Here is a 115,343-nt window from a genome sequence, read left to right as displayed (position 1 = left end):
TTGCTCCATATTCCAAGTCATTTTGTTCCGCATTCGGATTTTTCCACGTTTCTAATGGATAATCATTAAAATTCCATTCCGATTTTAGAAATGATTTCAGGTATTTTATTTTGGCTTTCAGTTGGTTCATTCTGCTTGTGGCTAACGCTGCGGCTAAGTGTAGTGTGGGATTGAAAATTGTGAAGTTTTCAATCAGCACGAAACGAGCCAAAGCAGCGAATTTGTGGTTTAAATTTAATAAACAAAACCGTCAAATCGGTGATTTGGCGGTGGGAGAGGTAGAATCTTTGATTTATGACTAAAACCCGCATTACATTTAGCCTTTGTTGTGTTTAGTTTTTATTTTCTCATTAATCAGTCTAAAAATTCGAGCTTCAAATTCTTCTATTTCGGGTTTGTTTTTCCACCACCAAAAACTTTCATTTACCGTTTTCCAATTCCCAAGTGTTAATCCATTATTTATTCCAACAAAAGCAAACGTTGTCGAATTTTCATTTTTTGGTCTTGTCCAAGTATGAATTATTTGATTTTTGTTTTCGTAGTAGAAATATATAGAATACCAATATCCATTTTCATCTTTTCGACCGTCTAAAAGTGAAAAATTTCCGCTATTTGGTGTTTTTACTTTTTTGGACAATGATAGCTCTGGATTTTCGAGTTTTATTTGATTAATGATTTGAATTAGAGAGTCTTCTGGCAAATTAATTTCATAAGTCTCCGCTCTTGGATAGCTGCCTGGTGCTAAAATCCATCCGCCTAAGTAAAACAAGAAGATTATACTCGAAATTGAGAAGATCCAAATTAATATTTTGATAGACTTGCGGTTCATTTTTTAAATTAAACACAACAATTGTATAAACACACTAGTGTGTTTATCTATATTATGTTTATACCTCTAAAATAGTTAAAATTCTTAAAAACTGATCTGGTTTTATGGTTATTTGTGTATTGGGCTGGTAGTAAATAAAAACTGAATAGAATATTCTGCAAGACACGAGTACGAAGTGCGAACTGTACGTTAGTAAATTTTTAGTAAGTAGGCTCTCACTAGCAAAATCAGGATTGATATATGATGATGCTTATAAAAGTACTTTAGCCAAAAATTAATAGATTTTTACTTGTTTTTTACCACAGTACTTTGTTACCCAACGTTTTTTATTCCGATTTTATATTTTTCCGCTGTTTGTTTATCAAATATAATTGTCAAATGGTCTTGCATTCCAATTGCTCCATTTTCTTTAATTTCAAGTGCTGAAATCCATATTTCTTTTCCATTCTCAAATTCAATTCGCACGCCTTGTGGATAATAATTCCGTTTTTTATCATTAATTAAATTCCAAAATGACCAAAAACTCTCAATTCCGTTTATTTTTTTTCCAATTAATTCCGTCCAGTTTTGATTTTCCTTTACGTTATGTTTTTTAACTCCATTTTCAGCACTAAATTCAGTTAGAATATTTCCTTTTCTGAACTTAACATCATATTGAGTAAATTCATTTCCCCAAACAAAATAATAAGAATTTTTATCCGACGAAATTATTTCAATTCCGTAATCTAATGAGTGAAATTCAGTTTCATTCCACAATGGTTTTCCATAATCAATTCCGTAATAATTCACATCAGAAATTGTCTTTCCAATTAATTCCTTAATCGGCTTTTCGTAATCGTTAATTTCTATTTCGAGTGGTTTTTTCAAATGTTGGGTAACGGTTTGGCTATGATTAGTACGGAAGTTAATAAGCGATTAACTTCTGATTAAGCACTTAGCCAAAACTTTTTATTTTGTTTTAATTTTTCATTTTTAAAGCCAAATCAAAAAGATTTGGCGGACTTTATAAAAATACACTAACTTTTGGATTAAACACCAAACCCCGTATTGATTATAGCCCTTGTTGTAAACTGTGCTTTTTCATTTCTTTATTCTATTCACTTTGACGTAAAACCAAGGAACAGATTCAGCGTTCATTGGGTCATTCATAAATTCCTTTATTTCATTCCAATTCTCAATTTTTTCAAAAAGTCCAAATTCGTTTATTTTAAGTCCGAACTTATCTTTTAAATCATTTGCCAAGTCGTTGCAATGAAAAGAATGGAAGTCTCCGCTTATTTCAATTCCGATTATGTCGTAACCTAAAAACTCGTCTTTTCCTAAATCGAGTTCTTTGTTTTTAAGTTTGCTATAAATTCCAATTTCTCCGCTATTCGATTCAGTCGGTTTTGTCATTTCCAACGCTTCGCTCAAATCAGATTCGGGAAAGCTGATACTTAATATTTCAAATTCAGAATCATTGGGAAAGAACTTTTCTTTGTATTCAGTCAATGTTTTTATGTCCGAAAACGTATTTATCCAACCAAGTTTTTCTTCGTCCAATTTTTTGTCTGCCCAAACTTGTATTTCCTCAACATTTTTATCAGTCAGATTAAAAGTTTGTTTAGTTTCTTTTAATTCTTTCTTTTCAGTTGTTGCCCAAGAAATTGACCAAGAGTCAAAAAAAGATTCGTTTATACAACGACTACAAGTATAGATTTCTAAACCTTTAATCGTTCCATATTCGACAGGTTTTAGTTTAATCAGATAATATGCTCCAATGTAGTATTTCACTCGGTTTTCGGCATTGTTTACAACAATTGTATAAACACACTAGTGTGTTTATCTATATTATGTTTATACCTCTAAAATAGTTAAAATTCTTAAAAACTGATCTGGTTTTATGGTTATTTGTGTATTGGGCTGGTAGTAAATAAAAACTGAATAGAATATTCTGCAAGACACGAGCACAAAGTGCGAACTGTACGTTAGTAAATTTTTGTAAGTAGGCGAAAACTAGCAAAATCAGGATTGATATATGATGATGCTTATAAAAGTACTTTAGCGAAAAATTAATAGGTTTTTACTTGTTTTTTACCACAGTACTTTGTTGGCAACAGTTTTTTTCGTAACTAATAATATTTTAGTTTCCGTATATTTTTTAAAATTCAGATTCCGAAATAATTCTTTAGATTATTTCTGTGCTTATATTTAATTCTGTCTGTTTGATTTTGGTCAGTATAATTTAAAAAAAGTTCTATTTTGTCCGCCTATTTTATGAAATTCCGCTTTTGTTCGATTCTAATTACGAACAGTTTTGAAATTTCCGAAAATTAAAGAAGTAATTAAAAGTCCGATTCCAATTCCGATAAAAGAACCCTTCGCAAAATCAGGTAATTCAAAAAAATGAGATACAATTTGTGAAGTTGCAATTACAAGCATTCCAATTGATAATAAAATTAATGCTCTTCTTTTAGTTATTTTTTTCATTTGATTTTAGATTTTAAATTATTGGTATCTCAATTAAAGTATTTGTTACATTAAGCTCTTAGTTTCTCAACGTTTTGGCTAAGTGTCTAGTCCTGAAATATGGCTACAGGTTAAAAATTGATTTACGCTGATAATTTATATACCATATTAGGTGTTTTATAGTCTAAAGATACATGTAATCTTATTTCGTTGTATAAATTAATTGCATTTTTTGTAAGTAGGCTCTCATTAGCAAAATCAGGATTGATATATGATGATGCTTATAAAAGTACTTTAGCCAAAAATTAGTTAGTTTTTACTTGTTTTTTACCACAGTACTTTGTTGTAAAACGTATTTTTTTTCTTTTTTGTCAAATATTAATATTTCCGATTTAGTACTTTCACTTTTAACAATCTCTTTGTCACATTCTGAATCAAAAGTATAATTTTTAATATTTGTCTTAATTGTTATGTCATTTAATTTATTTTCAAATTTATCATTCATAATTAAAATACTCTTTGAAGTTTCAAAAGATGCATTTTCACAAGTTCCATTATTTTCTCCAGTAGTATTTTCTAGTTCAAAATTGTTCAAAACCTCAATTATTTCGTTGCCTTTTGGGTAATATAAATTAATTATTTCACTGTCATAAGGATTTACTCTTGAACTTCCACTATAAGAATATCTTAATCCAAAAGCTCGAATGTTTTTATTCAAATAATAAGGAGCAGTATCGATTTTTAGTGAACTTAAATAAACGGCATCTGAAGTCCATTCGGCTTTTTTAGTGTAATTTGCTTCAAATGATTTTGATTTTTTATTCCAAATCAGAATATTATTGTCAATATCGTAACAATAGTCGCATTCATTATATCTGTTCGTTATAATAGGTAGGACAATAATAGTTTTTTCTTTCGGGAAAGTCTTTAAAGTTACTTTTTCTATTAATAAATCTTTTTCGTTAACTTTTAAAAACTCTATAGATTTACCAATCAATTCCTTATCAGTCAATTCTTGTCCGAAAGTAAATAATGAAAACATAAATAAAGTTATAAATATTGTTTGTTTCATTGGTCTTGGAATATGTTTTACAACGGTTAGTATATGAAAAAGTAGCGGATTTTAAGCACTAACTTTTCGGATTATAATAGACCTCTAATTTATTAATTTTCTTTTGTTTAAGCACTTAAACCGCTATTTTTCATATACGTTGTTACCCACAGTATTTATGTGAAAATCTTGTTCATATATATGTTTGATATTATTAGAATTCCCATAAGTATTATAAGTAAAAGCATAATAAAGATAGAATCCTTATGTTTGATATGCGCGGTTAAAGCCGTTATTAAAAATAAACCAACACCGGCATAAGTCCATTCTTTTAGTTGCAAAGAAGCAAAAGGTACTAGTAATATTATTGCAGCTAACAATTTTAAAATAGCCAATTCTATCCTGAAAAAATCAGGAAAACCTAAAGCTTTAATCCCTTGAATTGTGCTTTTACTGAATACATAACTATAAGAACTTAAGAAAAGGAAAGCTGATATAATTACTGTTGAAGACCAATAAATAGCTTTCATACTATAAAAAACTATCAGTAATTTGTTTCACCAATTTAGTGCCATCTGGGTCAGCTTTTGTTTTTAGCTCACAAAAATCTTCTGCCCATTTTGAAGTTCTGATTCTTAAAGGTGGATTTTCGTTTTGAGCGATACCAAAAGTAACTTCTGCTACTTCTAAACCTGTTTGATAAACTTGCTCTTTGCCCTCATTTGCTCTTTTTTGATTTCCTGCCATATATCTTTCAAATATTGGTAAGTATTCACCAGTTGCAAATTGTCCTTCAGTCGCAGATTTTTCAATAGCAGAAGTCATAAATTCTGTAGCTATTCCACCTGGTTCAACACAAGTAATCTTAATATTAAAGGCATCAGTAACATAGGCTGCAAGACCTTCCATAAAACCTTCTACTGCAAACTTAGCACCACAGTATAATTCGTTAAAAGGTTGTCCTACTAAACCACCTACTGAGGTAATACTAATGATCTGACCAGATTTTTGTTTTCTCATATAAGGCAGTACGGCTTGTGTGCAAAATACAACTCCGTGATAATTTACGTCAGTAACCCATCTAATTTCTTCCTCAGAAGCTTGCTCTGTTGTTTTCGCAAAACCAGCACCTGCGTTGTTCACTAAAATATCTATTTTTCCATCTTTTTCTATAATAGTTTTTACGGCTGATTCTATTGAATCTATTTTAGTTACATCTAAAGGGAGTATTTCTATATTCAGATTTTCTTCCTGAATTTTCTGTTTAAGTTTTTCCGATTTTTCAAGATTTCGCATTGTAGCGTAAACTTTGTAGTTGTTTTTGGCGAATAGAATAGCACTTTCAAATCCTACGCCTGTTGATGTTCCTGTGATTAATACATTTTTCGTCATAATTGTTATTTTATGGAACGAACGTTCATTCCAAGTTATTGATAAATTTTTTTTATTCTTTGATGGCGTCCCAAACCATTGTTACTTGATTTTTAAGGGAAGCTTGTTTTTTCTCTGTTTGTGTTTGATTAAAATACCATCTTAAATAGGATAAAATAGCTCCACCTATGAACATTAAGATTTCTTCAATGTCAATGTTTTTGATAATGCGTTGTTGTTTTCCCAACATTAAAAGTTCAAAAACAGGAGTAATAGATTTCCGACCTTCTTCTTTGCTATTTTCCGTTATAATAGGAGATGCTTGTAGTTGCTCCATAAATCGGAAATAGTTAGGATTGTTAATGAAGAAAGTAACAGCAATAGTAAAATAGCTTTCAAATTGAGTTTTGATTGGCTTATCCGATTCAAAATTCTCAAAGAGCAATTTTTCCTGTTTTTTTATATCTGTGTAAATTTCATTAATTAAGGCTTCTTTGTTTGGGAAATAGTTATAAATAGTTCCCATTCCAGTTTTTGCCGCTTTGCCAATAGCAGACATTGGAGTATTATGAACTCCTTTTTCTACAAGTAGTTGGAGTGCAGATGCTAATATGGTTTGTTTTTTATTCACGTTGCAAATATATAACAATTGGAATGATTGTTCCAAATTATTATGATTTTTTTTGTGGAACTGGTAGTGATTTTATATTGTGGGTAACGAGTTTGTGTAAGAATAGTAGCGAATTAATAAGTACTTACTTTACGGATAACAATATACTTAATTAAACAATAATAGCGGTTTGATTATACACCCAAACCGCTATTATTTTTATACATTATTAGCAACTGGCTATTTCAATGTTTTCTTCATGAATTCTCTCATTTTGTTAATAATTTTATCACCATCTTCTTCCAAGGCAAAGTGGCCTGTGTCATAAATATTATAATCTATGTCTTTCACATCTTTTTTAAAGGCTTCTGCTCCACTTTCAGGAAAAAACTCATCGTTTTTTCCCCAAACAATTAATAAAGGTGGTTGGTTATCTCTTAAGTATTGTTGCCATTTTGGATATAATTTTAAATTGTTTTGATAATCATAAAACAAATCAATATTTACGGCATGAGCATTGGGTCTAGATAATCTTAAGTAATCTAAATGCCAAGTATCCGGATTTACATTTTCTGGGTTTCTAGTTCCATGTGTGTATTGCCATTCTAAACCTTCTAAAGAGAAAGCTGGTAATAGTGCATTTTCTGTTTTTTCATTCCTATCAGCCCAAAAAGCTCTAATGTCTTTCCAAGCTTCTCCAAGTCCTTCTTCATAGGCATTACCATTTTGATTAATTATTGCGGTAACTCTTTCAGGATGTGCGGTGGCAATTCTAAAACCAATTGGTGCGCCATAATCCTGAATCATTAATGCATAGCGTTTGATTTCTTTTAATTCTAAAAACGAATTTATGGTTTTGGCAATATTGTCAAACGTGTATTCATAATCATTAGCGGAAGGAAAATCACTATTTCCAAAACCAGGATAATCTGGTGCTATTAGGTGATATTCATTAGAAAGTTGATTTAAGACTTTTCTATATTGGTGTGAAGATGAAGGAAAACCATGCAGCAAAACAAGCGTAGGATTTTTACTGTCTCCTGCCTCTCTATAAGCTATGTTTACACCGTTAATACTTTTAGTTTTGTAATGTATTGGATTCATTGTTTTTTTAATTTGTATTGTTAATGTTTCTTTGTTTTTTTTGGTACTTGATTTTTCTTGACAAGAAACTATTAGTGTCAAGATTAATAGATATGCTAAGTTTAATTTTTTCATTGTGTTGTATATTTAAAGTTTTCGTTCAGATTCTTTTATTTCTAAATCATTAATACTTGCAAATCTTTTTTGCATTAATCCGTTTTCATCAAACTCCCAATTTTCATTGCCATAGGCTCGATACCATTGTCCTTCTTTGTTTTGATATTCATATTCGAATCTTACAGCCATGCGATTATTTCTAAAGCCCCAAAGTTCTTTTTTTAGTTTATAGTTACGTTCATTAAGCCATTTGTTTTTTAAAAATTCCTGAACTTCCTTACGACCATTGATAAAACTGGTTCGGTTTCTCCATTCGGTATCTTCGGTATATGCCATAGATACAGTTATAGGGTCTTGACTATTCCATGCATCTTCTGCCATTTGAACTTTTTGTTTTGCCGTTTCTTCGTTGAAAGGCGGTATTGGATATTTTTTCATAATTAAAATTTTAGTTACCGAACATTCGGTATAATATGTAAGTAAATTTTTTTATTCGTTTAAATAGTTGTACTCAATATTTTGAAGCGTTTTTTCGAAAATTGAAATATCTCCTAATCCTTTAGTGACAATTAGACTGCCTTGTATATCAATTAATACCTGCAATGCTTTTTGTTCAGCTTCTTTAGGACTTAGGTTTAATGCGATTCCAATTTCTTTAAAAGCAGAAAGCCAGTCAGTCATTCCTTTATTAATTTGTTTCTCGAACAACTCAATACCTCCTTGCATTGAAAGCGCTCGGAAAATACAGGTTTCATTTCCGCCATCGTATAAAGTACTTATTTCATTTAATGCATTTTTTAATCTAATTTTTGGCTCAAAATCAGTATTTGAAAGAGATTGAAAAATATTTTCATTAACCCATTGATCTAAATGATTCAATACTGCGTCAGCCATTTCCTGTTTTCCGTTTGGAAATCTATGATATAGGCTAGCTTTTTTTAAACCTGTTGCTTCTGATAACTCTTTTAAGCTAGCACCTTCATATCCTTTGGCACGAAAAACCTTAGTTAATCCTTTTAATATTTCAATGTCTAATACTTTTTGTGGTCTCATAGTGCAAATATAGCTAAAATTATTTAATTACCAAACGTTTGGTAAAATACTTGAGGGTTTGCTTTATATTGTCTAGTCCTGAAATATGGCTACAGGTTAAAAATTGATTTACGCTGTTTTTAAATATACCATATTAGGTGTTTTATAGTCTAAAGATACATGTAATCTTATTTCGTTGTACAGATTAATTGCATTTTTTGTAGCTTTTTTTAGCGTGTTGTAGGCTATCAAAACTCTGGAATGGCTAATCAGAACTTTGTGGTGGTTTGCTTCGTTTGTATTGTTGCGGATTGGCTTGCGAGACATGAACACGAAGTGCGAACTGTACTTTAGTAAATTTTTGTAAGTAGGCTCTCATTAGCAAAATCAGGATTGATATATGATGATGCTTATAAAAGTACTTTAGCGAAAAATTAATAGATTTTTACTTGTTTTTTACCACAGTACTTTGTTGCCAGTAGTTTTTTTTGTTCTAAAATATATTTAATCAATTCAGCTCCAAAGTCCAATAGTTTTATTGAAGGTGCTCTTTCATCTATTGCGAATCCGCCTCCACCTATATAATCGTGAAAATCTCCACTAATCCTTATCAGAGAAACATTTTCCAAATCTCTTACACACTTACGAAAATAGTATTTATCTATTTTAGGATTGTTTTTTAAATAATGTTCTAGCAGACTTTCATAACCTTTTATACTTCCTGCGATATAATTTTCATTCAGAGAAATATAACTCAATATAATAAAGTGAGTAGGTGTAAGTTCGTCTATTATTCTTAAAAAAGAGTGTTTTTTGTCAAATTCTAGTTGATTGTCAAAATAATTTCCAATTGAATTTTGAAGATAATATAGTTTTTCAGTTTGATGAGTTTTAAAAGCTATTTGGCTAGCTTCTATTAAAAAGGTTACAAATTCATCATTTTCCTTTAAATTTTCAATCTTAAATGATTCAGATGTTTGTTCGAGATACTTAAGTTTATCAACAACAGCTTGCATCCATTCTTCTCTCCTTTTTGTAATTGGTTGAGAAAGTATTAGTCCAAATGTTTCAGAAGCAACACCACCAGCAAAAGGAATAGCTCCAAATGCTCCTTTAACTATAGAATGAGCTTTGTCTTTTGATGATTCTTTCGGTACTTCTAAATCACTCATATCGCTTTTTTTTTTAATTACTGCCAACGGTCTCCTTTAAGGTCAACCCGTGAAAATTCCTACAAAATCTCATTACCAAAACAAAAAATTGAAACACATAAAACAGCAACACAAAACTGTGTCTATAAATTTGTGTTGCTTAAAACAAATGAAACAAAACCGTAAAAAAAGTTATTTACCGATACAGAAGTTAGCAAAAATATTACCTAGCAAGTCATCATTAGTAATCTCTCCTGTAATCTCACCAAAGTGATACAACGCTTGGCGTATATCAATAGCCATTAAATCACCAGACAATCCAGTCTCTAAACCATACTTCACTTTCTGTATTTCTTCAAAGGCTTTTAAGAGCGCATCATAATGACGTGTATTAGTAACAATAGTCTCATTATTACGTAAAGCACCTGTATTAATCAACTCCAAAAGTAAATCTGTTAATTGCTCTACACCAAAACCTGTTTTTGCCGAAAGTAAAATTACGCCTTCAATATGTTGCTCTAGTTCTGCCAATTGGTTATCAGTAAGTTTATCAACCTTATTAGCAATAATAAGTAGTGGTTTTTGAGGGTATTTGTTCTTAATTTTTTCTATTTCAATCTGAATAGTATTTAAGTTTGAAATCCCCTTTTCACTATCAAAAAGATATACCGTTACTTGAGATTGTTCTATTTTCTCAAAGGTTTTTTTAATACCAATACTCTCCACAACATCACTCGTTTCTCTTATACCAGCAGTATCTATAAACCTAAACCCTATGCCTCCTATAGAAATCTCATCCTCAATAGTATCTCTTGTTGTACCTGCAATATCTGAAACTATGGCGCGTTCCTCATTCAAAAGTGCATTTAACAATGTAGATTTACCAACATTAGGCTCTCCTACAATAGCAACAGGAATACCATTCTTAATAACATTACCCACAGCAAAAGAATCTATGAGTCGTTTCAACACAAAAGTAATTCTAACAACCAGCTCCTTAAACTGGGTTCTATCTGCAAACTCTACATCCTCTTCAGCAAAATCCAGCTCCAATTCAATCAACGAAGCAAAGTTTAAAAGCTCCGCTCGTAGTTTGGCTATTTCAGATGAAAAACCACCGCGCATTTGCTGCATAGCTATTTGATGAGACGCTTCATTATCACTAGCTATCAAGTCGGCAACTGCTTCAGCTTGACTCAAATCTAACTTTCCATTAAGAAAAGCTCGTAACGTAAACTCACCAGCATTAGCCATTCTACAACCTTGCCTTAAAAACAACTGAATAATCTCTTGCTGAATATATGTAGAACCATGGCATGAAATCTCTATAACATGTTCGCCTGTATAAGAGTTTGGGTTCTTAAAAACAGATACCAAAACCTCATCAACAACTCGATCACCATCAACAATATGACCCAAATGTATTGTATGCGTTGACTGGTTTTCTAGTACTTTACCACTTACAGATTTAAAACACTTTGACGCAATTGTTATAGCATCATTACCTGAAAGCCTAATAACAGCAATAGCTCCTGCTCCAGAAGCCGTTGCTAAAGCAATAATTGTATCGTTTTCATTCATACTGCAAAAGTACTAAAATGAATGTACAAAAGGCTATTAGAATTTATTAGGGTAATCTTAACAAACAAAATTCAAGAGAACTTATATATTTGCAGAAACTTAAAAACATTAAAATTCATGCTTCGCAAATTTTTAGCAGTATCAATCATTATCTTAACCTTTTCTTGTAACAAAGAAAAAACAACAGGTTTTGTTATAAACGGAACCATAAACGCATCAGCAAATGGTAAAAAAGTAACACTTATCAAAGCTGATATGAAAAACCAAGAGCTACTTGACTCTACAACCGTTACAAACGGAAAGCTTGTATTAGATGGTCTAGTTGAAACGCCTGATATTTATGTATTATCTATAGAAGGTGTAAATGGTAAAATGCCTATTGTTGTTGAAAACACTGAAATGACTATTAGTTTTGATACTGATACACTATTAAACTCTCAAATTACTGGAAGTAAAGAAAATGATGTACTTAAAGAGTTTTTAGAACTTTCTAAACCTTTACAAAAGAAAAATATGTCGTTAGCTGGTGAATTTAGAGCTGCGCAATCTGAAGGTGATACCGTAAAAATGAAAGAACTTCGTGAAACATTCAACACGCTTCTTGAAGAAACTAATGAGAAAAACATTGCTTTAATAGAAAAACACAACGATAAAGTTACTAGTGCTGCATTCCTAGACAACCTATTAACAACAAAAGCTATTGAAACAAAAAAGGCTCAAGAAATATACAACAGCTATACTGATGATGTAAAAAACAGCAGACTTGGTAAAAGCATAAATGAAAAGATTGAAGTAGCTATTGTTACTGCAGAAGGAAGTATAGCTCCAAATTTTAGCGCTAAAAACCCTGAAGGTAAAACAATAGCACTAAACGATATAAAAGGAAAAGCTACTATTATTGATTTTTGGGCTGCTTGGTGTGGACCTTGTAGAAAAGAAAACCCAAACGTTGTAAAAGTATATAACAAATACCACGACAAAGGTCTAGAAATAATAAGTGTATCTCTTGATGGTACACCAAGACAAAAAGATGCTAAAGCTGCTTGGATTGAGGCTATTGAAAAAGATAACTTAACTTGGCATCATGTATCAAACCTACAGTATTTTAATGACCCTATTGCAAAACAGTACAACATACAAGCTATTCCTGCTACATTTATATTAGATGCTGAAGGAAAAATAGTTGCAAAAAACTTACGCGGTCAAGAATTAGAAGATAAAATAGCTGAAATGCTTAATTAATTCTTACTTAAAATCTTTATAAAAAAAGCCTTTCAATGATTTGAAAGGCTTTTTAATTTTTAAAGCTTTCCTAGTTTTTTTAAAACAAATAATAATACAATTGGCAGTGCTAATATTACAATCATTAGCAAATGGGTTTCAAACAACCAACTAGCAAGTAATAAAGTAATAATATAACCACCTATAGCACCTCCAAAATGTGCATCATGCCCTATATTGCCTATTCGGTTTTTCATACCATAAATAGAATACAACAAATACCCAACTCCAAATATATAAGCAGGTATAGGAATTGGAATAAAAAACAAATACAAACTCATATCAGGCTGTAACAAAATAGCAGAATAAATAATACCTGTTACAGCGCCACTTGCTCCTACAGCACTGTAATAATATTCGTTTTTATGAAAATACAAAGACAATAAATTACCAAGCAATAAACTACCTACATAAATAATGATAAAATATAAAGCGCCCAGAAAACCAATAACAACATCAGCAAACACATACAGCGTAAACATATTAAAAAACAAGTGAGCTGTATCTACATGCAAAAAGCCCGAACTAAACATTCTAAACTGCTCGCCCTTAACAATAGACCCTACGTTAAATTTATACTTCTCAAAAAAACCAAAATCATTAAATCCTTTAAATGAAATTATTACATTGGCTGCAATAATCACAATAGTTACCAAACTTAAATTGCCCATAAATTGTAATCGTTATAATTTAAATATACGTTATATTTGCACTTGCAAATCTAAAATTAATTCATGCAATTTCTTGCTTATATTCTAATTTATCCATTTTTGTGGTTAATCTCTATCCTACCTTTTAGATTACTATATGCTTTTTCTGATGTTATTTATATACTCATTTATCATATCGTAGGATATCGAAAAAAAACTGTAAAAGAAAATTTAAAACTTGCTTTTCCTGATAAATCAGAACAAGAAATAAAACAAATCACTAAAAAGTTTTATCACCACTTATGTGATATGATTTTTGAGTCTATAAAATCATTAACCATTTCTGAAAAGGAAATGAAAAAACGCTTTGTTATATCAAATTTAGAAGCTGTTTATAAACTTGAAAAAGACCAAAAAAGTATTGTTTTAATGTGTGGTCATTATGCAAGTTGGGAATGGATTTTTGTTCTTCAAACATTTATAAGTCATAAAGGCTATGCCATTTATAAAAGATTAGCCAATAAATATTTTGATGCTTTAGTAAAACGTATTAGAGCAAAATATAACAGCTATTTAATTACAACAAAAGAATCTATACCAACACTTATTGAAGCAAAAAAAAGAGGCGAACTTACCATGAATGGATTTGCTTCTGACCAATCACCCAAAGCCGAAAAAGCTTTTTACTGGAGAGATTTTATGGGTATTACAGTTCCTGTTCATACTGGTGCTGAAATGCTAGCCAAAAGACTTGACATGGCAGTTGTTTATCTAGGTGTAGAAAAGGTAAAACGTGGGTATTACCACGCAACACTAGAAACAATTACTGACAACGCTTTAGCTTACAAAGACTACGAAATAACTGATGTGTTTTTTGAAATGCTAGAAAAGCAAATATATAACGCTCCAGAATATTATTTATGGACACATAAACGCTTCAAACACAGAGATAAAGTACCTGCAGAATACAAAAAATAAGACGTTAATCCTTATTTAACTCCCGAAACACTATTTATTTCTTCTATTATTTTATCTGCTAAAGTATCAGCATTTTCTTGAGTTGACGCTTCTGTATACACTCTAATAATTGGCTCGGTATTACTCTTTCTTAAATGCACCCAACTATCTGACAAGTCAATTTTAACACCATCTATTGTAGTTACTTTTTCATGGCTGTATTTAGCTTCCATTGTTTTTAAAATGGCATCAACATCTAAACCTGGTGTTAAAGCTATTTTCTTTTTACTCATAAAGTAATTTGGATAAGAAGCTCTTAACGTACTTACATTCATTTTTTTCTCGGCTAATAAGCTCAAAAATAAAGCAACACCTACAAGTGCATCACGACCATAATGTAATTCAGGATAAATAATACCTCCATTACCTTCACCGCCTATAACTGCGTTATTCTTTTTCATAAGTTCAACCACATTTACTTCTCCTACAGCACTAGCTTCATAGTTTCCGCCATGATGTTCAGTAATATCTCGTAATGCTCTTGTTGAACTCATATTACTCACTGTATTGCCCGGCGTTTTACTCAACACATAATCGGCACAAGCAACAAGCGTATATTCTTCTCCAAACATATCGCCATTCTCATCCATAAAGGCAAGTCTATCAACATCCGGATCTACAACAATACCAAAATCAGCATGCTCTTTAACAACTGCTTGAGACAAGTCAGTTAAATGCTCTTTTAAAGGTTCAGGGTTATGCGGAAAATGACCATTTGGCTCACAGTAAAGCTTAACTGCTTCTACACCTAATCGCTCTAACAATAAAGGAATAGCGATTCCTCCTGTTGAGTTTACGCCATCTACTACAACTTTAAAGTTAGCTTTTTCTATGGCATCTACATTTACTAAATCTAATGCTAAAACTTCATCAATATGTATATCTATATAAGCATCATTTTTAGTGATGTTACCCAAACTGTCTACATCTGCAAAGAGTAAATCTGTACTTTCAGCTAATTTTAAAATTTTCGCACCTTCTTCTCCATTCAAAAATTCACCTTTAGCATTAAGTAGCTTCAAGGCATTCCATTCTTTAGGGTTATGACTTGCTGTAAGAATAATACCTCCATCAGCATGTTCCATAGGCACTGCAACTTCTACCGTTGGTGTTGTAGACAAGCCTAAATCTACCACATGAATTCCCATACCAACCAATGTATTCATCACTAAATTTTGAATCATTTCTCCAGAAATTCTAGCATCACGACCTACAACAACCTTATAGTCTGATTTGTTTCGTTGCTTTTTTATCCAAGCTCCATAAGCCGACGCAAATTTTACAGCATCTATAGGTGTTAAGTTTTCGCTTACTTCACCGCCTATTGTTCCTCTAATTCCTGAAATTGATTTTATAAGTGTCATGTAGTTATTTTGATATTTAAAACAAATATACACGTTCTGTAAGATTTCTTAAATACTAATTTGTAAATTCGAGGAATGAATTTTTTAGCACATATCTATCTTTCTGGCAACAACGATTTTGTTACTATTGGAAATTTTATAGCAGATGGCATTAGAGGAAAGCAATATCAAAAGTTTCCTAAAGACATTCAAATAGGTATCTTACTGCATCGTGAAATAGACACATTTACAGATGCACACCCTACAGTAAGGCAAAGCACCAAAAGGCTACATGAAAAATATAGTCATTATAGCGGCGTTATTGTAGATATACTGTATGATCATTTTTTAGCAAAAAACTGGAACGCATACTGCAATGTCCCTTTAGAGCGTTATGTTGATAATTTTTACAAGCTCTTAGAAGATAATTTTGAAATATTACCTGTAAGAACTCAAAAAATGCTTCCGTTTATGATAACAGATAATTGGCTGGTAAGTTATGCTGAGATTGATGGTATTCAGCGTGTTTTAGAAGGTATGAATAGACGTACTAAAAATAAATCTAAAATGAATTTAGCAACAACTGAATTGAAACAGTTTTACACAGAATTTGAATCTGAATTCACTTCATTTTTTAAAGAATTAGAAGCTTTCTCTAAAAAAAAGAAGCATGAAATCATCAATACTTTTTAAACAAAATCTATGCAAAGACTCATCTTTCTATTTATATTAATCTCTTTTGTTTTTTCTTGTAAGGATACTAATAAGCCTAGTATTTCAAAAACCAAAAGCAAACGCGGTTTAGTAACGCAAAATGCCATGATAGTTTCTGCAAGAGAAGAAGCTTCAAGCATAGGAACTGAAATTTTAAAAAAAGGAGGGAATGCTTTTGATGCCATGATGGCTACCGAAATGGCTCTGGCTGTTACCTATCCGTATGCTGGAAACCTTGGTGGTGGCGGTTTTATGGTTTACAGGTTAGCCAATGGTAAAACTGGTGCGTTAGACTTTAGAGAAAAAGCGCCTTTGTCTGCTTCAAAAAACATGTACCTTGATGAAGAAGAGAATGTTATTGAACATAAAAGCACTGTTGGTGCCTATGCAGTAGGAGTACCAGGAACTATAGCTGGTATATTTAAAGCGCATAAAATGTTTGGAAAACTTCCTGTAAAAGACGTATTACAACCTGTTATAAATTTAGCTGAAAACGGTTTTGTTGTTACAAAAAAACAAGCTGAGCGCTTTAAAAAATATGATAGCATTTTTAAGGCTGTAAACAAAAAAGACATCTTATTTACTAAACCTTATAAAGCAGGTGACACATTAAAAAACATTCAATTAGCCAAAACATTATCTAGAATTTCAAAACACGGTAAATCAGAATTTTACACTGGCAAAACAGCTAAAATACTAGTAAATTTTATATCAGAAAAAGAAGGGATAATTACTCTTGAAGATTTGGCTAAATATGAAGCAAAATGGCGAGATCCTGTTATTTTTAACTATAAGGATTTACGCGTTATATCTATGTCTCCACCATCAAGTGGCGGTTTATGTTTAGCCCAAATCATGAAGCAAATAGAACCATTTGATTTACAATCTTACGGTCATAACTCCTTAAAAGCAATTCAAGTTATGGTTGAAGCTGAACGACGTACTTATGCTGATAGAAGTTACTTTTTAGGTGATCCTGATTTTGTAAAAATTCCTACAGAAACGTTACTGAGTGATGTTTACACTCAAGATAGAATGAAAGATTTTTCATTTCAGCAAGCAACACCTTCAGATTCTATTGCTCATGGTGACATTTTGGGCTACGAATCTACAGAAACCACGCACTACTCTATTGTTGACCAATTTGGGAATGCTGTAGCAGTTACAACAACCTTAAATAGTGGTTTTGGCTCAAAACTATATGTAGACGAATTAGGCTTTTTTCTTAATAATGAAATGGACGATTTTAGCAGTAAACCAGGTGTACCAAATGTTTACGGATTGATAGGTGCAGAAGCTAATAGCATTGCTCCTGAAAAACGTATGTTAAGCGCTATGACTCCTACTGTTGTAGAGAAAGATGGTTTACTATACATGGTAGTTGGTACACCAGGCGGATCAACAATTATAACATCGGTATTACAAACTATTTTAAATGTAGAAGAGTTTGGTCTTACTATGCAAGAAGCTGTAAATGCGCCTCGTTTTCATCATCAATGGTTGCCTGACGAAATCATTATGGAACCAAAACAATTTAGTGAATCATTAAAAAAACAACTTATTAAGAAAGGTTATAAAATTAATGAAACCAAAACGCCGGTTATAGGTAAGGTTGATGCTATTCTTGTTTTAAACAACGGCTTTCTTGAAGCTGGTGCTGATTACAGAGGCGATGATGCTGCTAGCGGGTTTTAGTAAATCAATGAAATTTAGCTTTTTAGGTAGGTTTTTATAAAAAATCACTTACTTTTATCTTCAAACTTGTTTTATATGAAAATCACAAAATTGCTACGAATTATTTCAGGAATTGTTATTTTTTTAACCTTACCTACTCTGCTTTTTTTCGGTTTCATATATTTTAGTTACAATGAGGATCTTCCTGAAGGAAAAAAAGGTAACCAAGCTGATGAGCTCGCTCTAAAAATGCTTGATGCTTTAGATTATGACGCTTATAAAAAAACCAATTACATTGAGTGGGTTTATAAAAACAAAAGACAGTTTAACTGGAATAAACTTGAAAATATTTGTACCATTTCATGGAAAGAATTTAAAGTAGAATTAAACCTTAACGACACAGCTTCTAGCAAGGTTTACGTTCATAAGTTTAAAGTAAATGGCGATAAGGCCAACCAACTTATTAAAGAAGCTTATTCTTATTTTAAAAAAGATTCATTTTGGGTAATTGGTCCGTATCAAGTTTTTGATAATGGTGTAGAACGCTACAAGGCTAAATTAGAAAACAAACAAGATGTTTTACTAGTAACATACCCTAAAAACAATGATGACTCACAGAATTCTTATGCTTGGATTCTAGATAAAAATTACAAACCCATTGCTTGTAAAATGTGGACCAACGAGCTACCTATTGGAGGTCTTGAAATGTCTTGGAGAGATTGGACTACAACTCAAAGTGGTGCACAGTTACCAACCTATCATGAGATGATTTTTACTGGAATAAAAATAAACAACATTAAAGGGACTATTAGTGAATTCTAATATGGTTTATTAATAAAAAATCCCTTCTCATTTCTGAAAAGGGATAAGCAAATAACGTTATTTTTGATTCAAAACCTTCCTAACAATAACTTATAACCATAAACAAGTTTAATTCTGAATCTCTACTTGGTTATCTACTATTTCTTTTACAGGAACAATTAAAGTTCCGTTTTCTGTTTTTAACGTAATTGATATTTCGTTTACTTCTACTATTTCTCCTTTAACGTCTTTAAACGAAATAACTTGTCCTAACATAAACACACGTCTTGTGTAATATGCTTTTAACAAACTATCTACCACATCTTTTGCTCCTAATCCTAACGCTAAAGCAAGCGCTAACAACAAAGCGCCTAATATAAGCGTAATATTATTCGTTATTATTTCAGTATTAATACCTGCTTGATTAAGAGCTGTTACAGCAATAAATACAAATAAAATTAAAAAAACCAGATTACTTATTATGCGTCCACCTGATAATTCTAGTTCTTTAAAAAATGAATATAAGGTATTTTTCACAAAACTAGCAATGTAGAGACCAATTAATAGCAGTATTAAGGCACTAAATAGTTGTGGTAAATAATGTAGTAAATTACTTATTTCTGCTGATATGATAGTTAACTCTAAAACTTGAGTTGCAAGAATTAAAAAAACTAAAAACAAGCCCCATTTTACAAATCCTGCAATAATATTTATAATGTTGAATGTTATTTTTTTGTCTCCAAAAAAGTTAACACCATTTAATTTATCATCTAGTTTATCAGCTTTTACAACCTTTAGAGCTTTCTTAATTATTTTTACTATAATTTTTGATAGCAACCAGCCTAGTAAAAGAATGGTAAAAGCACCTAATAACTTTGGCACTATACTTACTATTTCATGCCATATAGATTCAAATGAGCCTAGCATCATATCTTTCCATTCTGTAATTTTACTCATAATTTTGTTTTATTTTCTATTAATTAGTTCCTCTTCTTTTTTTTAAAGTTCTTTCAAAGATATCTCCAATATTCACTGAAAACAACCTAGACATGTCTATCAAAAACTTGGCAAAAGCTATATCTTTCATCACCTTTCCTTTTAATTCTGAAGGCGCTGTTTTAAGAGGCTTTTCTAATTCTTTAAACGGGTTTTCCATGGTATTAAAGATTTGAATATACTTCGATTAATTTTTCTTTAGCTCGCTTTAAGCGCATTTTTACGGCACTACTTCCTACATCAAGAATGGTTTCTAACTCTTTTATAGTTACACTATCTTGATATTTAAGAAGAAGAATCATCTTGTCTTTTGGAGGGATTCTTTCAAGGGCTATTCGTAGTTTATCAACCTTAAGTTGATAAATATTAAAATCTTCTTCCTCTGGATTGTCTTGTATCTCGGTTGTTTCTACTGCATTTTTTTCTATTTTTTTTGCTGTATCTCTTGTTACATAATTTACACAGTGATTATATGTAAATGCATAAAGCCATGTTGAAAACTTTGATTTCTCTTTAAAAGAAACCAACTTAATAAAAAGCTTTAAAAATACATCTTGAGTTAAATCTTTTGCTTCATCTTCATCTTTTGCAAAGCTGAAACATTTATTATACACTAAATCAGCATATCGGTCATATAAAACTTCAAAAAGATCTGCGTCATTATTAAGAACGATCTTCTTCACTAATGTCTCGTCAAATAAATCTTTTGAAACTTTTTTAGCTTTCAAAAATTTTTTAATGATGTTGGTTTTATATTTAGACACAGCTACCGAGAAGAAGTCACTTTTTTAAATACATTTTTTTTAAAAAAGTCTGATTGATTTAATAATCGTGCAAAAGTACGCGATATTTATTGTTATTAAAGCCTGAATGACTTGACTTTATGACAATATTAACTATTAACCAACACTCTTATTGTTTTAGCAAAAAAAAGGCGAACCAAAAGGTTCGCCTATAATATTTATTAAATGGATTACTTAAACATGTAACGCTCTATCATCAGTAGCAGCTAAAGCAGCTTCTTTGATAGCTTCAGTAAATGTAGGATGTGCATGAGACATACGAGATACATCTTCAGCACTTGCTCTATACTCCATAGCTACAACGGCTTCAGCAATCATATCGGCAGCTCGAGCACCAACCATGTGTACTCCTAAAATTTCATCGGTAGTTTTATCTGCTAAAACTTTTACAAATCCATCAAGATCCATACTTGCTCTACTACGCCCTAAAGCACGCATTGGAAATTGTCCTACCTTATACTCTACTCCAGCTTCTTTAAGTTGCGCTTCGGTTTTACCAACAGCTGCAACTTCTGGCCAAGTGTAAACAACACCAGGAATTAAATTATAATCTATATGTGGTTTTTGTCCTGCTAATGTTTCAGCAACAAATACGCCTTCTTCTTCAGCTTTATGCGCTAACATTGCGCCTTTAATAACATCTCCTATTGCATAAATGTTTGAAGCACTTGTTTGTAAATGGTCATTTACTTCAACTTGACCTCTGTCATTTATTTTTACTCCAGCAGCTTCAGCATTTAAACCATCAGTATAAGGACGACGACCTACTGATACTAAACAGTAATCGCCTTTAAATTCTACTTCTTCACCTTTTTTGTTATCAGCTTTAACGATAACATCATCTCCAACGCGTTCTACCGATTTTACTTTATGAGAGGCATTGATTTTAAATTTTTGCTTCTTTAAAACTTTATTCAACTCCTTAGAAACACCTGCATCCATTGTTGGTAAAATTCTATCTGCATACTCCACAACAGAAACCTCAGCACCTAAACGCTTGTATACTTGACCTAACTCAAGACCAATAACTCCACCACCAATTACAATTAAATGTTTAGGAACTTCTTTAAGTTTTAACGCTTCAGTAGAAGTGATTACACGTTCTTTATCAATATTGATAAATGGTAAGCTAGATGGTTTAGAACCTGTTGCTATTATGGTGTTTTTAGCTTCAATCTCTTCTTCTTTTTCTCCTTTGATAAGGATATGAGTAGCATCTTTAAAGCTTCCTAAACCTTCATATACATCAATCTTATTCTTCTTCATTAAGAAATCAATTCCACCTGTAGTTTGATCTACTACAGATTGCTTACGAGCAATCATTTTTTCTAAGTTTACCTTAACCTCTCCAGAAATATCAATTCCATGCTCTTCAAAATGCTTAATAGCATCTTCATAATGGTGAGACGAGTCTAAAAGAGCTTTACTTGGTATACAACCAACGTTAAGGCAAGTTCCTCCTAAAGTTGAATATTTTTCAATGATTGCAGTTTTCATTCCTAGTTGAGCGCAACGGATAGCTGCAACATATCCTCCAGGACCAGAGCCTATAACGGCTACATCGTATGAATTCATAAGATTGTTTTTTGTCAGATTTTATTTAAAACTATTACAAAAATACAACATTGTATTTTTATTTACGAATGTGAGTTCACTAATTTTAAAGCTATAATTTACTTGAGTATTACGATTTGTAAATCTCTAAAAACTCATTTCGCTTTAAGAAGGAAAACCTAGCATAGTTCCCATGCCTACTGTAAACAACCAAGACCCATAAATAGCATGCTCAATGGAAACCAAAAGTGTTGATTTTGTTTTGGTATAGGTTAGCGCAAACAAGAGTCCGCCAAGAAAGGTTAAAACAAGCACCAAAGTACTTTTAAACATGATGTGTGCTAATGAAAACACTACTGCATTTAAAACTATTGCAAAAGAGGTGCTTTGAAACAATACTGCATATCTTTCAAAAAAAAGCGTTCTATAAGTAAGTTCTTGAGGATATACCGAAAACACACTGTAAACAAACAAAATAGTCAACCATAGTAAGGGCTTGTTTAACAATACTTCAAATAAACGAGCATTATCAGTAAACCAAACGAAAAGCGTGGTTAATACAGCTATAATGGCTAGTTTTATAACAGTTTCTCTCCAAAACTGTTTCCAATTTAAACCTTTAGCTACTTTAAATTGTTTCTGTTCAACTTTAAGTAATAGATATATGACATACAAGAATCCTACAAACCCAACACCCAACTTAATAAATGGTGAATAATCCAACGCAAAACTTATTGGTATTAGAATGAAAATAATGAAAAACTCTATGAGTTTATAAGTGTTAGATTTCATAACTAAACGCGTATTGCTGTTGTGTGTTTTACTTCGTTAATTACAAACATACTATGTGTACTACCAATATGATTTATAGAGGTTAATTTATTAACCATAAACTCTCTAAAGGCTTCCATATCGCTTACTATCACTTTTAAAAGGTAATCATAATCACCACTAATATGAAAACACTCTACAACTTCTTCTAAATTAGTAACATCTTTTTCAAATTTAACCACATACTCATGTGAATGCTGAATAAGTTTAATATGACAAAACACTATAAATGATTTATCAATCTTTTCTTTTTTTATTAATGCTACATATTTATTTATAACACCTTCGCGTTCTAACTTTTTGATACGCTCGTAAACAGCAGTTACCGATAAATTCAGTTTTAAGGACAACTCTTTATTGGTTTGTTTACTATCCTGCTGAAGCAAATGCAGGAGCTTTTTATCTATATCATCAAAAATCATATTGAAAATTTTTCTTTAAACTAACGTATTAGCAGATTTTTTACCTAAAATATTTTTATAAAAATAACAAATAACAGATTAATAATCTAAAATCATACACATATATTGATAATATATCTATTTATTTAGATTTTTGATGTATTAATTAAACACACATATACTATGTCATTTAAACCCGCAAATAACATACAAGACTTACAATATTTTGGTGAGTTTGGAGGCGTTAACCCTTCTATTTCAGATTCATCTACATACACCTTTTTATCAGCTAAAACCATGTTTGATACGTTTGAAGGTAATGCAGATGGTTGCTACCTGTATTCTCGTCACTCATCACCTTCTAACCTTTATTTAGGAGAAGCGCTTGCTGCTATGGAAGGTACTGAAACTGCTAATGTAACTGCATCAGGAATGGGAGCCATTACACCTGTAATTTTACAACTTTGTGGTGCTGGAGATCATGTGGTATCTAGCAGAACTATTTATGGTGGTACTTATGCGTTTCTTAAAAATTTCACACCAAAACTTAATATTAGCACCTCGTTTGTTGATATTACTAAACTAGATGTTGTTGAAGCTGCAATTACCGAAAACACTAAAGTTTTATATTGCGAATCAGTTAGTAATCCTTTATTAGAAGTTGCCGACATAAAAGGTCTCGCTGCTATAGCAAAAAAACATAATTTAAAACTTGTAGTAGACAATACGTTTTCGCCATTATCAATATCACCTGTTAAATTAGGTGCTGATATTGTAATACACAGTTTAACAAAATTTATTAATGGCTCTAGCGATACTGTTGGTGGTGTTGTATGCGGAACTCAAGAGTTTATTGACGCCTTAAGAAACGTTAATGATGGTGCTTGTATGCTATTAGGAAGCACAATGGATAGTTTACGCGCTGCTTCTGTTTTAAAAAACTTAAGAACACTACACATAAGAATGCAACAACATAGCCATAACGCTACATATTTAGCTCAAAAATTTGAAGCAGATGGTTTAAAAACGGTATATCCAGGATTAGAATCGCATCCTTCACATGACTTATTTAAAAGCATGATGAATGAAAAATATGGTTTTGGAGGTATGCTTACCATAGATGTTGGCTCACTTGATAAGGCCAATGCACTTATGGAACTAATGCAAGAAAAAAACCTTGGGTATCTTGCGGTAAGTTTAGGGTTTTATAAAACATTATTCTCTGCTCCAGGTTCTTCAACATCTTCTGAAATACCAGAAGATGAGCAAAAAGAAATGGGATTAAGCGATGGTCTTATTCGTTTTTCTATAGGGCTAGATGCTGATATTGAACGTACATACACTATGATGCATGAGTGCATGAAAGAGCTACATATTTTATAATGATGAAATACAAACAAAAAAAGCGTACTAATTATTAGTACGCTTTTTTTATTCAATATATTTTTTTATTGATTAATCAGCCTTGATTAATTCAATACTCATTACTGCTGAATTTGGTAAAATAACAGTATTTGAATCAGTTTCTGTAGGAAAAAGATATAATTCCTGATAAGCATTTAGGTGTACTATTTTAGTCACAGAAAAACTTCTCTTTTCTCCAGACTTAATCTTGTTATATGAAGCTGATCCTTGAATCTTATCAGAATTATCCCCACCTGTCCCTAAAACAAAACCTAAATTTTGATTTCCTCCTCCTCTTAATTTCTCTATAGACACATTATAAGTAACTCTATAAACACCAGAAGTTAAAACCTGAAAATTATTATTTCTAACAGTCACTCCTGATCTAAAATCACTACTTCCAAACACAACAGGATTATAACTAGCCATTTGCTGATTAGAAGATGATGATGATTTATACATTTCAGCATACACAACATTAGAGCTTAAATTAGTCCAACTTGCTTTTCCGTTAGCATCTGATGTTAAAACTTTACCAGCACCTTGTGTTCCATCAACAATTTTCACAGAACCAACAACCTCTAATCTTGTAGAAGGGTTTGATGTACCAAGTCCTACTTTTGTTCCTGCCCATTGAGAATCAGGAGTTGTATTACCTAATATTATCGTATTTGCATTGTTTGCCACAGAACCTTTACCTATTGCTACAGAATTTTGTCCGCTAGCATTAGCATTTGTACCAATAGCAACACTACTTTCATTAACAGCTGAAGAATTCACTCCTAAAGCCACTGCATCATTATTATTAGATTTAGCCCCATAACCTATGGCCATAGAACGATAACCTGAAGCTTTAGAATCATCCCCTAAAGACATTGCACCATTAGCTGTAGAAGTCGCTTTATAACCAAAAGCCATAGAGCGATACCCTGAAGCTTTAGAGTAAGGGCCTATTGCTTGAGCTTCAACTGCGTTATTAGCATTGGCATTTTGCCCCAATGCAATAGAGCGATTTTCATTTACAGAACTTCCAATACCAAAACTTACACCTCCATTAGGATGTAAGTAACCAATAGAGTTATTATCAACTTTAAAATTTAGAGCATCATAAGATGTCGTACCTATAAAATGAGATCCAGAATAAGAATCTAGGTTGTTTCCAGCTAAATTCCAACTTGAAGCATTACTTCCTCCTGAACCAGATCCTAAATCTGTTTTTCCAACTTCACTCCATTTAGAATCATTCCAGAAATAAAACCCTCGAGTTAATCCATTTGTTTCATTTGTATTAAAAACTAACAATCCTGTTTTTGGGTTAGCAATTGTATGACTATCTAATGAAGAAGTTAAAGCTACGTGAGGAAGTAAAACTCCTTTTGAAGAACTCTGAATGTCTAATACAGATGAAGGATGTGGATTTGTTGTTCCTATTCCTACTTGAGCTAAAGCTTTTGTAATAATAAAGATGTTTGTTAAAGCTAATAAAATTATTACTTTATAATTATTCATAGGGGACTTTTTTTTTAAGAGGTGCAAAGGTATTTTTAGCAATGAATTTGACATTAAAAAATCGATGAAACCAGAAATTAGTCGTTTAAGTTAGCATTTGCATAAAATTTAATATTATTGTAACATTACAAACCAAAACAATTCATATTTTCTAAATGGAGAGCAAAGACATAAAACCAAAAAAGCCGCAAGACGAGCTAATATTTCAAAACAAAGAGTTAAATATATGGGAAGCATTAATCCCTGTATTTGCTTTAGTAGTGATGCTTTTCTATAATGTGTTTTTTGTATTTGGTGATGACGCTTTAAGCGGAAGTAATCAATTTATATTATTATTAGGTGCTGCAGTAGCTGCCATCGTGGGTTTTTTCAACAAAGTGTCTTACGAACAAATGATGAATGAAATTGCTGAAAATGTAAAATCTACTACAGGAGCTATATTAATATTATTAATGGTAGGATCTTTAGCAGGAACATGGCTCATTAGCGGTATAATTCCAAGTATGATTTATTACGGATTACAAATTCTGAATCCTACAATATTTTTACCTGCTTGTGTTATTATTTGTGCCATAATATCTATAGCTACAGGAAGTAGCTGGACAACATCTGCTACTGTAGGTATTGCCCTTATTGGTATAGGCGACACATTAGGTATATCTCTTGGCATGACTGCTGGAGCTGTTTTATCTGGCGCTTATTTTGGAGACAAAATGTCTCCGTTAAGTGACACAACAAACCTTGCACCTGCTATGGCAGGAGCTAATTTATTTGACCATATAAAGTATATGAGCTTTACTACTGTTCCTACAATTATTGTAACGCTTATTATCTTCATTATTATAGGTTTAAATATTGACACACATGGAACCCCTGATATATCAGATAAATTAACCGCAATTGGAACTTCGTTTAACATTTCTCCTTGGCTATTTATTGTTCCTGTATTAGTTATTTTTATGATAATTAAGAAAACGTCACCATTAATAGCACTACTTGTAGGTACTCTTTTAGGTGGTATTGCAGCAATTATAGCACAACCCGAAATTGTAATTAATATAGCCGAAGCAAACAGCCTAACTTTTGAATCAGCTTACAAAGGTGTCATGAAAGCAATGACCGTAGATACAGCTGTAGAAACAACAAGCACTGAACTAAATGATTTATTTTCTGCCGGCGGCATGTCTGGTATGTTAGGAACTATTTGGCTAATTATATGCGCCATGGTTTTTGGTGGCGTTATGGATGCTATCGGAGCTTTATCTAGAATTAGCGCTGCACTATTAAGTTTAGCATCAACCACATTTGGTTTATTTGCTAGTACTGTTGCTAGCTGTTTAGCTCTTAATGTTACTGCTTCAGATCAATATCTTGCTCTTGTAGTACCTGGTAAAATGTTTAAAAAAGCCTATGAAGACAAAGGCCTTGCTCCTGAAAATTTAAGTAGAACATTAGAAGACTCTGGCACTGTAACCTCTGTATTAATCCCTTGGAACACCTGTGGAGCTTATCAAAGTGGTGTTTTAGGCGTACCTGTTGTAGATTACTTTTTCTTTGCCATATTTAACTGGTTAAGCCCTTTTATGACATTATTGTTCGCTGCATTCTCAATAAAAATAAAACAACTTACTTCTAAATAAAATTATTAAACCAACGATTTAACACTGTTTTTGATTATTTGATAATTTTGACACTCTAAAATTATCAAGTAAACAAAAAATACTCTGTTTTTCATAATGCCATTTCATTAACTTATACTAATATAATTTTATATAATAAATAACTATACATAAAGGATCAAATAATAGTTAGCTTCGCAGTATTATTAATCTAAATTAAAAAAAATAAATATGGCATTTGTAGGAAAAAAATTCCCAGATTTAAACGTTGACGCAATGAATGAAATGGGCGATACTTTTAAAGTAAACGTTCTTGAAGAAGCAAAAAACAATAACAAAAAAGTAGTATTATTTTGGTACCCAAAAGATTTTACTTTTGTTTGCCCAACTGAATTACACGCATTTCAATCTGCATTAGCTGAATTTGAAAAACGCAACACGATAGTTATAGGCGCATCTTGTGACACACCTGAAGTACATTTTGCTTGGTTAAGTACTGCAAAAGACAATGGTGGTATAGAAGGTGTTACTTACCCTTTACTAGCTGACTCTAACAGAAACCTTGCTTCTACGCTTGGTATTTTAGATATTACAAACGAAACTTACAACGAAGAAACAGGTGTTGTAACTGTTGAAGGTGACAATGTAACTTACAGAGCTACTTACATTATTGATGAAGAAGGAACTGTACAACACGAAAGCATAAACAACATGCCTTTAGGTAGAAATGTAAATGAATACTTAAGAATTATTGATGCTTTAACTCACGTTCAAAAAAATGGAGAAGTTTGTCCAGCAAACTGGGAAGAAGGAAAACAAGCAATGCAAGCTAATGCTAAAGGAACAGCTGAGTATCTTAAAGCTCACTTAAACTAATTTTATTTACTATGTTACAAGAATTAGATCAAGACAATTTATCAAACATTGTAGCCAACAATGAAATTGTGATTGTACAATACTCTGCCACTTGGTGCGGTAACTGTAGAATTATGAAACCAAAGTTTAAAAAGCTAGCTACAGAAAATGAAAACGACACCTACGTTATAGTAGATGCTGAAAAGTTTCCTGAATCAAGACAATTAGCTGATGTGAGTAATTTACCAACATTTGCTGCGTTTAAAAACGGAAAAATTGTAAACCAAGTGCAAACAAACAAATTTGATGTACTAAAAGATTTAGTCAATGAAGTTACCAGTAATTAAACACCTTACACAGTTTATAGAAAACAATGACGAAGATTTTGTTTTAGAAACTATTGAAACGCTTGAAGACTTAACAGAAGTACCTTCTCTTAAAGACGAAGAACTTGATGTTATAGGAGAACTAATCTCTAATATGTATGGTGCTATTGAAGTTAATAAAATGATTAAAAATGGAACACCTCAAAAAGAAGCTCTTAACAGCTTTATGAAACGTGTACTAGGATCAATTGATAAATAAACACTGACTAATTTTTTTTCAAAATAAAAAAGCCACTTCTTAATTGAAGTGGCTTTTTTGTTATACTCAATATCAATAATTAAAATCTATCTGAATTCATAACTTTAGTCCAAGCTGCAACAAAATCTTTCACAAACTTTTCTTTACTATCATCCTGTGCATACAATTCAGCATAAGCACGCAAAATAGAGTTTGATCCAAATACCAAATCTACTCGTGTCGCCGTCCATTTTACAGCACCCGTATCTCTATCACAAACCTCATAAAGACCGCTATTAGATGCTTTCCATGAATAACTCATATCTGTAATATTTACAAAAAAATCATTTGTTAAAACTCCTTCATTTTCAGTAAAAACTCCGTGTTTTGTTCCTCCGTAATTTGTACCTATTACACGCATACCACCTATTAAAACTACCATTTCAGGCGCTGTCAACCCCATAAGTTGAGCGCGATCTACCAATAACTCTTCAGGACTAACAACATAATCTTTTTTCAACCAATTTCTAAAACCATCAGCTAAAGGTTCTAAAGGTTCAAAAGATTCTATATCGGTCATTTCTTCAGTTGCATCTCCTCTTCCTGGTAAAAATGGAACCGCAACATCAAAACCAGCTTTTTTTATAGCTTGCTCTAGCCCTACATTTCCTGCCAACACAATGGTATCTGCTATACTTATATCAAATTCGTCTGCAATTGGCTGTAATACTGATAAAACTTTAGATAATCTTTCTGGTTCGTTGCCTTCCCAACTTTTTTGCGGAGCCAAACGTATTCTAGCGCCATTAGCACCTCCTCTAAAATCAGATCCTCTAAAAGTTCTAGCACTATCCCAAGCTGTTGAAACCATTTCAGAAACACTTAATCCTGTGTTTGCTATTTCCTGTTTTACAGCTTCAACATTATAATCGCTTTTTCCTTCTGGAATTGGATCTTGCCAAATTAAATCTTCTTGCGGGATATCTGGTCCAAAATATCTTGATTTAGGCCCCATATCACGATGTGTTAGTTTAAACCAAGCACGAGCAAAAGCATCAGAAAAGGCATTGAAATCTTTTTTAAAGTTTAATGAAATTTCTCTATATACCGGATCTACTTTCATCGCCATATCTGCATCTGTCATTGCTGGGTTATGGCGTATTGAAGGGTTTTCTACATCAACCGGCTTGTCTTCTTCTTTAATACTAACTGGCTCCCATTGCCAAGCTCCTGCTGGACTTTTTTTAGGTTCCCATTCATGATTAAATAGCATTTCAAAAAAACCATTATCCCATTTTGTAGGATGTGTTGTCCAGGCTCCTTCTAATCCGCTAGTAACTGCATCTGCTCCCTTACCTTTTCTAGTAGGATTAGACCAACCTAAACCTTGCTCTTCTAAAGCTCCTCCTTCAGGATCTGGGCCAAGAATACTCGCATCTCCATTACCATGCATTTTACCAACAGTATGACCACCTGCTGTTAACGCTACGGTTTCTTCATCATTCATAGCCATCCTTTTAAAAGTCTCTCTTACTTGCGCAGCCGTTTTCATTGGATCCTGCTTACCATTTACTCCTTCTGGATTAACGTAAATCAATCCCATTTGTACAGCTGCTAAAGGGTTTTCCATTGTATCTGGGCTATTTACATCATCATAGCGTTCGTCACTAGGTGCTAACCATTCTTTTTCTGCTCCCCAATAAATATCTTGTTCTGGATGCCAAATATCTTCTCTACCAAAAGCAAAACCAAAAGTTTTCAATCCCATACTTTCGTACGCTATTGTTCCTGCCAGAATTATTAGATCTGCCCAACTTACTTTGTTTCCGTATTTCTTCTTAATAGGCCATAATAAACGTCTTGCCTTGTCTAAACTTACATTATCAGGCCAAGAGTTAAGCGGCGCAAAACGCTGATTCCCGGTACCACCACCACCACGACCATCTGAAACCCTATATGTTCCAGCTGCATGCCAAGCCATACGTATCATTAATCCGCCATAATGCCCCCAATCTGCAGGCCACCAATCTTGACTATCTGTCATTAAATTATGTAAATCTTTTTTTAATGACGCTACATCTAATTTTTTTAGCGCTTCTTGATAACTAAAGCCTTCTCCCATAGGATTGGTTTTGGTATCGTGCTGATGTAAAATATTTAAATTTAATGCATTTGGCCACCATTCAGTTACTGTTTTATCTGTAGCTGTATTTCCTCCATGCATGAATGGGCATTTACCTCCAGTTGATTGATTATCTTTCATATATTTTTGATTTTAAGAATTATAACTTCTTAAAGTTAGTTATTACAAAGGAGAATGCCTTATAAAAATAATGTATTTAAAATTATAACAGTATAGATATAATTTATAAATCAACTATTTATACAATAAAAAAAGCCCTATAACTTTGCATTATAAGGCTTTAATAAAAAAGAGGTTTTACAATTATATTTTATTGCTCTTCGTCTTCTTTTGTTGCATTTTTATCAACCTGCTTCTCTTCTGTTGCTTTTGCTTCATGCTCTTTTTTTGATGTAGCAGTTGTAGCTTCTTTAGTTTCTGTTTTTTCTACAGTTGATTCTTTTTCAGTTTTTTCTTCGGTTTTAGTTTCTGCACTTTGAGCAAAAGTTGTTTGAGAAAGCCCTAAAAAGCCCATAAATAATAATGCTGCAAATAATTTTTTTGATAATTTCATAGGTAAAAAATTTATGTTTATAGATTTGTTTTAATCATTTACGCCCATCATCAAATACTGGATGTTTGCATAGCACTGTTTAACAAAACACTAACACCTTTTTAATAGTTTCAGATGACTTTAGCTATACAAACTGCATCATGCATCAAAAATTTTTAGCAAAAACCTATGGTAATTTTCTTTTATAGACTTATTAAATTATTATTTTTAGTAAAATTTTAAAAAGAAACAATTATGGCTACTGTAACCTTAAAAGGAAACAAAATAGAAACATCAGGAACATTACCTAAAGTAGGATCTAAAGCTCCTGATTTTAAACTTACAAACACAGATTTAGAAACAAAGTCTCTTTCTGATTTTAGCGGAAGTAAGGTAATACTTAATATTTTTCCTAGTGTTGATACTGGCACTTGCGCAACTTCTGTTAGAACCTTTAACAAAGAAGCTAGCCAACTAGAAAACACAAAGGTTTTATGTATTTCTCGTGATTTACCATTTGCTATGGGACGCTTTTGTGGCGCTGAAGGGCTAGATAATGTTATCTCTCTTTCTGATTATAAAGACGGAAGTTTTGGCAAAGCTTATGGTTTAGATTTTACAAACGGACCTTTAGAAGCTTTACACTCTAGATGTATTGTAGTTGTAGACGAAAATGGCACTGTTAGCTACACAGAACAAGTTTCTGAAATTGTAGATGAACCTAATTACAAAGCTGCTTTAGACGCCTTAATGAATGACTAAAAAAGAGTCTTTTTTTATAAATAGATTAAAAAGCATTGGCTATGCCTTTAAAGGCGCTTTATTCTTAATAAAAACTGAATCCAGCATACAAGTTCAAGTTTGCATTGGACTTGTTATGACTGGAATTGGATACGTTGTAGGCTTATCTCCAACCGAATGGATTGCACAAACACTAACCATTGGAATTATCATTGCAATTGAAGGACTAAATACTGCTATTGAAGAAGTTGCCAATTTTATTCACCCAGAACATCACCCTAAAATAGGCCTAATAAAAGACCTAGCTGCGGGTGCTGTTTTTTTATTTGCTATTATTGCAATAATAATAGGTGCTATTATTTATTTACCCAAGTTATTTTAATATAACATACCTTTAGGATAAACGTTAGTTATTTGTATTTTTGCTAACCTAATAATGCTTGAATGGCAAAGAAGAAGACCAAACAAAAAAAAACACGTAAACTCAATTTTAAAGTTCCTAGCTTTAACCTATCTAACCAACAAAAACTGATATTTGGTAGCTTTCTTATTCTACTAGGACTTTTACTGTTTATTGCTTTTGTATCTTACTTTTTTACAGGTAATGCAGATCAAAGTGCACTATCTGAATTTACATCAAGAGAGGTAAAAACTGAAAATTGGTTAAGCAAATCAGGTGCTTGGTTAAGTGATTTTTTCATTAAAAGAGGCTTTGGTATTGCATCTTTTATCTTTTCCGGTTTAATATTCTTATCTGGCGTTTATGTTATAACTAATATCAACAAAAACAAACTTCGAAGACATTGGTTTTGGGGAACCTTAATCGTTATTTGGTTTTCAGTTACTTTTGGCTTCTTTACAAATAAACTAGACATTCTTGGCGGAACGATAGGTTATGAAATAAACACTTTTTTACAAGATTATCTAGGTAAAATAGGAACTGTTTTATTACTTGTTTTCGGTCTTATTACTTATTTAGCCATTCGTTTTAAAGTAACTGCTGATAGTTTTAAAACGTTTTTCAAATCTGCTAAAAACGAACTTAAAAACAACCTTGACGACATTTCAGAAGATGAAATTGTTACTCCAATAGACAACGATTTAACCGCTGAAGCAGAAGATATTAAATCTGCCTTTGATCTTCAAATAGAGAGCAACAAAAAAGAGGAAGAAGAACCATCAATTACAACAGCTAAAGAAACTGAAAAACCAGAATTAAAACTAGAGACAGTTCAAGAAGACAACAAAGATGAGAAGCCTGAAATGAAAATTGAGGTTGAAGATGTTGAAGAAGAACTATCAGAAACTGATAATCTTGCTAACAAGTTAGTTGAAGATTTTGGTCAATTTGACCCTACGCTAGAATTAAGCAACTACCAATTCCCTTCATTAGAGCTTCTTAAAAAATATGAAACCGAAGGTATCACCATTAATCAAGAAGAACTTGAAGAAAACAAAAATCGTATTGTAGAAACTTTAAACAACTACAAGATAGGTATTGCTAGTATTAAAGCTACAATTGGGCCAACTGTAACTCTTTACGAAATTGTTCCTGAAGCAGGTATTAGAATATCTAAAATTAAAAATTTAGAAGATGATATTGCCCTATCGCTTTCAGCTTTAGGAATTCGAATCATAGCTCCTATTCCAGGAAAAGGTACTATTGGTATTGAAGTTCCTAATAAAAACTCAACTATCGTTTCTATGCGATCAGTAATTGCTTCGCAAAAGTTTCAAAAAGCCGAAATGCAACTACCTATTGCATTAGGAAAGACAATTAGCAACGAAACCTTTGTCGTTGATTTGGCAAAAATGCCTCACTTACTTATGGCAGGTGCCACAGGACAAGGTAAATCTGTTGGGTTAAACGCTGTGCTTACATCACTACTTTATAAGAAGCATCCAGCTGAAGTAAAATTTGTTTTGGTTGATCCTAAAAAAGTAGAACTTACGCTTTTCAACAAAATAGAACGTCACTATCTAGCAAAACTACCTGATAGTGAAGATGCTATCATCACAGACAACACAAAGGTTATCAATACATTAAATTCTTTATGTATTGAAATGGACAACCGCTACGAGTTGCTTAAAAATGCGCTTTGCAGAAATATTGCAGAGTACAATGCTAAATTTAAAGCTAGAAAATTAAATCCTAATGATGGACATCAGTTTTTACCATACATTGTACTTGTGGTTGATGAGTTTGCCGATTTAATAATGACCGCAGGAAAAGAAGTAGAAACACCTATAGCGCGTTTAGCTCAATTAGCACGTGCCATTGGTATTCACTTAATTATTGCAACACAACGTCCATCGGTAAACGTTATTACAGGTATTATCAAAGCAAACTTCCCTGCTAGAATAGCTTTTAGAGTAACATCAAAAATAGACTCTCGTACAATTCTAGATGGTTCTGGAGCAGATCAACTTATAGGTCGTGGAGATATGCTTTACACACAAGGAAACGATATGATTCGTATACAATGTGCTTTTGTTGACACGCCTGAAGTAGAAAAAATAACAGAGTTCATCGGATCGCAAAAAGCTTATCCTGATGCATATATGCTGCCAGAGTATGTTGGTGAGGAAAGTGGCACAAGTATTGATGTAGATATAGCTGACAGAGACAAACTTTTTAGAGAAGCTGCTGAAATTATTGTTACAGCACAACAAGGTTCTGCATCTTTATTACAGCGTAAGCTTAAACTAGGATACAACAGAGCCGGAAGAATCATAGATCAATTAGAAGCTGCCGGAATTGTAGGTGGTTTTGAAGGCAGTAAAGCTAGACAAGTTCTTGTTCCTGATTTAACAGCATTAGACCAACTTTTAGAAAATGAAATTTAATAACATGAAAAAGATTATTGCATTATTAGCGCTTACAATATGCACTACAACATTTGCTCAAAACAAAGCTAAATCATTACTTGATGAAGTATCTGCAAAAGTAAAAAGCTATGAAAACATATCAATAGACTTTAAATACGCACTAGAAAACTTATCAGAAAACATCAAACAAGAAACACGTGGTGATGTTGCCATGCAAGGAGACAAATACCGTTTAAACATATTAGGGTCTACACGTATTTTTGACGGAAAAACACTATACAGCATCAGCCCTGATGATGAAGAAGTAACAGTTTCTCAAGAAAATGGTGATGACGAAAACAGCATAACACCAAGTAAAATGCTTTCATTTTACGAAGATGGCTATACTTACAAAATGGATATTGTTCAAAATGTAAGAGGTCGCAATATTCAATATGTAAAACTAACACCTATGGACTCTGATTCTGAAATAAAGAATGTATTATTAGGAATTGATGCTCAAACAAAACACATATACAACCTAATTCAAATAGGAAAAAACGGTGTAAAAACAACATTAACTGTTAATTCTTTTAAAACAAACGAACCCTTATCAAAAACCTTATTTACTTTTGATAAAAGCAAATACAAAAATTACTATATAAATAAACTAGACTAGGGATTCTTTTGAAAATTTTAGACCGCTACATACTAACCTCCTACTTAAAAACTTTTATCAGCGTATTTGTTATTCTTATGCTGATTTTTGTATTACAAACCATTTGGCTTTACATTAAAGAGTTAGCTGGTAAAGATTTAGACATATTAGTAGTTGCAAAGTTTTTACTATATTTCTCTCCAAAACTAATTCCGTTAGTATTACCGCTTACTATACTACTTGCATCTATTATGGTGTTTGGGAGCTTTGCTGAAAATTATGAATTTGCAGCAATGAAATCAACCGGAATTTCTCTTCAGCGAGCTATGACTGGTTTAAGCATTTTTATTCTAGGCTTGGCTATTGTTACCTTTTTCTTTAGTAATAATGTCATTCCTTGGGCAGAATACAACTCCTACAACCTTCGTAAAAACATTGCTAAACTTAAACCCGCAATGGTTATTGCTGAAGGGCAGTTTAATGAAATAGGCAATAAATACAACATCAAGGTTGCCAAAAAAAGTGGCGATAGAGGTCAGTTTTTAGAAGATGTTATTATTCATGAAAAAAGCGGTAGCACTCAAGGTAACCACACTGTAATTATATCTAAAACAGGAGAATTAATAGGAGAAGAATCATCAGACGTGCTAAAGTTGATTTTATACAACGGATATTTTTATGATGATACACCTCCAAAAGATTTTAAAGATCGAGAAAAGCGCCCTATGAAAAAAAGCGCCTTTGATAAATATGTAATCAATATAGATTTATCAGAATACAATGTAAACGATCTTGAAGAAAAAAACATTTCAGATAAGTACAACATGCTTAATATATCTGATTTGAATTACAGTATAGATTCGCTAAAAGTTGATTTAAAAAACGATTATAATCAACTTACAACAAACCTATATAACCGCACTAACCTACCTGTTCTTAATCATGGTGTTAACACAACAAAAAAAGATACTAACAAAAAGAAAACTGATTCATTAAGTCAAGATAAAGACTACAATGGCGCTGTTCTAGATTTGTTTGCAACATCAAAAAAAGTACAAATCATTAACCTCGCTATAAACTCGGTAAAAAGCTCAAAACAAATAATAAACTCAAAAGGCGTTTTCTTAAAATTTAAAAGCGTAATACTAAACAAGCATATTATTGCATTACATGAAAAGCTTGCTTTAGGTTTTGCTTGTATTATTTTATTTTTTGTAGGAGCGCCATTAGGAGCATTAATTAGAAAAGGTGGTATAGGTTTACCTATGGTAATAGCCATATTACTATTCTTAACCTATCACTTTATTGGTATTTTTGCTAAAAACAGTGCTAGTGATGGCAGTATAAACCCTGCTCTTGCCGCTTGGTTCTCTACCCTAATTATGCTACCATTAGGTATCTTTTTAACACGAAGAGCTACAGCTGATAGAGGTTTGTTTGAATTTGATCATATAACAGAGCCATTAAAAAAACTATTCAATAAAAGAGTTGATTCTGAAGACGACAGGATATCAAAAGAAGACCTCCCTGAATCTGTTGTAAATGTATTAAAACAAAAAAATCATTTTACAGAGAAAAACGTTTTAGACGAGCAACAAACAACAGCATCAAAAGAAATATTAAAGGACTACAACGAATATGCTAGATTTACGCTTATTTTCTACATAGCTGGCGCTATATTACTTCCTTTATATTTCATTTTAAAAAACAACAAGTTACCCGAAATTGCTGTCGTTTGTTTACAATTAAGCATTATAGCATTTTCGCTTATGCTTGTGTATTATATTGTCTCTTTTTTACAAACAATAAAGATTTATAAAATTCTACCTCAAAAAGGAGTTTCTAAAAATCCTATATGGCTAATATTAGGCGCTGCATTATACCCTTTAGCACATATAATAAATAGGAATAAATTAACAGCAGACCTTTCAAATAGTTCAAAATAAGCCATATCTTTGCGTACATTTTTAAAACAAGATTATGTCTACGCTTAAAACAGCAAATCAAACAGCTAAAATACAACTCAATACAATTGAAGACGCTATTAATGATATCAGATTAGGAAAAGTTATCATAGTAGTTGATGATGAAAATAGAGAAAACGAAGGTGATTTTATTGCTGCTGCTGAAAAGGTTACTCCTGAAATGATAAACTTTATGGCTACGAATGGCCGTGGTTTAATTTGTGCTCCTCTAACTGAAGACAGATGTCAAGAATTAGATTTAAGCATGATGGTACAGAACAACACTGTATTACACCACACACAGTTTACAGTATCTGTTGACTTAATAGGACATGGCTGCACTACAGGAATCTCTGTTCATGACAGATCTAAAACCATACAAGCTCTTGTAAACAAAGACACAAAACCTCATGATTTAGGTCGTCCAGGACATATTTTTCCTCTAAAAGCAAAAAATGGTGGTGTTTTAAGACGAACAGGTCATACTGAAGCCGCTGTTGATTTATCGCGTTTAGCAGGATTAAATCCCGCAGGTATATTAGTTGAAATTCTTAATGAAGATGGCACAATGGCTAGATTGCCACAACTTGTTGAAGTTGCCAAAAAATTCGACTTAAAAATAATTTCTATTGAAGATTTAGTTGCATACCGTATGGAGCATGATTCTTTAATTGAAAAGAAAGAAGATTTCAACATAGAAACCCGCTTTGGTAAATTTAGATTAAGAGCTTACCACCAAACAACAAATGACCAAATACACATTGCATTAACAAAAGGTACTTGGAGCCCTAATGAGCCTGTTTTAACTCGAATTAATGCTACGCTTGTAAATAATGACATATTAGGTACGCTAACAAATAATGCAGACGAGAAACTTGACGATATGTTTAAAGTTGTAAATGATGAAGGAAAAGGTGCTATTGTGTTTATCAACCAGCAGTCGCAATCTATGAATTTACTTAAACGCTTAAGCGCTCTTAAAGAATCTCAAATTGAAGGTGAAGTTGTAAAAGCACCTCGTATAGAAATGGACAGTAAAGACTTTGGTATAGGCGCACAAATTTTACATGATTTAAACATTCATAAGCTACGTTTAATCTCTAATAGCGAACAAACTAAACGTGTTGGTATGATTGGTTATGGCCTTGAAATTGTAGAATACGTAAACTACTAAACCTAGTTATAGTATAAAATCAAAAAAAATATCAGCTAATCGCTGATATTTTTTTTTACATAAACTTTTTATAATCGCTGGAGTTTATTTTAAAATGTTCTTTTTCTAAAGACACACAACGCATTTTCATTGTTTCTGGTTTCCTTTTTGACGTATCTGTAATATGCATTTCTAACACCAAGCCGTTTACATCAGACATCCATTGCTGATTGGTATTTTGCTTGTTACCAACCTGATAAAAACCATTAGGAAAACTAACACCTGCATTTTGCGTAACCCAAACGTTAGCCTTTACATCATCAGACGTAATTAAGTATTCTTGACATGGATACCCTAATATTTGTTTGGTTTTGCCCGTCTTTTCTATTTTAGTATTATTGGTATCATTGTTTTCATCAGCTAGATCATTAATATTTAAAGATGTTGCCATAAGCATTTTGGTTCCGCCTGCTTCAGAGAACATAAAAAGCGTTTCTTTATCCAGATCCATGACATTTACCATGGTACTTACTGATTGTATTGTACTGCCAAAGTAGTTTTCGTTTTTTGCCAAATAATACGTTAAGGTTGTATTATAAGAATCGCTTTCCATTTGCATCATATACTTATGAGTAAATGCATAAACATCGTTAGGCGATTTGCTTGATTTAGAAACTTGTTTTTTACTTTTTTTTGACTTCCTTTTTTTATTAAACGTAGAGTCAAAAGCTTTTTCAGTTTCCTTTTGTGATTTTTGTTCTACTTTTCTTTCTACTGTTCGTTCTGCAGCTTTTGTAGCTTTATCTGCTAGTCTTTCTAAAAATTGAGCTTGACTTATATTTACAGAACAAATAAAGAGTAATGCGGTAATGATAATAGATTTCATAATAAGGATTTTAAAATTTATGTTTTCTCTTTAATGATAAAAACATTAAGAGGTTAACATTAAAATTCTCCTTACTTTAATAAATCTATGATTGGCTGTATATCGTGGACTAATATTATTAGAGGCAATAAAAAATTGCCCCTAATAAATTCTTTTTTATTTTAAAACAGATGTTATTGCTTTTACCATGCTTTCTGCACGCTGTTTTACTTCATCTTCTGTCCAAGATAATTTAATTAAGCATGAAATGTTTCTTCCTATATAATTATCAGATTGCTCAAAAGTTTTTGTTTTAAGATATTTTAAACCTTCTTTTACTTCTGAAGAAATTGGATACAACGTTTTTAAATCTCTCAAATGCTCCCATTTTCTAATAAAATGCCAATTATTGTCGTAATAATGAAAACACCCATCTACTCCAGCTTCTTTTAAAGCTGCAGAAGCTTTTCTTGCTATTTCTAAATCTGGTAAGAAAAAGCTCAAAAACGAATAACTCTCTTCACCTCCTTCTGGAACACTTCTAAATGTTATTTCTGGAACTTGAGATAGCATTTCTCTTATTATGTTATAGTTTTTCTTTTGGATACTTACAAAATCATCTAAACGACGCAATTGAGCTAAACCAACAGCTGCATTTAATTCTGATATTCTAAAATTATATCCTAAAAATGGGTGTGTCTCTGCACCACGGTCATTGCCTTTATGGTCGTGTCCGTGATCTGAAAAATGATCTGCATGTAGAGCATATTTTTCATTATTTGTTAAAACAGCGCCACCTTCTCCGCAAGTAATAATTTTTACAAAATCTAACGAAAGACACCCTAAATCTCCAATACTACCTAGTGGTTTGCCTTGATAGGTTGCTCCTGTAGCTTGAGAAGAATCTTCTATAAGAATTAGATTATGTGTATCACAAATAGTTTTTAGAGCGCTTAAGTTTGCCATGCTACCACACATATGCACAGGCATAATTGCCTTTGTTTTTGGAGTAACAGCCGCTTCTACGGCTTTGGGATCTAGCGTTAATGTGTCGTCAATATCAACTAAAACTGGCACTGCACCAAGCATCATAATAGCTTCAAAACTCGCCACAAAGGTAAACGTAGGCATAATAACTTCATCTCCTGCTCCTATTCCAGCCGATGCTAATGCTATAGATACTGCTGCTGTACCACTAGACACTAATTGTGCATGCTTAACCTCTAGTTTCTCTTGTAAAGCTTGTTCTAATTCTTTAGCTTTCCAATGGCCATTTCTCATACCATCAAAACCGTAACGCATTAAAACTCCGCTATCTAAAACGTCTTGTACTTCTTTTCGCTCTGCATCTCCAAAGCTTTCAAATCCTGGCATAATTTTTATTTAGTTAGATTCAAATTTACTACTATTAAAAAGAAAAAAAAAGCGTCAAAACATAAAGTCATAACCCTTTTTAAAATTAATTTCAAAAAAAATTATTTTGCCTTTTTATTTAGTAATAATCATTTCATCTAATGGTTTTCTTACCTTTTTCAAGCTTGCCATAAAATCATCTTCAGAGCGATAACCGATAGGCATTAGTAATACACTTTTGAGATTTTGTTTTTTAAGTTCTAAAATCTCGTCTGTTTTTTCGGGACTAAATCCTTCCATAGGACAGGCATCAATTTGTTCTATAGCACAAACAGTCAGCAAATTACCCATTGCTAAATAAGCTTGTTTTGTTGCCCAATTAAGCTTTTCGTCTTGAGTAAGAACTTCAAAATGATTTATTAAAAACTCTCTAAATGGTTTTAAAATTTCTTCTGGAGTATCTCTTTTTTCTTTTACTAATTTAAAGTAATCTTCAACATATAAAGCGTCTATTTCTGTATCAATGCAAAACACTAAAACATCTGACGCATCAGTAACTTGAGATTGATTAAACGCTGCTACCTTTAATTGTTCTTTAATCTCTTTTGTTCTAACAATCAATAATCTGATAGGCTGCAAGCCATAACTTGTTGCTGTTAGATTAAAGGCTTCTTTTAATATTTGCAACTTTTCTTGAGGTATTACTTTTGTTTGATCAAAAGATTTTGTGGCATAACGCCATTGAAGTTTTTCTAAAATAGTCATTATAGGTATCTATAAACAATGAATACAAAAATAATACATGCAATTTTGTTTCTTGGTTGTAATTCTATCTTTTTTTGATTTTTATTATGAGTAGTAGCATTACCACAACCCCTTAATAAACAGACATTTTAAAACACTATTTCATATAAAAAACATGAAACCAATAAAATTTATTTAAAAATTTCAGGTTTTTTTTTGATAAGAAGGAAAAAGGATACTATATTTGCACCCGCATTGAACAAATAGTTCATGAGGCACTCAAGGAGAAATGGCAGAGTGGTCGAATGCGGCAGTCTTGAAAACTGTTGAGGGTCACACCTCCGGGGGTTCGAATCCCTCTTTCTCCGCCAAGATTTATTCAAAATCGAGCAAAGTCCTGTAAACACTATGTTTACGGGACTTTTTAGTTTCTACAAAACAGCAAAAAGTGTATTAAAAACCATTCTGTTGGTGACCTTTTGGGTGACCTTTTTAAAACCTTTTTTAGGTCACCTATTTGTTAATAACTGTTTACAAATCAATTAGTTAAACACAAAATAAGACCTAATTATTTCGTAAATTAATGTATAATTTTAAAGGTCACCAGAATGAACAAAACATTTGGATTATTATTCTACTTGAAGAAAAGTAAGGTAGATGCACAGGGCAAATGCCCTATTTATCTTCGTATTACCATAGATGGTAAACGTACAGAAATCAGTACAAAACGCAGTATTGAAGTTAATAAATGGAACAGTCAAGGCAATAAAGCAATTGGAAGAACTGAAGATATAAGAGAGCTTAACGTCTATTTAGATTCCCTTACTACAAAAGTATATCAAAGTCAAAGAGACCTAATTCAAGATAATAAAGAGGTTACTACAGAAACCCTAAAGAATAAGTTTTTAGGTATTGAAGAAAAAGAGCGTACACTCATAACTATTTTTGAAAACCATAACACACAAGTAAAAAAGTTAGTTGGTAGAGAATTTTCAGCAGGTACTTTAGAGCGCTACAAAACCGTATGCAAGCATCTTAAAGAATTTATGCAGCATCAGTATAAAGTAAGCGATATAAGTATTAAGCGTGTAAACCACCAATTTATAACAGACTTTGAGTTTTACTTAAAAACCGTTAGAAACTGCGGACACAACAGCACCATTAAATACATAAAGAACTTCAAAAAAATAGTGCGTATTGCTCTGGCTAATGGTTGGATAGCAAAAGACCCATTTTTAAATTACAAGGTACGTTTAAAAGAAGTTGAGCGTCAATTCCTTTCAGAAGAAGAAATACAAACAATGCTCGAAAAAGAATTACACACCAATCGTTTAGAGCAAGTAAGAGACATTTTCATTTTCTGTTGCTTTACTGGTTTAGCCTATAGCGACGTTAAGAAGCTCTCAAAAGATAATTTGGTATTTGGTATTGATGGCGATAAATGGATTAAAACAAAGCGTACTAAAACCGATACACGCAGTAATATTCCACTACTTCCAACAGCTTTAGAGATTATAAAGAAATACGAAAACCATCCAGAGGCAATAACAAAAGGTGTTTTACTTCCTGTATTAAGCAATCAAAAGTCCAATGCCTATTTAAAAGAGATAGCAGACTTGTGTGGTATTAATAAAAACTTAACCACACATTTAGCACGACACACCTTTGCAACTACGGTAACATTGTCTAATGGTGTTCCAATGGAATCAGTAAGTAAAATGTTAGGTCATAAATCACTTAAAACGACACAACATTATGCTAAAATATTGGATAGAAAAGTAAGCGATGATATGGCAATTTTAAAACAAAAATTTGCTAACAAAACTAATACTAACGCTTCAAAAAGGATTGCAAACTAACACTTATATACAATAGCGTTAAATAAATTTCTTAAATACCACTCAAAACCCTTGTATTTACAGGGGTTTTACTGTTTTTTATGATTATAAATACGTTAATAACTGTTAATAAGTTTGTTTTATGTAAAGCTCAAAATATCGTAAATTAACACAATACAAATCAGGTGTTTACGCCTTTTAATACATTTTAATATAGAATGACATTCGAAGTAATTACAAAGGATGATTTAAAGACTCTAAAACAAGAAATCATCACAGAACTTAAGACAATTTTAGGAAGCCAAACAGAGCAAAAAAAGTGGTTAAAATCAGCAGACGTTAGAGAGATGCTTAACATCTCACCAGGAACGCTGCAAAACTTACGTGTAAATGGTACACTACCCTACACAAAAATGGGTAAAACTATGTACTATGAGTATGACGATGTAATTAAAATTTTAACCCAAAACAAAAGTGCATAATGAGAATATACATACCAGAAAACTTGGATATATTCGAGTTAACGCATAACAACCCACCAACATTTAAACCTTATAAATTAGACAAGCTATGTTATATCTTGAATCTAATAAATGCCATTCCATTAATGGATAAAGATATTCAAGGCGAAGATTTTATACCCATCAATGCAAAAAAGTTGCAGGATAAAATTCAGAACTATAAGCAATATCTTGATTATTTAGAACTCGATTTAAAAATTATTGAGTCAGACAATCACTATGTAGTTGGTGAAAAATCAAAAGGTTACAGATTAATTGAGAAATACAGAACACCTGTAAAACCATTTCAAGTAGTAGATTTTACTTTTCGTAAAAAATTAAAAGTTGAAAAAAATTGCAAACAAGAATCGGTTAAACATCTTGACTTTGCAACAAAGTGGTTTAATGATAAACTGCAAATTGATTATGATTATGTAAATGCTTTTTTACGTGAAGAACATCTTTTAAAAATGCAAGATAGATCATTATGGGAGTATGACAGAATCAGAAAAAAACAAAAGCACCCAACAAATCAAATGATACACGCACAAATGAGTGCGCAAAGGTTAAAGTGCAAAGATTATAATTTGATGCTGGATGATAATGTATATCGCTTACATACAAACTTAACAAATATGCCAAGTCGTATTAGAAATGCAATTACTTACGATGGTCAAAAATTATATTCGTTAGATATAAAAAATAGCCAACCATATATTAGCACAGTTTTGTTAAGTCGTGACTTTTGGATTGAACAAAAAAATGAGCCAAATACACCTAATGCTTTATCAATCTCTTTTCGTGAACCGCAGAGTCGTAAAAGTCTTTCTTTTAATAAATTAAATGATATAAATAATAAAATATTAAACATATCACATATTAAAATTCATAGTAATGACAATTACATTATGTTAGGAGAAATCCCTCAATCCCTTATAGATAATGAGTTTCAACACTATATTGATTTAGTAGTATCTGGTAAGCTATACGAGTTTTTAGAACAAGCTTTTCAAAAGGAATTGTGCATTCACTTAAAAGACCGTAAAGAAGTTAAAGCAGCAGTATTTCAAGTATTGTTTACAGCAAATCAATTTAAAGGTCAAGTTGAAGCTGCACCAAAACGTGTATTCGAAAAAATGTTTAAAGAAGTGTATGATGTGTTTGCCAAAATTAAAAGCAAAGACAAAACCCTACTTCCAAGATTATTGCAAAGTATTGAAAGTCATTTAATGATAAATGTTATTGCAAAGCGTATAGCAGAAGAATATCCCAACGCACCTATTTATACTATTCACGATAGTATTACAACAACTGAAGAATATGTAGATGCTGTTGAGCAAATAATGATAGAGGAATTATCCAAAGCGATTGGTCACCCACCTAAAATAGCTCGTGAGGTATGGTGTAAAAGCAATATGGTAAAGCATCTCGAAACACTAAAAAAGAAAACTAAAGCTGTAGCTTAAATAAAATATTTGCACAACCATTGCATCTCTAAATTTTTATCTTTGTAACTGTGAAATTTGTAACAATCATATTATCCTTAATAATACTATTGCTTTCGGCAAAACCTTGTTCTGATGGTCAAAACATAGAAGACCAACATCAAGACGAGATAAGTGTTAATCACAACCATCAAGAAGATAGTGACGATTCTTGTCCTGTCACTTGTATTTGTAATTGTTGTGGTATGTCTATTACTTACGAACCAATCAAAACATTTAATTTAAAACTCAATATAGAAATTTCAACGGAGCTAATTTCTACATACCAACCTATTTATAGGTTTAATTTCCTTTCCAATATTTGGCAACCGCCACAAGTAATAAGCTAAAGTAACACGATTTTAAATCAATTATTTAGTTAATTATAATTCAATGAATAAATACCTATTGAGCCTAAAGCTCATATTAATACTTTGCCTATCGTTAAAGGCACAAACATCAGACATACAAATTAAAGTCATAACAGAGGCAGATAACGAACCTTTAATGGGCGCTACTGTTTACTTTGAAGCATTAGAAAAAGGAGCAGTCACCAATTTTGATGGTATTGCAGAATTTACAGAAATACCAGACGGTCAGCATCAAATAATAATTTCCTTTTTAGGTTTTGAAACATTTGAGACAACTATTCAAATTCCAAGTAATACAGAATTAGTGTTTAAACTAAAAGAGGGTGGCAATCAATTAGATGCTGTAGTATTGCAATCTACAAGAAGCACAAGAACAGTACGAAAAATACCAACACGTATCGAGTTTATCGGTGCAGAGGAATTAGGAGAAAAAGCAATAATGAACCCTACTAATATTTCTATGGTGCTTCGTGAAAGTACAGGAATACAAATGCAACAAACATCATTAAGTAGTGGGAGCACCAACATTCGTATTCAAGGATTAGATGGTAGATACACACAACTTTTAAGAGATGGGTTTCCATTATATGGTGGTTTCTCAAGTGGATTAAGTATTCTACAAATACCACCTTTAGACTTACAACAATTTGAAATTATAAAAGGAAGTTCATCAACCCTTTATGGTGGTGGTGCTATTGCAGGATTGGTAAATATGGTATCTAAAACACCAGACTTTGAACCTGCTTTAGATATAATGCTTACACAAACACAAGCATTAGGAAGTACAGCCAATGTATTTTATAGTAAAAGAAATGAAAAATTCGGTGTATCACTTTATGGTTCTGGTCATTATCAAAAAGCATACGACCCAGAAGATGATGGCTTTAGCAACCTGCCAAAAACAACATCAATTTCTTTTAATCCTAAACTGTTTTATTATCCATCAGATAAAACAATGCTCTGGTTTGGGTTAAACGGAACGTATGATGATAGAATTGGTGGAGATATTACCAAAATTGAAAGTGGTGCGGATGGTATTCATCAATATACAGAAGAAAACAACTCAAAACGATTAAGCAGTCAATTTGTATATCAAACACAATTAGATTCCGTTAGTTCATTAGAGTTTAAAAATAGTGTCTCTTTTTTCGATAGGAACTTAACTGTTCCGGATTTCAATTTTGATGGCAAACAAACAAATACGTTTACTGAAATATCTTATAATACAGCATCAGAAAATACGGATTGGATAGTTGGAGCTAATCTATATACCTCAAATTTCGATGAAAATGATAACGCACCATTACAAAGAGACCAAAAAGATGTGACCTTTGGAGCATTTGCAAATAATATTTACGACATATCGGATAATTGGATATTAGAAACAGGATTAAGAGCAGATTATAATACGGATTTCGGTTTCTTTCCACTTCCAAGAATTTCATTACTTTATAAAAACAATAGTGGATTTTCAAGTAGAATTGGTGGAGGTTTAGGGTATAAGATTCCAGATATTTTTACAGAAGAAGCAGAGTATATCAATTTTGAAAATGTGCTTGCTATAGATAAATCTACAGTAGATGCAGAACGTTCTTATGGTGTTAATTTCGATGTGAATTATCAAACACGATTATCGGATGAGATTGGTTTTTCCATAAACCAATTATTCTATGTGACTGCTATTAATGATGGACTGCTTTTAAATTCAACAGATAACGGATTATTTCAGTTTGAAAATGCACCAGATGAAATCTTTAGTAAAGGAGCAGAAACCAATATAAAATTTACATACAAAGACTTTAGATGGTTTTTAAACTATGCACTTATTGATACCAAACTAAATTATTTACCTGGTAATCCACAAAAGCCATTAACAGCAAAGCATAACGCAGGTAGTGTTTTAATGTACGAATCTGAAAAATGGCGTATTGGTTATGAAACCTTTTATACAGGAAAACAATTCTTATCCAATGGTACAGAAACTACAGACTTTGTAACTATGGGTTTATTGGTGTTGCGTAATTTTAAATTAGGAAGTGTATTTGTGAATTTTGAGAATTTTACAGATAGAAGACAAAGCAGGTTTTCACCTTTAGTTTTACCGCCACACGACAATCCTGTTTTTCCAGAGATTTATGCACCTACAGATGGTTTTATATTTAGTGTAGGTCTTATTATTAAACCATTTGGAAACGAAGACCACGATTAAATATGGAAACAATAGAACAAGTATTAGAGTCAAAAAATATTCGTGTTACAGCAATGCGTATGTTAATTTATAAGTTTCTTGCAGAAAAAGAGATAGCGGTAACATTGAGTGATATTGAAAATGCTTTTGAAAAAGCAGATAGAACTACCTTGTACAGAACTATTAAAACTTTTGAAGAAAAGGATATTGTGCATCAAATAGACGATGGCACAGGGATAACAAAATATGCGTTATGCGAAAAGGGATGTAATTGTGATATAAAAACCGATTTACACTTACATTTCCATTGTAACAATTGCAATGAAACCATTTGCCTAACAGAACATAAAATACCGCAAATTAAAGTACCTGATGGTTTTGTGTCAGAGAATGTAAATTTGGTGGTAAAAGGTATTTGCGATAAGTGTAGTGGCTAATAATTGCACTTCCATTGCACTTACTATTAAAGTACATTTATCCAAAATTAGTGAATATGAAGTTTAATACTAAAATACCTAAACATCTTAAACAGGCGTATAACGAAGAATTAAAACTATACAGTTTCTGTTTAGAAAATAAGCATTTTGGCAATGCTTGGTATCATTTAGAACGCAGTCATATCATAGGGCAATCTTATCCAATAGAACATACCTATTCACATTGGTTAATGCTAAAATTTGGATTTAGACAAAAAGATACTAAAGAAGTAATAGGTCAAATAGTTAGGTTGTTTGTGGGTGGCTGGAAATCATTTATAAATCACGTTCCACTTGGTAATACAGGTGGAGCATACGTGCCACCATTAAAACGGATGCCTATTCCCAATGACATTGAAAAATTATTAGATATTAAATGAAAAAAAAGAAAGTCAATTTAAGAGATTTAAAACCAAATTCAGAAGAACAACATTCTCACGATGATGGTCACGACCACGGAGATGGAAGTGCATTCAAGACATACATTCCTGCTATTATAAGTTTTGTTATGTTAATGGTAGGTATCGCTGTAGATTATTTTGATGCGATTCCTCAATTTGAAGGATTGATTCGAGTAGTTTGGTACACTTTAGCATATATTCCAGTTGGATTTCCTGTAATTAAAGAAGGATGGAAAAGTCTTATAAAAGGCGATGTTTTTACCGAGTTCTTTTTAATGTCTATTGCCACCATTGGTGCGTTTATCATTGGTGAATATCCTGAAGGTGTGGCAGTAATGCTATTTTATGCAGTAGGAGAATTATTTCAAAACGCAGCAGTTAATAGAGCAAAAGGAAATATTAAAGCCTTATTAGATGTTCGACCAAAAGAAGCCAATGTATTTCGTGATGGTGATTATGTTAGTGTGTCGCCAGAAGCTGTAAATATTGGTGAAAAAATACAAATTCGAGTAGGTGAGAAAATACCGTTAGATGGGATTTTATTATCCGAAAAAGCATCTCTAAACACCGCAGCGTTAACAGGCGAGAGCAAACCAGATTCCATTCAGAAAGAAGCAAAGGTTTACGCAGGTAGTATCAATTTAGAAAGCGTTATTGAAGTTGAGGTAACTAATAAGTTTGAAGACAGTTCTATTGCGAGAATATTAGATTTGGTTCAAAATGCTACAGCTCGTAAGTCTAAAACAGAACTATTTATTAGACAGTTTGCTCGTATCTACACACCAATTGTTGTGTTTTTAGCTATTGGTGTTACTTTTATACCTTACTTTTTTGTAGATGATTATGTGTTTAGAGATTGGTTATACAGAGCATTAATTTTCTTGGTAATATCTTGTCCTTGTGCCTTAGTGATTTCAATTCCATTAGGATATTTCGGTGGATTGGGAGCAGCTTCAAAAAATGGAATATTATTTAAAGGTGCTTCATTTTTAGATGCTATGACCAAAATAAATACTTTGGTAATGGACAAAACAGGAACCGTTACCAAAGGTGTTTTTAAAATCAAAGAAGTAAAAGCAATTGGTTGGAATGAAACCGAATTTATGCAATACTTAATGGCGTTGGAAGAACAATCCACGCATCCAATTGCTAAAGCCATTTTAGAGTACAAAGCTGAAGGAGAAGATTTTGAAGCACAAGACGTTTCTGAAATTGCAGGTAAAGGTTTAAAAGGCGTTGTTAATGGTAAAACAGTTTTAGTAGGAAATAAAGCCTTAATGACTGCGAATAATATAAATGTTCCATCTGAAACGGAATCTATTGTAGAATCGATAGTATTAGTTGCAATCGATAATCAATTTGCAGGTTATGTAGTCATAGCAGATGAATTAAAAGAGGATGCAAAAGAAACAATTACAGATTTACATAAAGTAGGCATTAAAAATATTATGATGCTTTCTGGTGATAAAGATTCTATAACTCAACAAGTCGCTAAAAAGTTGAATATTGAAAATGCTACAGGTGGTTTACTACCAGAAGATAAATTAAACGAAGTTGAATCTTTAAAGAAGAATCCTGAAAATAAAGTAGCTTTTATAGGTGATGGTATTAACGATGCACCTGTTTTAGCATTAAGTAACGTTGGTATTGCGATGGGTGGTTTAGGTAGTGATGTAGCTATTGAAACAGCAGATGTCATTATTCAAACAGACCAACCATCAAAAGTAGTGAGAGCCATTAAAATTAGTCGTTCTACACGCAAAGTAGTTTGGCAGAATATCATTTTAGCGTTTGGAGTTAAAGTTATTGTCTTGATATTAGGAGCAGGTGGTTTAGCCACAATGTGGGAAGCTGTTTTTGCAGATGTAGGAGTAGCATTATTAGCAATTTTAAATGCAGTTCGATTGCAGAAAATGAAATGGGATTAAGCAGATTAATCAATTAAACTTCTGTTAAACAAAATCAATAGTTGTTAAAATTTCGTAACTTCGCAATCAATATGAAGCAGATTTTCCATAAAATAATGTCTTTAGCAATGACTTTTGTAGTGTTATTCTCTACAATGTCATTTACTGTGAATATGCATTATTGTGGAGATACTTTAGTAGAATCTGCTATCTTTCAAAAAGCCAAAGGTTGCGGAATGGAAATGGAAAAGCCTTCAACCGAAGAATGTTCTATTACCAAGAAAAATTGTTGTGATGATAAACAATTAGCAATTGAAGGTCAAGACGAATTACAATTGCAAGTTGACAAAATCACGTTTGAGCAACAAGTATTCATCGCTTCATTTGTTTATACTTACATTAACCTTTTTGAAGGTTTAGACAGTAATGTATCTACCTACGAAGAATACAAACCACCACTCGTCATAAGGCAACTCTACAAGATTGACGAGACATACTTAATTTGATTTTTAAACAATAGACTCTTTTATCCTATGACTGCAATGTCGTAAGGATAATTTACTGTATTCGGTGTTTTTACAACACTATTGTCTAATTGTTTAAAATCAATCATATGCTAAATAAAAGCATCAAATTTTTAATAGAAAACAAACTCGTTGCAGTTTTACTACTTGTCCTTTTTATTGGATGGGGAACTGTTAATGCACCTTTTAATTGGGATACAGGATTTTTGCCAAGTAACCCTGTAGCAGTAGATGCTATTCCCGATATAGGTGAAAATCAACAAATCGTATTTACCAAGTGGGATGGTCGTTCCCCACAAGATATAGAAGACCAAATAACCTATCCATTAACCACATCATTATTGGGTATTCCTGGAGTGAAAACCATTCGTAGTTCCTCTATGTTTGGGTTTTCAAGCATCTATATCATTTTTGAAGAGGATATAGAATTTTACTGGAGCAGAAGTCGTATTCTCGAAAAACTTAATTCCTTACCAAGTGGTTTATTACCCGAAGGTGTTAATCCAGCGTTAGGTCCAGATGCCACAGGGTTAGGACAAATATTTTGGTACACACTTGAAGGTCGTGATGAAAACGGTAATGTAACAGGTGGTTGGGATTTACACGAATTACGTAGTATTCAAGATTACTATGTTAAATATGCCTTGTCTTCGGCAAGTGGTGTTTCTGAAGTTGCATCAATTGGTGGATATGTTCAAGAATATCAAGTGGACGTGAATCCAGAATTAATGCGTCAATATAATATTGGATTGCATCACGTTGTAAAAGCGGTTAAGGAAAGTAATAAGGATATTGGTGCACAAACTTTGGAAATTAACCAAGCCGAATATTTAGTGCGTGGTTTGGGTTATGTGAAATCCATTTCAGACATCGAAAATGCAGTAGTCACTTCAGAAGATTATACTTCAATTAGAATAAAGGATATAGGTAAAGTTTCATTAGGTCCTGCAACAAGACGTGGATTATTAGATAAGGAAGGTGCTGAAGTTGTTGGTGCTGTAGTTGTGGCTCGTTATGGTGCTAACCCAATGGAAGTCATCAATAACGTAAAGGAAAAAATTAATGAATTAAGTGCAGGATTACCTTCAAAAGTATTAGCGGATGGTAGAACTTCCCAAGTGACCATAGTACCCTTTTATGACAGAACAGAACTGATACAAGAAACATTAGGAACACTCAATGAGGCATTGACATTAGAAATTCTCATTACCATTCTTGTCATTATTATTATGGTGTTTAATCTTCGAGCATCGGTATTGATTTCGGGATTGTTACCTGTTGCCGTGTTAATGGTGTTTATAGCAATGAAACTCTTTGGTGTAGATGCTAATATTGTGGCATTATCAGGTATTGCTATTGCTATTGGTACAATGGTCGATGTAGGTGTCATACTTTCAGAAAATATTATAAGGCATTTAGACGAAAACGAAAATGTCATTCCGACAGAGCGAGGAACGAGCGACGAGGAATCTCATAAAAAGTTACCCACAAACACCGTAGTTTACAATGCTACAGCCGAAGTCTCTGGCGCAATCGTTACCGCAGTAATGACCACGATTATCAGTTTCATTCCAGTATTTACAATGATTGGAGCGGAAGGAAAACTATTCAGACCATTAGCCTTTACAAAGACTTTTGCATTAACAGCATCCATTATTGTAGCCTTATTTTTAATTCCGCCTTTTGCTGCATTCTTATTCCGAAAGAAAGACATTAAAAACACTTTTAAATATGTTTTAAATGGCGTTTTAATAGCATTGGGAATCGTAGCCATAGTCTATGGGTATTGGTTAGGATTGATATTGATAGCATTTGGAATTACAGCACTTATCAATCTTCGAAATAAGATTACAGGCAAACAAGCTAATCTTACCAATATCATTATTTCAGCATCAGCAATAGTGTTCCTATTAGCCGAATATTGGAGACCATTAGGCGTTGATAAAAGCATTTTTTGGAATCTCATTTTTGTAAGTGTCATTTGCTTTGGTTTATTAGGTGTTTTCGCCTTATTCATCAAATATTATACACGCATTTTAAAGTGGTGTTTAGATAATAAGTTGCTCTTCCTATCTGTCCCAACGGCTATTGTAATTGCTGGTTTTTTCATTATGAAAAACACAGGCAAAGAATTTATGCCATCGTTAAATGAAGGTTCGTTTTTATTGATGCCGACCTCAATGCCACATTCTGGTGTAGAAGAAAATAAGCGTGTTTTACAGCAGTTAGATATGGCAGTTGCCAGTATTCCTGAAATCGAAACTGTAGTTGGAAAAGCAGGTCGTACAGAATCTGCATTAGACCCAGCACCACTATCAATGTATGAAAATGTTATTCAGTATAAGTCAGAATATATGCTGAATGAAAACCGAGAACGTCAACGCTACAAAGTGAATAATGATGGCTTGTTTGAATTAAAAGATGGTCGATTTATCGCAAATCCAAATAATACAGAAAATGTCACCTTGAGCACAGTCGAAAGGTCTCAACTCATTCCAGACAATAATGGAGAGTTCTATCGAAATTGGAGACCTGAAATACAATCACCAGATGATATTTGGAATGAAATTGTTAAAGTTAACAAACTACCAGGCGTAACCTCTGCACCAAAATTGCAACCTATTGAAACCCGATTAGTAATGCTACAAACTGGTATGCGTGCACCTATGGGAATAAAAGTTAAAGGTCAAGACTTAAAACAAATAGAAGCATTTGGTGTTCAGTTAGAAGATATACTTAAACAAGCTGAAGGTGTTAAAGATGAAGCAGTTTTTGCAGACCGTATAGTAGGTAAACCATATTTGTTAATAGACATTGATAGAGAGAAAATTGCTCGTTATGGTGTAACCATAGAGGAAGTTCAAAATGTTTTAAAAGTGGCTGTTGGTGGTATGGTATTAACACAAACAGTAGAAGGTCGTGAGCGTTATGGTGTTAGAGTTCGTTACCCAAGAGAATTAAGAGCAAATCCAACCGATTTAAAACAAATCTATGTGCCTGTTGAAAAAGGAAGCCCTGTTCCGTTAAGTGAATTGGCGACTATAAAATATGAACAAGGTCCACAAGTAATTAAAAGTGAAGATACTTTTTTAGTTGGCTATGTGTTATTTGATAAAATGGATGGTTTTGCAGAAGTAAATGTGGTTGAAAATGCACAAACCTTAATTCAAGAAAAGATAGATAATGGCGAATTGGTTGTACCAAAAGGCATTAACTATCAATTTACAGGAACGTATGAGAACCAATTACGAGCAGAAAAAACTTTATCGGTTGTTGTACCATTAGCTTTGGCAATTATCTTTTTGATACTGTACTTCCAATTCCGTTCTGTTGGAACATCCTTAATGGTATTTACAGGTATTGTAGTAGCATTTGCTGGTGGTTTCTTAATGATTTGGCTCTATGGTCAAGATTGGTTTTTAAACTTTAATTTCTTTGGAGAGAATCTACGTGAATTATTTCAAATACATCCAATTAATTTAAGTGTAGCAGTTTGGGTTGGTTTCATTGCTCTTTTTGGTATTGCAACAGACGATGGAGTTGTAATGGCAACTTATTTAACACAAACATTTGATAGAAATACACCAGAAAATAAAAAAGAAATCAGAGCATCAGTAGTAGAAGCAGGAGAAAAACGTATTAGACCTTGTTTAATGACAACTGCTACTACCATATTGGCATTATTACCAGTATTAACATCTACAGGAAGAGGTAGTGATATTATGATACCTATGGCAATACCAAGTTTTGGTGGAATGTTAATCGCTTTAATAACACTATTTGTAGTCCCTGTTTTATATAGTTGGAAAGCAGAAGTTAAACTTAAAAGAACAGTATAATGAAACATATAAAATCACACATAAAGTCAGTCATTTTTCTTTGTTTTTTAATCTTTGTTCTCAAAGGAAATGCGCAACAATTAGATGTGCTCATTAATGAAGCATTAGATAACAACCCTGAAATTCAAAAATTTGAATTGCAATACAAAAGGGTTTCAGAAAAAGTAAATGAAGTAAATACGGTTCCTAATACAGAATTTGGAGTTGGTTATTTTGTAAGTGAACCAGAAACTCGAACAGGTGCTCAACGCTTTAAGGTGTCTGCAAAACAAATGTTACCGTGGTTTGGTAATATTTCGGCAAGAGAAAATTACGTTAGTTCGTTAGCAGATGTTAAGTATGAAGATATTGTAATTGCGAAGCGAAAACTAATGTCTTCAGTTTCACAATCTTATTATAGACTATATGCTAATAAAGCAAAACAAAAGGTATTAACAGAGAATATCAATCTGTTAGAAACTTATGAAACAATGGCTTTGACTTCTGTTGAGGTTGGTAAAGCATCAGCGGTTGATGTATTGCGTTTACAAATGCGTCAAAACGAAATGCAACAATTAAAAGACGTATTGCAACAACAATTTTTAGCAGAACAAACTAACTTCAATAATCTATTGAATAGAGGTAATGATGTTACCGTGAATGTGGTAGATAGTTTAATGATACCTTCTGAAGACTTTGATATTACTTTTGAAAAATTAGTATTACATCCTGAATTACTAAAATTTGATAAACTCTATCAATCCATAGAGCAATCAGAATTATTGAATCAAAAAGAAAGCAGTCCAATGATTGGTTTTGGATTAGATTATATCAATGTTGCTGAAAGACCAAATATGGATTTCAGCGATAACGGAAAGGATATTGTAATGCCAATGGTTTCGGTATCTATCCCAATTTTCAATAAGAAATATAAATCCCAAACCAAACAAAATGATTTGCAACAGCAGGAAATTACTGCTCAAAAACAGGAACGTTTAAATGCATTGGAAACGCTTTTAGACAAAGCGAATAACGAACGCATTTCTGCAAGAATAAGTTATGCTACCCAAACCAAAAACCTACAGCAAGCCAAAGATGCAGAAGACATTTTAATCAAAAGCTATGAAACAGGAACGATTGATTTTAATGATGTTTTGGATATTCAAGAGTTGCAGCTAAAGTTTCAAATGAACCAAATAGAATCTGTGAAGACCTACTATGTGCAAAGTACAATCATTAATTATTTAATTCAGTAAAACAATGACACACACATATCACATACACGGAATGACCTGCAACGGTTGTCGCAGTCACGTTGAGGAAACGCTCTCTAAAGTAGGAGGTGTTTCAAAAGCAACAGTCGATTTAGATAAGGCAGAAGCTAACATAGAAATGGAATCACATATTCCCATAGAAACATTTCAAGAAGCCTTAAAAAAGGATGGTGGTACATATAGCATTCATAAACAAGGGGAACACCATCAGCATTCAGAAGCTAAAAAGGAAAAGCAACCTAAAGGTACAGGCACATTTTATTGTCCTATGCATTGCGAAGGCGATAAAATCTATAACAAACCAGGTGATTGTCCTGTTTGCGGAATGGATTTGGTGGAAGAACAAAATCTATCAGCAACTTCAAAGGAACAATGGACGTGTCCGATGCATCCAGAAATTGTAAAAGAAGAAGCAGGTTCGTGTCCTATTTGTGGGATGGATTTAGTGCCAATGGAAGCAGATAGTTCAGCAGAAGAAAAAACGTATAAAAAGCTATTAAAGAAATTTTGGATTGCCACAGCATTTACCTTGCCCATTTTCTTAATGGCTATGAGCGAAATGCTCAATAACAATCCGTTGTACGATATAATGGAACAGAAATATTGGAACTGGATTCAGTTTGCATTATCAATTCCAGTAGTGTTTTATGCCACTTGGATGTTCTTTGAACGTGCCTATAAAAGCATTAAGACTTGGAATCTCAATATGTTTACACTTATTGGGATTGGTGCAGGTGTGGCGTGGTCGTTTAGTGTTTTTGGTATGTTCTTTCCAGACGTATTTCCAAGTCAATTTAAAACCGAATCAGGTGCTGTACACGTCTACTTTGAAGCAGCAACTGTGATTTTAACGTTAGTGCTTTTAGGTCAATTGTTAGAAGCTCGTGCACATAGTAAAACCAATTCGGCAGTAAAAGAACTGTTGAAATTAGCACCTAATAAAGCCATAAAAATAGTAGATGGTGAAGAAGTTGAAGTCAGTATTGACGAGATAGAACTTAATGATATTCTAAAAGTGAAACCAGGAGATAAAATTCCTGTGGATGGTGTGATAACTGAAGGCGAAACAACTATTGATGAATCTATGATTACAGGCGAACCTATTCCTGTAAACAAATCTCAAGAAGATAAAGTAAGTAGCGGAACCATTAATGGGAATCAATCCTTTTTAATGAAAGCAGAAAAGGTAGGAAGTGACACTTTATTATCACAAATCATTCATATGGTTAATGATGCCAGTAGAAGTCGTGCACCTATTCAAAATTTAGCAGATAAAGTTTCAGGTTATTTTGTGCCAGTTGTAGTTCTTATTTCTATTATCACTTTTATTATATGGTCAATTTGGGGACCAGAACCAGTTTATGTGTATGCGTTTGTAAATGCGATTGCAGTACTAATCATTGCGTGTCCTTGTGCTTTAGGTTTAGCAACACCAATGTCTGTAATGGTTGGTGTGGGTAAAGGTGCTCAAAATGGTGTATTGATTAAAAATGCTGAAGCTCTTGAAAAAATGGATAAGGTAAATACGCTTATCGTTGACAAGACAGGAACAATTACCGAAGGAAAACCAACAGTTGAAACCGTTGGAGCTTTTAATGATGCTTTAAGCGAAAAAGAAGTGTTACAATACATCGTGTCATTAAATACAAATAGCGAACATCCTTTGGCAGAAGCGACAGTTAAATATGGCAAAGAACACAACGCAGAAATTTTAAAGTCCGAAGATTTTAGTGCTGTTACAGGAAAAGGTGTTGAAGCTAAAATTGATGGAAAAAATGTAGCATTAGGTAATCCTAAAATGATGGAATATGCTAAAGCGGATATTACTTCTAAAATGAAAGACGAAGCTAAATCTTACCAAAAACAGGGTAAAACAGTTTCTTATTTGTCAATAGATGAAACCGTCGTTGGATATGTAGTTATAGGCGATAAGATAAAAGAAACAAGTGCTAAAGCCATTAAAGCACTTCAAGATAAAGGGATTGATGTTATAATGCTTACAGGTGATAATCACGATACAGCACAAGCAGTAGCATCAGAACTAAATCTTGCAGATTTTAAAGCCAGTATGTTACCAGAGGACAAACTCAAAGAAGTAGAAAAATTACAAGAAAACGGAAAAGTAGTTGCTATGGCAGGTGATGGTATTAACGATGCACCAGCATTGGCTAAAAGTGATGTAGGTATTGCAATGGGTACGGGAACAGACGTAGCGATAGAAAGTGCTATGATAACACTCGTAAAAGGCGATTTACACGGTATTGTAAAAGCAAAAAAATTAAGTAATGCTGTAATGAAGAACATTAAGCAAAACCTATTTTTTGCACTTATCTACAACACTTTAGGTGTGCCTATTGCAGCAGGTGTGTTGTTTCCATTCTTTGGAATATTGCTCTCGCCAATGATAGCAGCTTTAGCAATGAGTTTTAGCTCTGTTTCAGTTATTGGAAATGCACTACGATTAAGAACAATTAAAGTTTAACTATAAAATCAAATAATTATGGGAAATTCAAAAGAACACTCAAACAAAGGAAATTACAAAACCTTCTTTATAATGTTGGCTTGCTCATTTGTAGCAATGTACATCACAATGTATCTAAACACCTATGCAATAGACCACGTGTGGTTTAGCTTAACCCGATTTTATATGACCTGTTTAGGTATTTCAGCAATGGCAGTAATAATGTGGTTTTTTATGCGAAAAATGTATAATGATAGAAAGAAAAACATAGCCATACTTGCAGGTAGTTTTATCCTGTTTGTAGGTGCATTAGGATTAGTAAGAACACAAGCACCAATCATTGGTGACGTACTATGGATGAAAGCAATGATACCACATCATTCTATCGCTATTTTAACAAGTGAAAGAGCAGATATTCAAGACCCAGAAGTTAAAAAATTAGCAGAAGACATTATAAAAGCACAACGTAAAGAAATAGAAGAAATGAAAGCAATGATAAAACGATTAGAGAATGAAAAATAATAAAATAGTCATATATATTGGCATACTCGTAGTAGGTGTGTTATTGGGTTGGTTGCTTTTTGGTGGCTCATCAAATGAAGAAATAGACCATAATCACGATGCGGTTGCAGCAACCAATCAAATGTGGACGTGTTCTATGCATCCACAGATTATGCAACCAGAGCCAGGCGACTGCCCCATTTGTGGTATGGATTTAATTCCTGCGGAAAGCGGAAGTGATGGCTTAATGGCAGACCAATTTAAACTAACAGAAAATGCGATGGCATTAGCCAATATTCAAACAACTGTTGTAGGCAAGGGAAATGTTGAAGGCAACACCATAAAGTTATCTGGTAAAATTGCTGAAAACGAAGAAGCCAATGCAGTACAGGTAAGTTATTTCGCTGGAAGAATTGAACGTTTGAATGTGAGTTTTACAGGCGAAGAAGTTCGTAAAGGTCAATTATTGGCAACCATTTATTCGCCTGAACTCTATGCAGCACAACAAGAATTAATCACAGCAGCTTCTTTAAAAGAATCTCAACCTGCTTTATACAAAGCAGTCCGTAATAAATTGAAATTATGGAAACTCTCTGAAAATCAAATCAACCAGATTGAAGAAACAGGAAAAGTAAAAGAAAACTTTCCTGTTTATGCAACCGTTTCGGGTACTGTTACAGAAAAATTGGTAGAGCAAGGCGATTACATCAAACAAGGACAACCCTTATTAAAAATTGCCAATCTCAACACAGTTTGGGGAAACTTTGATGTGTATGAAAATCAGATTGACCGCTTTAAAAAAGGACAGGAAGTGATGATAACAACCAATGCTTATCCTAATAAAGAGTTTAAAGGTAAAGTTGATTTCATTGACCCAGTTTTAAACACGAAAACAAGAACTGTAACCTTACGTGTTGTTTTAAGCAATAAGGACGATGTATTTAAACCAGGAATGTTTGTAACCGCAAATATTGAAGGCAGTACAGCTAAAAATGATGAAGTATTATCAATTCCTGCATCTTCTGTATTATGGACAGGTGAACGTTCTGTGGTGTACCTTAAAACAAATCCAGACCAACCTATTTTTGAAATGCGTGAAATTAAATTAGGCAATCAAATTGGTAATGAATATGAAGTTGTAGAAGGTTTATTTGTTGGAAATGAAATAGTGACTAACGGAACATTTACGGTTGATGCAGCAGCACAATTACAAGGCAAAAAGTCTATGATGAATAAAGATGGTGGTAAAGTAATGACTGGACACGAAGGTCATTTAGGTATGGATAACAATGCATCTAACAAAGAAAGTGACCACACTAATATGAATGAGCGTTTGGAAGTATCAGAGAAATTTCAACAACAGTTAAATAGTGTTTACAATGCGTATATCAATTTAAAAGATGCTTTAGTAAAAGAAGATTCAATAAGTACTTCAGCAAACGCAACAACTTTATTAAATAAATTGAACAAAGTAGATATGAAATTGTTGTCAGATAATAAGGCGCATAACCATTGGATGTCATTAGAAGGCGAAATAAAATCTTCTGCAACTTCAATTTCTGAAACGTCCGATATAAAATCACAAAGAGACCATTTTAAACATTTATCATCACATCTAATCAATGCTGTACAACTATTTGGTATCAATGAAAAGGTCTATGTAGAATTTTGTCCAATGGCAGATAACAATAATGGTGCTTATTGGTTAAGCAAAGAAGAAAAAGTAATCAATCCATATTTTGGCGAAGCAATGCTAACCTGTGGTGAAGTAAAACAAGTAATAGAATAATAAATCAAGTAATAACAATTAAATTTTAAACAATGAATTTTTCAAAGAAAAATCACGAACACAAAAACAAAAATGTAATCGACGTGAGTAAAAAAGTAATTTTAAGTGTAGCTGTAATAGCAGCATTAGGTTTAACAAGTTGTAAAAACGAAACCAAAAAAGAAACAGAAACCACAACTACTGAAATGTCAAAAGATATGGCAATGACAGACCTGTCTTTTGGTGTAAGAGGAAATTGCGGAATGTGTAAAAACACTATCGAAAAAGCAGCTAACGGTGTTGAAGGTGTTGCAAGTGCTAATTGGGATGTCGATAAAAAGAAGATTGATGTGTCTTTTGATGATACAAAAACCGATGCAATGGCAATCCATAAAGCAATCGCAGCTTCAGGATATGATACCGAAAAAGTAGCAGGTGATGAAGAAGCATATGATGGTTTACCAGGTTGTTGTAAATACGACCACGAAATGATGATGAATCAATCTGGTGAAGAAGAAAGTGATGACCATTCAAATCACGACCATTAAGCAATAATGAAAGAGTCTTTTTCGGAAGGCTCTTTTTTATTCCCCACAACCCAAAACCCAATTTTTTCGTGCCTCAAAATCCTCTGTCTTTTGTATTGTTCCGCTCACCTAACAAGTTTAGCGTTTTTCTGTCTTTTAGGTAATAGCATATTACAGCTTTGGTTTTTCATAAAATCAAACCAAACAGCAATAAGCTATTCTGTTATTATTCTATCATAAAACCCTAAACTCACCCAAGCTATGTTACATAATGCGTAGTTATAGCAACTAAAAGCGCTATAACGGTCATTATGTAAAATATCCGCTATAGCCAACGCTCAATTTAGAACTTAAAATCAAATTTTGAGCTATATTGAAACAGTAGTAAGATGAGGTAAGTTAAAATATTAGTTATCTCATTCATCTGCACAAAACCATCGTTAAGTCCAAGTATTCCTTATCTCAAGTCTTTGTTTGTTTCATTTCGTTAACAAATATCAAGTAACATACAGCTATAATTGAAAACCTTTAAATTGTGCTTAACTTGAAAATGCAGTACATAATAAAATAAAAAAAGATAGCAAATATAGGTAGCTACCTAATGCCAACGCTATATGCTATAAAGGTCAAGCCCTAAAGGGTTTTAAATAAAACTTTTTTCAAAATAGTTCTTCTATTTCATTAAACGTATTAACATAAAAAACTTTTATTCAAAAACCTTGACAGCATCATCCACGCTACCAAAGCATCAGCTTTCTTTTTTTGTTTTCTTTAAAAAAATAATAGTAAAAAGAAAAAGCCCTATGATACAAAACCATAGGACTCTTTCAGCTTCAAAGGTCAGAATGAAACTTATGCCACTTCTACGATGTTTAAAACGTTATATGCGCCATTTTTAAGCGGATACTGAACACCGTTAATCTCTTGAAAGAACTCTACTAATAAAAGAAATACATCGTTTCCTGTACCTGTTGGCACACCTGCTGGAGTTAATGTTTGCGATGCAGAAGTCGAATCAATTGGAATATTTACAGTCGGACTGTACTCAATTGCATTTTCTGTAGTATCAAAATCAACTTTTAAGAAAGCAGAAGTAAAACTAACGTGAGTTGCGCCACTTGGATAAGCAATATCGTTTGTAGGCGTTAAATTTGGGATTGAAATTTCACCTGTAGAACCATCAACGCTAAAAGGAGCAAATAAAACCGCACTTAAAACAGCTCTATTATTAAAATCAAAGCCTTTTAAAGCCGCTTTACCTTCTGGTGTTGCCAATCCTGTTGCCACATTTCTTTCACCCCTTATAGAGGATGTATCGAAGTTTTTAATTTTTGTCATTACTTGCGTAACACGACTTGAAACTCTATTATCTTTTGCTTTAATCATTAAGTTTCTTGCAGAAGTTCTTAATAATTTACCAGAAGATGCAGAACGACCAAATTCAGAACCATTTTCTCGCGTACGCTCAAACGCTGGATCATTTTGAATACGCTCTTTTGAAACACCGCTTTTAGTCTTTACCAAATAGCCTTCTTTACCCTTGTAAAACGTCAAATTATCTAACGTACCTTCGAGTTTAATAATACCTTTTAATCTTGCCATAACAATTATATTTTTTGATGATGAATATTTAAATATACGAACATATCTAACACACTGGTTATAAGAGCTTCCGAAGTGTTTATAACTTGCCAAAACTTCCGAAATAGATAGTTTTTTCATTGTGAAAATTGTCGTATATTGTATATAAGAGCTTTACAGCTACGGTATAGCTAAAGTATAGTTAGAGTATTAATTTTAAATTTAAAGTGAATGAGTAGAATCTGTATTTACCCTAAAGACGTGCAAGTGGTAACAGGTAAAAGTGAGCGTTATGGTAGAACTATAATCAATAAGATTAAAGAGCACCTTAACAAAGAGTCACACCAATTAGTTACTATTGATGAATTTTGCGACTTTATGGGCTTTGAAATCAGTAAAGTACGAGGATTAATCAAGTAAATTTCGTATCTTTAACACAAGGTTTTAAAGGTGACCTATTAGGTGACCTCATAATGGTACAGGACTGAAACAGTAATAAATAAAGGCATTAAGAGATAGGTTCACTTACCTCTTTCTCCGCAAAAACCCGTAATTTAAACATTACGGGTTTTTTTTATTATTTATTAATATTTTAATTTTTCACCAAAGATTTTTTCAAAAGCTTCTCCACACTCCCAGCAACCTTGTTCTGCAAAACCTATTTTCAAGTATTTTTTTCCAGCACCTTCATCTCCTAAATTTAGTTTAGAAATTGCTAAATAAAACCAAAAAGCGCTACTATGAATTCCATCTCTTTCAGCTGTTTTCACATAATAAACTGTTCGTTCATAATCTTTTGCTAAAAACGCTTTTCTTGCTTCTGCCATATTATATTCAAACTTAAAAAACCTTTCGTTTGTTTTTAGCGGTTCGGGGACGTTAAGGGTTTTTCCTAAATAAGCTATTGCTTCTGTTTGTTGAGAAAAAGTGTTGTTACTATAACACACAATAAACATCAATAAGGCAAATACTTTTTTAATCATAGTTTAGTTTTTTTTACAGTAATAAGTTAGTTTATAGATAATAAAGTTAATAAAATATATTTTAGATATTTCATTTTAAAAAATTAGTATACTAATCTTTACAATTGTATTTTCGGCACAATAAATGATAACTATTTCGTTATTATTTCTAAATGAAAAAAATATGCGTCTTATCACTACCTTAATGTTGTTATTTGTTACTGTATTTACACAAGCACAAAACTCTGCTGTTGGTAATTCAGAAAAACTTACTTATACTGCATCATATAATATGTCAGGCATCTTAACTGATTTAGCTGAAGTTACTATGCAAACCAGTGAAGTAAAAACATCTAGCGCTACACTACTTAGGCTAAAATGTACAGCTACAACTTACAGTAAATGGGATAGTTTTTTTAAAATTCGTGATTTATACGAAAGTTATGTTAGCCCAAAAACACTAACACCTTACCTTTACAAAAGAGATATTAGCGAAGGTGGTTATTACAAGTTTATGCAATACAAATACAGTCATAAAACAGGTACTGTAAAAAGCTTAAAACGTAAAAAAAGAAAAGACGGTAAATTCTGGGAAGAAAATAAAACAATCAAGATTGGTAGCGCTACTAGAGACTTAGTTAGCACGTTGTACAAATTAAGAACACTTGATTTTTCTAGCTACGCTACAGGAACAACAAAATCTTTTACTGTTATTTTTGATAATGAAGAAAACACGGTAAACTTTAGATACCTTGGAACCGAAACCATTAACACATCAATTGGTAAAAAAAATTGCTACAAACTTGCTATTTCATTAAGTAATAGTGACGTTTTAAAAGGATCTAACGACAATTTGATATGGCTTACTGCAGATTCAAACAAAATTCCTGTGTATGCTAAATTCAAAATCCCTGTTGGAAATGGTGAATTAAAAATTAAATCTGCAACAGGCTTAAAAAATTAAACTTATGAGAAAACTATTTATAATTTTAGGAATTATTTCTGCTGTTCTAGCTGTTTTATTAGCTTTATTACCACTTTCTAATTTAGCATTTATACCTGCAGCAATAGCTTTTATTTGTGGATTTATTGCTTTTGTAATGTCAAATAAATCTGGCACCTCAAAAAAAACAGTTGTTTTAATCTTTTTACTTACTATCATAGCTTTATCATTTGCTAGTTACAAAGCTGTTTTTACTGAAACAAAAGTTGGTAATACTGAAGAACTTCAGGAAAAAGAAAAAGCTTCAGAAGAAGAAGCTATTGAAGAACTAGAAGGTTTAGATTTAGAAGACATTGATATCGAATAAACATAACAACAACAAATTTTTAAAAAGATAGCTTGTATAAAGGCTATCTTTTTTTATTTAGGAGTTTGTTAAAGTTTGTTAAAACAACCTTACATTAAACCAATAAATCTTTCTTTTTTTTGTAATATCGCAAAATAAATAGGCTGTTTTCAACCCTTTTTATATAATTTACAATACATTTCAATTTTCAACAACTATAAATAATGAAAAACACTTACCTTATATTAAGTACTGCGTTATTAATGTTTGGTTGTGGGTCAACTCAAGAAAAGCCAGCAAAAACTAAAGATGCTGCTACTGCAAACCCAACAACTTACGCAAACACTATTACATCTGCAGAATTAAAAGACCTACTCTACACATATGCTTCAGATGAATTTGCGGGTAGAGAAACTGGAGAACCAGGGCAAAAAATGGCTGTAAACTATCTTAAAGATCAGTATGTAGCATTAAATATTCCTTCTGCGCTTCCAGACAACAATTATTTTCAAGAAGTACCACTAGAAATACTAGATATACCTAATGTAGCACTTTCTTTTAACGGAGAAGCTTTTAATATTACAGACGATTTCTTATCTGTATCTACAAGTAATGATATAAACATTAATGCTAATGAAGTTATCTTTGCAGATTTCGGGATTGAAGATGATAAATACTCTAGTTACAAAGATATTGACGTAAAAGGAAAAGTTGTTTTAATCAAAGCTGGCGAACCAAAAAATCCTGATGGTACTTATGTTATAAGCGGTACTAGCGAAACATCTAAATGGTCTAATTTCAGACAAGCTTTTGCTTCAAAAAGAGATGTTGCTATAGAAAAAGGAGCTGCTGCCGTACTTTTCTATTACCCAGAAATTTATTCAATGGCTAAATTACGTTTTGGTGCTTCAAGATCAAGAATGTCTCTAAATGATGATGCTGAAAACATGTTATATTTTTTAATAGACAACAAATTAGCCTCATCAATTTTAAGCGATATAGAAACCAACGATAAAGCTACAACAATAAAGAAACCTATAAGCATTGCCTATAAAAAAGTAGCTAAAGAGTTTACTTCAGAAAACGTTGCTGCTTTTATAAAAGGTAGCGAAAAACCAGATGAGATTATTGTTATATCTGCTCATTTAGACCACGAGGGTATAAAAAATGGTGAAATATACAATGGCGCTGATGATGATGGCTCTGGAACTGTTGCTGTTTTAGAAATTGCTGAAGCATTTAAAACAGCTATGAAAGATGGTTATACGCCTAAACGCTCTATTTTATTCTTACATGTTACCGGTGAAGAAAAAGGATTATTAGGTTCTAAATATTACACAGATACAGACCCTATTTTTCCTTTAGAAAACACTATTGCTGATTTAAATATAGACATGATTGGTAGAGTTGATCCTAAACATGAGGATGACAGAAACTATCTTTACTTAATAGGAAGTGATAAATTAAGTACCGAACTTCATAATATTTCAGAAGAAGTGAACAACAAGTACACTAAAATTAATTTTGACTACACCTATAATGATGATAATGATCCAAACCGTTTTTATTACAGATCTGATCATTATAATTTTGCAAAAAACAATATTCCTGTAATATTCTATTTTAATGGTACTCATGCAGATTACCACAAACCATCTGACACTCCTGATAAAATAGAATACGATTTGTTAGAAAATAGAACACGTCTTATTTTTTACACAGCTTGGGAACTTGCTAATAGAAGTAATAAAATTACAGTTGACAAAAAGCCTGAATAAACTTTTTGATTTACATTATATATAAAAAAGCTTTCCATTGTAAGGAAAGCTTTTTTATTTTATTAAGTTTACACCTCATTATTAGCAATTATGGCGTACGCTGAATATACTAGAAACAACAAATCTCTAATAAAAAGATTTTCACATCAAAAACGATTTGATGTCACTATTAAGCTTATAGATTTAAAAGCAAATCAATCTTTATTAGATTTTGGAACAGGTGACGGCTATTTATTAAAATGTCTTAACGATGCTCATAAAAATGTAAAACTGTATGGTTATGATCCTTTAGATTTTATGTTTGAAGAATTAAAAACAACCATTAAAGAGAATAACCTCAAAAACATCTCCATAACATCAAACTTATCTACGTTGAACTCTCTAGAGTTTGACATAGTAAGTTGCCAAGAAGTATTAGAGCACTTCTCTATCAAAAATCAGAAAAAACACCTACAGGAGCTTAAAAAACGAACTAAAGACTCTGGAAAGATTGTTATATCTGTTCCTTTAGAAATAGGTTTTTCTGGATTAACAAAAAATATAATCCGATTTTGTATTGGTCAAAATAAAGAAGATGCAACCTTAAAGAATATCTTTAAATCTTTTTTGGGATTAAAAATTCCTCGACAAGAAGAAGGATACATTGGTACTCATATAGGCTTTAATCATAAAAATTTAGAAGCCTTATTTGATGATGCTGGATTAAAAGTTATAAAAAAAGAATACTCACCTTTTAAGTTTCTTTATGGATTTATGAATTCTCAAGTTTTTTACGTTTTAAAAAAACAAAACATAAACTAATAACCTCTTAAGTTTTAAACACAAAAAAAGCTCCACATTTCTGTGAAGCTTTGTCTTTTGGGTGGAAGATCGGTCTCGAACCGACGACCTCCTGAACCACAATCAGGCGCTCTAACCAACTGAGCTACAACCACCATTTTAATTAGGACTGCAAATGTAAATCATTTCCTTTTTTCTACAAAACCTTTTTTCAATTTATTTTATATCAAATAAGCTATTCACTGACACATAGCGCTCTACGGTAAACCCTTCTGCATACTCAACACCTACTAACCTACCTAAATCTCTAGCTCTGTAATTAATACTATCAGTAAAGTTTTTGCTAGATATTGGTGTTTGTGGTCCTTTCTCATCAGGATTGTAAAACTGTGTTTTATAAGCCATTACAGCCTTCATTTTTACATCAATAAATTCTGAAATATCTACCACTAAATCTGGTTCTATATGTTTCCATTGTATATAATGATAAACATGTTTTGGCCTCCATGGCTCTTGAGGTTTTTTATCTTCACTTGTCTCTATTTTTATAAGCCCACTTAAAAAACAAGCATCACTTACAAGTTTACTGCCTTTTCCATGATCTATATGTCTATCATCAATAGCATTACAAAGCACTATTTCTGGTTGATATTTTCTTATCATTTTTATAATAGCAAGCTGATGCTCTTTATCATTAACAAAAAACCCGTCAGCAAACCCTAAATTCTCTCGCACAGACACTCCTAAAATTTTTGCAGCGTTTTCTGCTTCTTCCTTTCTAGTCTCTGCTGTTCCTCTAGTTCCTAATTCTCCTCTTGTAAGGTCTATAATACCAACTTTTTTTCCATTGGCTATTTCTTTTGCAATAGTTGCTCCACAGCCTAATTCTACATCATCTGGGTGCGCTCCTATTGCTAGTATATCTAATTTCATGTGATTATTTTTCTCTTTCTTAATTGTTTTATTCTATGGCAAATTACAAAATATCACGCATTCTGTTATCTGCTCCAACTGTTTTGCTCTGCTTGTGTTAAAAATGTCCAAGCAACTACTCTTACTTTTTTATTTCCTAATGATATATCTAAAACTTTAATTTTATTGGCATTTAGTTTTTTCAATGATGTTTTCATTGATTTTATATATTCTTTTTGTGACACCAAAGTTGTAAACCAGAAACAATTGCTTTTATAAAGTGAACTTTGGTATAAATAGTTATGTAAAAATGCCTTTTCGCCTCCTGGATACCACAATTCATTTGAGTTACCACTAAAGTTTCTTGTCACTTCCTTTTCTAATTTCCCTAACCCTTTCAACTTTCTTTTTGTTGCTTGATTGGCTTCACTTTCAGATTTATAAAATGGAGGATTGCACATTGAAACTGAAAATAAATCTTCTGACTGTATTATACCATTAAAAACATGTGACGCGTCTTTTTGAAAGCGTAATGAAATGCATGAGTTAAGTTTATTTTTATCAATGATAACTTGGGCATTCTTTAATGACGTTTTATCTACATCTGTAGCTGTAAAATTCCATTGATATTTTGAATACCCTAATAATGGATAAATGCAGGTAGCACCTGTTCCTATATCTAAAACGTGTATATTCTTCTTTATATTAGAATCAAGCAATAAATCTGAAATAGCATCAATATACATCAAACGTCCTGGTATTGGCGGGCATAAATTTGTATCAGGAAAATCCCAATATTTAATATTAAAATTTGATAATAGTAGCGCTCTATTGAGTGCTTTTACGGCTTTTGGGTTAGCAAAATCAATAGTTAAATGATTTTGTTTATTATCAAAAACAAAAGGCTCTAAATCAGGAAAAACCTGACAAAGCTCCTTGAAATCGTATTGCGACGAACGTTTACTATTTAATTTAGAATCGATGAAAGTTACTTTTTTAAATTTCTATTTAATCTTTTGAAAGCATTTGCTAACTATTAATAGACTGTATAGCTTGTTCTATATCTAGCATTAAATCGCGTTTTGACTCGATACCAACAGAAAAACGAATCAAATTGTTTGTTATTCCTAATGCAACTCTTTGCTCTTGCGTTAATAAGGCGTGTGAAGTACTGTAAGGTAGCAGCATTGTACTTTCAACACCAGCTAAACTCATAGAGGGTTTTATAAGTTTTAATGCGCTTAAAAACTCATTAGCATTCAAACTATCTATTAATTCAAAAGAAAGCATTCCTCCAAAACCTTTCATTTGAGATTTGGCTAATGCATGTTGCGGGTGATTTTTTAACCCTGGATAATAAACTTTTTTTACAGCATCATGATCTTGAAGAAATTTTGCTAACTTTTTTGCATTCCTGTTTTGTGCTTTAACACGTAATCCTAAAGTTTTTATACTACGTTCTAGCATCCAAACAGTAAAGTCACTCAAGCTACCTCCTAAATTTTTTCCTACATTCCATATAGTTTCCATATGCTGGTTAGAACTAGCAACTGCTCCTGCTAAAATATCACTATGACCGCCTAAATATTTGGTTGCAGAATGCATTACAATATCAATCCCTAAGTCTATAGGGTTTTGATTTACAGGGCTTGCAAACGTGTTATCTATAGTAGATATAATATTGTTAGATTTAGCCAAACTAGCAACCGCTTTAATATCTGTTATTGTTAATAGCGGATTAGAAGGCGTCTCAATATGTATCACTTTAGTATTAGGCCTAATAGCCGCACTAAAATCAGACACGTTATAACCATTTGTAAACGTAAACTCAATACCATGCTTTGGGAATTCTTCTCGAATAAAATTTGCTGTTCCGCCATATAGTGTATTTTGAACCACTATATGATCTCCTGCTTTTAATAAAGCAAAAAATACCGTGCTAATAGCTGCCATTCCTGATGCAAAAATCATCGCTGCTTCAGCATGTTCTAAAGCTGCTATTTTTTTTGATAAATAAGCTTGATTTGGTGTATTAAAATAGCGAGGATAACGCTTTACAACAACATTTTCAAAAGCATAAGAAGTAGACATATATATTGGAGACACAGCACCTTTAAATTGCTCATCTTTAATTTCCCCTATATGTGTACAAATGGTATTTAAGCCTAATTTTTCTTCTGACATACAATAAAAGTTTGTGATGTCTAAAATTACAAATAATCTATCAGACTTTAACCTGTTTCCATTTACCTTTTTTAAACCAAATAATTCCAATAATAGCTATTAAAATTTCGGCAATAGTTATGGATAAAAATACGCCAATAGGTCCGAAATCTAATGCTATTGCTGTTAAATATGCAAATGGCAATTGAAACAACCAAAAACAAAAAAAGTTAATATACGTAGGTGTTTTTGTATCACCTGCTCCATTAAACGACTGAATAACCACCATACCGTAGGCATAAAATATGTAACCCGCTGCTAGAATTCGTAAACATAAACTTCCATACTTTACAACATCTGGTTGTGTATTAAAGAGCATAATAATTTGTGTTGCAAAAACTAAATATATTAATGACACAAACCCCATAAAATATGCTGTATAACGTCCTGTTTTCCATACAGACTGCTCTGCCCTATCTGGTTTTTGAGCTCCAAGATTTTGACCAACAAGTGTTGCTGCTGCATTACTCATTCCCCAGGCAGGCATTAACGTAAACATCATAACTCGAATGGCTATTGTGTAACCTGCTAAAACTTCACTACCAAACTCACTCATAATACGCATTAAGAAAACCCAACTAGATGTTCCTATTAAAAATTGTCCAATACCACCAAGAGAAACCTTTATTAAATTTAGCATAACGTGCACCTTTAGCACAATATCTTTAAGACCTACTTTTATTTTACTGTAACCATAAAACAAAATAACTAATTGAAATAACACTGCAGTACCTCTACCAATTGTTGTGGCTATAGCAGCTCCTTTTACACCCATTTCTGGAATAGGCCCAAAACCAAAAATAAATATAGGGTCCAGAATGATATTTAAACCATTTGAGAGTATCAAGGTCCACATAGCTACAGATGCATTTCCTGCTCCTCTAAATATGGCATTAATGAGAAATAGCAACATAATGGTTACATTACCACCAAGTAACACCTGTGTGTATCCATAACCTTCTGCTATAAGCTCTGGTTCAGCACCCATAAGTCCTAAAATCTCTTTTGGAAACAACAAACCAACAATGCTTATAATAATAGCTACCACAACACCTAACATGATAACTTGAACAGCAGCTTGAGATGCGTTTTTTAAATCTTTTTCGCCTATGCGTCTTGCCACAATGGCTGTCGCTGCCATACTTAAACCTATAGCTACGGCATAAACCAAAGTAATTACAGATTCTGTTAATCCAATAGTAGCTACCGCATTCACACTGACTTTTGACACATACATAATGTCTACTAAAGCAAAAATTGATTCCATAAGCATTTCTAGAATCATAGGTATAGACAACATAAAAACAGCACGACGAATGCTTACAGAAGTAAAATCTTGTTCTTTGCCAGTAACGGCTATTTTAAAATAGGTAATAAATTGTTTGAAAGATATTTTATTTGATTGCATAACTGTAGTATTAACATATATATAAAAGCTAAACGAAATATTCGTTCAACATAATAATTGCTGAAAAGTATCAGCTGGTCTTTAAAAAAATTATTATACAATCATAATAAGTCAAATATCAACCTTTTATTTAGAAAATCAAAAAAAAGACAAAAGAACATAAAAATCTATATTACAACACATTACAATTTGAAAATTTGAAAAATCAATATTTTTTTGTATATTTAAGTATATGATAGCACAAGACAAAATAGAGAATAGCGTTTTTTTAAAAGAATCTTTAACGTATTTAGAAAATTTAGGCTTTGATAATATTAAAGCTGATTTAGATGGTTACGAAACTCCAAAATCGTATATGAAAAAAGGCAGTGATGTTACTATTACTCCTGATATTGTTGCTGAAAAAGCAGGTAGAAAACACTACTTTGAGATTAGTTTAAAATCTGAAGAGCCTAAACTATTAAAATCAAAATGGCGTTTTTTAGATGTTTTAACAAGAATGAAAGACCATAAGTTTAAAATCATAACGCGTCGCGGTCATTACAAGTTTACGCAAGACATGCTTGATGATTTAAATATGGATAAAAGCCCAATAAAACTCTAGATATTACTCTTTATCTTTTAAAATTTTATTTTGCTCCTCAATTAAGTCTGTTAATTGGGTTAATAACTCTATGTCTTTAGGTGTAGACACTGATTTATCTTTTGTATCATGAGACTTGTCTCGAAGGCGGTTTAAAACTTAACAACCACAAAAATAGTAAAGCCTATAATTAAAAAATCTAGTAATGCTTCCGCAAAAGTACCATAACAAACTGCTACTTCATCTGTAATAATCTCTCTTGTTTTTAGACTCAATAATAGCATCTTTAAGAATAATACACTTATCTTAAAAATTTATATATGTTGGTCATTAATGATAAAGGCGGTAATAACATTTTGTTATCAATACATCAATGTCTTTATTGGATGATGTATTTATAATAAGACCAATGGCCATATCCATCATGTTACCCTTTACTGCAAACTCTTTAAATAGTTTTATATAAACAAATGTCTTGTTAAAAAGTATGACTACTTCTTATAAAACTTAATGTATTTTTTATAGGCAAAAAACGCAATAATAGTAATAATTGCTACAGCAATACCTATGATGTTAAAACTAGCTATTTGCTGTCCTGATTGATATGAATGCAACCCTGATAAATAAAAGTTTACTCCAAAATATGTAAAAATAATACTTGCTATAGCGATTACAGATGCTAAATTATACGCGAATTTACCTCTTAAACCAGGAACTAATCTCATGTGAATTACAAAAGCATAAATCATAATACTAATTAAAGCCCATGTTTCTTTTGGGTCCCAGCCCCAATAACGTCCCCAACTTTCGTTAGCCCACATACCACCTAAAAAGTTTCCTATGGTAAGCATAACCAAACCTACGGTTAGAGCCATTTCATTAATTATGGTTAACTCGTTAATATTAACAAGCATTTTTTGTTTGTTGTCTTTATTTGTAAAAATCATTAAAAACAAAGTTGTCAAACCTAAAACCATACCTAGAGTAAAAGGTCCATAACTAGCCACGATTACTGCTACGTGAATCATTAACCAGTAACTATCTAATACTGGCTGCAGGTTTGCAATAGCAGGATCCATCCAACTCCAGTGTGCAACCATTAATAGCATAGATGTTACAAAGGCTGTGGCTGCAAGTGTTAAATCACTTTTTCTACCAAATATCAATCCGAAAAACATAGTAGCCCAAGCCACATAAATCATAGATTCATAAGCATCACTCCATGGTGCATGACCTGAAATATACCAACGTGCTATAAGCCCTAATGTGTGCAACACAAAAAGAATTACTATAATAATTTTAAAAGCGTTTACTGTAATGTTGATAGGCCTACTCTTATCTTTAAATATCTGAATAATCAGTAAAATAAAAAGCAATGATGAAGCATACATGTACCAACTAAATAGCCTCTTGAAGATATCGTATTTGTTATATAAAATTTCAGTATCAACTTTTTTATCAGATAGCATAACACTACTACCATACTTATGCTGTGTTTTTCTAAATGACTCTAAAAGTTCATCTGCTTTAGAAAAATCTCCTGATTTTTTTGCTTGATTTAATGTAAATAAATACGCACTAAATCCGTTACTAACAAAGTTTCCATACAACGAATCATTAATCTGTTCTTTGTAATTTTCCCTTTTGTATTCAATAGGAGCTATCCATTTATTATTATCATTATCTGGAATTGGAAAAATACGCAACGCATAACCCTCAATAGTGTTGTAAAGTAAGTTAACACGCTGGTCTGTTTCCTTAAATTCCTTTTGAAATGCATTAGGCACTTGAGCTTTATAAGCATCTTCAAGATAAGGCGCTAATTTATAATCACCTCGATCGGTAAAAAAGTCAACTAAAGACGCATAATCTTGTTCTTTTGGAACACCTATTATACTTCTTATAGAATCATCTTTTTTATACTTTAAGTAAATGATTGGAGCGTTATACCATAACAAAGGACTTTCTTGTATAGATAAAAATACTTGATTAGCATCAAAATCTTCATAAGTATCATGCTTGGTTAACTTCCTAAGCATTTCAGAAGCAAAGGTATTTACAGGCATCATACGACCACCAATATCTTGTATAACTAAACGTCCAAACTTATCTGCATGTGTTTTAGGAGTAATATTGGCTGCTAAAATAGAGTCTATTTGAGCTTTTGAAGGCTTAACGCTATGATCATGTCCATCGTTTGGAGCATGTCCTTGAGAGAACCCTTGTAACCCAATACATAAAAGTATTATTGTTGTCATCTTGGCTTTCTTTGCCTTTACTTTATCAAGCATACGTCTTAAGTCTCCAAAGCGAGAGCCTTTAACAAATAAAATAGCTAACATGCCTGCATATAATAAAAAGTAGCCTATATACGTAATCCAGGTTCCCCAAAAATCATGATTAACAGAAAGTTTTGTTCCTTTTTCATCTGGATCAAAACCTGATTGAAAAAAACGATAACCTCTATGGTCTAAAATATGATTCATGTAAATATGATAATCAAAATCTCCTTCTTGAGCATCTAGAACAGTTACTTTACTTTCAAATGAAGAATAACTGCTTTCTGTTCCTGGATATTTATCTGCTATAAAATCATTTAGCTTTATACTAAAAGGTAGTTCTATAACTTTAGAACCATATTTTATTGCAATATCCAATCCGCCCACATGCTCTTGTTCAAAAGGGTTTCCATAACCTTGACCTCCTAAAACTTTTATACGCTTTGTTTCGCCGCCTGTGGTGACTTTAAAAACCGCTCCCATTTCATCTCCCTTTAAAATCTGTGGTTTTTTTACAATATCAAAAACACCTTTCACCACAGGTTTTGGGAATACAACCTGCATATTTCCTATAATATATCGAGATCGAAGTTTTAACGGCTGAATGCTATCTTTTAGTAATTGACCTGTTTGACCAGTTGCCATAGTCATGTATTCGCCTTCAAACGGAGAATCTATTGTTAACTCATCATCTTTGTAAGTAATATTTATCGCGCCATCAACTTGTTTGTTTAATGAAAACAAAACGTTATGAATGCTTTGCACCTGACCTACTTTTAAAAAGTGATTGTGAGCTCCTGTATTTCCTGCTTCAACCAGTTTAAGGTATTCTTCTCCGCTTTCATCTGGAACAATATCTTTTTCTGCACCTGCAATAAACTTCTCAAGCTCAATAGTTACTGGTTGATTATTGTAAGTAACAGTTTTACTAAAGCTATTGTTTAATCTTGGAGAAAAATCTACTTCCCATTCTAAAGGTAATCTTTGCGGGACTCCGTCAATTTCATAATCACCATCAATATATGTTGTTATGTATGTTTTATGAGATAGCATAGCACTTTCAGTTTCGCCTTCACGAATTGCCATCATACCCTCAAAACCTATATATCTTGTAATTCCTGCTCCTAACAGTATTAGTATAAATGCTAAATGTAGAATTAGCGACGGCCACTTTTCAAATTTATGCAAGCGGTATCTAAAAATATTTCCTATAAAATTTATGACAAACAAAACCATAATAGCCTCAAACCACCAAGCATTATATATAAGCGTTCTAGTAAGTGGTGTTGGTGATGTGTTTTCTCCGGCATCTAGGAATGTTCCTGTTGCCATAGCTGCTGCAAAGACAATAAATAAAACAGCTGTTAATCGAGTTGAAAATAGAATTTTGGCGAGTTTATTTTGCATAATGATGAGACTCTAAAATTGGGTCGTGCAAATTTAAGGTATTTAGTTCACTTCCGTATGTTAAAATGTACTTAACTTTTTGGTGTAGTTTGCCTAGCTTGAAAAATATTTAAATACAAAAACGTTCCCATTTTTCTGGCACGACGTTTAGCATTTTCAGCAACATCTCCAACAAAAAGTTCATCTATTGTTTGTAACCACAAATTGAGCCATATACCAAAATGCAACTCGCTTATGGTATTATTATTTTCTTTATCAACCTTAACATGCACTTCTAGCGGATTGCCTTGATACTTTTTTTCTAGTTTTCGAGTCATAAACAAGCTTGTTTCCCAAAAAGTTGTTAGATGCTCTATGTGCGAATCCCAATCTGTAATTACGCGATTAAAAAAAGGCCCTAAAACATCATCTTTTCTAACTTTTTCATAAAAAGTTGAAACTAATTTATAAACATCTGCTCTAGTATCTATATCGGTTTTAGTCATCATGTTTACAAAGATAAGCCTTGTTGCTTTTATATCATACAATACTTACTTATTTTAGCGCTATGATTTCAGTAAATATTCTTGGCGCTGGTAATGTAGCCACTCACCTTTTTAAAGCATTTCAAAAATCAGAAAACATTTCTGTAAACCAATGGTATAACAGAGATATTTCAAAAATATCAACCTACAAAAATGAGGTTTCTACCATAGATAATATTTCGCTACTAGAAGAAGCAGATATTTATATAATTGCTGTAAGTGATGATGCTATATCAAAATTATCTCAATCTCTTACAAACAAAAATCAACTTGTTGTTCATACTTCTGGTAGTGTGAGTGTTTATGATTTAGATAAAACATTGCGTCGTGGTGTTTTTTACCCGTTACAAACATTTTCTAAAACTGCTTCTGTTGATTTTTCTAATGTACCTTTTTGCATTGAAACAATTGATAAACAAGATTTAGAGTTATTAAAAAATCTTGCTAATGCAATAGGAAGCCAGTGGTATAAAATTAGCACTGAACAAAGGCAAACATTACATCTATCGGCTGTGTTTGTAAATAATTTCACAAATCAACTATACCGAATTGCTCACGAAATTAGTGACATACAAAATATTAATTTTGATATTTTAAAACCGTTAATTCTAGAAACTGCAAACAAAGTGCAGCACATGTCACCATATATGGCTCAAACTGGTCCTGCGATGCGTAATGACAAGAAAACCATAAAAAAACATTTAAAGTCTTTAGAAAACGAACAACATAAAGCCATTTATAAACTGCTAACCGAATCAATAAAAAAAACACATGGAAGATAAAAGCTACAAAGAATATTTAGAACATATTACAACCTTCATTTTTGATGTTGATGGTGTTTTAACAGACGGCACAATTCAACTTACAACATCTGGAGAAATGTACAGAACCATGCATACCAAAGATGGATTTGCTATGAAAACAGCTCTTAATACAGGGTTTAATATGTGCATAATTTCTGGCGGATCTAATGAAGGTGTTCGCGCTAGACTTGAAGGTCTTGGAGTTAAAGATGTTTATCTTGGTGCGCATAATAAAATAGACCAACTTAACGACTATTTAAAAAACAACAACATAAAACTAGAAAACGTTTTATACATGGGTGATGATATTCCTGATGTCCCTGTTATGAAGTTGGTAGGGTTACCTTGTTGCCCACAAGATGCTGTTCCTGAAATAAAAAGTATTTCTAAATATGTGTCTCATAAAAATGGTGGAAAAGGCGCTGTTAGAGACGTTATAGAGCAAGTGCTCAAAGTACAAGGCAAATGGGATGGAAATTTTAGTGCGAAATACGATTAAATAAACTTATACAACAACTAACAAACTACAACCGTTGAATTTTCTTAACCTTATTCGCTGGAAAAATCTCTTAATGATTGCATTGGTGCAGTTTTTAATTAAATACGCCCTTTTTGAACCATTTGGAGTCACCATTACATTAAACCTTTTTGGTTTTTCATTATTAGTAATTGCAACCATCTGTATTGCAGCAGCAGGTAATATTATCAATGATGTTTATGATGTTGAAACTGATATGGTAAACAAACCTAAAAGTGTTATTGTAGGTAAATCTATTTCAGAGAAAACTGCTTACAACCTATTTATAGCCTTTAATGTTATAGGAGTCGTACTTGGTTTTTACTTGTCAAACCTAGTCGGTAAAAATGGCTTTTTTGCAATATTTGTTATTATTTCGGCATTGCTATATATCTATGCGTCATATTTAAAACAAATGTTACTTGTTGGCAATGTTGTAATTTCAGCATTAGTCGCTATAAGTATTCTTATTGTTGGTTTATTTGAGCTATTACCTGTATTGTCTAGCGCAAACCAAAACACGCAACTTACATTTTTTAAAATACTTTTAGATTATGCCATTTTTGCATTCATAATAAATTTACTTCGTGAAATTGTAAAAGATATTGAAGATATTGATGGTGATCATAAAGCTGGAATGAATACACTTCCTATTGCTATGGGCAGAGATAGAGCCTCAAAAATAGCGGCCATATTATCCTTAATACCATTGGTAGCTGTTTCTTATTATGTGGTTACTTTTTTGTATAAACAACAATTGGTTGTGGCTTATTTTTTAATGTTTGTTATCGCTCCATTACTGTATGTTACAATCAAGTTATTTACTGCAAAAAATAAAAAAGATTTTCATCATATTAGCAGCATACTTAAAATAGTAATGTTATTAGGAATGCTTTCTTTATTATTATATAAATATGTACTTTTAAGCTAATGCTAAACAACAAATTACAGAATCACAACCTAATACTTGCCTCTGGTTCTCCCAGAAGGCAACAATTTTTTAAGGATTTAGGACTGGATTTTGAAATTCGTTTAAAAAACACAAAAGAGGAATATCCTGATAGATTACATCATTTTGAGATAAGCGACTATTTAGCACAACTTAAAGCTTTACCTTTTAAAGAAGAGCTTACAGATAGTGATATTTTAATTACAAGTGATACCATAGTATGGCATGACAACAAAGCTTTAGGAAAACCTAAAGACCAAACAGATGCTTTTGAGATGATAAAATCTATGAGCAATAAAACACACGAAGTCATCACATCGGTTTGTTTTACGACTAAAACACTTCAAAAAACTGTTAACGCTATTACCAAAGTCACATTTAAAACACTTACTGATAGCGAAATAAACTATTACATAAACACCTGTAAACCTTTTGATAAAGCTGGTGCTTACGGCATTCAAGAATGGATAGGTCAAATAGGAATAACAAAAATTGAAGGCTCCTATTTTAATGTTGTTGGCCTACCAACCCATCTTGTTTATGAAACGCTAAATAGTTTTGTAGAATAATATTTTTCTTTCATTTTCTATAGTATCTTTGTTAGACATTAATAAGATTTTTCCCATGTTTGTAGAAACTTACAAAACAGAACTTGTTCAATCTATTATACTGTTTGCTATACTGTATATTATAAGATTTATAGCAGCGTTGGCCATAAAAAAAATAGGACGAAAAAGCGGCATTAACGATGCTAGAATTCACCTTATAATTCGTTATGCAAGCGTAACACTTGTACTCATTGGTCTTTTGGTTGTTGCGGTTATTTTTGGAACCGAAATGAAAGATCTCACTTTAGTATTCTCTTCAGTTTTTGCTGTAATAGGAATAGCGTTATTCGCTATATGGTCTATATTAAGCAATATTACTTCGGGAATTATTATGTTTTTTAGCTTCCCTTATAAAGTGGGTGACAAAGTACAAATTCATGATAAAGATTTCCCTGTTGAAGCTATTATTGAAGATATTAGAGCATTTCAATTACACTTACGCCTAGATAACGGCGATTTAGTAACTTACCCTAACAACCTAATTCTACAAAAACCTGTAACTCTTATTGAAAAAGACGCTATAGATGATGGCCATGATGCTATATAAATATTACTTATCTTTATAAGACTATTCGTTACAATTCATGGCAAAAAAAAGAACAGCAAAGTACAAAAAGCATATAGGAAAAGCTCCTGGCACACTGGTTTACACAGGAGAAAAAACATCTCAAAAACTATTCATTGAGTCTTTTGATTTTAATCCTGATAGCTATAACGAACTAGAGCTAAAAGATGTAGAAGAAGCGTTTAAATTTAAGTCTTCTGATACTATAACATGGATTAACCTTAATGGTTTAAACCATATTGATGACATTGAAAAAATAGGAACTCACTATGATTTGCATCCTTTAATTCTTGAGGATATTGTAAACACTTCGCAGCGTCCTAAAATTGACGAATATGATGATTACATTTTTCTTTCACTAAAAATGTTACATTATGACACTGATGAAAACGTCATTATAGAACAAGTAAGCTTTGTATTATGTGAAAACTCTGTACTTTCATTTCAAGAAGCTGAAGGTGATGTTTTTGAAAATGTCAGAGAACGTATAAGAGAAGGAAAAGGTCGCATTAGAACCTCTGGATCAGATTACTTACTATACGCATTAATAGATGCTATTGTAGATCATTACTATATTGTTGGTGAAACTTTAGGTAATAAAATTGAAGACCTTGAAGACATTCTTTTTAGCGGTGAAGTAGATGAATCTATAAGTCATCAAGTATTACGATTAAAGAAAGAACTATTAAAAGTAAGACGCGCTATTTTTCCTTTACGTGAAATAATAAATCGCATAGAAAAAAGCGAACATAACCTTATTCATAAAAAAAACATTCAGTTTTATAGAGATGTATATGATCACATCATTCAATTATCTGACTCCATAGATATATACCGCGAAATGATTTGGAGTTTAATGGATATGTATATGACTACCATAAGTAATCGTATGAATGAAGTTATGAAAGTATTAACCATAATCGCTACTATATTTATACCGCTTACATTCATTGCTGGTATTTATGGGATGAACTTTGATCACATGCCTGAACTGCATTTCAAAAATGCCTACTACATGGTTTGGGGTATTATGATTTTGATTTTCCTAGGAATGCTATACTACTTTAGAAAGAAAAAGTGGTTATAAACCCAAAGTTAAAGAAACATTAAAACCAGCCCTTTCGCTGGTTTTCTTTTTATATTTATAGCTTCAAAAAAAAACAGCCATGCATAAACTACTACTAGCTCTATTCTTTACTAGTTTTTCTTTACATTTTATAAACGCCCAACAACCTCAAAAACCAACAGCATCAGAAATTCATCAAGACATAAAAAAGCTTAACTTTTTAGGCTCTGTTTTATATCTAGCGGCACATCCTGATGATGAAAACACACGCCTTATTTCGTATATGGCAAACAATGTTCATGCAAGAACTGCCTATCTTTCTTTAACACGTGGAGATGGTGGTCAAAATTTAATTGGCCCTGAAATTCGTGAACTTTTAGGGGTTATCAGAACCCAAGAATTACTAACAGCTAGAGCGATAGATGGTGGCGAACAACGTTTTACACGCGCTAACGATTTTGGATATTCAAAACATCCTGACGAAACGCTTGCTATATGGAACAAAGACCAAGTTTTAAGTGATGTTGTTTTAGCCATTCGTCAGTTTAAGCCAGACATTATCATAAACCGTTTTGATCATAGAAGCCCTGGAACAACACATGGACATCACACAACATCTGCCATGTTGAGCGTAGAGGCTTTTGATATCACAAATGACTCATCAAAATTTCCAGAACAATTACAAACAACTTCTGTTTGGCAACCAAAACGTCTATTTTTTAATACGTCATGGTGGTTTTACGGTAGTCAAGAAAAATTTGATAAAGCTGATAAAAGTAATTTACTAGCTTTTGATATAGGCACTTACTACCCTACTATAGGTTTAAGCAACACAGAAATTGCCTCATTAAGTAGAAGTCAGCATAAATCTCAAGGTTTTGGTAACACAGGAACTCGTGGCACACAACAAGAATATGTAGAATTACTAAAAGGAGATATGCCTGCTGATAAAACAAATATTTTTGATGGCATAAACACAACTTGGAGTCGTGTAAAAGGCGGACAAGCTATTGGTGATATTTTATATCAAGTGGAAGAAAATTTTGATTTCACAAATCCTTCTGCGTCAATTCCTGAATTGATGAAAGCCTATAAGCTTATACAAAGTCTAGAAGACAACCATTGGAAGACTTTAAAATCTAAAGAAATAAAAAATATTATAGCCGCTTGCTCCGGACTTTACCTAGAAGCTGTTGCTGAAACAAATCATGCCACACCTGGAGAAACCATCAATCTGAATATTGAAGCTATAAATAGAAGTCCAATTAATATGACTTTAAAACAATACAACACTGGTATTGTAGCAGTTTCAAAAAATATGACTTTAGGTAACAATACCAATTTAACATTTCAAGAGACCTTAAAAATAAGCAACTCACAAAACGTTACTACACCTTATTGGCTTACCGAAAAAGGGTCATTAGGGATGTATCGCGTAGAAAACCCTGCGTTAATTGGAAAACCTGAAACTCCAAGAATTTTTAATGTCACTTTTGATTTAATTATAGAAAATACACCTATAAGCTTTACAAAGCCCATTGTTTACAAAACCAATGATCCTGTAAAAGGCGAAGTTTACAAACCATTTGAGATTATTCCAGAAGCATCAGCAAAAATTACCGAGAAAGTTATCATTTTTGAAAACAACAATTCAAAAGACATTCCTGTTGTTGTAAAAGCTGGACGCGATAACTTACAAGGAACTGTTACATTAGCTTATCCTAACGAATGGAATATTTCTCCTAAAAATCAAGACATTCATATTGCTAATAAAGGAGAAACTCAAACTGTAATATTTACAGTAACACCTCCAAAAAACCAGAACGAAGGCCTTATCAGTCCCATTGTAACGGTTAATGGAAAATCTTACACAAAAGAGCTTATTGATATAGATTATGATCATATTCCGTTTCAAACAGTGCTTTTACCAAGCGAAAGCAAAATAGTAAGACTAGACATAAAAAAAATGGGACAAAACATTGGTTACATAGAAGGTGCTGGAGATGTTGTTCCTGAAAGTTTACAGCAAATTGGCTACAATGTAACTACCATTGCGCCAGAAAATATTTCATCTGAAACATTAAGCCATTTTGATGCGATTGTTGTTGGCATTAGAGCTTATAATACTGTTGAAACATTAAAATTTAAACAACAAATTTTATTTGATTACATAAAGAAAGGTGGTACAATGGTTGTACAATACAACACAAGTCACCGTTTAAAAACAAAACAATTAGCGCCTTACGATTTAGAACTTTCTCGAGATCGTGTTACAGATGAGTTTGCTGATGTGAAATTTTTAAACCCTAAACATCCTGTTTTAAACTATCCTAATAAAATAACAGAAACAGATTTTGAAGGTTGGACACAAGAGCGCGGTCTTTATTTTCCTCATAAATGGGACAAAGCCTTTACTCCTATTCTATCTATGCATGACAAAGGTGAATCTGCTAAAAAAGGAAGTTTATTAATCGCTCAATATGGTGATGGATATTACATTTACACAGGATTAAGTTTCTTTAGAGAATTTCCTGCAGGTGTTTCTGGTGCATATCGTCTATTCGCAAACATGCTTTCTATAGGAAAAACAACGCAACCTTTAAACGATTAATATGTCTGACAATAAATCCCCTAAACAACCTTGGCTAAAATTATATTCACTTGTATTGATAGCTAACTTGGTTTATATCGCTTTATTTTATTTAATCATGAAATCGTTTTAAGTCATGCAAACATTAGATTGGTTAGTATTAGCAGGAACACTTTTAACCATTGTTGGTTACGGCACATGGAAAACTCGAGGAAGTAAAAATGTGCAAGACTATGTTCGTGGTGGCAATTCTTCAAAATGGTGGACCATTGGTTTATCAGTAATGGCTACACAAGCAAGTGCTATTACATTTTTATCTACGCCAGGCCAAGCGTTTCATTCAGGAATGGGATTTGTTCAATTTTACTTTGGTGTGCCTTTGGCAATGATAATTATATGTATGGTATTTATTCCGCTTTATCACCGACTAAAAGTATATACAGCTTATGAATTTCTTGAAAACAGGTTTGATTTAAAAACACGAAGCCTAACAGCTATTTTGTTTCTTATTCAACGAGGACTAGCTGCCGGAATAACTATTTATGCTCCAGCTATTATTTTATCGGCTGTATTAGGTTGGAATTTAACTTACTTGAATATCATTATTGGAATTTTAGTTATTATTTATACCGTTTCTGGTGGTACTAAAGCCGTTAGCATGACACAAAAACACCAAATGGCTGTTATTTTTACTGGAATGTTTGTGGCTTTCTTTTTAATAATAAGTTACCTGCCTGAAAATATCACATTTTCTAAAGCATTAGATATTGCCGGAGCAAGTGGCAAAATGGATATTCTTGATTTTTCATTCGATTTAGAAAATCGCTACACGCTTTGGAGCGGATTAATTGGAGGAACATTTTTAGCGCTTTCCTACTTTGGAACCGATCAAAGTCAGGTGCAACGCTACCTTTCTGGAAAATCAGTCAAAGAAATGCAAATGGGACTTATATTTAACGGTCTTTTAAAAGTACCTATGCAGTTTTTTATACTGTTAGTTGGTGTTATGGTTTTTGTATTTTATCAATTTAATGCATCACCTATCAACTTTAATCCTGCTGCAGAAAAAGCTATAGAAAACTCATCATATGCTAATGATTATGAAAAATTAAAAACAGAACAAACAGCTGTTTTCAAAGACAAACAACAAATTATAAACACCTATGTATTGTCTAATGATGACACCTATGAAAAGTATATTCAATTAGCCAATGAAGCTGATACAGAAATACGCGAAGAGGCTAAAGTTTTAATACAAAAAGCCGCGCAAGAAAAATTGGTTAGTGTAGAAACCAATGATAAAGATTATGTGTTTATTCATTTTATTTTAAACAATTTACCAAGAGGTTTAATTGGTTTGCTACTTGCTGTAATTTTAAGCGCAGCAATGTCTAGTACCGCAAGTGAACTAAATGCGCTAGCTTCTACAACCTCGTTAGACTTGTATAAACGAAACTATGCACCAGATAAAAGTGATGAGCATTACGTAAAGGCGACCAAATGGTTTACGTTTGGTTGGGGAATATTAGCAATAATAATAGCATGTGTTGCTTATTTAGCCGATAATTTAATTCAGCTAGTTAATATCATAGGCTCCATTTTTTATGGAAACGTATTAGGTATATTTCTACTTGCATTTTTCTTCAAATTTGTAAAAGCTAATGCCGTATTTATAGCTGCTTTAATCACACAATTAATTGTTATTATAGGTTGGTGGTATGATTGGATGCCTTACCTGTGGCTAAATTTATTTGGGTGTGCCTTGGTAATAGCTATTGCATTGATAATTCAAACAACACAAAGAAACAATGTCTCAACAACCTAAAACAATACACTGGGGAATTATTGGACTTGGAAAAATAGCTAATAAATTTGCCACAGATTTACAAGCTGTTCCTAATTGTGAATTACATGCTGTTGCCTCTAGAAGTGAAGAAAAAGCCAACACATTCTCTAAAAAATATAATGCCAAAGTTACCTATACGCGTTATGAAGATTTAGCTAAAGATCCTAAAATTGATGCTGTATACATAGCAACACCTCATAGTTTTCACAAAGCGCACACCATTTTATGTTTAAACAACAAAAAAGCTGTTTTGTGTGAAAAACCATTTGCTATGAATAGTCAAGAGGTTGATGAAATGATTACGACTGCAATAGACAACAACACCTTACTCATGGAAGCGTTATGGACCTATTTTTTACCTCATTATCATTATGCTATAAAAGCTTTAAAAGATAAATTATATGGTGACGTCTTAAAAGTTGAAGCTGATTTTGGCTTTAAACCAAAAATGGATATGTCATCGCGCGTACTAAAAAAAGAACTTGGAGGCGGAAGTCTTTTAGATATTGGCATTTACCCTATTTTTGCTGCTTTATCAACATTAGGAAACCCTAAAAGCATAGATGCAAATGCCACATTTTTTGACAATGGAGCTGATGCTACTTGTGATATCACTTTTACATATAACAATAACATTAAGGCGTATTTAAAAAGCACACTACTTGAGGAAACTGCTACTCAAGCTATTTTTTATTGTGAACACGGAACCATTACTTTAAACTCTAGGTTTCATGAACCCACAACAGTTACACTAGTTCCAAATAACGGCAAAGAAGAAACTATAGATTTTGACTACACGACTATTGGATATAATTTTGAAACAACCCACTTTAACCAATTAATACGTGATAATAAAACTGAAAGCGATATAATGTCTTTTAATTTTAGTAAAACACTAATTCAAACATTAGATACGGTAAGGCACAAAATTGGGTTAAGCTATTAAACAAAAAAAGCGCCACTGTTTAGTGCCGCTTTTTTGCTTGTAACTATATGGTAATTACATTGCTCCCCATTCTTTTAGAGAGTCTTCATTAAACTTAACATATTGTGCGTTACCTGCTTCTTTAGCTGCTGCCATAGATTTTTTTGCTAATTCTATAGCGCCTTTTTTATCACCTGCTTTAGCATAAATTAAAGATTGCTTTCTTAATTGCCAGAAAGCTGGCTTTTCTGTCATTGAAATTGATTTATCAATCCATTCTTTTGCTTGCTTGATATCTTTATCTTCTTCTAAATAATATTCTGCAGACTTATAATAATCTTGTGCTGTTGGTGTACCATTTAAAGCGTCATTGATTGATGCTAATACTTTTTTATCTGTAGGCACTTCAAACGGAATCGCTATGTATGTTTTTTCCCAAATAATTTCAATAGCTGCGCTAGAGTTTGTTATTTGATTAATATCAATTGTAAAAGTCTCTACATTAAATGGCACTTCAAAAGCTTCAACAGTAGCTTTTGCTGCTACTTTACTATCATCCCACTCTTTTGGAGCTCCCCAGTTTTCTGTATCCGTGTAAAAATATACATCCCAAGTTTTCTTTCCTGGTTTTGTAAAAATGGCATAAGCACCAGCTTTAATATCAGTTCCTGCAACAGTTACATCATCACTAAAAGTGATTATTGTATTTTTGTTTGCTCCTGTTCTCCAAATTTTATCATAAGATTCAAGGCCTCCAAAAATTTGACGTCCCTTTACACTAGGGCGTGAATATTCTAAAGTTACATCAGTAAGTCCTACCTTTTGCTCTAATTTACTTGCAGGGCTAGCCTGTGGCGTTGCTACTTGTGCGCTTATTGTAAAAGAGGCAACAGTAGCTAGTGTGAAAAGTATAAGTTTTTTCATAGTTTTTTTATTATTTTACATTATTGTATTACAAGTTATAAAATTAAATATTAGTATGTTTTACTTATGTTAACAAAAGCTTAAATTAATCTTACAAAAAAACTGCTAATAAAACAATACAACAAACCTGTTAAGATATATCTAATTATTATAAAAACTAATAAATGGTTATTATCTTTAAATAAAAAAGAACTATGAATATTAAGCTAACATCATTACTCATTTTTATGTTTTCAATTTTCGCAAATGCCCAAGAACCTAAAACATCTATTTATGATATTTCAATAAATAGTCTTTCGGGGGAAAAAATTAATCTAGCCAATTACAAAGGAAAAAAGATACTTTTTGTAAATACTGCTTCAGAATGTGGTTTTACTCCACAATACAAAGACTTACAAGAGCTATCTGACACTTACAAAGATAAATTAGTTGTTATTGGATCTCCTTGTAATCAGTTTGGAGGACAAGAACCTGGTACAGCAAAAGATATTCAATCATTTTGTCAAGCTAATTATGGCGTTACTTTTTTAATGACTGAAAAAATTGATGTTAAAGGCGACAATCAACATGATCTTTATAAATGGCTTACAAAAAAAGATTTAAACGGGCACAAAAATTCTAGTGTAAAATGGAATTTTCAAAAATATTTAGTTGATGAAAATGGTCATTTAGTTGACTACTTTTACTCTATAACAAAACCATTAAGCAGCAAAATAACAAACCATTTAAACTAATGAAGTTTAGCAAACTATTAATAGTATTCTTAATCATAAACCTTGGAAGCTTAGCTTTAGGAAGTTGGCTCATGAATAATGGCCCAACCTCTGATTGGTATCTAAACTTAAACAAAGCACCATGGACTCCGCCAGGATGGCTATTTGGAGTCGCATGGAGTACAATTATGGTTTGCTTTTCTGTGTATTTGGCTTTTTTATTTAAAGACTACAATACTGTTTCTGTTAGGTTTACTTACGCTTTACAAGTAGTACTTAATGTTATATGGAATTATGTTTTTTTCAACAAACATTTAGTTTTGTTAGGTCTTATAATAATTATAGCGCTCACTTTTGTTATTATTTTCTTGTTTGTAAAATACCAAGTTTATAATTTAAAAAAGATAAGGTATTTACTACTTCCTTATATCATTTGGCTTTGTATTGCAACATCATTAAACGCTTACATTCTTATTAAAAACTAATGAAATTATACAAGTTACATAAAACTCAAAAAATTCCTATATCCATAGATGAAGCTTGGAGTTTTTTATCTGATCCAAAAAACTTAAAAGTCATTACGCCAGACTATATGAGATTTGACATTTTATCTGGTGACGACAAGTCTATGTACCCTGGACAAATTATAGAATATATTGTGACACCTGTTTTAGGTATAAAAACAAAATGGGTTACAGAAATAACGCATGTTAAAGACAATGCTTATTTTGTAGATGAGCAACGCTTTGGGCCTTATAATTTATGGCATCATAAACATTTTATAAAACCTATTGAAAATGGTATTGAAATGGAAGATATCATTCACTACAAACTTCCTTTTGGCGTTTTAGGGCAACTCGTTCATCCGGTTATTGTAAAACCTAAACTAGAAGAAATTTTTAATTACAGACAAAACAAACTCATAGAACTTTTTGGTGAATACAAATAGTATGGCAAACCCTATAAATATTTTTTGGTTTAGACGCGACTTAAGATTAGACGACAATCACGCACTTTTCCAAGCATTACAAAGCGAAAATCCTGTTTTACCAATTTTTATTTTTGATAAAACAATTTTAGAATCATTACCTAAAAATGATGCACGTGTAAATTTTATATATGATACGCTTCAGGATTTAAACAATACGCTACAAAACACTTACAGTAGTCACATAGTAATATATCATGACACACCTATAAACGCCTTTAAACATATTGTAAAAAACTACAACGTTAAAACAGTTTATACCAATCACGACTATGAACCTTATGCAAAAAAAAGAGATACAAACATTGCGTCCTTTTTAAAGGATAATAATATCGATTTCAAAACATATAAAGATCAGGTTGTTTTTGAAAAAAACGATGTCACAAAAAGCGATGGCAAACCTTATCTAGTTTACACACCATACATGAAATCATGGAAGCAAAAATTCAAAAGTATTTCGCTTGAAACATTTCAATCTAAATCATTATTAAATAATACTGTAAAAAGCACACCATCGTCTCAATTAAGCCTTAAAGATTTAGGCTTTGAAAAATCATCACAAAAAATAGCGCCGTATCAAGTAACTTCAAAATTAATACAAGACTATGAAGACAAGCGTAATTTCCCTGCCATAGATGCAACTTCAAAGCTAGGTCCGCATTTACGTTTTGGAACCGTAAGCGTTAGACAGATAGTTAAAAAAGCTATTACTGAAAAAAATGAAGTGTTTTGGCAAGAACTCATTTGGAGAGAATTCTTTATGCAAATATTATGGCATTTTCCAGAAACAGTAACGCAAAGTTTTAAACCTAAATATGATCGTATTGAATGGCGAAATAATGAAAAAGAATTTAAACTGTGGTGCGAAGGAAAAACAGGATATCCGCTGGTTGATGCCGGAATGAGACAGCTCAATAAAACCGGGTTTATGCATAATAGAGTACGTATGCTAGTAGGAAGCTTTTTATGCAAACATTTACTTATAGATTGGCGTTGGGGCGAAGCCTATTTTGCAGAAAAACTACACGATTATGAAATGGCTAGCAATATTGGAAACTGGCAATGGGTTGCTGGTTGTGGTGTTGATGCTGCTCCTTATTTTAGAATTTTTAATCCTACCACGCAAATTAAGAAGTTTGATTCTGATTTGAAGTATATTAAAAAATGGGTTCCTGAACATCAGGAACTAACCTATTCATCTCCAATGGTTGACCATAAAGAAGCCAGAGAACGCTGTTTAAAAGTTTATAAAGCAGCGTTAGATTAAATAAAAAAAGCCTTGATAAATCTCAAGGCTTTTTTTATTATATAATTACATCTTAATTTAATTTCCTTCTATACGTTCTATTTTAGCTCCTATAGCACGTAAGCGCTCATCAATATTTTCGTAACCTCTATCTATTTGTTCAATATTATGAATTGTAGACGTTCCTTTTGCTGAAAGCGCAGCTATTAATAAAGATACTCCAGCACGTATATCTGGTGATGTCATAGTTGTAGCTTTAAGTTGTGATTTAAAATCATGACCTATTACAGTGGCGCGATGCGGATCACAAAGTATGATTTTGGCTCCCATATCTATAAGCTTATCAACGAAGAATAAGCGACTTTCAAACATTTTTTGATGCACTAAAACACTTCCTCTAGCTTGAGTTGCTATTACCAAAATAATACTTAATAAATCTGGTGTAAATCCTGGCCATGGTGCATCAGCTACAGTTAATATTGAACCATCAATATAATTTTGTATTTCATAACCATCAGTATGCGCTGGTATATGAATGTCATCTCCTTGCTTTTCTACTGTGATTCCTAATTTTCTGAATACATTCGGAATTTGTCCTAAATCGTCCCAACTTACATTGGTAATGGTTAGCTCACTTTTTGTCATAGCAGCAAGTCCTATCCAGCTACCTATCTCAATCATATCTGGCAGCATTCTATGTTCTGTACCACCAAGACTATCAACACCTTCTATAATAAGCATATTTGAACCAACTCCACTTATTTTTGCTCCCATGCGGTTAAGCATTTTACAAAGTTGCTGTAAGTAAGGTTCGCAGGCTGCATTATAAATAGTTGTTGTTCCTTCTGCTAATACAGCAGCCATAACTATATTTGCTGTTCCTGTAACTGAAGCTTCATCAAGCAACATATAAGTCCCTTTTAGCTTATCAGCTTCTACGCCATAAAAATAATCTTCACGGTTATATCTAAATTTTGCTCCAAGATTAATAAAACCTTCAAAGTGTGTATCTAATCTACGACGTCCTATTTTATCGCCGCCTGGTTTTGGAATATATCCCTTTCCGAAACGTGCTAATAAAGGACCAACAATCATTATAGAACCTCGTAAACCACGACCATCTTCTTTAAATTCGGCCGACTCTAAATATTTTAAGTTTACATCATCCGCTTGAAATGTATATGAGCCTGAACCTATTTTATTGATTTTTACACCAAGTTTTTTTAATAACGATATAAGCTTGTTTACATCAACAATATCAGGGATATTATTAATGGTTACTAACTCTGGCGTTAAAAGAACGGCACATAGTATTTGTAATGCTTCGTTTTTTGCTCCTTGAGGTTGGATTTTTCCTTTTAATTGATGACCACCTTCAATTTTAAATGTTCCCATGAAGTATTAGTAGCGTTTTCTGTTTCTGTTATTATTTTTTTTATGATGCGATTTTTTGTTAGAAGAATATTTCTTTTTGTTTCGCATTAAGCTTGAAGCATCAGACAAGTCTTCATCTGCATTTAGCAAGTTTATTTTACCATCTGATAACTCTCTTAAATGTTCAAAAATCACATCATCTTCTACCGTATCTTTATTCCAATTTAAGAAACATTTTTTCATGTGGTTTGCAATAGTAAGTACTAGAGCCTCTTTCATATCACCATCTTCCCAAGTACAAGCAACATCTATCATTGTTTTTATGTTATTACCATAAAAACGATATTTTGGATGATTTTGAGGATAGTTTAATGGTTCTGGTCTTACTTGAAACATCTCTTTTGAAGGTTTGTCGTAAGGAGAATCAGCATCTAATTCAAAATTAGACATGATAAATAACTGATCCCATAACTTATGTTGAAAGTCAGGAACATCTCTTAAATGCGGTTGTAAATTGCCCATTATAGAGATAATTGCTTTTGCTACTTTATTACGCTCTTCTTTAGTATCTCGTGTTTTAGCATAATTTATCATCTTTTGCAGATGTCTTCCGTATTCAGGAATAATTAAATGCTCACGTTCTGAATTGTATTCTAAATGTTCTATCAAAATTAAATGTGTAGAGATTAAATATTTTGCACGTAGTATTTATGCAACCGCAAAATACAAAAAAAATCTAAAGACTAATAACGCCTTCTACGTTTTCTGCAACTTCTTTATATTTTGCAATAACGGCATCAGGATTAGCCATTTTTACGTGTATAGAAACACTTGTATATTTTCCGTTTTTAGACTCTTTGGTTGTAATAACAGCGCCTAAATTGTCAAATAAACTCTCTACTTCTTCTACCTTACCAGCAGTTGATGTTACAATAAATTTATATAAATATTCTGACGGCCATAAAGACGTGTCATATAACTGTTCTCTTAATTTTTTATAAAACGCTTCCGATTTCTTCTCTGTATTCATATCATTTTTTCTAAAAAAGCAAAGATACGCTTTACTTTCTATTTTTTTATTCCGATTTTTACATCCAAAACCCTGCCAAATTGAATTCAAAAAAAATAGTTATTACTGGAGGTCCAGGAACTGGAAAAACATCAATTATAAACGAGTTAATAAAACGTGGATACACCTGTTTTGAAGAAGTATCTAGACAAATTATTCTAGAGGCTAGAAAAGACGGTATAGAACAGTTGTTTTTAACCAACCCTTTATTATTTAGCGAACTATTACTAAAAGGTAGAAAACAGCAATTTGTAGACGCAAAAAATCATGATGCTGACATCATTTTTTTAGATAGAGGAATTCCCGACGTTTTGGCATATATGGACTATATTGGCGATACCTACCCACAAGATTTTGTTAATGCCTGTAAAAACAATATATACGATTGTGTTTTTGTTTTAGCGCCATGGGAAGAAATTTTTACAAGTGACAGTGAACGTTATGAAAATTTTGAGCAGGCTAAAAAAATTCACGATCATCTATTACAAACCTATGCTCACTATGAGTACGAGTTAAAAGATGTACCTTTTGATAGTGTAGAAAAACGTGCCAATTACATTTTGGATGTCATTCAATCATTATAATGCAACACCCAATAAACATATTAGAACGCTACTGGAATTTTACAGCATTTAGACCACAACAAGAAGACGCTATAAATGCTGTAATTGATGGAGAAGATACATTTGTATTAATGCCTACTGGTGGTGGTAAATCTTTATGTTTTCAAATTCCTGCACTTGCTAAAGAGGGTATTTGTATTGTTATTTCGCCACTAATTGCTCTTATGAAGCATCAAGTAAAGACCTTAAACAATATGGGTATTAAAGCTCTGGCTTTAACAAGTGGTATTTCTCACAGTGATATAGACACCTTATTAGACAACTGTATTTACGGTAATTATAAATTTCTTTATTTATCACCTGAACGTTTAGAACAAGAGCTTGTTCAAGATAGAATAAGACAAATGAATGTTAATTTAATCGCTGTAGATGAAGCGCATTGTATTTCTCAATGGGGCAATGATTTTAGACCAGCCTATAAAAACATTTACAAGTTACGAGAATTACAACCTTCTGCAAATTGCATAGCTTTAACCGCATCAGCTACACCATTGGTCATTGATGATATTATCAAAGAGTTAGACTTTATAAAACCAAAAATATTTAAACAGTCGTTCTATAGAGAAAACTTGGCCTACATGACGTATCATGAAGAGGACAAATTCTATAAACTAGAGCGCATTTTAAAAAAGTATAAAGAACCCTCTATTGTTTATGTAAGAAACAGAAAGGCCACGATAGATATTAGTTCGTTTTTAGAATCTAAAGGTATTACCTCAACGTTTTATCATGGTGGTTTACCTAACTCTGATAAAGACAATCATCTCAACGCATGGCTTAATGACCAAAAACAAGTTATGGTTGCCACCAACGCTTTTGGTATGGGTATTGATAAACCAGATGTAAAAACAGTTATTCACATAAACTTACCCGATAGCTTGGAAAGTTATTTTCAAGAAGCTGGTCGCGCCGGTAGAAACGGAAACAAAGCTTTTGCTGTAACTTTAAAAAATAAAAATGATGAAGATTTAGTTGTCAATCAGTTTTTAAAAATTTTACCCACTGTACAATTCTCCAAACACATATACAGAAAGTTATGTAATTACTTTCAGATATCTTATGGTGAAGGCGCATTTTCAACACACGATTTTAATTTTAATCATTTTTGCAAAACTTATAATACAAACGCATTATTAACATATAACACGCTACAATTATTAGACAGAAACAGTATTATAAGTTTGTCTAAACAATTCAAGAGACGCACACTTATTCAGTTTATAATAAGTAATAAATCGTTGTTTAACTATTTAGACACGCATGAGTCTCTCAATATTGTTGTAAAAACAATTTTAAGGACTTATGTTGGTGTTTTTGAAAGTGAAACTGCTATAAACACATTGCGTGTTGCAGATAAAGCTTCGGTAAGCGAAACTTATTTATTTAAAGTTTTACAGCAATTAGAAAGCGATCAAATTATAACACTACAAGCATCTACTACTGATGCTCAAGTAACATTTATTCAACCTAGAGAAGACGATAAAACCATAAATAGAATTTCAAAAATCATTAAACAGCAAAGCATGTTAAAAGAAAAACAAGTGCAGGCTGTTTTAGATTACATAAATAATGATAATGATTGCAAAAGCAAGCAACTACTCTCCTATTTTGGTGAAGAAACCCCCACAAACTGTGGTATTTGTTCTGTATGCACAACTCAAAAAAAGGACAACATTAAAGTTGATTTTAAAATCCTCAAAAACGAGATTATTCAGCTTTTAGAGCATCGAGATTTATCATCAAGAGATATTGCCGCATCGCTATCCTATTCTGAAAAAGATATTACACAAACATTACAAACACTATTAGAGTATCAAATTATAACAATTACAAAAACAAACACCTATAAACTAGCACATATATGAAGACGGATTTAAGAATTGTATTTATGGGAACCCCAGATTTTGCAGTAACCACATTAAAAACACTTGTAGACAATCACTATAACATTGTTGGTGTAATTACAGCTCCTGACAAACCTGCTGGACGTGGTAGAAAACTTCAAGAAAGCGCAGTAAAACAATACGCAAAATCTGAAGGACTGCATGTTATGCAACCAACAAATTTAAAAGATGAAGTATTTTTATCAGAACTAAAAGCACTTGATGCCAACCTACAAATTGTCGTTGCTTTTAGAATGCTTCCAGAGGCCGTATGGCGTATGCCTGAATTAGGTACCTTTAACCTACATGCATCACTACTGCCTAATTATAGAGGAGCAGCTCCAATAAATTGGGCTATTATTAATGGTGAAACCCAAACAGGCGTTTCCACTTTTTTTATTGATGAAAAAATAGATACCGGTGCTATGATACTTCAAAAAGACGTTACCATAAACAAATCTGATAACGCAGGGAGTCTTCATGATAAATTAATGACAGTTGGCAGTCATTTAGTTTTAGAAACAGTTAAGCTTATAGCGCAAGGTGATATAAAAACAACGCCACAACCAGAAAATGCTGAAATAAAAACAGCCTACAAACTAAACAAAGAAAATTGTAAGATAGACTGGAACGATACTATTTACAATATAAACAACAAAATACGTGGTTTAAGCCCATATCCAGCCGCTTGGTGCTACCTAGAAAACAATAATACCACCTTGGATATTAAAATTTACGAAGCAGAGATCGTATTAGAAAACCATAATTTTGATACTGGCTTTTTAATAGCCGACAAACAAAATATAAAAATAGCTGTAAAAGAAGGGTTTATAATAATTAAAAAAATAAAGCTTCCAGGAAAGCGCTTAATGGACGCAAAATCCTTATTAAACGGTTATCAATTTAATAACGATGCAAAAGTGTTGTAAACCCTTGATATTGCTCATATTCTAAAAAACCTCGATAAAAAGACTATCTTTATTAACAAATATGCAAAGTTATTAACAAATATCGCTATTTCCCTTGCTATTACTTGCGTGGTTTGATAATCCGTATAAATTTGTATAGGATTTAACAAAAAAAATGTTTAACCAACAATTTATTAATAATTAAATTTTAAATTATGAACAAAACAGATTTAATCGATGCTATGGCAGAACACGCAGGAATTACTAAAGCTGCTGCAAAAAAAGCTTTAGAGTGCGCGTTAATTGAAATTGAAGGAGCTTTACAAAAAGGTAACAGAGTTTCTTTAGTAGGATTTGGTTCTTGGTCAGTTTCTAGAAGAGCTGCTAGAGAAGGAAGAAACCCTCAAACTGGAAAAACTATAAAAATCAAAGCAAAAAATGTAGTAAAATTTAAAGCTGGATCTGATTTATCAAATGCAGTAAACTAATTTTTAACATTTTATGTTTCAAAAAGCCTTCTTCTGATAAGTCAGAATTGAAGGCTTTTTTTATACACTTTAAATAGTAATTTGATTTTTAACAAAATTTTATTAGCTTTAAAATATAAATCCTTACAGATATGGTAACAACAACACCAAAAAAAGGGACTTTGTTAATAGCAGAACCATCCATTATAGGCGATATGTCCTTTAACCGCTCTATAGTTTTACTAGCCGACCATAATAGTGAAGGCTCTATTGGATTTATATTGAACAAGCCTCTAGATTATACAATTCAAGATCTAATTCCTGAAATAAAAGCCTCGTTTAAAATATATAATGGTGGCCCAGTTGAGCAGGACAACCTTTATTTTATACACAAAATTCCAGAGTTAATTCCTGGAAGTGTAGAAATCTCTTTAGGCATATATTGGGGTGGCGATTTTAATAAAGTTGCAGAACTTATTGCAAACAATAAAATAAGCGAAAAAAACATCAGGTTCTTTTTAGGATATTCTGGATGGGATGCAAACCAGCTTAACAACGAGTTAAAATCTAATTCTTGGATTGTTACAGAGAATGTCTACAAAAAATCAATTATAGAGAAAAGCTACGAGTCTTTTTGGAAAGAAAAAATGCTAGAATTCGGTGGCGAATACAGCATCTGGTCTAATGCTCCAGAAAACCCGAGTTTTAACTAGATAAACGTATTTTTACTTGCAGTTTTTGTAGTAGTGACTTTGCTACATCACTATTAAAAATCTTTTTACGATATTTTGTTATTGGCTGTATACCGGTGATTACATTTGTAATAAATAACTCATCAGCTTTTTGTAATTCAAAAGGAGATATAGAAGCTTCTTCTAGCTCAAAATCAGGTAGTGATTTTACAAGATCTATTAACTGTTTTCTCATAACGCCTTTTAGGCAACCATCGCTTAATGGAGGTGTTTTAATTGTCTTACCTTTTACAAGAAATAAATTTCCATTTAAAGCTTCAACGACTTGTTTTGATGTATTTATTAATAAACAATTTTGCAAGCCATTATCATGAGCATAAATACTACCAACAACATTTAGTGCCTTATTATTTGTTTTCAATGTTGATAATAAATCTGGAGAGACATAATAATCCTTGAATAAATCTACTTCATAAGCACCTTCCTGAAGCACGTAAAAATCAGTATCTAAAGGTTTACAGCTTATTACGTAATCTACTTGGTTATTTTTTGGAGCATACAAACCACCTTCTTGTCTGTATACTTGTAATTTAACACGGGCAGTTTCTTTAATTAAACTATTTGCTTCTAGTGTTTTTTGTATTTCATTCTCTAAAAACTCCATAGTAAAAGACATAGGAATATCCATACGTAAAATACGCATAGAAGCCATTAATCTAAAATAGTGGTCTTCCCAAAATAATAGTTTTCCATGAGATGCTTTTATTGTTTCAAAAAGCGCATCTCCATAGGAAAAACCTCGGTTATTGATAGTAATTAACTTTGAGTTATCTGAAAGCGTTCCGTTTATATTTATCATAAAAAAATCCCGAATGAAAATTCGGGACAAATATAGGGTTTATAAAGTATTTAAAGGCTTATGCTGATCCTAATACTTGTTTTAAATCTGTTATTTGGTTATCCCACAACATTTTAGCTTCATCAACTTCATCTTCTTCTGCAAAATCAGTAATCATCACAGATACATCTTTTGTAATTTCGTCTACTTGAATACGCATTTCAAAATAATAATTAGTGTCTTCATCATCAAGCCATCTAAATTTGACACGTTCACCACTTTTTTTACTCACTAACTTGGCTTGCTCTTCAGCACCATCCCAAATAAATTTAAATAATTCACCACGAGAGTTTACATTCTCGGCAAACCATTCTGAAAGCCCTGAAGGTGTTGATATATATTGATAAAGCAATTGAGGCGAAGCATGAATTGGAAACTCCATTTCAAATTTAATCTTATCTTCCATAAGTCGTAATTATATTTTGGACAATATATACATTAATTGATAAGTTTTAAAAATATTTGATAAAAATAATTTTTAGTTAATTTAATGTTTGTGTACTTTAAATTTGTTTTTATATTTGCACCCTCAAATACGGCGAGGTAGCTCAGTTGGTTAGAGCGTCGGATTCATAACCCGGAGGTCTCGAGTTCAAATCTCGATCTCGCTACAACATTAAAAGTCTAATATTAAGGTATTAGGCTTTTTTTATGCGCTATTTACTCATGTTGTGAAATAGAAAATGCTTCTTTTTTGGTTAATTATAGCGTTTTATACTCTAGTAATTTATCATTTTACTTTGTTATTAGAGTGCTATTAAGAATATTTTAGACCTGATACCCCCTAAAGAAGCTATGGAATTACCACGGCTAAACCCTAATATATGAATGATATACGCTGTACATACGCTGTACATACGCTATACCCATTTGATATTTACTTGTTTTTCTCTACTTTAGCCTTGTTATGGCAAGACAAAAAGGTTTATTTAAAATAACGGGCACTTTAGGCGATGTAAATTTTTATGTAATACGCGGTATTGGTTATGCCTGCAAGGCTGGTGGTGGTTTTAATGGTAAAGCCATACGTACTCAATCAAATATGCAGCGTGTTCGTGAGAATGCTAGCGAATTTGGGCAGTGTAGTCAGGTGAAAAAGCATTTTAGACTGGCTTTAATGCCTTTTTTAGAAGGTTTTAAAACACCTAAACTTCATGCTAGAATGATGAGCTTGTTTATGAGTATTAAGAGGCTTGATAACATTTCTGACCGAGGTAAACGCCGTGTAAGTGCAGGGTTAAAAACTGCTAAAGGCAGGCATTTGCTTACTCATTTTGCTTTTACTCCGCAACATCCTATGCTTGATGCCATTAAAATGCATTCAGCTTTTGAGTGGGATACGCAACGGTTGCTTATCAATGGTATTAAGCCCAAAGACTTTAAAGCTCCTAAAGCAGCTACTCATGTAGGTATTACATTAGGTGTTATGGACTTTGATTTTGATAGTTTAAAACACGTATTAATGGTCTCTCCTATCCGTTTTTTAGAGGTAAATACTGACACTACATCTTTTGAGCTATTTCCGGAACATGTTATGGCACCAGAACATACAGGAATTGCTGTTTTAGGTGTACGTTTCTATGAGGTTATTGAAAATGAGGTTTATGGACTGGATACTATGGTTGGTTTGAGTTTACTGGATGTTAATTAACCTTACCTCTTTAATAACTGTCTCTGTTTATACACAACTATCAATAGCCAACTAATCATAATATCTAAAAATATTAAAATAAAGGTCTTATATCTCTAATTAAAAAAGAATTGATGTATGTCAATAATGTCTCCACGACCTATCTGTACTAAATCTTTAGTCTCTTTTAAATACACTCCTAATGAACGCTCATTATAAAGTAATTTAAGCCTTGAAGAGTAATCTGTTACTACATACATATCACCAGATAACTTGAAGAAAGGAATAGCTAATTTCCCATCTACTTTCACTCCACGATTAACAATTTTTCCATTTTTTAATGTTTCAATTAAACTTGATTCATTTTTCTCTTCTGAAGCCACTTTTACATAAGCTGTCATCATCCTTATCCATTCTGCATCATCAATTAAAAACCATTGTACTTTTTCAAAATCGATTCCATACTCGTTAATCCAACCATGACTAGTGAAACCAAAAAGAACGTGTTTTTTACCATCAAGGCTAGGTGTCATTTTAGGAGTAAACTCTTGGATTTTATAGGTTATTACAGATACCGATGAAATATCTTTAAGCTTTTTACCGTCAAAAGCTAAAGTTTTGAGAGAGAAGCTAGTTAATTCTGGATTATTAGACAATATCCATTGAGTAGCAGTTAATTCAGCTTGCTCTTTCATTTGTTCAACAGAAGCAATAGCGGCTCCTATAGCTGCAACACCTCCTACGGCTGCTGCTAATGCAGCACCATTATTTTGAGCTTTAGATTGTTTTGGCATTATTAAAAACATTATAATAATTGCTAGTGCTAATTTTTTCATATAAATATTTAATTATTCATGTATAACCAAGTAATTACATCTTTAGAATTGTTTTCAAAAAGCGTGTTATAATTAAATAACACGCTTTATCTCCCTAAGAACTAATTAAATAGTTTGAATTAAAAAAATTCGTTTCAAAAATATCATTCTTAATAAACAGATACTTACGGTTTACCATAATATTTAAAAATTAGTTCAGAATGTTTGTTAGAGCTATAGTGTTTAAGGTAGCTTTATAAAACAGAAAGAGGAATGAAACAACCTTATTCATTCCTCATATTATCAACCTTTTATCTATTTTTTCAATTCAGACTTTGCCTAAACTCATTGGGACTCATTGTTGTTTTCTTTTTAAAAATTTTACTGAAGTATTGCGGATATTCAAACCCTAACGCATACGCTATTTCGCTTGCACTTTCGGTAGAGTTTAATAGCCTATTTTTTGCTTTTTCAATGATGTATTGATGTATATGGTCTTGTGTGCTTTGTCCGGTTTCTTTTCGTAGTAAGTCACTTAAATATTTTGGTGACATATTCATGGCTTCACCGCAGTATTGCACTGTTGGAATTCCAAACTCAAGTTGTTTATCTTGCTGGTAATAATCTTTTAAAAGTTGCTCAAACTGACTTGCTAAATCCTGGTTGAGGTTGGTTCTGGTATAAAACTGCCTATCGTAAAACCTAACACAATAATTCAGCAATAATTCTAAATTTGAAATAATCAGGGTTTGACTATGCGCATCAATATTTGTACTGAACTCCTTCTCTATTTTTTCAACAATTTCAGTGACTGTTTTTCGCTCTTCATCAGATAGGTGAAGTGCTTCGTTTGATGCATAGGAAAAAAAGGAATAATTATCAATGGTATTACCTAATTCAGATTTTCGAATTAAATCAGGATGAAATGCTAACGACCAACCTTTGTCTTCTTCTACAATTTGATTTTTCTTAAACTCCAGCACCTGATTGGGTGCTGAAAAAACCATAGTACCTTCTTGATAATCATAAGAGTTTCTGCCGTAATTTACAATGGTAAATGGGCAATCATCTTTTAAACTTATTTGATAAAAACCTAATGAATACCTTAAATTATCAACGTCTAGATCTTTTATAATATCTGCAACGCGTATTACAGAAATTAATGGATGCTTTGGTTTTGCTAATCCTAAAAACTGATGAACTTCAGCAATGTTTCCTATTTTAATAATATCTTTCATGGCTTGCTAGTTATACGCTTCTTTTTGCCACCAATTGGTGTAGTTGCTTAACGTATCGTGCTTAATTAAAATCTCTTGTCCTAGCTGTGGTGTTATAATGTCTACGCCTAAAATTTTAGCTTTGGCTTGTACACGATTTATAGGATCTGTCCATGAATGCAAAGCTAGTTTAAAGCCTCCCCAATGAATAGGCATTATTCTTTTTGCATTGATGTCTAGTCCAGCTTGAGCGGTTTCTTCAGGCATCATATGTATATCAGACCACATTTCGTTGTATTGTCCGCATTCTAACAAAGCCAAATCAAAAGGTCCGTATTTTTCACCTATTTCCTTAAAATGCTCTGCATAGCCACTATCACCACTAAAGTAGATGTTTTCGGTATCAGATTGTATAACCCAAGAAGACCATAATGTACTTTGATTGGTGTTTAATTTTCTTCCTGAAAAATGTTGCGCTGGTGTGCAGACCAAATTAAGGTGGTCTATTTGGGTTGTTTCCCACCAATCTAGCTCTGTAATATTTTCGTTTGAAACTCCCCAAGCTTTAAGATGTTCTCCTACACCAAGTGGTGTATAGAAATGCTTGGTTTTTGCTTTAATTTTTAAAACCGTTTCGTAATCTAAATGATCGTAATGATCATGCGAGTATATAACCGCATCAATTTTAGGTAATTGCTCTATTTGTAAAGGAAATTCTTTATTAAATCGGTTAGCTCCCAACAATGGATGTGGCGCTGCAACCTTACCAAACATAGGGTCTAACAAAATTGTTTTCCCATCTATTTGCAGTAAAAATGAAGAGTGACCGAACCAAAACATACGCGCTTCTCCTTTGTAGTTGGCAATGCTGGTACTATCTAATTTGGTTGCTATTAAATCAGATTTTGGTCTTGCATTAGGAACTTTGGTTGTAAAAAACTTATAGGTTAGCGACATGGTTTCTGAAAAACTTAAGTCTTTAGGCACAGGATGTATATTTCGGAATTTACCGTCGTTATATTGTTTTGAATTTTGGTAAATCAATTTCTGCTCTTTTGAAATTGCGCCCCCAAAACTTGGGTAGAAGCTAGTAAACAAAAGGTAGGCTATTACCAAAAGGGCAATAATAGATACTAATGTAATCATTGTTCTTTTTATAATTCTTTTTATCATGTTATTTAAACTCACGCATTATCATATTCTCAAAAACTCGGTCTCCAAACCATTTACGAATAGCTATAGCGGGTTTTGCCATATACCCTTTTACGTATCTGGTTTTTGGTTTTTTATGGGTTGCTGCTTGAGCAATAACATTCCCTAGAACGTCTACATTGGTCAAGCTATTGTTGCTGTACATTTTTTGCATGCCATTTGCAATTTTATTTGCAAAAGTAGCATAAGCTCCGTTACCAGATGTTTTTTTTAAATTATCTGCAGCAATTGTTCCCCAAGGTGTTTTTATACCACCTGGCTCTACAACAACCACGTCTATACCAAAAGGCTTTACTTCTAGTCGTAAACAATCGCTCCAACCTTCAACAGCATGTTTTGTAGCGTGATACCAAGCTCCTAATGGTGTATAAATTTTTCCACCTACTGAAGAAATATTTACTATACGACCAAAGTTATTTGCTCTCATACTTGGTAACACTAGCTGCGTAATACGTGCTAGACCGAACATATTTACTTCAAATTGTCGTTTGGCTTCAGCAATTGGCACATCTTCTACAGCGCCATAAGACCCATAACCAGCATTGTTAATAAGAATATCTATACGTCCTTCTTTTGCTATTATGGTATTTACGCAATTTACAATAGATTCGTCTTTGGTTAAATCTAATGAAATTATAGCAACACCTAGATCTTTTAAATCTTGCATTTGTTCTAATCGTCTTGCTGCTCCGTAAACTTTATAGCCTTGGTTTTGTAATACTTTGGCTGTTGATTTCCCCATTCCTGAAGATGCTCCTGTTATTAATGCTATGTTGCTCATGTGTTTCGTTTTTTAATGATGAAGCAAAACTAGAGCAACTAATTTCTATAGGTGTATGCAAATTGCCAATTGTTGTATACTATTTGCTTGGTTGTTTTTGATATTAACTCGTTAAGCGCTTTTTATACTTTTAGCCCTAGGGTTATAGTGCTTTTTAAAAAATGATATAACAAAAAATGCCTAGTAATATTTACTAGACATTTATTATGTATTTAAAACTTATAATCGAATTATGAAGCTTATATATTAAAAAAGCGCATCATAATGAAACAACGCGCTTTATCTCCCTACATATTAATTATCAATAAATTATTAATTAATAGCAAATCAAATCTAAATCCTTTACTAAACATTACATTACTGATTCCCGTAATGGAGCTTCTTTTTTAGATTAATCCTAAATCTTTTGTAATAGCCACCAAATGCGTGGCATTGTTTGCTTTGAAGTGAATAAAAAGCTTGTTCTGTCGTTTCTCAATAGAACTGATACTATTAGGGCTTACGTTGTTTTGTTTTAAATGTTTACTAATTTGCTCTTTAGAATACCCTAAAGCTAACTCCTTAAGGAGGTGAATATCATAATCATCTATTTCTAGATTATGACTACTTTGAAGCGCTTGTGCTACTTGTGGAGACAGGTATAATGTGTTTTTAAAAGCGCTATTGACGGCTTCAGATAACTCTATTAACCCACGTCGACCTTTACAAACATAACCGCTAATATGATTATTTAGTACCAGGTGCCTAACTTTTTGCAAACGATCTTCTACAGAATACACAATGATTGATAAGCCTGGGAAATCCTTTTTAAGCTCCTCAACAAGTTCTTCTCCTGATGTTATTTTTTGAGTTCTATGGTCGGCTATGTAAGATAAGTCTGTTATTAATAACTCATATGGTTGTTTACTTTTATAAGCACTATGTACTTTAAGGTAAGCGTCATCACAGTATTGTGCCATATCAATTTTAGCGATATTTAACGCCTTTAAAACAGTATGAACCCCTTGGTTTACACTACCCAAATCATCTGATATAAGTACTTTTTTAAACATAACTAAATAAGTATATTAGCTTTAAATCCAGCTTGTTTGCGTGTTTCAAAAGTAATACTTCCTTGAATAGCTTTTATACGGGTTTCCATATTTTGAAGTCCAGACTGTTTTATTAAACTACAACCTACGCCATTATCAGTGTATTTTACGTTTAATTTTGCTTCTTTATTAAACACAAGCATCACCAAACTTGCCTTACTATGTTTTTTCATATTAGTAAGCAACTCTTGAAGGACTCTATATAATGTTACTTTTTTGAGATGAGATAAACTTTGCCAAGGAATTTTAGAAAGACCTTGTGTGACTATATTAACATCTGAAGTGTCATAACTTGCTATAAGATCCTGTAATGTTTCTTTAAAGTTTTGTGACGTATTAATCACACTGTTCTCTTTTGATATATCTCTAGTTTTTAAGTAAACGGCTTCTAAATCATCTAATAATATGTTTGTTTGCTCTTGTGCTTGCGCTTTTACCATAATTTGGTACATATCATTAGCTACTTCATCATGAATTTTCTTTGAAATTCTAGACTCTGTTTGAAGCACTTGCTTTAATCGGTCTTTTTTATGCTTAACAGACAAGATGTAAAAAAAAGCTATTGTAATAAGCACAATCAACAAAACAAGATATAGGTATAGTCTTGTTTGTTGCTCTTTTTCTTGTAGTTCTTTTTCTTTTTTAGACACATCATACTTCATTAAAGCAAACTTATTGGCCTGTAAGGCTTTTCTATTGGAAAGCACTCTATCTACTTCCATAAAGGTTTTGAAATATGTTTTTGCATCTAACTCACTTAAAATAGCTAATACGTCTCGTTTGTTTGAAAGATTATTCATAGAGTTAGCAATTGCATAAGCTTTCAATCCGAATGATTTTGCTTTTAAAGTATCTTTTGTTAGATAATAATTGGCTAAATTTTTATAATTGTAATAAGCTTTTACAGTATCTCCATTTTTTAAAAGAAGATTTAATGCTTTCTTTAAATCATAAATAGCACTACTATCTCCTATTTTAAGTTTTAGGGCTCCTAAATTATCTAATATTTTTGCTTTTAAAGAAACGTCAGACAAACGCGGTATTAATTGGTAAGCCTTTATCAATTCCTTTTTAGCTTTTGCATAGTCTGCCACATCCTTATAAGCATTTGACATATTATTAAAAACTATTGCAGTATCTCTTACACTATTTGCTTGAGATAAGACTTTGTGGTATAACTCGATAGACTTACTTATATTTTTCTGACTCCTGTAAAGAATACCTAAATGATTATAAACAGAGTTTTTTAAAGTGTTAAGATATATAGAATCTGGGTGTGCATTAATTTGTTCTAACGCTTTTACGGCTAAAATCTCACTTTCGTAGGGCAAACCTATTTTTAGCTCAATGCGTGATAACTGAATATTAGCATAAACGACACTATTAATATCGTTAATGCTTTCAGCAAACTCTTTTTTTCTTACAAAAAACTTATATGCTTTTATTAATTCATCTGCGTTTTGAGGTTGGTCAACAATTTGGATATAGTAATTTAAACTATCTGAAACCGCAGGAATATTTACAGAAAAAGCCTTGATATGAAAGGCTATAATAAAAAAGAGGAATGAAAAAAAAGTTGATTTCATTCCTCAAAAATACTAACTATAATTTTAACATTTATAGATATCTTAACGTACAACCAATTTCTTTACAGCTTGTTGGTTATCACCATCAAATTTTAATAAATAGATGCCCGCCTGTAAATCTAATGATAATGTTGTATCACCTTGCTGTAAAGGATACGACAATAAACGTTTTCCTGTTATACTGAAAACAGTAACACTTGTAAATTGTGTATTGTTTGATATGGTAACCTTACCTTGTGTTGGGTTTGGGTAAAGCGTAATTTGGTTTAAATAAGCCTCCTCTACACTTAAGAAATCACAGTTTACAGGATCAAAAGCTACTACACCTAAAGATGCATTATCATTTTGATGTACAATAACAGCTTCAGCCGATGCTAATGTATTTGATGGGTTTGTGGTATCCCAACAATTATTCATAGCAGTAATAGCATTTGCTGTATTATTGTACAACGCGTATGTAATACCACCATTGCCATTATTTGCAAATGAATTTTGTCCAACATTTGTAGAACCATCTCCAAGATTGATAGATGACTCTCCAATAACAGTAATTCCCCAAAGATTTCCGCTAACACTGTTACCGCTTGCTATAACTTCATAATCAGATGAAGAACTATTTAATGAAATACCACTTCCGCCAAGATTAGGGTTACCTTGCGTATCATTATTTTCAATAACATTATTTCTAACATAAGCGAACGTGTTACCACCTAAAATAGTAAGTCCGTAACGGTTATCTCTAATTATGTTGTCATCTATAATAGCATTAATAGCGCCACCAGTAAAATTTGAAATTGCAATACCTCCAACCTGATCTAAACTACGATCGCCAATAATGGTATTTTGAATAATTTGTAAAGACTGCGTAGCCATGGTTGTACCTATATTTATTTGAGGCCTGTTTGAATTCACCTTGTTATTACCTTCAATATAATTATTGAAAATGTAAGGAGACACAGCACTATTTGCACCAGAGCTTATAGCTGGTGTGTCATTAAAACTGATGGTATTATTGGTGATTTGAGCTTGCCCTCTTGACAATGCTATAACACCACCTGTAGCAACACCAGAAACATTATTCCTTACTGTGCAGTTGTTTATTGTAAAGTCTTCTGTAAGCACACGTAAGCCACCACCATACTCTATGGTCGCATTTTGAATATTTACCATTGAAAATTCTTCAAAACGAAATCCGTCATAAGGTGCAATTTGATTTGTTGCAGTAAACAAAAAGTTATTTGCAGAAACCGTAAAAGCACCAAAAACAGTAATTAAAACATCAGCATCAATCTGAAGTGTTGCTTCAGAATCTATAAGCAAGGCATCAGTTGAAGAAATAGTAAGATTTCCTACCAAAGTATAAACATCACCACTTACTGAAATTGTAGCAGGACTGGCAGTTACTAAATCATTTAGCGTATAGGTAGTTCCTGTATCTGGAGTTATAAAATCTTGTGCTGTAATCATACTCACAACACCTAACATCATTAAAAAATTAAGTAAAATTTGTTTCATATAGAATTTTTAATTTCTATAAACTTAAAAAAATATCAAACAATTATATGTTAAAAATCTGATTTAGTTTAATTAGAAACACCTAACACTTCCACTTTAAACGCCTGAAAAAATCTTAATACACTTTAACTATGATTTTTACACCTAAAATCTAATCAAAGAGTATCTATGCATTTTATCGATAATATTCCGCTCCAAGCTACTTCACAAGCTAATTTTAGCACTCCCTTACATATGGTTAATAGCAATTTTATCAAAAAATAGCGGCTTTTATTGATGATTCGTCAAAAAAAGCGTGCGTAAAATGTATAAAAATATTAACTATGAAATTAATGTACCCGCGACTTACTGCTTGTATTTACCTGCTTTTATTTGTTTTTTTAGGAAAACTTCATGCACAATCTAACATATATGAAAGCTATATAATTCTTGATATTAATGGAGCTGGAAATACCTATTATGATCTTAACTATGATACAGTAGGAAATCCTAATTTTTCTGGGCAAAATTTAGGAACATTTACTGGTAGTAATACTCTAATTTTAAACGGTGGTCAAAACAAAACATACAAATGTGGTATAGACAATATTTTTAATAGTTATGTAAACTACAGAATTTACAGAAGCGGAGATACTGCACCTGCTTTTATTTCATTAGAAATACCTTGGGCTTCTAATGATGGTAACTCGCATTGTTCTGGTGCAAGTATCGATCAAACATGGCAAACAACTACTGCAAATATTAACCTTTTAAACGGGTTAACATCTGGCGATTATATACTAGAAATTTATACACATGCTGATTACGATTCAGATAATGATAATGTCATAGATAACACACACTACATAAGTAATTTTGGCGCTAATTACATTGCGACATTTCGTGTAGATACAGCCCCTATTGCAAACTGTATTTCAATGCCTATTAATATACATTTGGATGGTTCTGGAACTGCTAGTATTACAGCAAACGACATAAATGATGGCTCTATTGATGATTTTGACACACCTATATTAAGTATTGACACAAACACTTTTGATTGTAATGATATAGGTAATAACACAATAACACTAACTGTTGAAGATTCTTTAGGACAGACTGATAGCTGTACAGCAACTATACGAATTATTGATGGTATTCCTCCAACAATTACTTGCCCAGCAGATGTCACCGTAAACGTAGACCCAGGATTATGCACAGCATCAGGCGTAACCCTAGGAACACCAACCACAAACGATAACTGTACTGTAGATTTAGTATATAATGATGCTCCCACAACTTTCCCTATTGGAACGACCAATGTAACATGGGTGGTCAGAGATTCAGAAAACAACACCTCTACCTGTCTACAACAAGTAACCGTGATAGATAACGAAGTACCCACTCCTGGTACTGCAACACTTGCAGATATCACTGCTGAATGTGAAGTAACCGCACTAATTGCTCCAATAGCTACTGATAATTGCGGTGGAATAGTTGCTGTAACAAATGATGCGACATTACCTATATCAACGCAGGGAACAACTGTAGTCACTTGGACCTATGATGATGGCAACGGAAATACAACAACACAAACACAAAACGTGGTGATTGATGATGTGACTGCACCAACGCCTGACAATGCAACACTTGTAGATGTTACTGCTGAATGTGAAGTAACTGCTTTAACCGCTCCAACAGCTATTGATAATTGTGGCGGAATAGTTACTGTAACAAATGATGCTACATTGCCAATTTCAACGCAAGGAACAACTGTTGTTACTTGGACCTATGATGATGGCAATGGAAACACAGCAACACAAACACAAAACGTGATAATTGATGATGTAACAGCTCCAACGCCTGATACTACAACACTTGCAGATGTTACTACTGAATGTGAAGTAACTGCTTTAACCGCTCCAACTGCTACTGATAATTGTGGCGGAACAGTTACTGTAACAAATGATGCGACATTGCCAATTTCAACGCAAGGAACAACTGTTGTTACTTGGACCTATGATGATGGCAACGGAAATACAGCAACACAAACACAAAACGTGATAATTGATGATGTGACTGCTCCTGTTCCAGATACTACAACACTTGCAGATATCACTGCTGAATGCGAAGTAACCGCTTTAACTGCTCCAACTGCTACTGATAATTGCGGTGGAATAGTTGCTGTAACAAATGATGCGACATTACCTATATCAACGCAGGGAACAACTGTAGTCACTTGGACCTATGATGATGGCAACGGAAATACAACAACACAAACACAAAACGTGGTGATTGATGATGTGACTGCACCAACGCCTGACAATGCAACACTTGTAGATGTTACTGCTGAATGTGAAGTAACTGCTTTAACCGCTCCAACAGCTATTGATAATTGTGGCGGAATAGTTACTGTAACAAATGATGCTACATTGCCAATTTCAACGCAAGGAACAACTGTTGTTACTTGGACCTATGATGATGGCAATGGAAACACAGCAACACAAACACAAAACGTGATAATTGATGATGTAACAGCTCCAACGCCTGATACTACAACACTTGCAGATGTTACTACTGAATGTGAAGTAACTGCTTTAACCGCTCCAACTGCTACTGATAATTGTGGCGGAACAGTTACTGTAACAAATGATGCGACATTGCCAATTTCAACGCAAGGAACAACTGTTGTTACTTGGACCTATGATGATGGCAACGGAAATACAGCAACACAAACACAAAACGTGATAATTGATGATGTGACTGCTCCTGTTCCAGATACTACAACACTTGCAGATATCACTGCTGAATGCGAAGTAACCGCTTTAACTGCTCCAACTGCTACTGATAATTGTGGCGGAACAGTTACTGTAACAAATGATGCTACATTGCCAATTTCAACGCAAGGAACAACTGTTGTTACTTGGACCTATGATGATGGCAACGGAAATACAACAACACAAACACAAAACGTGATAATTGATGATGTGACTGCACCAACGCCTGACAATGCAACACTTGTAGATGTTACTGCTGAATGTGAAGTAACTGCTTTAACCGCTCCAACAGCTATTGATAATTGTGGCGGAACAGTTACTGTAACAAATGATGCTACATTGCCAATTTCAACGCAAGGAACAGCTGTTGTTACTTGGACCTATGATGATGGCAACGGAAATACAGCAACACAAACACAAAACGTGATAATTGATGATGTGACTGCTCCTACAGTATCTTGCCCGAGCGATATTTTAACTACAAATGAAATTGGATTATGCTCCGCTGTAGTAACCTATATAGCACCTACTGGCTCTGATAATTGTGGCATTTATACAATTAATCAAATCGCTGGTTTACCTTCTGGTAGTGCTTTCCCTGTTGGCACAACAATAAATACATTTGAAATTGTAGACACAGGAGGAAACATAACAACATGCTCTTTTAACGTAACTGTTAACGATAACGAGGCTCCAACCATAACTTGTCCTTCAACATTGATTGTAAACGCCGATAATAATTGTGAATCAACAACAGTTGTTTTAAGTCCGCCTAGTACTTCAGATAATTGTGGCATAGCTTCTGTAACCAATAATGCGCCTAGTATATTTCCACTAGGAAATACAACAGTAACATGGACAGCAACAGACAACTCTGGATTAACGAGTACTTGCACACAAATAATAACAGTTATTGATGCAACACCACCTACTCTTACATGCCCAATACCTAATGCATTATACCTAACTGATGCTGGGCAATGTTATAGCGCACTTTCATTTTCTGCAACAGCTTCAGATAATTGTAACGGAGCACCAATAATTACTTATGAAGTAGACGGTAATCCTATTAACTTTCCGTTTAATTTTCCTGTAGGAACAACAACTGTAAACGTTATTGCAAATGATGGAAATGGGCAAACGACAACTTGTAATTTTAATGTTACTGTTGAAGATCAAGAAGCACCTACGATGATTTGTCAACCATTAACTATCTCATTAGATGCCACAGGAAATACATCAATTACAGCTACTGATATAGATAATGGTTCATCTGATACTTGTGGAATTTCTTCACTTTCTATTGATCAAACCAACTTTGATTGCTCAAACATTGGAAACAATACAGTAACGCTTACAGCTATAGACAATAACGGAAACGCTGCAACTTGCAGTACTACAGTTACTATTCTAGACTATGTGCAAAGTGCCACTTCAACAATAACAGCTTCAACATCAACAACAATCTGTCAAGGCACACCTGTCACTTTTACATCTTCAAATTCAAATTTAGGAGCGAATCCACAATATGAATGGTTCGTTGGTGGTGTTTCTGTTGGAAACAATAGTCCGACATATACAACATCAGGATTAAATAATGGTGATGATGTGTATGTTAAAATCACTTCTGGACCTTGTAACACAGTTACAACTAGTAACCATATTGTTATGACAGTAAATCCGCTTTTACCAGTTTCATATACATTAAACGCTTCAAATAATCCTATTTGCTCTGGTGCAAACACAACATTTTTTGTTACTGGGTTAACAAATGGAGGCGCCTCGCCAAGCTATCAGTGGTATGTAAATGGAAGTCCTGTTGGTGGCAATACTAATTCATACGTATCTAGCAGTATAGCAGACGGCGATGTTATTTCAGTTGATGTTTCCTCTTCTTTAGCCTGTGCAAATCCAGTGCCAGCTAGAGAAAGTGTTGCCATGACTGTCACACCGGATGCAACAATAAATTTAAACTCTGGAAATGATAATCAAACGGTATGTAACGGCACCGCAATGTCAAACATAATTTATACTATTGGTAACGCTACAAATGCAACTATTACTGGTATACCTACAGGTATTATTGGAAATTATGCATCGGGAGTATTTACCATTTCTGGTACACCAACACAAACAGGTGTTTTTAATTATACTGTAACACCTGAAGGCTGTGGTAGCGCCATTGCCACAGGAGTTATTTCTGTAGGTCCAGATGCAACAATTAATTTACTTTCTTCTTCTGAAAACCCAAGTATTTGTAATAATAATTCTGACAACTTAAATCTTCAATTTCAATTGAATTCTGGAGCTAGTGGTGCAACTTTATCAAGTTCACCTGCCTTGCCTGCTGGTATTACAGGAACATTTGATTCAGCTTCTGGCATTTACACTATTTCTGGCACCACTAATCAAGATGGTATTTACAACTATACCATTACCACAACAGGGTGTGGGTCCGGAGAATCAATTTCAGGAATCATTACTATTTATAACGGCATACCTGCAGCACCTGGATCAATCGATGGGCCTTCATCTTTTTTCTGCCCAGTTAATCAAGCTGTATATTCTGTAGTTCCAGATCCTAATGTAGAAAATTATAACTGGACTGTATCAGCTGGTCTATCTATTCAGTCTGGACAAGGAACAAATGAAATTGTTGTATCAATAAACGGACTAGCTATTAACGAAACCATCAGTGTATCAGCTAGTAATGCCTGCGGCACTTCATCAACTACTACTGACTCCATATTTTTCAACTTTACTGCAAGTGATATTGATGCAGGAAACGATATTTACATCTGTGCCGGTACAACATCAGTGCAAATGAATGGTGACGATGGTGGGTTAGACTATGATGAATGGACTTGGGATGACAATGGTGCTGGCGGTAGCTTCTCGACCCATTATCTTGGTCAAACTAGAAACTGGAGTTGGGACTGTTGGTGCTATGTATTTAATGATATTTACGACTACACAGAAACAAGCACCTATACCATTCCTGCAACAGCACAACCAGGTGACATCATAACCATTTCACTTATTGCAGATAACTGGTTTTGGTGTGATCCGCTT

At 32.7% G+C, this 115,343-nt stretch carries 108 protein-coding genes and 3 tRNA genes (2 of these 111 running past the window's edge); 59 read left to right on the top strand and 52 right to left on the bottom strand.

Going from position 1 to position 115,343, the window contains the following annotated elements; translation table 11 throughout:
- The 14 genes from ABD690_RS10475 to mnmE all read right to left on the bottom strand — a co-directional run.
- Window positions 1–130 carry the beginning of a hypothetical protein gene (locus ABD690_RS10475; RefSeq protein ID WP_344730263.1) on the bottom strand. 377 nt of this gene lie to the left of the window's left edge, so 130 of the gene's 507 nt are visible here — the first part of the coding sequence; the start codon lies at window positions 128–130; the stop codon falls past the left edge of the window.
- A gap of 186 nt (window positions 131–316) precedes the next feature.
- On the bottom strand, window positions 317–769 hold the full coding sequence (locus ABD690_RS10470; RefSeq protein ID WP_344730260.1) for a hypothetical protein: 453 nt from the start codon (window positions 767–769) through the stop codon (window positions 317–319).
- A gap of 372 nt (window positions 770–1,141) precedes the next feature.
- Window positions 1,142–1,696, bottom strand: a complete 555-nt coding sequence (locus ABD690_RS10465) for a hypothetical protein (RefSeq protein ID WP_344730257.1) — start codon at window positions 1,694–1,696, stop codon at window positions 1,142–1,144.
- 213 nt (window positions 1,697–1,909) lie between these two features.
- Window positions 1,910–2,602: a hypothetical protein gene (locus ABD690_RS10460; protein ID WP_344730255.1), complete on the bottom strand. Its 693-nt coding sequence runs from the start codon at window positions 2,600–2,602 to the stop codon at window positions 1,910–1,912.
- A 507-nt stretch (window positions 2,603–3,109) separates the two neighbouring features.
- Window positions 3,110–3,298, bottom strand: a complete 189-nt coding sequence (locus ABD690_RS10455; protein WP_344730252.1) for a hypothetical protein — start codon at window positions 3,296–3,298, stop codon at window positions 3,110–3,112.
- Window positions 3,299–3,593: 295 nt separating this feature from the next.
- Window positions 3,594–4,349, bottom strand: a complete 756-nt coding sequence (locus ABD690_RS10450) for a PA3715 family protein (protein WP_344730250.1) — start codon at window positions 4,347–4,349, stop codon at window positions 3,594–3,596.
- A 155-nt stretch (window positions 4,350–4,504) separates the two neighbouring features.
- On the bottom strand, window positions 4,505–4,858 hold the full coding sequence (locus tag ABD690_RS10445; protein WP_344730248.1) for a DoxX family protein: 354 nt from the start codon (window positions 4,856–4,858) through the stop codon (window positions 4,505–4,507).
- A 1-nt stretch (window position 4,859) separates the two neighbouring features.
- Window positions 4,860–5,720, bottom strand: a complete 861-nt coding sequence (locus ABD690_RS10440; RefSeq protein WP_344730244.1) for an SDR family oxidoreductase — start codon at window positions 5,718–5,720, stop codon at window positions 4,860–4,862.
- A gap of 52 nt (window positions 5,721–5,772) precedes the next feature.
- Entirely contained in the window at window positions 5,773–6,366 is a 594-nt protein-coding gene (locus ABD690_RS10435) for a TetR/AcrR family transcriptional regulator (protein ID WP_344730242.1), read from the bottom strand.
- A 183-nt stretch (window positions 6,367–6,549) separates the two neighbouring features.
- The gene (locus ABD690_RS10430; RefSeq protein ID WP_344730238.1) at window positions 6,550–7,527 is read right to left on the bottom strand and encodes an alpha/beta fold hydrolase; all 978 of its coding nucleotides are present in this window, start codon (window positions 7,525–7,527) and stop codon (window positions 6,550–6,552) included.
- Window positions 7,528–7,539: 12 nt separating this feature from the next.
- Window positions 7,540–7,947 carry a DUF1348 family protein gene (locus ABD690_RS10425; RefSeq protein ID WP_344730234.1) on the bottom strand — a complete coding sequence of 136 codons (408 nt, stop codon included), beginning with the start codon at window positions 7,945–7,947 and terminating at the stop codon, window positions 7,540–7,542.
- Window positions 7,948–7,998: 51 nt separating this feature from the next.
- Complete coding sequence (locus ABD690_RS10420) at window positions 7,999–8,562, bottom strand: TetR/AcrR family transcriptional regulator (RefSeq protein WP_344730229.1); 564 nt, start codon at window positions 8,560–8,562, stop codon at window positions 7,999–8,001.
- A gap of 413 nt (window positions 8,563–8,975) precedes the next feature.
- Window positions 8,976–9,713: a hypothetical protein gene (locus ABD690_RS10415; protein ID WP_344730227.1), complete on the bottom strand. Its 738-nt coding sequence runs from the start codon at window positions 9,711–9,713 to the stop codon at window positions 8,976–8,978.
- A 171-nt stretch (window positions 9,714–9,884) separates the two neighbouring features.
- Window positions 9,885–11,273, bottom strand: a complete 1,389-nt coding sequence (gene mnmE / locus ABD690_RS10410; RefSeq protein WP_344730223.1) for a tRNA uridine-5-carboxymethylaminomethyl(34) synthesis GTPase MnmE — start codon at window positions 11,271–11,273, stop codon at window positions 9,885–9,887.
- Between the two features lie 117 nt (window positions 11,274–11,390).
- Here mnmE and ABD690_RS10405 point away from each other — a divergent pair, with 117 nt between their 5' ends.
- Complete coding sequence (locus ABD690_RS10405; RefSeq protein ID WP_344730221.1) at window positions 11,391–12,515, top strand: redoxin domain-containing protein; 1,125 nt, start codon at window positions 11,391–11,393, stop codon at window positions 12,513–12,515.
- A 59-nt stretch (window positions 12,516–12,574) separates the two neighbouring features.
- On the opposite strand, the gene ABD690_RS10400 is transcribed toward ABD690_RS10405, so the two are convergent.
- Window positions 12,575–13,225 (bottom strand): rhomboid family intramembrane serine protease, encoded by a 651-nt coding sequence (locus ABD690_RS10400; RefSeq protein ID WP_344730216.1) that lies wholly within the window; start codon window positions 13,223–13,225, stop codon window positions 12,575–12,577.
- Between the two features lie 63 nt (window positions 13,226–13,288).
- Here ABD690_RS10400 and ABD690_RS10395 point away from each other — a divergent pair, with 63 nt between their 5' ends.
- Window positions 13,289–14,182, top strand: coding sequence for a lysophospholipid acyltransferase family protein (locus ABD690_RS10395; RefSeq protein ID WP_344730214.1), 894 nt, complete (start codon window positions 13,289–13,291; stop codon window positions 14,180–14,182).
- Window positions 14,183–14,193: 11 nt separating this feature from the next.
- Here ABD690_RS10395 and glmM read toward each other — a convergent pair whose 3' ends face one another.
- Entirely contained in the window at window positions 14,194–15,585 is a 1,392-nt protein-coding gene (glmM, locus tag ABD690_RS10390) for a phosphoglucosamine mutase (protein ID WP_344730210.1), read from the bottom strand.
- A gap of 75 nt (window positions 15,586–15,660) precedes the next feature.
- On the opposite strand from glmM, the gene ABD690_RS10385 reads away from it, so the two are divergent.
- The 3 genes from ABD690_RS10385 to ABD690_RS10375 all read left to right on the top strand — a co-directional run bounded on the left by ABD690_RS10385 (window position 15,661) and on the right by ABD690_RS10375 (window position 18,774).
- Window positions 15,661–16,257 carry an acyl carrier protein phosphodiesterase gene (locus ABD690_RS10385; protein ID WP_344730207.1) on the top strand — a complete coding sequence of 199 codons (597 nt, stop codon included), beginning with the start codon at window positions 15,661–15,663 and terminating at the stop codon, window positions 16,255–16,257.
- A gap of 9 nt (window positions 16,258–16,266) precedes the next feature.
- The gene (gene ggt, locus ABD690_RS10380; protein WP_344730203.1) at window positions 16,267–17,973 is read left to right on the top strand and encodes a gamma-glutamyltransferase; all 1,707 of its coding nucleotides are present in this window, start codon (window positions 16,267–16,269) and stop codon (window positions 17,971–17,973) included.
- A 75-nt stretch (window positions 17,974–18,048) separates the two neighbouring features.
- Window positions 18,049–18,774, top strand: coding sequence for a hypothetical protein (locus ABD690_RS10375; RefSeq protein WP_344730201.1), 726 nt, complete (start codon window positions 18,049–18,051; stop codon window positions 18,772–18,774).
- A 108-nt stretch (window positions 18,775–18,882) separates the two neighbouring features.
- Here the strand turns inward: ABD690_RS10375 and ABD690_RS10370 are convergent, their stop codons facing one another.
- The 6 genes from ABD690_RS10370 to ABD690_RS10345 all read right to left on the bottom strand — a co-directional run bounded on the left by ABD690_RS10370 (window position 18,883) and on the right by ABD690_RS10345 (window position 23,359).
- Entirely contained in the window at window positions 18,883–19,710 is an 828-nt protein-coding gene (locus ABD690_RS10370; protein WP_344730197.1) for a mechanosensitive ion channel family protein, read from the bottom strand.
- 19 nt (window positions 19,711–19,729) lie between these two features.
- A complete protein-coding gene (locus ABD690_RS10365) occupies window positions 19,730–19,909 on the bottom strand; it encodes a hypothetical protein (RefSeq protein WP_344730195.1) in 180 nt (59 codons plus the stop codon).
- 4 nt (window positions 19,910–19,913) lie between these two features.
- Window positions 19,914–20,477: an RNA polymerase sigma factor gene (locus tag ABD690_RS10360; RefSeq protein WP_344730191.1), complete on the bottom strand. Its 564-nt coding sequence runs from the start codon at window positions 20,475–20,477 to the stop codon at window positions 19,914–19,916.
- Window positions 20,478–20,726: 249 nt separating this feature from the next.
- Window positions 20,727–22,127 (bottom strand): dihydrolipoyl dehydrogenase, encoded by a 1,401-nt coding sequence (lpdA, locus tag ABD690_RS10355; protein ID WP_344730188.1) that lies wholly within the window; start codon window positions 22,125–22,127, stop codon window positions 20,727–20,729.
- Window positions 22,128–22,271: 144 nt separating this feature from the next.
- Window positions 22,272–22,898: a CPBP family intramembrane glutamic endopeptidase gene (locus ABD690_RS10350; RefSeq protein ID WP_344730185.1), complete on the bottom strand. Its 627-nt coding sequence runs from the start codon at window positions 22,896–22,898 to the stop codon at window positions 22,272–22,274.
- A gap of 2 nt (window positions 22,899–22,900) precedes the next feature.
- Complete coding sequence (locus ABD690_RS10345; protein WP_344730182.1) at window positions 22,901–23,359, bottom strand: Lrp/AsnC family transcriptional regulator; 459 nt, start codon at window positions 23,357–23,359, stop codon at window positions 22,901–22,903.
- Between the two features lie 162 nt (window positions 23,360–23,521).
- On the opposite strand from ABD690_RS10345, the gene ABD690_RS10340 reads away from it, so the two are divergent.
- Window positions 23,522–24,721: an aminotransferase class I/II-fold pyridoxal phosphate-dependent enzyme gene (locus tag ABD690_RS10340; RefSeq protein ID WP_344730179.1), complete on the top strand. Its 1,200-nt coding sequence runs from the start codon at window positions 23,522–23,524 to the stop codon at window positions 24,719–24,721.
- 72 nt (window positions 24,722–24,793) lie between these two features.
- Here ABD690_RS10340 and ABD690_RS10335 read toward each other — a convergent pair whose 3' ends face one another.
- Window positions 24,794–26,251 carry a hypothetical protein gene (locus ABD690_RS10335; RefSeq protein WP_344730178.1) on the bottom strand — a complete coding sequence of 486 codons (1,458 nt, stop codon included), beginning with the start codon at window positions 26,249–26,251 and terminating at the stop codon, window positions 24,794–24,796.
- 155 nt (window positions 26,252–26,406) lie between these two features.
- Here ABD690_RS10335 and nhaC point away from each other — a divergent pair, with 155 nt between their 5' ends.
- The 4 genes from nhaC to ABD690_RS10315 all read left to right on the top strand — a co-directional run bounded on the left by nhaC (window position 26,407) and on the right by ABD690_RS10315 (window position 29,310).
- Window positions 26,407–27,891 carry a Na+/H+ antiporter NhaC gene (gene nhaC / locus ABD690_RS10330; RefSeq protein ID WP_344730175.1) on the top strand — a complete coding sequence of 495 codons (1,485 nt, stop codon included), beginning with the start codon at window positions 26,407–26,409 and terminating at the stop codon, window positions 27,889–27,891.
- Between the two features lie 210 nt (window positions 27,892–28,101).
- Window positions 28,102–28,746, top strand: a complete 645-nt coding sequence (locus ABD690_RS10325) for a peroxiredoxin (protein WP_344730171.1) — start codon at window positions 28,102–28,104, stop codon at window positions 28,744–28,746.
- 11 nt (window positions 28,747–28,757) lie between these two features.
- Window positions 28,758–29,072, top strand: coding sequence for a thioredoxin family protein (locus tag ABD690_RS10320; RefSeq protein ID WP_344730169.1), 315 nt, complete (start codon window positions 28,758–28,760; stop codon window positions 29,070–29,072).
- Entirely contained in the window at window positions 29,053–29,310 is a 258-nt protein-coding gene (locus tag ABD690_RS10315; RefSeq protein ID WP_344730167.1) for a DUF6952 family protein, read from the top strand. Before ABD690_RS10320 ends, ABD690_RS10315 begins: the two co-directional genes overlap by 20 nt.
- Before the next feature lie 79 nt (window positions 29,311–29,389).
- On the opposite strand, the gene katG is transcribed toward ABD690_RS10315, so the two are convergent.
- Entirely contained in the window at window positions 29,390–31,552 is a 2,163-nt protein-coding gene (gene katG, locus ABD690_RS10310) for a catalase/peroxidase HPI (RefSeq protein ID WP_344730164.1), read from the bottom strand.
- A gap of 190 nt (window positions 31,553–31,742) precedes the next feature.
- A complete protein-coding gene (locus ABD690_RS10305) occupies window positions 31,743–31,985 on the bottom strand; it encodes a hypothetical protein (protein WP_344730161.1) in 243 nt (80 codons plus the stop codon).
- Between the two features lie 234 nt (window positions 31,986–32,219).
- Here ABD690_RS10305 and tpx point away from each other — a divergent pair, with 234 nt between their 5' ends.
- From tpx to ribB, 6 genes are all read left to right on the top strand, one after another.
- Window positions 32,220–32,726, top strand: coding sequence for a thiol peroxidase (gene tpx / locus ABD690_RS10300; RefSeq protein ID WP_344730157.1), 507 nt, complete (start codon window positions 32,220–32,222; stop codon window positions 32,724–32,726).
- Window positions 32,719–33,087: a diacylglycerol kinase gene (locus ABD690_RS10295; RefSeq protein WP_344730153.1), complete on the top strand. Its 369-nt coding sequence runs from the start codon at window positions 32,719–32,721 to the stop codon at window positions 33,085–33,087. The genes tpx and ABD690_RS10295 overlap by 8 nt, the downstream gene beginning before the upstream one ends.
- A gap of 62 nt (window positions 33,088–33,149) precedes the next feature.
- The gene (locus ABD690_RS10290; RefSeq protein WP_344730151.1) at window positions 33,150–35,552 is read left to right on the top strand and encodes an FtsK/SpoIIIE family DNA translocase; all 2,403 of its coding nucleotides are present in this window, start codon (window positions 33,150–33,152) and stop codon (window positions 35,550–35,552) included.
- 4 nt (window positions 35,553–35,556) lie between these two features.
- The gene (lolA1, locus tag ABD690_RS10285; RefSeq protein WP_344730147.1) at window positions 35,557–36,192 is read left to right on the top strand and encodes an outer membrane lipoprotein periplasmic chaperone LolA1; all 636 of its coding nucleotides are present in this window, start codon (window positions 35,557–35,559) and stop codon (window positions 36,190–36,192) included.
- A gap of 8 nt (window positions 36,193–36,200) precedes the next feature.
- Complete coding sequence (locus ABD690_RS10280; RefSeq protein ID WP_344730142.1) at window positions 36,201–38,117, top strand: LptF/LptG family permease; 1,917 nt, start codon at window positions 36,201–36,203, stop codon at window positions 38,115–38,117.
- A 34-nt stretch (window positions 38,118–38,151) separates the two neighbouring features.
- The gene (ribB, locus tag ABD690_RS10275) at window positions 38,152–39,309 is read left to right on the top strand and encodes a 3,4-dihydroxy-2-butanone-4-phosphate synthase (protein WP_344730135.1); all 1,158 of its coding nucleotides are present in this window, start codon (window positions 38,152–38,154) and stop codon (window positions 39,307–39,309) included.
- Between the two features lie 55 nt (window positions 39,310–39,364).
- Here ribB and ABD690_RS10270 read toward each other — a convergent pair whose 3' ends face one another.
- The 3 genes from ABD690_RS10270 to ABD690_RS10260 form a co-directional block, all read right to left on the bottom strand.
- Window positions 39,365–40,174 carry a DUF4412 domain-containing protein gene (locus tag ABD690_RS10270; RefSeq protein ID WP_344730133.1) on the bottom strand — a complete coding sequence of 270 codons (810 nt, stop codon included), beginning with the start codon at window positions 40,172–40,174 and terminating at the stop codon, window positions 39,365–39,367.
- 156 nt (window positions 40,175–40,330) lie between these two features.
- Window positions 40,331–41,527, bottom strand: coding sequence for a DegT/DnrJ/EryC1/StrS family aminotransferase (locus ABD690_RS10265; RefSeq protein WP_344730130.1), 1,197 nt, complete (start codon window positions 41,525–41,527; stop codon window positions 40,331–40,333).
- Window positions 41,528–41,641: 114 nt separating this feature from the next.
- On the bottom strand, window positions 41,642–42,271 hold the full coding sequence (locus tag ABD690_RS10260) for an NAD(P)H-dependent oxidoreductase (protein WP_344730126.1): 630 nt from the start codon (window positions 42,269–42,271) through the stop codon (window positions 41,642–41,644).
- 262 nt (window positions 42,272–42,533) lie between these two features.
- Here ABD690_RS10260 and ABD690_RS10255 point away from each other — a divergent pair.
- The 16 genes from ABD690_RS10255 to ABD690_RS10180 all read left to right on the top strand — a co-directional run bounded on the left by ABD690_RS10255 (window position 42,534) and on the right by ABD690_RS10180 (window position 62,309).
- Window positions 42,534–42,621: transfer RNA gene (locus ABD690_RS10255), tRNA-Ser, on the top strand.
- Window positions 42,622–42,858: 237 nt separating this feature from the next.
- A complete protein-coding gene (locus ABD690_RS10250; RefSeq protein WP_344730124.1) occupies window positions 42,859–44,109 on the top strand; it encodes a site-specific integrase in 1,251 nt (416 codons plus the stop codon).
- A gap of 197 nt (window positions 44,110–44,306) precedes the next feature.
- Complete coding sequence (locus ABD690_RS10245; protein ID WP_279301678.1) at window positions 44,307–44,570, top strand: helix-turn-helix domain-containing protein; 264 nt, start codon at window positions 44,307–44,309, stop codon at window positions 44,568–44,570.
- Window positions 44,570–46,054 (top strand): hypothetical protein, encoded by a 1,485-nt coding sequence (locus tag ABD690_RS10240; RefSeq protein WP_344730119.1) that lies wholly within the window; start codon window positions 44,570–44,572, stop codon window positions 46,052–46,054. The genes ABD690_RS10245 and ABD690_RS10240 overlap by 1 nt, the downstream gene beginning before the upstream one ends.
- Window positions 46,055–46,104: 50 nt before the next feature.
- Window positions 46,105–46,422 carry a DUF6660 family protein gene (locus tag ABD690_RS10235; RefSeq protein WP_344730117.1) on the top strand — a complete coding sequence of 106 codons (318 nt, stop codon included), beginning with the start codon at window positions 46,105–46,107 and terminating at the stop codon, window positions 46,420–46,422.
- A 43-nt stretch (window positions 46,423–46,465) separates the two neighbouring features.
- A complete protein-coding gene (locus ABD690_RS10230) occupies window positions 46,466–48,652 on the top strand; it encodes a TonB-dependent receptor (RefSeq protein WP_344730114.1) in 2,187 nt (728 codons plus the stop codon).
- Between the two features lie 2 nt (window positions 48,653–48,654).
- Complete coding sequence (locus ABD690_RS10225) at window positions 48,655–49,068, top strand: Fur family transcriptional regulator (RefSeq protein WP_079738441.1); 414 nt, start codon at window positions 48,655–48,657, stop codon at window positions 49,066–49,068.
- A gap of 56 nt (window positions 49,069–49,124) precedes the next feature.
- Window positions 49,125–49,487, top strand: a complete 363-nt coding sequence (locus tag ABD690_RS10220; RefSeq protein ID WP_344730103.1) for a DUF3703 domain-containing protein — start codon at window positions 49,125–49,127, stop codon at window positions 49,485–49,487.
- Complete coding sequence (locus ABD690_RS10215; RefSeq protein ID WP_344730101.1) at window positions 49,484–51,436, top strand: heavy metal translocating P-type ATPase; 1,953 nt, start codon at window positions 49,484–49,486, stop codon at window positions 51,434–51,436. The genes ABD690_RS10220 and ABD690_RS10215 overlap by 4 nt, the downstream gene beginning before the upstream one ends.
- A 71-nt stretch (window positions 51,437–51,507) precedes the next feature.
- On the top strand, window positions 51,508–51,921 hold the full coding sequence (locus tag ABD690_RS10210; RefSeq protein WP_036122971.1) for an HYC_CC_PP family protein: 414 nt from the start codon (window positions 51,508–51,510) through the stop codon (window positions 51,919–51,921).
- A 107-nt stretch (window positions 51,922–52,028) separates the two neighbouring features.
- Entirely contained in the window at window positions 52,029–55,778 is a 3,750-nt protein-coding gene (locus tag ABD690_RS10205; RefSeq protein WP_344730097.1) for an efflux RND transporter permease subunit, read from the top strand.
- Window positions 55,778–57,013: a TolC family protein gene (locus tag ABD690_RS10200; protein ID WP_054851357.1), complete on the top strand. Its 1,236-nt coding sequence runs from the start codon at window positions 55,778–55,780 to the stop codon at window positions 57,011–57,013. Before ABD690_RS10205 ends, ABD690_RS10200 begins: the two co-directional genes overlap by 1 nt.
- 4 nt (window positions 57,014–57,017) lie before the next feature.
- Window positions 57,018–59,513, top strand: a complete 2,496-nt coding sequence (locus tag ABD690_RS10195) for a heavy metal translocating P-type ATPase (RefSeq protein ID WP_344730093.1) — start codon at window positions 57,018–57,020, stop codon at window positions 59,511–59,513.
- Window positions 59,514–59,531: 18 nt separating this feature from the next.
- Window positions 59,532–60,014: a DUF305 domain-containing protein gene (locus ABD690_RS10190; protein WP_344730091.1), complete on the top strand. Its 483-nt coding sequence runs from the start codon at window positions 59,532–59,534 to the stop codon at window positions 60,012–60,014.
- Complete coding sequence (locus ABD690_RS10185; protein ID WP_054851355.1) at window positions 60,004–61,782, top strand: efflux RND transporter periplasmic adaptor subunit; 1,779 nt, start codon at window positions 60,004–60,006, stop codon at window positions 61,780–61,782. Before ABD690_RS10190 ends, ABD690_RS10185 begins: the two co-directional genes overlap by 11 nt.
- Before the next feature lie 32 nt (window positions 61,783–61,814).
- Window positions 61,815–62,309 (top strand): heavy-metal-associated domain-containing protein, encoded by a 495-nt coding sequence (locus tag ABD690_RS10180; RefSeq protein WP_051881039.1) that lies wholly within the window; start codon window positions 61,815–61,817, stop codon window positions 62,307–62,309.
- 831 nt (window positions 62,310–63,140) lie between these two features.
- On the opposite strand, the gene ABD690_RS10175 is transcribed toward ABD690_RS10180, so the two are convergent.
- Window positions 63,141–63,890 carry a hypothetical protein gene (locus ABD690_RS10175; protein ID WP_336128804.1) on the bottom strand — a complete coding sequence of 250 codons (750 nt, stop codon included), beginning with the start codon at window positions 63,888–63,890 and terminating at the stop codon, window positions 63,141–63,143.
- A 210-nt stretch (window positions 63,891–64,100) separates the two neighbouring features.
- Between ABD690_RS10175 and ABD690_RS10170 the strand changes: the two genes are divergently transcribed.
- A complete protein-coding gene (locus tag ABD690_RS10170; RefSeq protein ID WP_262733644.1) occupies window positions 64,101–64,289 on the top strand; it encodes a hypothetical protein in 189 nt (62 codons plus the stop codon).
- Window positions 64,290–64,453: 164 nt separating this feature from the next.
- Here the strand turns inward: ABD690_RS10170 and ABD690_RS10165 are convergent, their stop codons facing one another.
- Window positions 64,454–64,852: a hypothetical protein gene (locus tag ABD690_RS10165; RefSeq protein ID WP_344730075.1), complete on the bottom strand. Its 399-nt coding sequence runs from the start codon at window positions 64,850–64,852 to the stop codon at window positions 64,454–64,456.
- 163 nt (window positions 64,853–65,015) lie between these two features.
- Between ABD690_RS10165 and ABD690_RS10160 the strand changes: the two genes are divergently transcribed.
- The 4 genes from ABD690_RS10160 to ABD690_RS10145 all read left to right on the top strand — a co-directional run bounded on the left by ABD690_RS10160 (window position 65,016) and on the right by ABD690_RS10145 (window position 68,699).
- Window positions 65,016–65,795, top strand: coding sequence for a DUF3108 domain-containing protein (locus ABD690_RS10160; RefSeq protein ID WP_344730073.1), 780 nt, complete (start codon window positions 65,016–65,018; stop codon window positions 65,793–65,795).
- A gap of 4 nt (window positions 65,796–65,799) precedes the next feature.
- Window positions 65,800–66,141: an FUSC family protein gene (locus tag ABD690_RS10155; RefSeq protein WP_344730071.1), complete on the top strand. Its 342-nt coding sequence runs from the start codon at window positions 65,800–65,802 to the stop codon at window positions 66,139–66,141.
- Between the two features lie 203 nt (window positions 66,142–66,344).
- The gene (locus tag ABD690_RS10150) at window positions 66,345–67,898 is read left to right on the top strand and encodes a M28 family peptidase (protein WP_344730069.1); all 1,554 of its coding nucleotides are present in this window, start codon (window positions 66,345–66,347) and stop codon (window positions 67,896–67,898) included.
- 90 nt (window positions 67,899–67,988) lie between these two features.
- Window positions 67,989–68,699: a class I SAM-dependent methyltransferase gene (locus ABD690_RS10145; protein ID WP_344730067.1), complete on the top strand. Its 711-nt coding sequence runs from the start codon at window positions 67,989–67,991 to the stop codon at window positions 68,697–68,699.
- 59 nt (window positions 68,700–68,758) lie between these two features.
- On the opposite strand, the gene ABD690_RS10140 is transcribed toward ABD690_RS10145, so the two are convergent.
- From ABD690_RS10140 to ABD690_RS10120, 5 genes are all read right to left on the bottom strand, one after another.
- Window positions 68,759–68,834 (bottom strand) — tRNA-His (locus ABD690_RS10140).
- A 60-nt stretch (window positions 68,835–68,894) separates the two neighbouring features.
- Complete coding sequence (gene bshB1 / locus ABD690_RS10135; protein WP_344730065.1) at window positions 68,895–69,611, bottom strand: bacillithiol biosynthesis deacetylase BshB1; 717 nt, start codon at window positions 69,609–69,611, stop codon at window positions 68,895–68,897.
- A 65-nt stretch (window positions 69,612–69,676) separates the two neighbouring features.
- Complete coding sequence (rlmF, locus tag ABD690_RS10130) at window positions 69,677–70,573, bottom strand: 23S rRNA (adenine(1618)-N(6))-methyltransferase RlmF (RefSeq protein ID WP_344730280.1); 897 nt, start codon at window positions 70,571–70,573, stop codon at window positions 69,677–69,679.
- A gap of 46 nt (window positions 70,574–70,619) precedes the next feature.
- Window positions 70,620–71,774, bottom strand: a complete 1,155-nt coding sequence (locus tag ABD690_RS10125; protein ID WP_344730063.1) for a trans-sulfuration enzyme family protein — start codon at window positions 71,772–71,774, stop codon at window positions 70,620–70,622.
- A gap of 40 nt (window positions 71,775–71,814) precedes the next feature.
- Window positions 71,815–73,221: an MATE family efflux transporter gene (locus ABD690_RS10120; protein ID WP_344730061.1), complete on the bottom strand. Its 1,407-nt coding sequence runs from the start codon at window positions 73,219–73,221 to the stop codon at window positions 71,815–71,817.
- A 232-nt stretch (window positions 73,222–73,453) separates the two neighbouring features.
- Between ABD690_RS10120 and ABD690_RS10115 the strand changes: the two genes are divergently transcribed.
- A complete protein-coding gene (locus tag ABD690_RS10115; protein WP_344730059.1) occupies window positions 73,454–73,825 on the top strand; it encodes a hypothetical protein in 372 nt (123 codons plus the stop codon).
- 131 nt (window positions 73,826–73,956) lie between these two features.
- Here ABD690_RS10115 and ABD690_RS10110 read toward each other — a convergent pair whose 3' ends face one another.
- The 4 genes from ABD690_RS10110 to ABD690_RS10095 form a co-directional block, all read right to left on the bottom strand.
- Complete coding sequence (locus ABD690_RS10110; protein ID WP_344730057.1) at window positions 73,957–74,079, bottom strand: hypothetical protein; 123 nt, start codon at window positions 74,077–74,079, stop codon at window positions 73,957–73,959.
- Between the two features lie 55 nt (window positions 74,080–74,134).
- Entirely contained in the window at window positions 74,135–74,266 is a 132-nt protein-coding gene (locus ABD690_RS10105; RefSeq protein ID WP_344730277.1) for an MscL family protein, read from the bottom strand.
- 29 nt (window positions 74,267–74,295) lie between these two features.
- Window positions 74,296–77,490 (bottom strand): cytochrome c biogenesis protein CcsA, encoded by a 3,195-nt coding sequence (locus ABD690_RS10100; protein ID WP_344730055.1) that lies wholly within the window; start codon window positions 77,488–77,490, stop codon window positions 74,296–74,298.
- Between the two features lie 71 nt (window positions 77,491–77,561).
- Window positions 77,562–77,975, bottom strand: a complete 414-nt coding sequence (locus tag ABD690_RS10095; RefSeq protein ID WP_344730053.1) for a group III truncated hemoglobin — start codon at window positions 77,973–77,975, stop codon at window positions 77,562–77,564.
- A gap of 62 nt (window positions 77,976–78,037) precedes the next feature.
- Between ABD690_RS10095 and ABD690_RS10090 the strand changes: the two genes are divergently transcribed.
- From ABD690_RS10090 to ABD690_RS10050, 9 genes are all read left to right on the top strand, one after another.
- Entirely contained in the window at window positions 78,038–78,796 is a 759-nt protein-coding gene (locus ABD690_RS10090; RefSeq protein WP_344730051.1) for a Rossmann-like and DUF2520 domain-containing protein, read from the top strand.
- On the top strand, window positions 78,786–79,316 hold the full coding sequence (locus tag ABD690_RS10085; RefSeq protein WP_344730049.1) for a KdsC family phosphatase: 531 nt from the start codon (window positions 78,786–78,788) through the stop codon (window positions 79,314–79,316). Before ABD690_RS10090 ends, ABD690_RS10085 begins: the two co-directional genes overlap by 11 nt.
- A gap of 34 nt (window positions 79,317–79,350) precedes the next feature.
- Entirely contained in the window at window positions 79,351–80,265 is a 915-nt protein-coding gene (locus tag ABD690_RS10080; RefSeq protein ID WP_344730047.1) for a geranylgeranylglycerol-phosphate geranylgeranyltransferase, read from the top strand.
- Window positions 80,265–80,852 carry a Maf-like protein gene (locus ABD690_RS10075; protein WP_344730045.1) on the top strand — a complete coding sequence of 196 codons (588 nt, stop codon included), beginning with the start codon at window positions 80,265–80,267 and terminating at the stop codon, window positions 80,850–80,852. Before ABD690_RS10080 ends, ABD690_RS10075 begins: the two co-directional genes overlap by 1 nt.
- A gap of 55 nt (window positions 80,853–80,907) precedes the next feature.
- Complete coding sequence (locus tag ABD690_RS10070) at window positions 80,908–81,438, top strand: mechanosensitive ion channel domain-containing protein (protein ID WP_344730043.1); 531 nt, start codon at window positions 80,908–80,910, stop codon at window positions 81,436–81,438.
- Window positions 81,439–81,475: 37 nt separating this feature from the next.
- Window positions 81,476–82,543, top strand: a complete 1,068-nt coding sequence (gene corA / locus ABD690_RS10065) for a magnesium/cobalt transporter CorA (RefSeq protein ID WP_344730041.1) — start codon at window positions 81,476–81,478, stop codon at window positions 82,541–82,543.
- Window positions 82,544–82,622: 79 nt separating this feature from the next.
- Entirely contained in the window at window positions 82,623–85,133 is a 2,511-nt protein-coding gene (locus tag ABD690_RS10060; RefSeq protein WP_344730038.1) for a PIG-L family deacetylase, read from the top strand.
- A gap of 115 nt (window positions 85,134–85,248) precedes the next feature.
- Window positions 85,249–86,937, top strand: a complete 1,689-nt coding sequence (locus tag ABD690_RS10055) for a sodium:solute symporter family protein (RefSeq protein WP_344730036.1) — start codon at window positions 85,249–85,251, stop codon at window positions 86,935–86,937.
- Window positions 86,921–87,904, top strand: a complete 984-nt coding sequence (locus tag ABD690_RS10050; protein ID WP_344730034.1) for a Gfo/Idh/MocA family protein — start codon at window positions 86,921–86,923, stop codon at window positions 87,902–87,904. The genes ABD690_RS10055 and ABD690_RS10050 overlap by 17 nt, the downstream gene beginning before the upstream one ends.
- Window positions 87,905–87,958: 54 nt before the next feature.
- Here ABD690_RS10050 and ABD690_RS10045 read toward each other — a convergent pair whose 3' ends face one another.
- Window positions 87,959–88,807: a DUF2911 domain-containing protein gene (locus tag ABD690_RS10045; RefSeq protein ID WP_344730032.1), complete on the bottom strand. Its 849-nt coding sequence runs from the start codon at window positions 88,805–88,807 to the stop codon at window positions 87,959–87,961.
- A gap of 227 nt (window positions 88,808–89,034) precedes the next feature.
- Here ABD690_RS10045 and ABD690_RS10040 point away from each other — a divergent pair, with 227 nt between their 5' ends.
- From ABD690_RS10040 to ABD690_RS10025, 4 genes are read left to right on the top strand one after another with little or no spacing between them, the layout of a single operon-like run.
- Window positions 89,035–89,541 carry a glutathione peroxidase gene (locus tag ABD690_RS10040; protein ID WP_344730273.1) on the top strand — a complete coding sequence of 169 codons (507 nt, stop codon included), beginning with the start codon at window positions 89,035–89,037 and terminating at the stop codon, window positions 89,539–89,541.
- Window positions 89,541–90,005, top strand: coding sequence for a TspO/MBR family protein (locus ABD690_RS10035; protein WP_344730030.1), 465 nt, complete (start codon window positions 89,541–89,543; stop codon window positions 90,003–90,005). The genes ABD690_RS10040 and ABD690_RS10035 overlap by 1 nt, the downstream gene beginning before the upstream one ends.
- Window positions 90,005–90,469, top strand: a complete 465-nt coding sequence (locus ABD690_RS10030) for an SRPBCC family protein (RefSeq protein ID WP_344730028.1) — start codon at window positions 90,005–90,007, stop codon at window positions 90,467–90,469. The genes ABD690_RS10035 and ABD690_RS10030 overlap by 1 nt, the downstream gene beginning before the upstream one ends.
- Before the next feature lies 1 nt (window position 90,470).
- Window positions 90,471–91,775: a cryptochrome/photolyase family protein gene (locus tag ABD690_RS10025; protein ID WP_344730026.1), complete on the top strand. Its 1,305-nt coding sequence runs from the start codon at window positions 90,471–90,473 to the stop codon at window positions 91,773–91,775.
- 57 nt (window positions 91,776–91,832) lie between these two features.
- Here the strand turns inward: ABD690_RS10025 and murA are convergent, their stop codons facing one another.
- From murA to ABD690_RS10010, 3 genes are all read right to left on the bottom strand, one after another.
- Window positions 91,833–93,149, bottom strand: coding sequence for a UDP-N-acetylglucosamine 1-carboxyvinyltransferase (murA, locus tag ABD690_RS10020; RefSeq protein ID WP_344730024.1), 1,317 nt, complete (start codon window positions 93,147–93,149; stop codon window positions 91,833–91,835).
- Window positions 93,150–93,155: 6 nt separating this feature from the next.
- Window positions 93,156–93,797 carry a DUF4290 domain-containing protein gene (locus ABD690_RS10015; protein WP_344730021.1) on the bottom strand — a complete coding sequence of 214 codons (642 nt, stop codon included), beginning with the start codon at window positions 93,795–93,797 and terminating at the stop codon, window positions 93,156–93,158.
- 67 nt (window positions 93,798–93,864) lie between these two features.
- Window positions 93,865–94,158 carry a DUF493 family protein gene (locus tag ABD690_RS10010; RefSeq protein WP_344730019.1) on the bottom strand — a complete coding sequence of 98 codons (294 nt, stop codon included), beginning with the start codon at window positions 94,156–94,158 and terminating at the stop codon, window positions 93,865–93,867.
- Between the two features lie 80 nt (window positions 94,159–94,238).
- Between ABD690_RS10010 and ABD690_RS10005 the strand changes: the two genes are divergently transcribed.
- The 5 genes from ABD690_RS10005 (at window position 94,239) to ABD690_RS09985 (ending at window position 98,791) form a co-directional block, all read left to right on the top strand.
- On the top strand, window positions 94,239–94,781 hold the full coding sequence (locus tag ABD690_RS10005; protein WP_344730016.1) for an AAA family ATPase: 543 nt from the start codon (window positions 94,239–94,241) through the stop codon (window positions 94,779–94,781).
- On the top strand, window positions 94,781–96,685 hold the full coding sequence (locus ABD690_RS10000) for a RecQ family ATP-dependent DNA helicase (RefSeq protein WP_344730014.1): 1,905 nt from the start codon (window positions 94,781–94,783) through the stop codon (window positions 96,683–96,685). Before ABD690_RS10005 ends, ABD690_RS10000 begins: the two co-directional genes overlap by 1 nt.
- Window positions 96,682–97,632 (top strand): methionyl-tRNA formyltransferase, encoded by a 951-nt coding sequence (gene fmt / locus ABD690_RS09995; RefSeq protein WP_344730012.1) that lies wholly within the window; start codon window positions 96,682–96,684, stop codon window positions 97,630–97,632. The genes ABD690_RS10000 and fmt overlap by 4 nt, the downstream gene beginning before the upstream one ends.
- 194 nt (window positions 97,633–97,826) lie before the next feature.
- Window positions 97,827–98,099, top strand: coding sequence for an HU family DNA-binding protein (locus tag ABD690_RS09990; RefSeq protein ID WP_344730010.1), 273 nt, complete (start codon window positions 97,827–97,829; stop codon window positions 98,097–98,099).
- Window positions 98,100–98,230: 131 nt separating this feature from the next.
- Window positions 98,231–98,791, top strand: coding sequence for a YqgE/AlgH family protein (locus ABD690_RS09985; protein WP_344730007.1), 561 nt, complete (start codon window positions 98,231–98,233; stop codon window positions 98,789–98,791).
- Here ABD690_RS09985 and ABD690_RS09980 read toward each other — a convergent pair.
- On the bottom strand, window positions 98,784–99,629 hold the full coding sequence (locus ABD690_RS09980; RefSeq protein ID WP_344730005.1) for an aminotransferase class IV: 846 nt from the start codon (window positions 99,627–99,629) through the stop codon (window positions 98,784–98,786). The two genes, ABD690_RS09985 and ABD690_RS09980, sit on opposite strands and share 8 nt — an antisense overlap.
- A gap of 58 nt (window positions 99,630–99,687) precedes the next feature.
- On the bottom strand, window positions 99,688–100,074 hold the full coding sequence (locus ABD690_RS09975; protein ID WP_344730003.1) for an START-like domain-containing protein: 387 nt from the start codon (window positions 100,072–100,074) through the stop codon (window positions 99,688–99,690).
- 131 nt (window positions 100,075–100,205) lie between these two features.
- On the opposite strand from ABD690_RS09975, the gene ABD690_RS09970 reads away from it, so the two are divergent.
- Together ABD690_RS09970 and ABD690_RS09965 are read left to right on the top strand one after the other, a co-directional pair.
- A tRNA-Met gene (locus ABD690_RS09970) sits at window positions 100,206–100,279 on the top strand.
- A gap of 296 nt (window positions 100,280–100,575) precedes the next feature.
- Window positions 100,576–101,319 carry a hypothetical protein gene (locus ABD690_RS09965; RefSeq protein ID WP_344730001.1) on the top strand — a complete coding sequence of 248 codons (744 nt, stop codon included), beginning with the start codon at window positions 100,576–100,578 and terminating at the stop codon, window positions 101,317–101,319.
- A 95-nt stretch (window positions 101,320–101,414) separates the two neighbouring features.
- Here ABD690_RS09965 and ABD690_RS09960 read toward each other — a convergent pair whose 3' ends face one another.
- The 7 genes from ABD690_RS09960 to ABD690_RS09930 all read right to left on the bottom strand — a co-directional run bounded on the left by ABD690_RS09960 (window position 101,415) and on the right by ABD690_RS09930 (window position 109,515).
- Complete coding sequence (locus ABD690_RS09960; protein WP_344729999.1) at window positions 101,415–102,134, bottom strand: hypothetical protein; 720 nt, start codon at window positions 102,132–102,134, stop codon at window positions 101,415–101,417.
- Window positions 102,135–102,436: 302 nt separating this feature from the next.
- Entirely contained in the window at window positions 102,437–103,351 is a 915-nt protein-coding gene (locus ABD690_RS09955) for a helix-turn-helix domain-containing protein (RefSeq protein WP_344729997.1), read from the bottom strand.
- A 6-nt stretch (window positions 103,352–103,357) separates the two neighbouring features.
- Window positions 103,358–104,476, bottom strand: a complete 1,119-nt coding sequence (locus tag ABD690_RS09950; protein ID WP_344729995.1) for an MBL fold metallo-hydrolase — start codon at window positions 104,474–104,476, stop codon at window positions 103,358–103,360.
- Between the two features lie 28 nt (window positions 104,477–104,504).
- Window positions 104,505–105,323: an oxidoreductase gene (locus ABD690_RS09945; protein ID WP_344729993.1), complete on the bottom strand. Its 819-nt coding sequence runs from the start codon at window positions 105,321–105,323 to the stop codon at window positions 104,505–104,507.
- A gap of 386 nt (window positions 105,324–105,709) precedes the next feature.
- Window positions 105,710–106,375 carry a DUF5932 domain-containing protein gene (locus ABD690_RS09940; protein ID WP_344729991.1) on the bottom strand — a complete coding sequence of 222 codons (666 nt, stop codon included), beginning with the start codon at window positions 106,373–106,375 and terminating at the stop codon, window positions 105,710–105,712.
- A gap of 2 nt (window positions 106,376–106,377) precedes the next feature.
- Complete coding sequence (locus tag ABD690_RS09935; RefSeq protein ID WP_344729989.1) at window positions 106,378–108,000, bottom strand: tetratricopeptide repeat-containing sensor histidine kinase; 1,623 nt, start codon at window positions 107,998–108,000, stop codon at window positions 106,378–106,380.
- A 42-nt stretch (window positions 108,001–108,042) separates the two neighbouring features.
- Complete coding sequence (locus tag ABD690_RS09930) at window positions 108,043–109,515, bottom strand: T9SS type A sorting domain-containing protein (protein WP_344729987.1); 1,473 nt, start codon at window positions 109,513–109,515, stop codon at window positions 108,043–108,045.
- A 323-nt stretch (window positions 109,516–109,838) separates the two neighbouring features.
- On the opposite strand from ABD690_RS09930, the gene ABD690_RS09925 reads away from it, so the two are divergent.
- Window positions 109,839–115,343 carry the 5' portion of an HYR domain-containing protein gene (locus ABD690_RS09925; protein ID WP_344729985.1) on the top strand. It continues 4,152 nt past the right edge of the window, so the window shows 5,505 of its 9,657 coding nt (coding positions 1–5,505); it begins with the start codon at window positions 109,839–109,841; its stop codon lies off the right edge, out of view.

It is taken from the genome of Corallibacter vietnamensis (assembly GCF_039537875.1).
Taxonomy (GTDB): Bacteria; Bacteroidota; Bacteroidia; order Flavobacteriales; family Flavobacteriaceae; genus Corallibacter; species Corallibacter vietnamensis.
This window is presented reverse-complemented; position numbering and strand designations above follow the sequence as displayed.

Bases quoted from the DNA above. Each gene is read 5' to 3' on its own strand.
- ABD690_RS10455 (WP_344730252.1), bottom strand. From the start codon at position 3,298: ATGAAAAAAATAACTAAAAGAAGAGCATTAATTTTATTATCAATTGGA.
- ABD690_RS10450 (WP_344730250.1), bottom strand. From the start codon at position 4,349: ATGAAACAAACAATATTTATAACTTTATTTATGTTTTCATTATTTACT.
- ABD690_RS10445 (WP_344730248.1), bottom strand. From the start codon at position 4,858: ATGAAAGCTATTTATTGGTCTTCAACAGTAATTATATCAGCTTTCCTT.
- ABD690_RS10440 (WP_344730244.1), bottom strand. From the start codon at position 5,720: ATGACGAAAAATGTATTAATCACAGGAACATCAACAGGCGTAGGATTT.
- ABD690_RS10430 (WP_344730238.1), bottom strand. From the start codon at position 7,527: ATGAAAAAATTAAACTTAGCATATCTATTAATCTTGACACTAATAGTT.
- ABD690_RS10425 (WP_344730234.1), bottom strand. From the start codon at position 7,947: ATGAAAAAATATCCAATACCGCCTTTCAACGAAGAAACGGCAAAACAA.
- ABD690_RS10420 (WP_344730229.1), bottom strand. From the start codon at position 8,562: ATGAGACCACAAAAAGTATTAGACATTGAAATATTAAAAGGATTAACT.
- ABD690_RS10415 (WP_344730227.1), bottom strand. From the start codon at position 9,713: ATGAGTGATTTAGAAGTACCGAAAGAATCATCAAAAGACAAAGCTCAT.
- mnmE (WP_344730223.1), bottom strand. From the start codon at position 11,273: ATGAATGAAAACGATACAATTATTGCTTTAGCAACGGCTTCTGGAGCA.
- ABD690_RS10405 (WP_344730221.1), top strand. From the start codon at position 11,391: ATGCTTCGCAAATTTTTAGCAGTATCAATCATTATCTTAACCTTTTCT.
- ABD690_RS10400 (WP_344730216.1), bottom strand. From the start codon at position 13,225: ATGGGCAATTTAAGTTTGGTAACTATTGTGATTATTGCAGCCAATGTA.
- ABD690_RS10395 (WP_344730214.1), top strand. From the start codon at position 13,289: ATGCAATTTCTTGCTTATATTCTAATTTATCCATTTTTGTGGTTAATC.
- glmM (WP_344730210.1), bottom strand. From the start codon at position 15,585: ATGACACTTATAAAATCAATTTCAGGAATTAGAGGAACAATAGGCGGT.
- ABD690_RS10385 (WP_344730207.1), top strand. From the start codon at position 15,661: ATGAATTTTTTAGCACATATCTATCTTTCTGGCAACAACGATTTTGTT.
- ggt (WP_344730203.1), top strand. From the start codon at position 16,267: ATGCAAAGACTCATCTTTCTATTTATATTAATCTCTTTTGTTTTTTCT.
- ABD690_RS10375 (WP_344730201.1), top strand. From the start codon at position 18,049: ATGAAAATCACAAAATTGCTACGAATTATTTCAGGAATTGTTATTTTT.
- ABD690_RS10370 (WP_344730197.1), bottom strand. From the start codon at position 19,710: ATGAGTAAAATTACAGAATGGAAAGATATGATGCTAGGCTCATTTGAA.
- ABD690_RS10365 (WP_344730195.1), bottom strand. From the start codon at position 19,909: ATGGAAAACCCGTTTAAAGAATTAGAAAAGCCTCTTAAAACAGCGCCT.
- lpdA (WP_344730188.1), bottom strand. From the start codon at position 22,127: ATGAATTCATACGATGTAGCCGTTATAGGCTCTGGTCCTGGAGGATAT.
- ABD690_RS10350 (WP_344730185.1), bottom strand. From the start codon at position 22,898: ATGAAATCTAACACTTATAAACTCATAGAGTTTTTCATTATTTTCATT.
- ABD690_RS10345 (WP_344730182.1), bottom strand. From the start codon at position 23,359: ATGATTTTTGATGATATAGATAAAAAGCTCCTGCATTTGCTTCAGCAG.
- ABD690_RS10340 (WP_344730179.1), top strand. From the start codon at position 23,522: ATGTCATTTAAACCCGCAAATAACATACAAGACTTACAATATTTTGGT.
- ABD690_RS10335 (WP_344730178.1), bottom strand. From the start codon at position 26,251: ATGAATAATTATAAAGTAATAATTTTATTAGCTTTAACAAACATCTTT.
- nhaC (WP_344730175.1), top strand. From the start codon at position 26,407: ATGGAGAGCAAAGACATAAAACCAAAAAAGCCGCAAGACGAGCTAATA.
- ABD690_RS10325 (WP_344730171.1), top strand. From the start codon at position 28,102: ATGGCATTTGTAGGAAAAAAATTCCCAGATTTAAACGTTGACGCAATG.
- ABD690_RS10320 (WP_344730169.1), top strand. From the start codon at position 28,758: ATGTTACAAGAATTAGATCAAGACAATTTATCAAACATTGTAGCCAAC.
- ABD690_RS10315 (WP_344730167.1), top strand. From the start codon at position 29,053: ATGAAGTTACCAGTAATTAAACACCTTACACAGTTTATAGAAAACAAT.
- katG (WP_344730164.1), bottom strand. From the start codon at position 31,552: ATGAAAGATAATCAATCAACTGGAGGTAAATGCCCATTCATGCATGGA.
- ABD690_RS10305 (WP_344730161.1), bottom strand. From the start codon at position 31,985: ATGAAATTATCAAAAAAATTATTTGCAGCATTATTATTTATGGGCTTT.
- tpx (WP_344730157.1), top strand. From the start codon at position 32,220: ATGGCTACTGTAACCTTAAAAGGAAACAAAATAGAAACATCAGGAACA.
- ABD690_RS10295 (WP_344730153.1), top strand. From the start codon at position 32,719: ATGACTAAAAAAGAGTCTTTTTTTATAAATAGATTAAAAAGCATTGGC.
- ABD690_RS10290 (WP_344730151.1), top strand. From the start codon at position 33,150: ATGGCAAAGAAGAAGACCAAACAAAAAAAAACACGTAAACTCAATTTT.
- lolA1 (WP_344730147.1), top strand. From the start codon at position 35,557: ATGAAAAAGATTATTGCATTATTAGCGCTTACAATATGCACTACAACA.
- ribB (WP_344730135.1), top strand. From the start codon at position 38,152: ATGTCTACGCTTAAAACAGCAAATCAAACAGCTAAAATACAACTCAAT.
- ABD690_RS10270 (WP_344730133.1), bottom strand. From the start codon at position 40,174: ATGAAATCTATTATCATTACCGCATTACTCTTTATTTGTTCTGTAAAT.
- ABD690_RS10265 (WP_344730130.1), bottom strand. From the start codon at position 41,527: ATGCCAGGATTTGAAAGCTTTGGAGATGCAGAGCGAAAAGAAGTACAA.
- ABD690_RS10260 (WP_344730126.1), bottom strand. From the start codon at position 42,271: ATGACTATTTTAGAAAAACTTCAATGGCGTTATGCCACAAAATCTTTT.
- ABD690_RS10250 (WP_344730124.1), top strand. From the start codon at position 42,859: ATGAACAAAACATTTGGATTATTATTCTACTTGAAGAAAAGTAAGGTA.
- ABD690_RS10245 (WP_279301678.1), top strand. From the start codon at position 44,307: ATGACATTCGAAGTAATTACAAAGGATGATTTAAAGACTCTAAAACAA.
- ABD690_RS10240 (WP_344730119.1), top strand. From the start codon at position 44,570: ATGAGAATATACATACCAGAAAACTTGGATATATTCGAGTTAACGCAT.
- ABD690_RS10230 (WP_344730114.1), top strand. From the start codon at position 46,466: ATGAATAAATACCTATTGAGCCTAAAGCTCATATTAATACTTTGCCTA.
- ABD690_RS10225 (WP_079738441.1), top strand. From the start codon at position 48,655: ATGGAAACAATAGAACAAGTATTAGAGTCAAAAAATATTCGTGTTACA.
- ABD690_RS10220 (WP_344730103.1), top strand. From the start codon at position 49,125: ATGAAGTTTAATACTAAAATACCTAAACATCTTAAACAGGCGTATAAC.
- ABD690_RS10215 (WP_344730101.1), top strand. From the start codon at position 49,484: ATGAAAAAAAAGAAAGTCAATTTAAGAGATTTAAAACCAAATTCAGAA.
- ABD690_RS10210 (WP_036122971.1), top strand. From the start codon at position 51,508: ATGAAGCAGATTTTCCATAAAATAATGTCTTTAGCAATGACTTTTGTA.
- ABD690_RS10205 (WP_344730097.1), top strand. From the start codon at position 52,029: ATGCTAAATAAAAGCATCAAATTTTTAATAGAAAACAAACTCGTTGCA.
- ABD690_RS10200 (WP_054851357.1), top strand. From the start codon at position 55,778: ATGAAACATATAAAATCACACATAAAGTCAGTCATTTTTCTTTGTTTT.
- ABD690_RS10195 (WP_344730093.1), top strand. From the start codon at position 57,018: ATGACACACACATATCACATACACGGAATGACCTGCAACGGTTGTCGC.
- ABD690_RS10190 (WP_344730091.1), top strand. From the start codon at position 59,532: ATGGGAAATTCAAAAGAACACTCAAACAAAGGAAATTACAAAACCTTC.
- ABD690_RS10185 (WP_054851355.1), top strand. From the start codon at position 60,004: ATGAAAAATAATAAAATAGTCATATATATTGGCATACTCGTAGTAGGT.
- ABD690_RS10180 (WP_051881039.1), top strand. From the start codon at position 61,815: ATGAATTTTTCAAAGAAAAATCACGAACACAAAAACAAAAATGTAATC.
- ABD690_RS10175 (WP_336128804.1), bottom strand. From the start codon at position 63,890: ATGGCAAGATTAAAAGGTATTATTAAACTCGAAGGTACGTTAGATAAT.
- ABD690_RS10170 (WP_262733644.1), top strand. From the start codon at position 64,101: ATGAGTAGAATCTGTATTTACCCTAAAGACGTGCAAGTGGTAACAGGT.
- ABD690_RS10165 (WP_344730075.1), bottom strand. From the start codon at position 64,852: ATGATTAAAAAAGTATTTGCCTTATTGATGTTTATTGTGTGTTATAGT.
- ABD690_RS10160 (WP_344730073.1), top strand. From the start codon at position 65,016: ATGCGTCTTATCACTACCTTAATGTTGTTATTTGTTACTGTATTTACA.
- ABD690_RS10155 (WP_344730071.1), top strand. From the start codon at position 65,800: ATGAGAAAACTATTTATAATTTTAGGAATTATTTCTGCTGTTCTAGCT.
- ABD690_RS10150 (WP_344730069.1), top strand. From the start codon at position 66,345: ATGAAAAACACTTACCTTATATTAAGTACTGCGTTATTAATGTTTGGT.
- ABD690_RS10145 (WP_344730067.1), top strand. From the start codon at position 67,989: ATGGCGTACGCTGAATATACTAGAAACAACAAATCTCTAATAAAAAGA.
- bshB1 (WP_344730065.1), bottom strand. From the start codon at position 69,611: ATGAAATTAGATATACTAGCAATAGGAGCGCACCCAGATGATGTAGAA.
- ABD690_RS10125 (WP_344730063.1), bottom strand. From the start codon at position 71,774: ATGTCAGAAGAAAAATTAGGCTTAAATACCATTTGTACACATATAGGG.
- ABD690_RS10120 (WP_344730061.1), bottom strand. From the start codon at position 73,221: ATGCAATCAAATAAAATATCTTTCAAACAATTTATTACCTATTTTAAA.
- ABD690_RS10115 (WP_344730059.1), top strand. From the start codon at position 73,454: ATGATAGCACAAGACAAAATAGAGAATAGCGTTTTTTTAAAAGAATCT.
- ABD690_RS10100 (WP_344730055.1), bottom strand. From the start codon at position 77,490: ATGCAAAATAAACTCGCCAAAATTCTATTTTCAACTCGATTAACAGCT.
- ABD690_RS10095 (WP_344730053.1), bottom strand. From the start codon at position 77,975: ATGACTAAAACCGATATAGATACTAGAGCAGATGTTTATAAATTAGTT.
- ABD690_RS10090 (WP_344730051.1), top strand. From the start codon at position 78,038: ATGATTTCAGTAAATATTCTTGGCGCTGGTAATGTAGCCACTCACCTT.
- ABD690_RS10085 (WP_344730049.1), top strand. From the start codon at position 78,786: ATGGAAGATAAAAGCTACAAAGAATATTTAGAACATATTACAACCTTC.
- ABD690_RS10075 (WP_344730045.1), top strand. From the start codon at position 80,265: ATGCTAAACAACAAATTACAGAATCACAACCTAATACTTGCCTCTGGT.
- ABD690_RS10070 (WP_344730043.1), top strand. From the start codon at position 80,908: ATGTTTGTAGAAACTTACAAAACAGAACTTGTTCAATCTATTATACTG.
- corA (WP_344730041.1), top strand. From the start codon at position 81,476: ATGGCAAAAAAAAGAACAGCAAAGTACAAAAAGCATATAGGAAAAGCT.
- ABD690_RS10060 (WP_344730038.1), top strand. From the start codon at position 82,623: ATGCATAAACTACTACTAGCTCTATTCTTTACTAGTTTTTCTTTACAT.
- ABD690_RS10055 (WP_344730036.1), top strand. From the start codon at position 85,249: ATGCAAACATTAGATTGGTTAGTATTAGCAGGAACACTTTTAACCATT.
- ABD690_RS10050 (WP_344730034.1), top strand. From the start codon at position 86,921: ATGTCTCAACAACCTAAAACAATACACTGGGGAATTATTGGACTTGGA.
- ABD690_RS10045 (WP_344730032.1), bottom strand. From the start codon at position 88,807: ATGAAAAAACTTATACTTTTCACACTAGCTACTGTTGCCTCTTTTACA.
- ABD690_RS10040 (WP_344730273.1), top strand. From the start codon at position 89,035: ATGTTTTCAATTTTCGCAAATGCCCAAGAACCTAAAACATCTATTTAT.
- ABD690_RS10035 (WP_344730030.1), top strand. From the start codon at position 89,541: ATGAAGTTTAGCAAACTATTAATAGTATTCTTAATCATAAACCTTGGA.
- ABD690_RS10030 (WP_344730028.1), top strand. From the start codon at position 90,005: ATGAAATTATACAAGTTACATAAAACTCAAAAAATTCCTATATCCATA.
- ABD690_RS10025 (WP_344730026.1), top strand. From the start codon at position 90,471: ATGGCAAACCCTATAAATATTTTTTGGTTTAGACGCGACTTAAGATTA.
- murA (WP_344730024.1), bottom strand. From the start codon at position 93,149: ATGGGAACATTTAAAATTGAAGGTGGTCATCAATTAAAAGGAAAAATC.
- ABD690_RS10010 (WP_344730019.1), bottom strand. From the start codon at position 94,158: ATGAATACAGAGAAGAAATCGGAAGCGTTTTATAAAAAATTAAGAGAA.
- ABD690_RS10000 (WP_344730014.1), top strand. From the start codon at position 94,781: ATGCAACACCCAATAAACATATTAGAACGCTACTGGAATTTTACAGCA.
- fmt (WP_344730012.1), top strand. From the start codon at position 96,682: ATGAAGACGGATTTAAGAATTGTATTTATGGGAACCCCAGATTTTGCA.
- ABD690_RS09990 (WP_344730010.1), top strand. From the start codon at position 97,827: ATGAACAAAACAGATTTAATCGATGCTATGGCAGAACACGCAGGAATT.
- ABD690_RS09985 (WP_344730007.1), top strand. From the start codon at position 98,231: ATGGTAACAACAACACCAAAAAAAGGGACTTTGTTAATAGCAGAACCA.
- ABD690_RS09980 (WP_344730005.1), bottom strand. From the start codon at position 99,629: ATGATAAATATAAACGGAACGCTTTCAGATAACTCAAAGTTAATTACT.
- ABD690_RS09975 (WP_344730003.1), bottom strand. From the start codon at position 100,074: ATGGAAGATAAGATTAAATTTGAAATGGAGTTTCCAATTCATGCTTCG.
- ABD690_RS09965 (WP_344730001.1), top strand. From the start codon at position 100,576: ATGGCAAGACAAAAAGGTTTATTTAAAATAACGGGCACTTTAGGCGAT.
- ABD690_RS09960 (WP_344729999.1), bottom strand. From the start codon at position 102,134: ATGAAAAAATTAGCACTAGCAATTATTATAATGTTTTTAATAATGCCA.
- ABD690_RS09955 (WP_344729997.1), bottom strand. From the start codon at position 103,351: ATGAAAGATATTATTAAAATAGGAAACATTGCTGAAGTTCATCAGTTT.
- ABD690_RS09950 (WP_344729995.1), bottom strand. From the start codon at position 104,476: ATGATTACATTAGTATCTATTATTGCCCTTTTGGTAATAGCCTACCTT.
- ABD690_RS09945 (WP_344729993.1), bottom strand. From the start codon at position 105,323: ATGAGCAACATAGCATTAATAACAGGAGCATCTTCAGGAATGGGGAAA.
- ABD690_RS09940 (WP_344729991.1), bottom strand. From the start codon at position 106,375: ATGTTTAAAAAAGTACTTATATCAGATGATTTGGGTAGTGTAAACCAA.
- ABD690_RS09935 (WP_344729989.1), bottom strand. From the start codon at position 108,000: ATGAAATCAACTTTTTTTTCATTCCTCTTTTTTATTATAGCCTTTCAT.
- ABD690_RS09930 (WP_344729987.1), bottom strand. From the start codon at position 109,515: ATGAAACAAATTTTACTTAATTTTTTAATGATGTTAGGTGTTGTGAGT.